Source organism: Halopelagius fulvigenes (assembly GCF_055398025.1).
The window spans coordinates 878816-988909 of record NZ_AP043846.1 but is presented as its reverse complement, the minus strand read 5'-3'; the positions used below and the strand labels follow the sequence as shown (position 1 = coordinate 988909).

Sequence of the window (110094 nt, the reverse complement as noted above, 5' to 3'; positions counted from 1 at the left end):
GGGGTTGACGGCGATGACGGGCGACGTCTCGGTCAGCCCGTACCCCTCCAGAATCGGCAGCCCCATCCCGTGATACAGGGCGCACAGCTCAGAAGAGAGGCTCCCGCCGCCGCTTATGAAGAACTCTATCCGCCCGCCGAGGGCCTCCCTGACCTGTTCGAAGACGAGTCGGTCGGCGACTCTGTGCTGCAGGCCGAGGAGGTAGCCGGGGGCGTCGCTCTCGTGGTGCCGTCGCCCCACGTCCACGGCCCACTCGAAGACGCGCTGCTTCAGGGCCGACTGCGACGCCTCCGTCCGGACGGCGTCGAACAGTTTCTCGTACACCCGCGGAACGCTCGTGCCGGTCGTCGGCGCGACGAGTTGGAAGTCCTCGCGGAGGGTGTCGGGGTTCTCGGCGTACGCCACCGTCGCGCCCGCGGCGAACATGAGGTAGTGCCCGGCGAGGCGTTCGAAGACGTGCGCCAACGGGAGGAACGACAGCGTCACCGATCCCGGCGCGATGACGGGCGCGTCGTCCTTGTCGGGCCGGGGGCCGAACCGCCGGTAACACTGGTTGACGTTCGAGCGGAAGTTCCGGTGCGTGAGGCGCACGCCCTTCGGTCTGCCCGTCGTCCCCGACGTGTAGATGAGGGAGGCGAGGTCCCCGGGGTCGGAGTCGTCCACCCACCCCTCGTAGGCCGCCTCGTCGAACGCCTCCGCGCCGCGGTCGTGGAGTTCGCCCAACGTGAGCAGGTCGTCCCTGTCGCGGACGGCCCCCGCCATCCCGCTCCCGTCGGGTATCTCGTCCATCACGACGACGAACTCCAGATCCAGGTCGTCCTCGACGGCGAGGACCCGCCGGAGGAGGTCGGCGTTCTCCACGACGACGCCCGTCGCGTCCGAGTCGTCCAGCAGGTACCGAACCTGTCTCTCGGAGGAGGAGGTGTACACCGTCGTGACCGTCGCGCCCGCCGCGAGGAGGGCGAAGTCGGTCTGCGCCCACTCCATGCGCGTGTGCGCGAAGATACCGACGCGGTCGTCGGCGGTCACGCCGAGTTCGCGAAAGCCGGCGGCGAGGTTGCGAACCACGTCGCGCATCTCGCGGTACCTCAGGTCGGCGAACGCTCCCGCCGGCGCGGCGGCGACGGCCCCCCGTTCGACGAGCGAACGGTCGTAGATGCCGCCTTTGTACCGCTGAGCGACCCGTTGAGCGTTCCGCTCAGCGCTGTCTTCGAACGTTCTCGCAAGCGTCGTGCGGCCGATTACCTCGTCGTCGAAGGCCGCTTCCGCGTCCCGCCAGTCCATGTCTCTTCCTCGTTCGTCCGCAACGTAAAACGATGTACGTTCGCGCGGCCGAACGTTGTTCGGCGTTCAACTGGCTGCAGTCCGCGAGGAGTTGTTCCGTCGCCGCCCGCCGAGACGGCCGACGGCGCGGTCACTCCCCGCTCTCGCCCTGCTTCGCCTTCCAGTCGAGGTAGCCGAGGACCCCGCGCGCGTTCAGGCGTTCCTCCTCGCGAGCCTTCGTCTCGCCCCACACGTTCACCATCTGCGTGTGTTCGGCGAAGTGTTCCACCACCGCCTCGTCGTCGCCGAGTTCCTCGCGTTTCTGCCGGACGGCCTCGACCCACTCGACGAGCGTCCGCTTGTACGTCTCCATCAGGTCGTCGTCGTACTCGCGGGGGCCGAAGTGGCCGAAGCAGAGCGTCTCCGGCGACAGTTCCTCGATGGTTCGGACGTCCTCCAGGCAGGCTTCGAGGTCGAACTGCGAGGGCGGCGTTGTCTGCCGTATCTCGCCGTTCGCCGGCACCCAGATGCCCGCGGCGTCGCCGGTGAACAGTATCTCCTCGCCCGGTTCGTAGAACATCGTCTGGTGGGGCGCGTGCCCCGGCGCGTGGACGACTTCGAGCGTCCGGTCGCCGAGCGATATCTCGTCGCCGTCCGTCAGCGGTTCAATTCGGTCCTCGGGGACCGGTTTCGGGTCGACGTAGAACCGCCACTGGTCGCCGACGGCGGCCTTCGTCCCCTCGACGAGGCGTTCGGGGTCCACCAGGTGCGGGACGCCTCTCTCGTGGGTCATCACCGTCGCGTTCGGGCAGGCCTCCGCGAGGCAGCCCGCGCCGCCCGCGTGGTCGAGGTGGATGTGCGTCGGGAGGATAAACGCCACGTCCTCGGGGGCGATCCCGACCGATTCGAGGGCGTCGAGCGTCCGTTCGTAGTGCGTGCCGATGCCCGAATCGACCAGCGTCGGTCGCTCCGCGTCCACGATGTAGACGGAGCCGTACGCCTCCGTGTCGTACATCCCGGTGTCCAGATAGTACACGTCGTCGTGGCCGGAGACGGCCTCCACGTCGCCAATCGCCATGCGTGAGGGGGGACGCCCGGAGCCAAAAGCGTTCGGTCGGCCACTCGGGGGAGACCTAAGTGTTCGCTCGCCGACGATTCGAGGTGACGAGCATGGACACGCGTTTGACGGAGCGACTCGGTATCGAGCGACCGGTGGTGCAGGCGCCGGTCGGAAGCGCGACCTGCCCCGAACTCGCCGCGGCCGTCTCGGAGGCCGGCGGACTGGGGATGCTCGCGGTGACGTGGCGCGACCCGGACGACGCGAGGGAGGCCGTTCGGGAGACGACCCGGCGGACGGACGCCCCCGTGGGCGTGAACGTGGTCCTCGACCCCGACGCGTCGGACGTTCCCGCGTCGGACCACGTGGAGGCGTGCCTCGATGTCGGGATCGGTATCTTCTCCTTTTCCTTCGGCGACGCCGCCCCGTTCGTGGACCGAATACGCGACGAGGGCGGGACGGTGCTCCAGACCGTCGGAAGCGCTGAGGAGGCCCGGACGGCGGTGGACGCCGGCGTCAATGTCGTCGTCGCCCAAGGCTGGGAAGCGGGCGGTCACGTCCAGAGCGACGTCGCGACGATGCCGTTGATTCCGCGCGTCGCCGACGCGGTGGACGTGCCCGTCGTCGCCGCGGGCGGCATCTCCGACGGACGGGGACTCGCGGCGGCGTTGACGCTCGGCGCGGACGGGGCGTGGCTCGGAACCCGATTCCTCGCGGCGGAGGAGGCGCGCGTCCACCGCGCGTATCGCCGCCGCGTCGTCGAGGCCGACGAGACGGAGACGGTCTACGGGACGCCGTACCCCGACGGGTGGCCGGGCGTCCCCCACCGGGTCATCCGAAACGAGACGACCGACCGATGGCGGGAAGCGGGCGAACCCGAGAGGGGACGGCCCGGCGAGGGCGAGACGGTCGCTCGCTCCCCTGACGGGGAACCGCTCTCGCGGTACGAGGACTCGCTCGCGGTTCCGGGAACGGACGGCGACGTGACCGAACTACCGCTGTACGCGGGACAGAGCGTCGGGTTGACCCGAGAGGTCGCTCCGGCGGCGACCATCGTGGAGACGCTGGTCGAGGATGCGCGGACGGCGCTGGGGAGCGCTCGCTCGTCGCTCCCGGACGCCGAGTAAACCCTGCCCCGCGGGCACACAGATGCGACACGGTTTTGCCGCGCCCGTCAGAATCTCGGAGCAATGATTAGCAGGCAGTTCCTCCGCGAGAACCCGGAGACGGTCCGGGAGGCGCTACGGAACAAGGGCGTCGAGGACGTGGACTTGGACCGGGTCCTCGAAGTGGACGAGGAGTGGCGGTCGCTGAAGAACCGCGGCGACGACCTGCGGCACGAACGCAACGAGACCTCCTCGAAGATAGGCGAACTCAAAGCCGCCGGCGAGGAGGAGGAGGCGCAGGCGGCCATCGAGAAGTCGCAGGAACTCAAAGCCGAGTTGGAGGACGTCGAGAACCGCGCGGACGAACTGGAGGACGAACTGGAGGCGGCCCTCATGCGGATTCCGCAGATTCCCCACGAGGACGTCCCCGTCGGCGCGGACGAGTCGGAGAACGTCGAACGCCGCCGCGAGGGGTTCGACGACTTGCGTTCGCTTCCGGACGAGGTGGTCCCGCACTACGACCTCGGCGAGGAACTCGACATCTTAGATTTCGAACGCGGCGCGAAGGTGACCGGCGGCGGCTTCTACTTCACGAAGGGCGAGGGCGCGATGCTCGAACACGCCCTGATCCAGTTCTTCCTCAACGTCCACCGCGAACAGGGCTACACCGACGTGTTCCCGCCGGTTCCGGTCAACTCGCGGTCGATGGAGGGGACGGGCCAGTTCCCGAAGTTCACCGAGGACGCCTACCGCCTCGGCGCGTCGAACGAGGAACCGTACGACGACGACGACCTGTGGCTCTGCCCGACGGCGGAGGTGCCCGTCACGAACATGTACCGCGACGAGATCCTCTTGGACGAGGACCTGCCGCTGAAGCTGCAGGCGTACACGCCGAACTTCCGGCGCGAGGCGGGCGAACACGGCACCGAGACGCGCGGCATCGTCCGCGTCCACCAGTTCAACAAGGTGGAGATGGTCAACTTCGTCCGCCCCGAGGAGAGCTACGAGCGATTCGAGGGACTCGTCGACGAAGCCGAGGAGGTGCTTCGCCGCCTCGGCCTCCCGTACCGCATCTTGGAGATGTGTACGGGCGACTTGGGCTTCACGCAGGCGAAGAAATACGACATCGAGGTGTGGGCTCCCGGCGACGACATGGAGGGCGGCCCCGAGGAGGGCGGCCGGTGGCTGGAAGTGTCGTCGGTGTCGAACTTCGAAGACTTCCAAGCCCGCCGCGCCGGACTGCGCTACCGGCCCGAACGCCACGAATCGGCGGAGTACCTCCACACGCTCAACGGGTCGGGCCTCGCCGTCCCGCGCGTGATGGTCGCCATCCTCGAGTACTACCAGAACGACGACGGCACCGTCACCGTCCCCGAACCGCTCCGACCCTACATGGGTGGCCGTGAAATTATTGAGGGCGGCGACCCAATCGGCGAATCGGCTCTCGGTTCGGGAACGAAGGACTGACGCCGCGTCCGTCGCGTTCTGCTCCGTTTAATCCGCCGTTTAATCCAGAAATTCGGCGTAATTCGGCGAAACTGGCTGCCACGGCCGGCCCCTTACTTGACGTTCCACGATGACCGGCGGGTATGGTCAGACGGATTCGCTACGATGTACCGGGTGATACTCGATGACGGCGGCCGAGGAGTCGCGGTGGTACGCCGTCGGACGCCACCGATTCGACGACCCCGACGAACTTGACGCGTCGATTCTCCTCTCTCTGGACGCGGACGCCGAACGCCCCACCTGCCTCTCCGGGACGGACCCGGAGGCGGTCGAGAACCTACTCGTCAGGGCTCGGGACGCCGGCGTCGACCTCTCGGTGTTGCTCTACATCGGCGACCGAGAGGTGAGGGTCGACACGGACGGCGTCATCGCGGTCAGGGACGAGCCGTGACGCTCACCGCGTGAACGTGTCGATTCGGCGGATTCGACCGCCGTCGAACGCGAACGCGTCGACGAACTCGAACCGGACCGTCCCGTCAGCGCCGACCAACCGCCCCCGGACGGCCCGCCCGTCGCCGTCGGCCGCGCGGTACGCGTCCACCACCTCGTGGGTCGTGTCCGTCTCGGGACGGTCCTCGCGCATGAACGCGACGAACGCGTCCCGCCCCTCGAACGTCCGGTCGGGTCGATCGTGGACGAACTCGGGGGCGAGGAGCGACCGGAGCCGGTCGTAGTCGCCCGCGTCGATGGCCTCATAGTATCGGAGTGCGGCGTCCGCCTCGTCTCGGCCGTCTCCGGCGGCGTCCGTTCCGTCGTCGTCGTCGCCAGACTGCGTCTGGCGGGCTGACGAGCTTCGCTCGTCAACGTCGCCAGACTGCGTCTCGCTGCCCGCAGAACCGTGTTCTGCGACGTCACCAGAACGCTCCGCGTTCTGGTTGGCGGGTGAGGCGCTCTGCGTCTCGTCAGCGTCCGTCGGTTCCATACCGTTCCTCTCTGCCACGAGCGGCATCTGTCTGTCGCCCGCGGCGCGACGAACCCCTTTTGTCGGCGCGCCGCCTGCGACAGAATGTGACTGCGGACGCCGACGCCGACGGGACGCGGGATCGGAGCGCGTACGAACTCCACGTTCGCTACGAGGGCGACGACGACCCGAACAAGTGCACGGCCCGGAAACTCGCGAAGTTCGACCTCGCGGAACTCCACCGCTCGGACCGCGCGACGCCGTACGGCGTCGTCCTGAACCCCCACGCGGAGCGCGCGCTCTCTCCCGCAGACGGGGGGGCGTCGAACCTCGTCGCCCTCGACTGTTCGTGGGGGTCGGCGGGCGAGGCGATGTTCTCGCTGCCCGGCGACCACCGCGCCCTGCCGTACCTCGTCGCGGCCAACCCGGTCAACTTCGGGCGGCCGATGCGCCTGACGACCGTCGAGGCGTTGGCCGCGGCGCTGTGCATCTTCGGCCGGAGAGACCGCGCGGAGGGGATTCTCTCGAAGTTCACGTGGGGTCACACCTTCCTCGAACTCAACGAGGAACCGTTGCGTCGCTACGCCGCCTGCGAGGACTCGACGGAGGTCGTCGAGGTTCAACGCGAGTACCTCGACCGCGGCCGCGAGGAGTAAGAGCTGTTTTAGACGCCCTTCGCCCACGATCCGACCGCGCCGGCGACTGCGCTGTCGATAGCGAACAGGAGCGTCACGACCAGTCCGACGAGGAGGACGCCCCCGCCGCCGATGGCCGACCCGATGGGACCGCCGGCGAGGCCGACGAGGCTCCCCAACAGGGCGAGACCGACCGTGAGGATGATGCCCGAAATCGACCCGGCGACGAGGCCGTTCCACGCGCCGTGTCCGAGACTCCCGCCGGCGAGGTAGCCCGCGGCGAACCCGCCGAGGAGTCCCGCGCCTATCTGTCCGATCACCGGCAGACTCAGGCCGACGGCTCCGACGACGAGGATGACGACGAAGCCGACGGCGACAGCGCGCCAGTCTATTGCCATGGTCGAACGTACGTTTCTCGCGCGCAAAAGCATCGTGGCAGTCCGCTCTTACCGTCCGGTGCGGCGGCCCGAAGCGTCGCTCCGAAACCGTTTCGATGTCGGAACCCCAACCGTTTCGCGTGAAACGCCGCCGCTTCCTCGCCGCCGCGGGCGTCGCCGTCGGCGCGGGCGTCCTCCACCGAACGCGGCGATACGAACTCGACGCGACGGCCGAGCGATTCGACTACGGACTCCGGTTCAACGACCTCGGCACCGAACGGCGGGGCGAGAGCGTCGCGCTCTCGTCGTTCCCGGAGTCGGTCCGTCCGACGCTCCGAGAGGCCGCCGCGGCGCCGGGCGCGTTCGGGGCGAACGACCTGCCCGACTCCGCACTCGAACGCCTCCGCGCGGCCGACTACCTCCGCGCGGCCGGCCGGTACTACACCACGTACGTCAGCGACGTGCGCGACGTTCCCCTCTCCGTCGAGGCGACCGTCCGCGAGTCCGCGCGCGCCGTTCGACCCCGCTACGTTCTCCCTGTCGCTCCATAACGAGGGCGGGGCGGGCACGTGGCTACTCGACGGGGACGTGAGCGTCGAGAGCGACGATGACGGCGGCCGCGAGGGGGACGGCGGCGGCGACTTTCCGTACCGCGTCAAACTCGACGTGCGTCGTCGGTCGCCGCGGTGAACCCCGGTCTGGGGCCGCGACACCAAAGGACGCCCTTTTACCCTTCGGCCGAGTAGACGCTGCAACATGATTTTCGAGTCCCTACCGACGACGCCGCGGTCGGAGGAACTTCTCGACAAGGCGTTCTCGCGCGCGGCGCGGTCCGGACGTGCGAAGTCGGGCTTGGAGGCCCAGCAGTCGATGCTCCAGACGGCCTCGTCCATCCTCTCGGACAACTTAGAGAACGTCGTCACCGAGTGGCCCGACTTCGGCACCGTGGACCCCTTCTACTACGAACTCGCGGACGCCATCGTGGACGTCGACGAACTCCGGCAGGCCCTCTCCGAGGTGACGTGGGCGAGTCGGCAGATATCCGAGATCCGCAGCGAGTACCAGCCGAAACTCCGCAGGACCGAACCGGAGACGGCGCGGAAGCACCGCAAGCAGGCGTTCGCCCGGATGGCCGACATCATGGACGAAATCGAAGACGACCTGCTCCTCATCGGCGAGGCGCGCGACGACCTGAAGGACCTCCCCGACATCCGCCCGGACGAACCCGCCATCGTCGTCGCGGGCTACCCCAACGTCGGCAAGTCGTCGTTCGTCAACAGGGTCACCCGCGCCTCCAACGAGATAGCGCGCTACCCGTTCACGACGCGCGGCGTCCAAATCGGCCACTTCGAACGCGACCGAATTCGCTACCAGATAATCGACACGCCGGGACTCCTCGACAGGCCCGAGGAGGAGCGAAACGACATCGAACGGCAGGCCGCGAGCGCACTCAAGCACCTCGCGGACGCCGTCATCTTCGTCGTGGACGCGAGCGAAGCGTGCGGTTACCCCCTCGAATCGCAGTTGGTGCTCCGCGACTCCGTCGAGGCGCAGTTCCCGGTGCCCGTCCTGACCGTCTGCAACAAGAGCGACCGCTCGACGGACGTGGAGGCGGACCTCTACATGAGCGTCGAGAACGAGGAGAGCATCGACGACGTGTTGGACGCCGCCGTCGACGCGGTCGGATACGAACCGGACATCCCGCCGTCTCGGCGGGAGTAGGTCGGAAAATACGGATTTCGGTGGAGGGCCGAAGCGACTGTTCTGCGGTTACTCGCGGTTACTCGGCTTCGTAGGTGACGCTGACCGTCGCGGTCACCGTCACCGGGCCGGGTTCGAAGGAGGTGGAGCCTCCCGCGGCGGTTTCGGCGGCGGCGCGGTCGTAGTACATCGGGGAGTTGCTGCCGTCCGTCGAGGCGGACCTGACCTCGCCGAGGGTGAGATTCGACGCGGACGCCAGCGTCTCGGCGTCCGTGCGGGCGGCGTCCATCGCGCGTTCTATCGCCTGCTGCCTGAGTTCGGCGCGCGTCTCCTCGGTGAGGGTGAACGCGACGTGGCCGACTTCGTTCGCGCCGTTGCCGACGGCGACGTCCACGATTTCGCCCGCGCGGGCGGGTTCGACTTCGACGCTGTAGGTGTGGACCGCGCGGTAGCCGACGACTTCGGGGTTGCCCCCGGAGTGGTCGTACTGGGGGTCGACGCGGTAGGCGGTGGTCTCGACGGCGTCGTCGGGCACGCCCGCGTCGCGCAGGGCCTGTCGCATCCGGTCTGCGTCTTCGGCGACTCGTTCGCGGGCGGCGTTGGCCGAGTCGGCGGTGGCGGTCACGGAGACCGAAATCACCGCGAGGTCGGCCTCAGCGGTCACGTCGCCGGACCCGGACGCCGAGATAGTCGCGGGGCCGGCGGCGGCCCCGTCGTCGCTTCCGCCGTCGGTCTGCAGGGGCGCGAGGCACCCCGATAGCAGGACGAGGACGGCGAGTGCGGTCGGGAGTAGGTACGCTCTGTATCGCATGATAGTACATCGGCGGCTCAGGTATTCAACTCGCCGTATGAACAAAGGCCTCTTTCAGTCACTCACGCCGCGAGCGACCCGGGTCCGACCCCCGCCGCGGACACCGCGGGGCGTTCGGGGCCGCCGTCCTGGTCTCTGGAAGTCGTCGCATCGCCGGCCCCTCCCGGCCGTTGGATGGCGATGTACCGCACCTCCACTTGGATGCCCTCCTCTCTCCACGGTTCGAGCGTATCGGGCACCTGCGCGTTGAGTTTGCGGCTGATTTCGTCGGCGACCTGCGGCGGCGGTTCGCCCGGCGGATAGCCGATGGTGATGGTGATGCGTTCCGGAGTCAGGAGGGGGAAGCTCCGGTACCCGACCTCCATCGAGATGAGACTCGCGTCCGGCGGAAGCGACGCCTCGATGGCGGCCCGGGCGTCGTTCTCGAACTCCGCGCTCCGAATCGAGCCGTACGTGGCGGCGCCGAGAACGGCCGTGAGGATGAGCAGAATCACGCTGAACGTCGTGACGCGCGTCATCATGATCGACCGGGCTTCGTTCTCTTGGACCCACAGTTTCGGCCGGTACCCCAACCGCCACAACACGACGAGGGCGACGACGTTGATGGACAGGACGTTCACGAGGACGAGCACGATGGACCCGAGCACCGCGACCGGCGACCCCCACGCGAGGCCGATACCGACGACCGCCATCGGGGGCACCAACGCCGCGGCGATCATGACGCCGACGAGGGCGGCGGAGACGCCGGAGGCGAGCGAGAACGCCCCGGCTGCCCCCGCACCGAGAGCGACGACCAGCGACAGAACGTCGGGCGAGAGGCGCGACTCCACCTCCCCGATGGAGAACACCTCCTGCCCGGTGAGGGGGACGATGTTCGTCGTCCGGAGTATCAACGCGAAGAGAGCGGCGCTCACGATGCCGAGGAGGATGCCGGACGTCTGCAACTTCGCCCCGCGGACGAACATCTCCCGGTCGTCGATTATCGTGCCGACGCTCGTCGTCATTGCCGGGCCGACCAGGGGAGCGATGACCATCGACCCGACGACGACGGCGGGCGAGTCGAGGAGCACTCCCGCGGTGGCGACGATGGCGCTGATGATGGTCATCACGACGAACGTCAGCGTCCGCGGCGCCATCTCCTCGGCGCGCGCGACGAGTTCCTCGCGCGCGATCCGGTCGCTCCCCTCGGGGTTCTCCTCCTCCCACTCCTCTTGGAGTTCGTCGAACCGCCGAGAGACGACAGTCTCGGCCTGGGTGACGACGATGTACGAGTCGCGTTCTATCCCGACGTCGCGGAGGCGGTTCAGGATGTGTTCGACCGCCGCCTTCGGGATGGGGAACGCGACGACGGCGGCGTACTGACGGTTGCTCGACTCGGTGGAGAGGGCGTAGTCGATTCCCTCCTCTTCGAGGACTCCGACGACGGCCTGTCGCTTCCCCGTCGGAACCATCACTTGGACGAGTCGCACGACTGAACGTTGGACGGACGGGGGAAAACTTCGGGGGATACGCTCTCAGTCACGGTAGTAACGACAATCGCGAGCCGCGACAGAAAAATCGCGCGAGGGCGTCACTCCACGTCGGCCGTGTCGCTCCGTCGATAGCGGTTGACGCGGCGGTAGCCCTGAATCGCGCCGCCGGGTCCGAGTTCGATCTCGTAACTGCCGAGGATGTCCTGGGAGTCGGGCACCGCCGGACGCTCTATCAGGTCGACGACGACCAACCAGCCGTCCTCCTCGGCCCTGATTTCGCTGATGCCGTCTAACTCCCGTCCGATGAGGTCAGACGCGGTGGTTTCGACGATCTGTCTGACCTCGAGGATATCGACGGACTCCCCGCCGGTTCCCTCGGCGGCGTCCTCGATTCCGTCCGCGTCCGAGTCCACCGTCTCGTCGCCTTCCCGGCCGATGTCGCTCGCTTCGGTTCCGTCCGCGGACTCCGCGTCGGCGTCGGCGTCGGCGTCGGATTCCGAATCGGCGTCGGCGTCAGATTCCGAGTCGGCGTCGCTCTCGGATTCGTTTTCGCCGTCGCCTCCGCTCTGTTCGGTATCTTCCTCGCTTTGCGCGTCGCCTCCGTTCCCGCCGTCGCTTTCGCTACCGCTCTCCGCCTCTGTCCCGCCGTCCGCGGCTATCTCGTCTATCGTTTCGTCACTCTCTCCGTGTTGGTAACAGAACTCGCCGTCGCCGGCGGTTCGGGAACACCGCTCGCCGTCGCGGGTGAGAGCGATACATCGCTCCGTCTCGTCAGTCGTCGCTGGGGCTTCGGCCATAGTGTCACATTCCTCCCACGATGGATTGAATCTGGCCCCTAATCTCCTCGACTTCCTCGTGCGAGGACACCTTCGAGGCGAGGACGTCGGTGCAGATGTCCACGAGGACGTCGTCGTCCGCTGGGAACGCCGCCAGTCCGCGCGCGGCCATGATGGCGGCCCGCGTGCCGACGGTGATGTCCATCTCCTCGCGGAGGCCGCGGACGATGGTGACGATCTTCTCAATGCTCTCGCGGTCGAGTTCGTCGACTTCCGAATCGACGATTTCCACCTCCGTCTCCCGGCCGTAGAAGCCCATGTGGATGCCGACGAGTCGGTCGAGAAGTGCGTCCTGCGGGCGGTGGACGCCGGCGTACTCGATCGAATTCGACGTGAGCACCGTCCGGAACTCGGGGTGGACCTCGACGGTTCGGTCCGCCCCGCGACCGGTCGAGTACTCCAGGAGGCCCTCCTCGAACGCCGACAGGAGGACGTTGTTCGCGGCGGGTTTCGAGCGCGAGAACTCGTTGTAGATGAGGGTCGCGCCCTCCCGCGCGGCGACCGACAGGGGGTTGTCCACCCAGCGGTCGCGGGTGATGGACTTCTTCTTCACCACGTCTCTGACGTACTGGTCGCGTTCTGTGTACTGCTCTTTACCCGCGTGCTCGCCGACGAGCGCGGCGGTGTCCACCGCGTCGTCGCCTTCTATCCAGACGATGGGGCGTCCGCGCGCCACGGCCGCTTGAACGGCCATCGTCGTCTTGCCGCACCCGGTCGGTCCGACGAGGTGGACGGGCTGTTCGGCCGCCCACCAGTTGTTGATGCGCTCTACGAGCGCTTGCGTCTCGTCGGTTTCGACGAACGGCTCGAACCGGTGGGCGACCTCCTCGGCCGACAAGGGGCCGTCGTCGCCGCCTTCGTCCACCTCGGACCGGTGCCGGTCGAGGTCCTTCTCCTCCTTGCTTCGGCGCTGCGTTCCCTCCTTGTCGGACCGCACGCGGAGGCCGCGTACCGTCCGGTTGTGTTCGGAGCCGTCGGACATTCAGTCGGTTACTGCGTCTGCGCTGGCTCGGTTTCGACTTCTATCTCCTCTAGTTCGTCGATGTCGCCCGAGGCGCTCGCCTGTTCGATCTTCGCTATCTCCTCCGCGTAGTGGAGGAAGGTGTCGACCGACGCGACGACGACGCGCGCCTCGACGGTGAGCAGTTCGATACCGACGACGGAGATACGGGCCCAGACGTCGATGACGACGCCTTTGTCGAGGACCCGGTCGAGGACTTCCGCGAGACTTGACGAGTTGGGTGTTCGTTGTGCCATTTTAATCGACCTGGAACTCATCTCCGAACCGGAGCGTAATGAGGCTTGAGGCCAATATGTGAATGTAGACAGATTATCAGGACATACAGTTAGCAATTAGCGAATTAATCCCTGTGTTGAGAAAACAATCGAACAGGGTAAATTCAGTAATTTTGATAAACACCATGTCTTATCCGGCTCGCTCCCCTTATATGTAGGTGTGCGGGCAGCCGTCGCGGACGGCCGCGGTTCCGCGCGAAGATTCCAATGAGCGAAGAGAACCTGTACGTCTACGGAGCCATCGACGCAGAGGACCTCGATTTAGAGATATCCGGGGTCGGAGGGGCCGAGCGAGTGTACACGATCACCCACAAGACCATCTCGGCCATCGTCTCCGACATCGACACCACGGACCCGGAACGGACCGACGAGAACGTACAGGCGCACGACGAAGTGCTACGGACGGTACTGGAACACGGCGACGGCCGGACGGTCGTTCCCATGCAGTTCGGGATGGCGTTCAAGGACGCGCGGACGCTGAAGAACGTCCTCCGAGGCACGCGCCCGGCGTTCAAGCGCGCCCTCAACGACGTCGAGGGAATGGTCGAACTGGGCGTGAAGGTCGTCGCCGAGGAGAACACCGACCTCGACGAGAGCACCGTCGAAGAAGCCGCAGAGCGCCTCACGGAGGTCAGCGTCAACGAAGTCGAGAACGGCCAGTTCAGCGACCGACTGCTGCTCAATCGCTCGTATCTGGTCGAGCGCGACGCGCAGGCCGAGTTCGGCGAAGCGGTGGACGAACTCGAGGCCGAACTCGGCGACGTGCTGGTGCAGTACACCGGTCCGTGGGCGCCGTACAACTTCGTCGACATCCACGTCGGCGTCGACAGATGAGCCATGTTCCTCCTCGATGACCTGCTCGTACGGCCGTTTATCTCGCTTCTCGACGTCCTCCACCAGCTGGCGCTCGAGGAGATGTACGACATCGAAGCGCTGCAGGACGAACTGAAGGAGAACCAGCTGCTGTACGAACTGGGCGAACGGCCGCAAGAGGAGTACGAGCGTCGGAAGGAGGAGCTCGAAGAGCAACTGGCGCTCGCGGAGGAGGTGCGCGAGCAACTGTCCGGCGGTAAGGTAGAGGTGAAACGCTAATGCACGATTCAAACGACGACGACGAGAACCGATCGGACGACCGGGACGGCGTGTCGCTCGGTGCGGGACTGCGGGCGCTGACGGACCTGCTGTCGGCGCTCGGAAAGCGCAACCGAAAGAGCGGTTCGGGCCTGTTCGACACCGACCGGTCCTCCGTCGAGTACCGGTACTCCGTCGAGTCGGGACTCGGCGACGGGCCGGAGCACGAACGGTCGACGCGCGACAGTCTGGGGCGCACGCCCCGGAAGGAGCGACCCCGGACGAAACGGCGCACGAACGCGGATCTCCCGTCGGCGGTCAGCCACGACGAGGACGTGGCTGTCGTCACCGTCGACCTCCGCGACTTCGACCCCGACGACGTGACGGTCGGACTGGACGGCGACGAGTTGGTCGTCGCCGTGGACGGTAGCCAAGTGGACCGGATTCCCGTTGACGTCCCGCCGGATCGAAACACGACCGCGCGACTCAACAACGGCGTCCTACAGGTCAGAATCGAACCCGAGGGAGGGCGGGACCGATGAGCGAAGACCTCGACGAACTCCTCGACCGGACCGAAGAGGAGATGGCGAAACTCGAAGAGTCGATGGACGACGAGAACGTCGAGGAGGCCCTCCAGATCCTCCAGCGACTGGTTCGCACGGCGGACGAACTCGAAGACGTCCTCGACACGGTGGACCTGAGCGAACTCCCGGACGCCGTGGACGGCGGGGAACTCGTGAAGGCCGTCGACGCCGGCGAAGTCCCCGACGCACTCCGCGACGGCGACATCGGGGACGCCGTCGACTACCGGCAACTCCTCCGCGCGGTCGAACTCCGGAAGATGCTGGACGCGACCGACGTCCGCCAACTCTGGAAGCAGTCGCGGGACTCCGAGATGTTCGGGGGCGAAGAGTCCGGCCTGCTCGATTCAGGCGGCGACGACTCGGGCCTCCTCGGCGGATCCGACGACGGGGACGCGGACGCCGAGGAGGACGACGTCATCGCGGAACTCGAAGGGCTGATCGACGGCGACGACGACGAAGAAGACGAATCGTTCGTCGAGAGCGCCGCGGACGCCCTCACCGGCGATGACTCCGACGACGCGGACGAGGAGGATGAATCGTTCGTCGAGAGCGCCGCGGACGCCCTCACCGGCGGCGATTCAGACGACGCCGCTTCCGACGACGACAGGATTCTCGCCGGAGACGACGACGGCGACGGACTGGTCGCCGGAGACGACGGCGGGTTGATGGGCGGCGACGGCGACGGACTCGGCGACTACGACCCGGAGGCGGTCCAGATAGGGATTCAGTCGAAGGCCATGGAGGCCGTAGACGAGTTCCGGGCGGGGATGCTGGAGGCCCACGAGAAACTGAAGACGGTCTACGAGAAGAACCAAGAGCGCACCAGCAACCGGAGCAAGAAAACCTCCTCGCGGAACCCGACCGCGGTCCGGACGATACAGAACGACCGCGGCGACATCGGGCACGCGACGCACTACTCGACGATTCCGCAGGAGACGCGCTACTCAACGGCGCCGAACCGCAAGCGCATCTACGGCTCTCGGTTCGAACAGGAGGCGCGCAAGTCGCAACCGGAGACACGCAAGTCACAATCGGAGACGAAGACGGAACCGAACGCGGAGACGGAACCGGAGACGGGTGAGTCCGATGGTTGAGCAACCGTCCCGCCAGAAGACCGACCTCGCCGAGATGGTCGAGATGCTTCTGGACAAAGGCGTCGTCATCAACGCGGACATCGTCGTCTCCATCGGCGACACCGAACTCCTCGGGGTGAAGGTGCGCGCGGCCATCGCCTCCTTCGAGACGGCCGCGGAGTACGGACTGGAGTTCCCCGAGGGGACCGACATGGACCGCGTCGAGGCCGCCGCGAAAGGCGAACGCCGCGAGGGCCTCTCCGAGGCGGAAGCGCCCGTAACGGTGACCGAGTCATCGAAGGAGGAACTGGACGCGGCGGAGGCCCGGGGGAAGGAGGACGAAGACGACGAAGACGACGAAGACGACGACTGGGACGAGGCGGAGTTCCTGACCGCGAAGACGCCCGTGACCAGTCAGACTCCCGCGAGCGGTCAGACGCGGACGTCGGCGGAGACGCCCGCGACGGGGGAGACGCCGGCGTCGCCGGACGAAAGCGACCCCGCGGCGGACGCGTCCGACGAACCGGACGCCGGCGACGCCGACGCGGACGAGAGAGACTCCGCGTCGTCGGTCTCCGCGGAGTCCAGTGATGCGGAGGCCGACGACACGGACTCCGACGACGCCGACACGGAGGACGACGCGGAGGCGGAATCGGCCGACGAAGACACGTCCCCCGAGGACGAAGGAGACGGGGACGAAGCATGACCACCATCGAGATAGACGACGAGAACGCCGGAACCGGGCTGGTGGCGTTGGTCGTCACCGTGGTCGAACTGCTCGTCGAGGCGTTGGAACGGGAGGCGGTCCGGCGCATGGAGTCTGGTCACCTCTCCGACGAGGAGATAGAGCGCCTCGGTCGGCAGTTGGCCGCAATCGAGTCCGAAATTGAGTCGCTCAAAGAGCAGGAGGGAATCGAGGAACCGGTCGAGGACCTCCGGAGCGACTTGGACGGACTGGTCGAAGACGCCATCCGACAGGTCGAGGACACCGAGTGGGTGAAACCCGCGACGGAGGTCGAACGCGATGAGTGACGCCTCCGCCACCGAGTTCGACGAGGGGCGGTACCTCTACTGCGTCGTCCGGGCCGACGACGCCGACGCCGAGTTCGACGTCGAGGGTATCGAGGACGAACCCGTCCGCCTCGTGACCGAGGGCGACGTCGGCGCGGTGGTTCACCGCTGCGAGTCACTGTACGACAGCGACGACCCGACGACGCTGAAGCGCTGGCTGTTGGCCCACCAGCGAGTGACCGACGCCGCCGCGGACGCCTTCGGCACCCCGCTCCCCGTCCGCTTCGACACGGTGCTGACGGGCGACGACGACGCCGTGCGGGAGTGGCTTCGGGAGTCCGCGGACGGCCTCCGGGACGCCCTCGACGCCCTGGCCGGGCGACGAGAGTACCGCATCGAGGTGCGCCGCGACGAGAGCACCCTCGCCGACCGCCTCGCGGAGACGGACGACCGCCTCGGCGAACTCCGTGAGAAGAAGGAGGAGGCCGGGGAGGGAACCGGGTTCCTCGTCGGCAAGCAGTACGAACAGCGGTTGGAGGACCTCCTGCGCGAACACCGCGAGAACGAGGCCGAGGCCGTCGCGGAGGAACTGGCCCGGTACGCCGAACGGGTCCAACGGTTGGGCGAGAACCGGAGCGCGTCGCTCGTCGGCGCGCAACCGGACGACGACGACTCGATGAGTTCCGTCCGGTTCGCCGTGTTGGCCCCCGTGGACCGCGAGGACGACATCGGCGAGATACTGGACGAGGTGGCCGCCGAGGACGGCGTGGAGGTGCGGTTCAGCGGCCCGTGGCCGCCGTACTCCTTCGCGCCGGAACTCGACGTCGGCGCGACGGAGGAGGGGTCGCCGTGAAACCGAGCAAGGGCGACCAGCACGCGGTCGTCGATCTGGTCGATATGCTCCTCCACAAGGGCGCGGTCGTCGAGGCGGACGTGCTCATCACCGTCGCCGACATCCCCCTCGTGGGGCTGAAACTCCGCGCCGCCCTCGCGGGTATGGCGACGATGCGGGAGTACGGCATGTTCGAGGAGTGGGACGAGGTACAACGGGAGCTGAGTCGGGAGGAGGTCGCTCAGCACCCGATGCGCTCTCGGCTCACCGCCTCGGAGAACGCGGAGAAGAAATCGGACGCGGACGAACGGTAGTTACGTTGCGGTAGTCGCGGTCAGGCCGTCCCTTCTTGACGCTGCTTGAGTTCGTTCACGAGGTCCTGCGCGAGTCCCTGCAGGTCCTCTTTCGACATACCGTCCAGTTGCTTGGTCACCTCGTCTCTCGTCGCACCGTCGTCTTCGTCGGAGTCGCCTCCTGCGTCTGCGTCTCCCTCGGCGTCCGAGTCTCCCTCGGCGTCCGAGTCGTCCGTGCCGGACTCGTCCGTTTCTGACTCCTCGCTTGCGCTCGACTCGTCCGCCTCGTCTCCGCCGTCGTCGCTCGCGTCCGTCTCCTCCTCGTCGGCGTCGGAACTCTCCGCCTCGGAGTCGTCGCCCTCGGACTCCTCCTTCGCTTCTTCGGCTTCCTCGGCCGACTCCTCTATGCTGCCTTGGGCGTCCGCTTCGATTTCCTCTTCGACCGCGCCGGCGTCAGACTCGGCGCTCACCGCCTCGTCCACGGTTCCCTCGTCCGCGGCGACGCCGTCGCCGGTCCCTTCCGAGGGTTCCTCGGCACCGTCGCCGCCGTCGCTCGCGTCCGTCCCTTCCTCGTCGGCATCCGACTGCTCGGAGTCGCTCTCGTCGCCGCGGACGATGGCGGCGGCTTCCTCGGCGCTCACGTCGAACGACTCCTGAATGCGGTCGATGATGGCTTGCTGGTCGTCCGACGTTCCTTCGTCGGAGGACTCCTCGTCGGACTCCGCCGACCCGCCGGACACGGGGATGGCGTCCTCCACCTCCTCGCCGGCGGGTAGCGCCCCCTCGCTTCCGTCGCCGACTCCGGGCAGTGCGTCTCCCATCGCCGTTCGGAGCCACTCTTTGAGCGCTCTCACCCACGACCGAAGCATCTCCGTGAACGACCCCGCCTCGTCGCCGCCCTTCACCGCGTCGCGTATCCGTAGCGCTAACCACTCGCCGAGTTCGTTTCCGAGGCGCGCGCCGATTTCACGCCCCAACGCCTCGCCGATGGCGCGTCCGACCACTTCGGCCGAGAGGTCTCCCTCGCCGATATCGTCTATGTCCTGCAACACCGCCTCTGACACGTCGGCGATGCCGGCGTCCTCCGGTGACGTGTCTTTCTGTGCGTAATCGAGTACTGTCTCTACCGCGTTCGTCTGGGGTTGGGTCTGGCTCATGGGCTTTGTCTCCTCCGGTTTTCGCTCACCCTCGCGGGGTGTCGGTGAGCGGCGATGTACGGCTCGGCTCTGTGGGAGACGTTCGGCGTAAGAACGGATAACTGGTGTGGCCGTTCATTCCGGAAAACGTGGATTTAGACGCTCATGACGCCGTTAACGCCGGATAAATTCTGGCGTTACTCCGCGCGCAACCGGCGCAGAATCGGTATCTCCTCGATTCGCTCCTCGGACAGTTCCTCCCACCGGACGCCGGACGGTTTCTCCTCCGCCTCGTCTCTGACCGTCCGTTCCGGCGTGACGAGTACGTCGATGGGTACGTCGTGCGCCCCCGCGTCGATGTCGTCGTCTACGACCTGCATCTCGTGTACCGTCGTCGCCGTGGTCGTCTCGTCCGAGACGAGTCCGCACTCGCGCAGGACGGCGAACTCCAAGTCGCTGTACCCCTCTCCCTTTCCGATTCGCCCGCCCGACTCGTCCACCGCGACGCTACCGCTCACTATCAGGTCGACGGGTTCCATCTCCTCGGGGTGGACCTGTACGCCCACCTCCGCCGACCCGCCGATGGTGCTCGCGTAGTCGTAGTCGTCTATCTCCGCCGGGTCGAGGCGGAGGAAGCACTTCTCCTCTCGGAGGCGGGGAACGGCCATGTAGACAGTCTTCCCCCGCCGCAGTGCGGCCCGACGGACGGGTAACTGCGGCGCGTCGGGGTTCGACTTGACGGTCTCGGCCTCCTGCCACGCCTCGGTGGCCGCCAATCGCTCCGCCGCCTCTTTCGCCCCGTTGAAGTTGGGAATCCGGCCGTGCGGCGGGTACGGAAATCGGGCCTCGCCGCTCTCCTCCAACTCGTCCCAGATGCGCTCTCGAAGTTCCTGCTTCTCCATGCCTCAACGGAGGCGGGCGGGACACTAATAACCGAAACCTCCGGCGTTTGCAGGCCCAACGCACATGCCGTCGCCCCGCCAGTTCCCGACGAGGGCGTGTTACACAATGTCTATGAACCGACCGTATCGAGAGCGCCGGCGGACGACGGCGGAACGTCGGCCGCGCGCGGGTCGAACGAGTAGTACGTCGAACCGAGTCCCACCATGACCGCCCCTATTCAGGACGTACTGGACGGGGAGACGTCCGCCCTGCCGACGTCGAACCCCTCCGACGCCGAACCCGGCGTCGGGAAGGGGGTACGAATCGCCTCCACGGTTCTCGGCGGTGCGCTTCTCCTGTTCGGCGTCAGGCGGCGGACGTGGCCCGGGACGGCGGCCGCGTTGGTCGGCGGGTGGTTGCTCCACCGGAGCATCCCGGGGCGAAGCCCCCTCCCGAGCGTCTTCGGCCGCGGCGGGAGTCGCGGCGAGGGCGACGCCGAACCCGTCGAGACGGACGTCGAACGGACGGTCACCGTCGGAGCCGACGCGGACGAACTGTACGAACGGTGGCAGGACCCCGAGCAGTTGGCGCAGGTGATGGGTCACTTCGCCGACGTGGACCCGGTGGACGAGGACAGACTCCACTGGACGGTTCACGGCCCGTTCGGCCGGGACATGGAGTGGAAGACGCGGTTCGTGGAGCGTCGGCCCGGCGAACTCCTGCGCTGGGAGTCGGTGGAGAACGCGACGGTGCCGAACGAGGGGTCGATTCGGCTCCGCCCGGCACCGGGCGACCAGGGGACGGAGGTGACGCTCCACCTGCGCTTCGACCCGCCGGGCGGGAAAATCGGGAACGCGGCGATGAAGTTCTCGGGGTTCGTCCCCGCCGTCCTCGCGAAGAAGGCGCTTCGCCGGTTCAAGAGCCTCGTCGAGACGGGCGAGATTCCGACGCTCGAAGGCAACCCCTCCGCTCGCGGACGCGGTGATACGGTATGAGGAGACACCAATGAGAGCACTCTGCTGGAACGGCGTCAACGACTTGGGCGTAGAGACTGTCCCCGACCCGGAACTGGTCAATCCGCGCGACGTGGTGTTGCGGGTGACGCTGACGACGGCGTGCGGTTCCGACCTCCACTTCATCGACGGCTACCTCCCGTCGATGCGCGAGGGCGACGTCATCGGCCACGAATTCATGGGCGAAGTCGCGAAGGTCGGGCGCAAAGTCGAGAACCTCGAAGAGGGCGACCGGGTGGTCGTTCCCTCGTTCGTCGGGTGCGGCAGTTGCGCGTACTGTCGGGACGACCTGTGGTCGCTCTGCGACAACACGAACCCGAACCCCGAGTTGCAGGAGCCGATTCTCGGCGACGCGACGGCCGGAATCTACGGTTACACGCACGCGTTCGGCGGGTACGCCGGGTCGCACGCCGAGTACGTCCGGGTGCCCCACGCCGAGGAGAACTGCTTCCACGTCCCCGACGAACTGAGCGACGAGCAGGCGCTTTTCGCCTCCGACGCGTGGCCCACCGGCTACATGGGCGCGGACTTCTGCGACATCGAACCCGGCGACATCGTCGCCGTCTGGGGGTGCGGCGGCGTCGGCCTGATGGCCCAACACAGCGCCCGACTGATGGGCGCGGAGCGAGTCATCGGCATCGACCGCTTCCCCGAACGACTGCGGACGGCGCGGAAGGAAGCGGGGTCGGAGACCATCGACTACACGGAGGTAGACAGCGTCGTCGAGACGCTACACGAGATGACCGGCGGACGCGGCCCGGACGCCTGCATCGACGCGGTGGGGATGGAGGCGCACGGCACCGGCGTCGCCCACGCCTACGACCGAACGAAGCAGGCGCTGAAACTCCACACCGACCGCGGCGACGCCCTCAGGCAGGCCATCCGCGCCTGTCGGAAGGGCGGCACACTCTCGATTCTCGGCGTCTACGGCGTGATGGACAAGTTCCCGATGGGCGTCGTGATGAACAAGGGCCTCACCGTCCGCACCGCCCAACAGCACGGTCAGCGGTACGTCCCCGAACTCCTCGAACACGTCGAGGAGGGCGAGATGGACCCCTCGTACCTCGCCACGCACGAGTTCTCGCTGGAGGACTCCCCGCGCGGGTACGAGATGTTCAAAGAGAAGGAAGACGGCTGCATCAGACCGGTGTTCACCCCCTGAGCCGCTAGGACCCGCCGCGGTGAGGACTCGCGTCGCTCCGACTACTCACCGAGACGCTCGGGTTCATCGATACTGTCGAGCATCTTGGCGGTGCACTCGAGCACGCTCTCCGGGTCGGCGTTGGCCGCCTCGGCGACCTGCTGGACATGGACCGCCAGCGGCGAGAAGAGGTCGTACACCTTCCGGTCGAGTTGGTCGTCGTTGCTGTCGGCGTGGGCGTGGATGTAGTCCGTCCCGTTGCCGTACTGCATCGCCACGAAGAACGACTGCGGCCGTTCGACGTCGTCGTTCAGGAGGGCGGTCGCGTCACGAAGTGCCTGCCGGAGCTCCTCCGGAGAGTCACCCGGCTGGGGTCCGTTCGAGGGCTGGTCGGAAGTCCGCTGCATGTGAATCCGTCTCAGCCTCCACAGCCACCGTAATAAGATTGTTGCTTAGAAGAGATTGTTCGAAGATAGAGCTATTCTCGGGAGACGCTCGGTCGGCAGTTTCCGGGCACGGGTCGAAGAGAGCACTCGACGAAGTCGTCAACGTCAGCATTAACCGCCGCGGCGGCGTCCGTCCACACATGTTCGAAGACCGCCCGGACCGACAGGAGGTCGTCCTCGTCGGGCGTTCAAACGTCGGGAAATCGACGCTGATGCGCGAGTTGACGGGGCACTCGAAGTTCACGACGGGGAAGAAACCCGGCGTGACGCGGAAGCCCAACCACTTCGACTGGGCCCCGGAGAGTTTCATGTTCACCGACCTCCCCGGCTTCGGGTTCATGTCCGGCGTCGAGGCGGACCGCCGCGAGCAGATCACGACCGACATCGTGCGGTACGTCGAGGCCAACGCGGACGACATTCTGGCGGGCGTCCTCGTCGTGGACGGAAAGAGCGTCGTGGACATCATCGACCGCCACTCCGGCCCGGACGAGATACCGCACGACGTGGAGATGTTCCACTTCCTGCGCGAACTCGAAATCCCCGTCGTCGTCGCCGTCAACAAGATGGACAAGGTGGACGACGAGGACGAACGCCTCGACGAACTCTGCGACCGACTCGGCCTGATGCCGCCGTGGAAACAGTGGCGGGACACCATCGCGCCGATAACCGCCAAACGCGGGAACATCGACCCATTACTGTCGGCTCTCCAGAATCACTTCCACGAACAGAAGCGCGACGACCTGCTGAAGTTCGTCAGTTGAATCAGACGCCGAGCGTTCCGCTCCGAGGCGAAGAGACGGACGCGGCGGAACTCACGCTGCGTCGGTAGACGGTGGCTCGGGAGAAGTCCTCGTCACAAGGGGCTCGGAGGGGGTAACTGTCTTCACTGCCACCGTCCGTCCCTTTCGGCCGGAACGTCAAGAATCCACCTTTCTCCGCTCGACGCGAATTTTCCTCTGTAATCTGTCATTTACTGCCCGGCTGTTTTATCCCATTTGATGCCTCTGAGGGCTCTGTATCTGATTCTTCGTATTTCTTCAATTATGACTCGCAATTCACTGCGTAGATCAACTGTAACTACCTACGCCTGGTTTCCTCTTCCGCGTAGTTCTCGACTATGACTGCGAACTCCGAGAGGCCCCTCCGGGTGGTCGTTCTCTGCGACGAGTGCGTCCCCCGGTGGGAGAAACGAGCCCTCGAACGTACAGTCTCGCGGACGGACGCCGAAATCTCTCACGTCGTGTTTCGGGACTCGGAGGCCCGACCGGACGGCGTCGGCGCGTTCCTCTGGGCCGCGGCGCGTCAGGTGCGCGAGTACCCCCTCTGGTCGATGGTCGGCGCGGTTCGGATGGCGACCGAAACGCCCAAGTACGAACGACTCGCGCCGATCAAAGACGTCGATGGCGTGCCCGAGGCGGAGTGGACGTACTGCGCGCCGAAACCCGCGGACGGACTGGGGGAGGTTCTCCCCGACTCCGTCGTCGAAAGCGCCGTCTCCGACGCGGACGTCGCCGTCCGACTGACGGGGTTCGGCATCCTGATGGGCGACGTCCTGCGCGCGCCGACCCACGGCGTGTTGAGTTACCACGTCGGCGACATCCGGGAGTACCGAGGCGTGATGGGCGCGGGTTTCTGGGAGTTCTTGGAGGGCCGCGACGAAATGGGCGTCACGGTGCAACGCCTCACCGAGACGATCGACGGCGGCCGAATCGTCGCCCTCGAACGCTTCGACATCTCGGAGTTGCACACGTGGCAGGAGGTGAAAGCCCGCGCGTTCCGCGTCGCGGAGGGGACGCTCTCGGCGGCCGTCGAGAACGTCGCCGACCCGGCGTTCACGCCCGCGGAACCGGACCGACTCGGAGAGGTTCGCTACCCGCCGACGGGGACGGACGTCCTCGACTACCTCCGGAAGAACACCGCCGGGCGACTTCGGAGGGTGGTTCCGTCGCGGGCGGTCGAAAGCGACCACCCGGTACGCGACTAGCCGCGACGGACTCACGCGTCGGCGTCGACGAGTTCCGCGTCCGTCTACCCGAACGTGGGAGTGTCCGCCGCCCACCGCACGCCGTTGCGAAGGAGCGCCTGCGTCCCGTCGGTAACGATGGCCGGGTAATCGTGCCCGAGCGAGCAGTAAAACACCCGCCCGTCGCCGTACCCCTTCACCCACGAGACCGGCGTGTCCCCGTTCTCGGGGTGGTCCATCCGGGCGAGCACCGTCACGTCGTCGTCGTACTCGACGACGTACGGTTCGTCCCACACCCGGAAGTCGTCGAGGTCGGCCGAGACGGGGTGGTGGCTGTAGACGACGTTCACGTCGAACGCCCCCTGCGACGGGTGGGTGACGAAATGTCCGCCGAGCAGTTCTCGGAGTTCGGGCACGGGGTCGTCCCGGTTCTCCCCGTCGACGGTCGTCAGGTCCGACGCGCAGTGGACGCCCGCGTAGCCGTTCCCCGACTCCACGAACGAGAGGATGCAGTCGAGTTGTTCGTCGGTGAACGTGCTGTCGGTCGTGTAATCGACGAGCACGTCGTAGCCGTCGAGGTCGGTCACCGACTCCCGGTCGGTCGTCAGGTCGGCCTCGACGCCGACCGGCGCGAGCGTCTCTTCGAGTACCGGTCCCATCCGCTCGAACCGGTGGAACGGGAACCTGTTACCGCCGAGGAGCAGGGCCTGTGTCTCGGTTGCCATGTTCGAGACACCGACCGAGAGTACTTTTTTCTACGCTATTCGCCGCCCGTCCGCTGGTCGAACACCGGTCACCCTCCGTCGACCTATGCCTTTTTCCCCCTGTTGGTCGGGAGGGACGTATGGGTCCAGTTCAGACGGGTATTCTCGGTTGCGGAACGATCAGCGAGGCGTACCTCGGCGCGGACGACCGCTTCGACGTGTACGATATCGTCGCCTGCGCCGACATCGACGCCGAGCGTGCGCGGGAGACCGCCGAGAAGTACGGCCTGCGGGCGTACGCCCCGGACGAGATGCTCGCTGACGACGACATCGAGTTGGTGGTCAATCTGACGCCGCCGTCGGTCCACTTCGAGACGTGCCACGACATCCTGACGGCCGGCAAGCACGTCTACGTCGAGAAACCCCTCGCCGCCGACTTCGAGGACGCGAACGCGATTCTCGACACCGCGGAGGCCGAGGGGTTGCTGGTCGGGTCGGCCCCCGACACCGTCTTGGGCGCGGGCCTGCAGACCGCTCGGTCGGTCGTCGACGGCGGGCGAATCGGCGACCCGGTGGGGGCGACGGCCGTCTGGGCGTCGGGCGGACACGAGAGTTGGCACCCGTCGCCCGACCTCTACTACCGGCGCGGCGGCGGTCCCCTCTTCGACATGGGGCCGTACTACGTGACCGCGCTCGTCTCCGTGCTCGGCCCCGCAAAGCGGGTCACCGGTTCGACCACCCGCACCTCCGACCGGCGCACCATCACGAGCGACCCCCGTTGCGGGGAGACCATCGACGTCGAGGTCCCTACTCACGAATCGGGAATCATCGACTTCGCCGACGGAGCGACTGCGAGCGTCCTGACGAGTTTCGACGCGCCCGGTCGCTCGACGTTCGGGTCCCCCGCGTTCGAGATTTACGGCACGGAGGGGACGCTCCGACTCCCGGATCCCAACCACTTCGAGGGCCCCGTTCACGTCCGTTCGGCGGACGGCACGACGGAGGAAGTCGAGTTGACCCACGAGTACACCGCGGGACGGGGGGCCGGCGTCGCGGACCTGGCGGCCGCGATTCGCGGCGACTGGCGTCACCGGACGAACGGGGCCCTCGCCAATCACGTGCTCGAAATCCTCGACGGGATACGCGACGCGTCGGCGGAGGGGACCCACGTCTCGATCGAGACGAGCGTCGAGCGTCCCGAACCGCTGCCGCCGACCTTCCCGGACACGCTCGCGGACTGACCGCGGAGAGACGCGTTCGGCTCCGACTCCGCGACGCGGCCGCTACGGTCCCGACTCGTCCCACGCGGCGTTCTCGGCGTGCTCCTCGGCGATGCGGCGCACGTCGTCGGCGTCCTCGAGTCCCGTCTCGGTCACGACGGCGTCCACGAGGTCTGCGGGCGTCGCCTCGAACGTCGGCGCGAACACCGACACCGACTCCGTCCCGTCGTAGACGGCGTCGGACGCCTCGCCCTCGTCGGCCGTCCAGTCGTCGCCCGCCGGGCGCACCTTGTCGCGGGCGGCGACGGCGTAGAGGGGGACGCCCGCCTCGCGCGCGGCGAGTGCCAGCGCCGTCGTTCCGGTCTTGTTGACGACGCGGCCGTCGGGGAGGACGGCGTCAGCGCCGACGACGGCGGCGTCGACGTCGAGTTCCGAGAGCGCCGTCGGAAGCGCGGCCTCGGTCGTCAGCGTGGCTCTCGCGTCCGTCTCCGAAGCGACCCACTCCGCGACGCCGACGCCCTCGCGTTCCGGGCGCGACTCCGCGACGACGACGGCCTCGGGGTCGGACTCGGCGACGGTCGCCCGGACGGTACCGGACCGCGAGAGCGTCGCCAGCGTCGTCGCCTCCGAGTCCGCGAGTCGTTCGGCGGCGTTCGCGGCGGCGGCGTCGGTCGCGTCGATGGACTCTCGGAGGAGGGTGACGCACCGCTCTCGGACCGACTCGGGCGTTCGCTCGGCCGTCGCTATCGCCCGGTTCACCCGGTTCGAGACGGCGGCCATGTTCGGCCGGGCGTCGCGGAGTTTCCGCGCCGTCCGAGCGGCGGACTCCCAGTCGTCGGCGTCGTCGTCCGCGGCGGCGTCCCGCAGCGTTTCGAGCGCGCGCGCGGCTATCCACGCCGACCCGTGGGTTCGGTCCTCGCGGACGGTCGGGAGCGTGGGCGCGACGCGCCGCCACGCCTCCCACAACTGGGGTACCGCCTCCCGTTCGAGAACTGTCGTCGGGTCGGTCCACTCCGCCTCGGCGACTTCCTCGTTCGTCGTGGTCTCGGCCGTCTCCGCCTCGAACAGGAACGGGTGGACGGTGAACTCGCCCTCCGCGGTGGAGGCGTCGAGGGGCGCGCCGACGCGGACGAGTTCGACCTCCCCGTCGCCGAGTCCGACCTCCTCGCGGAGTTCGCGCCGCGCGTCGTCCTCGGCGGCGGCCGGGTCGCCCTCGACGTACCCCGAGACGCCGTCCCACCGACCGGGGAACGTTCCGACGCTGTCGCTTCGGCGGACGAGGAGCACCCGCCCGCGATACCGAACGAAGCAGGTCACGACGTGGGCCATACCCACGAGTTCGGCCTCCGGGGTGACGGGTCTTGCGCCTCCGAAAACCGGCCGCATTCTCCAACATCTCCCCGCTTTTTACCGGCGCGTCCCCCACCTCGGGTATGGAACTATTCGCCGTCCCCGACGTGCCGGAGGTCGGTCCGGGGGACGACTTAGCGGCCGTCGTCCGAGAACGGGTCGACCTCCGCGAGGACGACGTCGTCTGCGTCGCCTCCACCGTCATCTCGAAGGCCGAAGGCCGGCAGGCCGACCTCTCGGAGTTTCCGGCGGGGCCGCGGGCGAGGGAGATCGCCGCGAACCTCGAAGCGGCGACGGGAGAGGAGAAGGACCCCCGATTCGCCCAAGCGGTCCTCGAAGAGAGCGTCGAACTGCTGACGGAGTCGCCGTTCCTGCTGACGGAGACGCGGTTCGGCCACGTCGGCGTCAACGCCGGCATCGACCGCTCGAACGTCCCCGACCACGACCTACTCCTGCTTCCGAAACGCCCCTCCGAGAGCGCCGAGCGAATCCGCGCGGGGTTACCCGCCGACCGCGTCGTCGTCACCGACACCTGCGGGCGGCCGTTCCGCCACGGGCAACGCGGCGTCGCCATCGGGTGGGCCGGCACGCGCGCGTCCAGAGACTGGCGCGGCGAGACCGACCGCGAGGGGCGCGAACTCGGCGTGACCGTCGAGAACGTCGTGGACGAACTCGCGGCGGCGGCGAACCTGCTGGCCGGCGAGGGGGCGGGCGGCACGCCCGTCGTCGTCGTCCGCGACTTCGAGTGGGGCGACCACGGCGGCAGCGACGAACACTTCCGCGACGCGGGGACGGACTTCGTCCGGCAGGCCCTCCGGGGGTGGGAGTATGACGGGTGAGGGACTGTTCGGCGTCGAACTGACGCCCGAACACCCCGTCCCCGAAGTCGTCGAACGCGGCGTCCTCGCGGAGGAAGCGGGCTACGATGCGGCGTTCGTCTCCTGTCACTACAACAACCGCGACCCGTTCGCCGTCCTCTCGCACCTCGCGGCCGAGACGGACGGCATCCGACTCGGCCCGGGCGTCGCCAACCCCTACGAACTCCACCCGGTGACGCTGGCGGCGAAGACGGCCACCGTCGCGGAACTGTCGGAGGGCCGCGCCGTCTTCGGCATCGGCCCGGGCGACCCCTCGACGCTCCGAAACCTCGGCCTCGAAGACGAACGCGGCCTGCGGTCGGTCTTGGAGTCGTTCAAGGTCGCACGGAGGATCTGGGCGGGCGAACGCGTCTCCCACGAGGGGACGTTCGAGGCGACGGACGCCGGACTCAACTTCGAGGTGCCGGGCGAGATTCCGGTGTACGTCGGCGGCGAGGGGCCGCAGATGTGCCGGATGGCCGGCAAGCACGCCGACGGCTTGCTGTTCAACGGGTCGCACCCCGACGACTTGGCGTGGGCAGGCGAACGCGTCGCGGAGGGCGTCTCCGACCGCCCCGCGGACGGGGGAGACTTCGAACTCCTCGCGTACGCCAGCGTCAGCGTCGCCGAGGACAGAGAGGCCGCGCGAGAGGCCGCCCGCCCGCCCGTGGCGTTCATCGCGGCGGGCGCGGCCCCGCCGGTCCTCGACAGGCACGGCATCGACCGCTCTCGGGCGGAGGAAATCGGCGAGAAGATAAGCGCGGGCGCGTTCTCGGAGGCGTTCGGCCTCGTGACGCCCGCGATGGTGGACGCCTTCGCGATGGCCGGGACGGGAGAAGAGGTGGCCGACCGCATGGCGGCCGTCCTGAACCACGCCGACGGTATCGTCGTCGGGTCGCCGTTGGGGCCCGACCCCGACGAGGCGATTACTCTCGCGGCCGAGGCCTACGACTCGGCGCGCTAGCGCCGAGACCGGTCGCCCAGTTCACCAGTCCGCCGAGGGCGAGGTAGCCGAAGGCGGCGACGGAGAACGCTATCAGCACCCCGCCGACGAGGAACGAGACGATGGTTAGCGGGTCGCCGGTGCCGACGATACGCAGTCCGCCGGTGACTAACAGTTCGACGGCGCTCTCGAGCAACATCACGACGAAATCGAGTACCGTGACCATGCGCGACCGTTCGGGTTCCCGGTATTTGTGTGTTGATGGACGGCACGCCGCGCCCCGCCCGGGATGTCGCCACCGCTAAGGTGCGAGGCGGATTTCGTCCGACCATGACCGAGGACCGTTCGCTGGAGGACTTCGTCGGAGGAAGCGACGACGAGGGCGACGACGCCGCGGAATCCGCCGACGCGTCCGAATCTGTCGACGAGTCCGAACCCGCCGACGCTCCCGACGACGAGGACGACGCCGGCGACGCGCCGGGCCCGGCCGTCGCGACGTACCGGTGGGACCCAGATGGCGTCGAGTGCGCCGCCTGCGGGGAGTCCGTCGAACGAGTCTGGACGGCGGACGCCGACGGGAGCGAGACGTTCGTCTGCGAGTCCTGCAAGGAGTGGTAGTCGGTCCCGCGCTCCGATCACCACCTCTATCACGTTACGCCGATCACACTTCGTCCGTATGCCGGATATCGGTAACCCCGCTGGATTCGACGTCGCGACGGTTCTGACCGGGTCGGGACTCACGCTCTTGGTGTCGGCGGGAATCATGCGGTACGGCGAACAGTTCCGGTACACCGCCGCGGAGCTCTACGCCATCGGCGGCGGGGCACTCGTCGCGGTCGGCCTCCTCTTCGGTATCCTCCTCGTCGCGAGCGGCTACCGCTGAGTCCCCGCGTCGCGCCCGCCCTCCCCGGTCACCCCATCCGCGTCGCGCGCCGCCCGAACCCGCGGACGAACGTCTCCTCGTCGATGGCGAGGACGGTCGGACGGCCGTGCGGGCAGGCGTACGGGCGTTCGCACGCGCCGAGTCGTTCGACCAACGCCGCCGCGTCCTCCTCGCCGAGTTCGTTGCCCGCCTTCAGCGACGGGTGACAGGCGAGGTCCTTCAGCATCGCGTCTCGCCCCTCGTCGGGCGTCTCCCCGTTCGAGAGGGCGTCCAAGGCGTCGCGGACGCTCTCCGGCGAGGCGGCGCGTCCCATCGGCGCGGGGACGGCGGCGACGCGTACCGTCCCGCCGCCGAACGGTTCGACGTCGTACCCGAGCCGCTCCAGTTCCGCCCGCCTCTCTCTCGCCGTCGCGGCGAGTGCGGGCGACAGCGAGACGGTCGCCGGGGGGTCCACCGCCGCCGACTCGGGCGCGCCGTCCGCCGCGGCGCGCAGTCGCTCGTAGTTGATTCGCTCGTGGGCGGCGTGTTGGTCGACGACGAGCAGTTCGCCGTCGGACTCACAGAGGAGGTAGAGGCCGCGGTACCGCCCGATGACGGTCGCGTCATCGAACTCCGAGTCGGCCTCCGAGAGCGGTTCCAGCGAGGTTTCGAGGTCCATGGCGAGTTCCCCGCTCCGCCGGAGGTCCGCGGTCGTAAGCGCCTCGGCGACGGCGTCGCGCACCGCCTCCGTCACGTCCTCCTGCGCCCGCAGTCTGACCTCGCGCTTCGCCGGGTGGACGTTGTGGTCCGCCCACGACGGCGGAAGCGAGACGCTGACGACGGCGACGGGAGCGCGGCCGTCCGGCAACAGGTCGCCGTACCCCTCGACGACGGCGCGGCGAAGCGCGTTCGAGGGGAACGCCCGCCCGTTCACCGCCGTGTACACGTGGTCGCGCCGCGAACGCGTCACGGAGGGGTGCGCCAGCAGTCCCTCGACGCGCACGGCGGCTTCCTCGCCGCCGTCCGCGACGGTTCGCTCCGCCTCGAACGCCGTGCTCCGACTCGCCACGTCGCGGTCGTAGACGCCGAGGACGGCGTCGGCGTACGACCCCGACCCGGCGGTGGAGAACACCTCGCTCCCGCCGTGGACCACGGAGAAGGCAACGTCCGGGCGGGCGAGGGCGTACCGGGAGACGGCGTCGGAGACGCGGGCGAACTCCGCGCGGGAGGACGCGAGCGAACGCCGCCGCGCGGGCATCTCCGCGAACAGATCGCGGACTTCGACGGTGGTCCCTCGCGCCCGCCCCGCGGTGGTGACCTCCTTGTTTCCGTCTTCGACGCGGACGCGCGTCCCCCGCGGCCCGCCGTCGTTCGTCACGAGTTTGAGCGTTCCGGCGGCCGAGGCGATGCTCGGCAACGCTTCGCCCCGGAAGCCGAGCGTCCGCACCGCCTCGAGTTCGTCGGCGTCCGACAGTTTACTCGTCGTGTGGCGTTCGACGGCGAGGGCGGCGTCCGCTTCGCTCATGCCGCGGCCGTCGTCGCGGACGCGGAGCAGGTCGGTACCGTCGCCCTCGACGGTCACCGTCACGCGGGACGCGCCCGCGTCGACGGCGTTCTCGACGAGTTCGACGACCACGTCCTCGGGGCGGGTGACGACTTCCCCGGCGGCGATGTGCGCCACCGTCTCGTCGTCCAGTCGTCTGACCGAGCGTTCGCTCGGGTCTGCGTCAGTCATCCAGTTTCCGTTTGAGTTCGTTCAGGGTGTTCAGGGCCTCCAACGGCGTCGTTCCGGCGATGTCGAGTTCGCGTATCTCCTCGGCCACGTCGCGTTCCGCGGGCGTCGCCTCGGACTGGTCGCCTCCGGGTTCTAACCCGTCCACGTAGGCGGCGAGCGTTCCGTCCGTCGGTCGTTCGTCGTCCGTCGAGGGGTCGCCGTCCGCGGACGGTTCGTCGCCGAACGCGCCGTTCTCGGCCCGGCCGTTCGTCGCTCTCTCTTGGCGTTCGGCGGAGTTGTGGCTTTCGCCGGGCGACCGTGACTCGGTTCTCGCTTCGGGTTCGGCGTCCGCTCCGACGCCGGTTTCGGCGCTCCGTTCGGCATCCGCGACGTACTCTCTGGCCCGTTCCACCACGGCGTCGGGGACGCCCGCCATCTTCGCCACCTCGACGCCGTACGACGAGGACGAGGCCCCCTCCGCGACGCGGTGGAGGAACGTCACGTCCGGGCCGCCGGAGTCGCCGCCGTCGCCGTCGCCCCCGCGCTTGCTCACGGTGAAGTGGAGGTTGAACGCGTTCGGCAACTCGTCGGCGAGGGCGGTCAGGTCGTGGTAGTGCGTCGCAAACAGCGTCGTCGCGCCCACCTCGTCGTGGACGAACTCCGTCGTCGCGCGGGCGATGGCCAGGCCGTCCGCCGTCGAGGTGCCGCGGCCAACCTCGTCTAAGAGGACGAGCGAATCCTCCGTGGCGTTGTGGAGGATGTCGGTCAACTCGGCCATCTCGCGCATGAACGTCGATTGGCCGCCCGCGATGTCGTCTGAGGCGCCGACGCGGGTGAACACCCGGTCGAGAATCGGCAGTTCCGCGGCGTCGGCGGGGACGAAACTCCCCGCCTGCGCGAGGACGGCGATGAGAGCCACCTGCCGCATGTACGTCGACTTCCCGGACATGTTGGGGCCGGTGATGACGGCGACGTGCCCGTCGGTGAAGTCCGCCTCGTTCGGGACGAACTCGTCTCGGGCGCGTTCGACCACGGGGTGGCGGCCCCCCTCGATTCGCACGTCCGCCGCGCCCATCTCCGGGCGGACGTAGTCGTGTCCGGCGGCGACGGCGGCGAACGATGTCAGCACGTCCAAGTCGGCGAGCGAATCCGCCAGCGACTGCACCCTGTCGGCCTCCTCGGCGACGGCCTCCCGCACCTCGCGGAACACCTCGTACTCCAAGGCGTCGGCTTTCTCCGCCGCGCCGAGAATCTCGTCCTCGCGGCGCTTCAGTTCGGGCGTGTAGAACCGCTCGGAGTTCTTCAGCGTCTGCCGCCGCGTGTAGTCGTCCGGCACCCTGTCGAGGTTCGGGTTCGTCACCTCGATGTAGTAGCCGTGGACCTGGTTGTAGCCCACGTCCAAGGAGTCGATGCCGGTTCGCTCCCGTTCGCGTTCTTCGAGGTTCGCCACCCACTCGCGGCCCTCCCTCTCCGTCGCGCGCAGTTCGTCGAGTTCGTCGTCGAACCCCTCGCGGACGACGCCGCCCTCGGTCACCTCCTGCGGCGGGTCCGGCCGGATGGCGTCGCCGATAAGGGCGCGCACGTCTTCGAGTTCATCCAACGACTCCCGAAGCGAGACGAGGGCGTCGCTCTCCACCTCGGACATGGCGTCCTTCAGGTCCGGAACCACGTCCAGCGTCGCCTTCAGAGAGCGCAGGTCGCGGGCGTTCGCCCGGCCGCGGGAGACGCGCGCGATGAGTCGTTCCACGTCGTACACGTCGGCCAGGGAGTCGCGGACCGTCTCCCGCGCCATCGGCCGTTCGACCCACTCTGCGACGGCGTCGTGGCGGCGTTCTATCTCCGATCTATCGAGGAGGGGTCGCCGAAGCCACGAGACGAGTCGCCGCCGCCCGAGGGCGCAGGCCGTTTCGTCCACCGCGTCCGCGAGCGTATCGCCGCTCCGGTGACTCCGCGACTCGAACAGTTCGAGGCTCCGCAGGGCCGTCGCGTCCAACTGCAGGGTCCGGCGGGGGTCGTACCGCCGAACCCGAGAGACGTAGTCGAGTGCGCCGTCGTCGCCCTGCGTGTACTCGGCGTAGTCCAGTAGCGCGCCGCACGCCCGGCGTTCCGTCGGGTTCGAGAGGACCGCCTCGGGGTTCGCGAGGTACGAGGAGAGCGTCTCGGCGGCCGACTCGGCGTCGAACGCCCCTGGGTCGTGGTCGGTGACCATCGCCTCGAACGCCAGCGACTCCGTGTCGAGGGCGACTCCGGGGCCGAAGAGTAGTTCTGCGGGTTCGAGTCGCTCCAGTTCCTCCGCGATTCGGAGTCGGTCGGCGCTCGTCACCTGACACTCGCCCGTCGAGACGTCGAGGGCGGCGAACGCGTACGTGTCGTCGCCGCGCCCGTCGCTCTCTCTCGCCACCGCGCCGACGTACGTCGCCGTCGCGGCGTCGAGCAGTTCGTCCTCGACGACGGTGCCGGGCGTGACGACGTTCGTCACCGCGCGGTCCACGAGTCCCGACGCCTCCTCGGCGTCCTCGACTTGGTCGGCGATCGCGACCCGATACCCCGAATCGAGGAGCGATTCGAGGTACGACGCCGCGTTGTCGATGGGGATACCGGCCATCGGGTACCGACCGGTGGAGTCCTCGCGTTTCGTCAGCGTCACCTCGCAGACGCGCGCGACCATCTCCGCCGCCTCGCAGAACGCCTCGTAGAAGTCGCCCACCTGGAAGAGAACGACCGCGTCGGGGTGCGCCTCGCAGAGGTCGAGATACTGCGACAGCATCGGCGTCAACTCCTCGCGGTTCGCAAGCAGTTTTTGCGGCGGTCCCTCGGGTCGGAGGTCCTCGTCCGACGCGCCCGCGTCCGGCGAACTCGCCCCGTCGTCCGCGTGCGTCTCGGTTCCGTCCGCGTCGTCCATGTGGTACCGAGGGCGACGAAGGGACAAAAGCGAACGGGAACCGCGGCGCGGACAGCGTGCGAACACGGCGTCCGTCTCCGAGCTTCCTCGCGTCGAGAGCGTCCGCCGGACGGATAGGACGGATGCCTGCGCCCAGCAAAGTTACGTTCGTTCGGATGCAACTCCGTTCCACGTGCGCGCGGACCATCCCCGCGTAGCGGTGAGACGCTACGCCCGTCGCGGCCTCTGGTCCGCCCGCAGTCCTCTTTGACACATGACCGACGCAGATGCAGTACCCGAACCGGAGACAGACCTCAAACCGACGCTCGACGTGGAGGATGCGTCGAACCTCGCCACGCGAATCACCGAGAACGTCGAACGCGTCATCGTCGGCCAGTCGGACGCGATAGAGCACATCCTGATCACCCTCCTCGCCCGCGGGCACCTCCTGTTGGAGGACGTTCCCGGCGTGGGCAAGACGATGCTCGCCCGGTCGGTGGCCACGTCGCTGGACGGGTCGTTCAAGCGGGTCCAGTTCACGCCCGACCTCCTCCCCTCGGACGTCACCGGCGTCAGCGTGTTCAACCAGAAGACCAACGAGTTCGAGTTCCAACCGGGCCCCGTCTTTGCGAACGTCGTCCTCGGCGACGAGATAAACCGCGCGCCGCCGAAGACGCAGTCGTCGCTTCTGGAGGTCATGGAGGAACAACAGGTCACCGTGGACGGCGAGGCGCACGCCGTGCCGAACCCCTTCACCGTCATCGCCACCCAGAACGACGTCGAACCCGGCCGGACGTACGAACTCCCGGTGGCGGAGATAGACCGCTTCATGAAGAAGATACGGCTCGGCTACCCCTCCGAAACCGAGGAGACGGAACTGCTCGGACGCATCGCGGGCGAACACCCCATCGACTCGCTGGAACCCGTCGCCTCGACGGACGACGTCCGCCGCGCCCAACAGACCGTCTCGCGGGTGACCGTCCGCGAACCGGTTCGGTCGTACGTCTCCCGACTCGCCGCATACACCCGACAGAACGCGGATCTGGGCGTCAGTCCCCGCGGCGCTATCGCTCTCGTCCGCGCCTCGCAGGCGCGCGCAGTCTTGAACGGCCGCGACTACGTCGTCCCCGACGACGTGCAGACGGAGGTTCGCTCCGTCTGGATACACCGCGTTCGGACCGGCGGCGACCGGAGCGCGTCGCTCATCGACGAGGCGCTCGATAGGGTCGCGGTGGAGTGAGCGATGCGCCCGACTCGACGCGGAGTGGCGCTCCTCGTTGTCGTCGCCTCGGGCGTCGTCCTCGCGGCGGTGTTCGGGCCGCGGGCGCTGAACGCGCTGGTCCTCCCCGCCGTCGTCGCCCTCGCGGCGGCGGCCGTACAGGTGTACCGGGCCGACCCGCCGCGCGTCGAACGCAGGACGCCCGCCGCCGACTTCCCCGGCACCGCGGGCGCCGTGACGCTCTCTCTGGAGTCCGAGCGGAGCTACCCCGCGACGGTGACGGACGAACTCCCCGCCGCACTCGACGGCGACTCGACGCTCGACGTCGTCGTCGGCGGTGAGCCCGTCTCGTACGGGGTGACGTACCGAACGCGCGGCGAGCACGAAATCGGACCGCTCTCGCTCGTCGCGCGGGACGTTCTCGGGTTGGCGAAGCGCGAGATGGTCGCCCGGGGAACCGACTCCGTGGTGGTCTACCCGCCCGTCCGCCGACTCACGCGCTCCGCGACGCAGGACCTCTCGTCGCTCCACGACCCCGAACCGTCGAACCGCCGCGACGAGTTCGACCACCTCCGCGAGTACGCCCGCGGCGACTCCCTCCGGGACGTCCACTGGAAATCGAGCGCGAAGCGCAGCGACCTCATCGTCAAGGAGTACGTCCCCGAGTCCGACACGGAGAGCGTCCTGCTGTCCGCGGGCGGCGTTCGCTCCGCGGGCGACCGGATGGCCGAGGCGGCGGCGACGCTCTCCGTCCGCCTCGTCCGGAACGGGGTGCCGGTGACGCTCTCGACGCCCTCGGGCGTCGTCGAAGCGCCCGTCGGCGACGAACGGACGCTCCTCGAACACCTCGCCCGCGCCGAGAGCGGCCGCGTCCCCAACGAGTCGGCGGACGTGGTGGTCCGCGCCGGCGAGTCGAACACCGCCGTCGTCGTGGGCGGCGAGGAGACGACGTTCGAGAGCCTCGTCGGCGACGAGTCCGGCGAAGCGACCGGATTCGAAGGCGGCGACGCGAACCGAACCGCCCGCTTCGAGGAGGTGACGGCGTGAGCGCCGAGACGCGGGACCGCCTCGGGTCGCTCTCGGCGGACCGCACCCCCGGCGCGCGCGCCCTCGCACTCAGCAGCATCCTCGTCCTGACCGGCGCGTACCTGAGCGTCCTCTATCACGTGACGGACGTGGTGGGCGGTCGGACCGCCTTCCTCGGCATCGCCGCCGGGGCCTTCCTCTTGGCGACGCTGTTCGGCCGCTTCCTCGGCGTGCGCGTCGCCGCCCTCGTCGCCGTCGGCCTCCTCGTCGGCGGGTTCGGCCTCTACGTGTTCTCCCTGCCGCGGAGCCAACTCGAACTGCTCACGCCCGGGCGAATCCTCGCGGACACCGTCGCGCTCCTCACCGGCCTCTCCGTCCTGCGACTGACCGGGGCGAGCGTCTGGGCGATGGCCATCACCCCCGGTCCGGTGTTCCTCTCGTGGTACTTGGCGCTGCGGCGGCGCTACGTCGCCGCCGTCGCCGTCGGCGGCGTCGCCCTCTCCCTGTTCGTCCTGACGGGCGACGCCGGGCAGTTGACGACGCTCGTCGGCGTCGTCGGCGGCACCGTCGCCGTCGCGGCGGCGACGTTCGAACGGTACGGCGCGGGCGTCGCGCAGGTCGACGTGATGACGATACTCTTGGCCGCGATGATCGTCTCCGCGGCGACCGTCTCGGTGGTCCCCGGCGCGGAGGGCGCGCCCCTCCTCCCGAACCGCGGATCGCCCACGATGGAGGCGAACCTCGTGGACGCGCAGGACCGCATCGGCGTGGTCGGCAGCATCCGCCTGTCGCCGAAGGTCCGGTTCACCGTCAACAGTTCCGAACCGTCGTACTGGGAGACCGCGGCGTACGACCGGTACACGGGCGACGGATGGGTTCGGACCGGCAGCACCGACCCCTACTCCGGGCGGTTGCGCGGGCCGCCCGGCGCGTCCCGGACGGTCGAGCAGACGGTGACCGCGAAGGACACCATCTCCATCCTCCCCGCGGCGTGGCGGCCCGTCGAACTCGACGGCGACGTGGCGTCCGACGCCGAGGTGACCCAACAGGGGAACCTCAGGCCGACGCGGTCGCTCGATTCCGGCGAGCAGTACACCGTCACCAGCCAGATGCCGCTCTACACCACCGAGGAACTCCGCCGGTCCGGAACCGACTACCCCGAGGTGATAGAGGAGCAGTACCTCCAACTCCCCGACAGCACTCCGAACCGCGTCCGACAGAAAGCCGACGAGATAGCCGGCGACGAGGACAACCCCTACGACAAGGCCCGCGCCATCGAGGCGTACCTCGAAGAGAACAAGCGCTACTCGCTGTCGGTCAGCCAACCGTCGGGCAACACCGCCGACGCGTTCCTGTTCGAGATGGACGCGGGGTACTGCGTCTACTACGCCACGACGATGGTCGTCCTCCTGCGCTCGGAGGGCGTCCCCGCCCGCTTCGTCACCGGGTACACGCCCGGCGAACGGACCGGCGAGGGCCAGTACGTCGTCAGGGGCCTCGACGCCCACGCGTGGGTCGAGGTGTACTTCGAGGACGTCGGCTGGGTCCGCTTCGACCCCACGCCGTCCACGCCGCGGGAGACGGCCGAGTCCACCCGCCTCACGGAGGCGCGGCAGAACGGCGAGGAGGGCGTCGATACGGAGGCGACGGAGCGCACCGCCACGCCGACGCCGACGGAGGTGCCCGCCACCACCGACACCGACGCCGCCCCCGGCGACGCGTCGGACTCCGAGACGCCCACGCCCACCGTCGCGGAGGACGACGAGAACGCCGGCGGCGTCACCCCGTCGCCCGACGCGGTGCCGGGCGTCGAAACCTCGACGACGGAACCGGGCGGGAACTCGCCCATCCCGAGTCTGCCGCCGGGGCGGACGTTCGCGCTCGGACTCGTCGCCCTCGCCGGACTCGTCGCGGGGGCCCGACGAACGGGCGTCGCCGGACGGGCGTACCGCCTCGTCTGGCTCAGGTACCAGGGCGCGCACGACGACCCGTCGGAGGACGCCGTCCGCGCGTACCGACGGCTCGAATACCTCCTCGAACGGCGGTACCGGGCGCGGCGGACCGGCGAGACGCCGCGGGACTACGTCTCGTCGCTCCGCAGGGTCGGGCTGGACGACGACGCCCGCCGGGTGAGCGAGACGTACGAACGCGCCCGGTACGGCGACGGCGTCACCCGCGCGGAGGCGGACGAGGCGATAGCCGTCGTAGACCGCTTAGTGAAGGAGTCTACGCCGGTTCTCGGTCGCCTCCGGCGGAACTGAGGCGGTCCGCTGACAGGTCCGCGCCCCGTCGCGTCCGTCGGCGCGGCGAAAACCGAACGACCGAACGGCGGTGCGGCGCGAGGTGAGTTCCCGATACTGTTTAATATCCCGGTCTTGTACGTTCAACTCGTAATGTCGGAAGTATGCTCGACGTGCGGGCTGCCTGAGGAACTCTGCGTCTGCGAAGACGTGGCCAAGGAGTCTCAGGAGATAGCCATCCGCATCGACGAGCGTCGCTACGGAAAAGAGGTAACGGTCATCGAAGGGTTCGACCCCAAAGACGTGGACATGGACAGCCTGTCTTCGGACCTGAAGTCGAAGTTCGCCTGCGGTGGCACGGTCGAAGAGGGTTCCATCGAACTCCAAGGTAACCACACCGGCCGCGTGGAGGACTTCCTCCGCGAGAAGGGCTTCAACGTCGCGTGACCGTCCTCTAATCCCAGTCCGGCGTCGAGCCGTTTTCGGAGCGTCTCCCCCCTTGCCAGCGGTCGGACCGTTCGCCCGGGAGCGAGGGGCGGTCGCACCGTTTTCGCGGAATCTATCGCCGAGGGCGCACGCCGGTCGAACGGCGAGTCGCGCGTCAGAACGGGGCTTCCGGTCCTTCGTCGGCGTTCGCGCCGGGGTCGGCCGTCTCGCTTCGCGTTTCGAGGGGGCCGTCCCACTCGGTGAGTCCGCCGGCCATGCTCTCGACGCGCGCGTCCGCCGTGCCCTCGTAGGACTTGATGAGGCGGGCGGCCTGCACGCTCGCTTGGCCGTGTGGGCAGACGGTGACGATTCGGTCGGCGTCGCCTATCTCGGCGACGCGCGTCGGCAGTTCCCCGAAGGGGATGTTGAGGCTCCCCGGGATGTGCCCGCGGGAGAACTTGCCGGGCGAGCGGATGTCGACGACCCGCGGCGGGTCCTCGTCGTCGAGGAGCGTCTCGACTTCTGCTGGGTCGATTTCGCCGTCCATATCCGCGAGAAGCCGGTCGCGGGGTAAAAGTCCTCCTCTCGCCGCCCTCGTTCGTTTCCGCGCAGTTCTACAGCAGTCCCTCCTCGCGGGCGAGGAGGACGCCTTCGACCGTCGCGTCGTTCGTCGGGCTCTCCCGCGCGACGGAAAGCGCCTCCTCGACGGGGACGGACCGGACCGAGAGGAACTCGTTTTCGTCCAACTCCGGTTCGACCGGGGTGAGACCCTCCGCGAAGACGTACGCGCGCCGGTGCCGGAGGAGGCCGGTCGAACACCACAGGTCCTGCAGGACCGACGTTCCGGCGGGGTCGAAGCCCGTCTCCTCGCGGAGTTCGCGCGCCGCCGCCGCGGTGTAGGACTCGCCCTCCTCGACGATGCCCGCCGGGAGTTCCAACTGCGTCTCCCGCACCGTCGGTCGGTACTGCTCGACGAACAGCAGTTGCCCGTCCTCGACGGCGACGACGACCACCGCCGTCGCCAGTTCGGCCCAGTAGTAGCGGTTCGTGCTCCCGTCGGGTTGCTCCACCAAGTCGTACCCGCCGGTGTACCAGGGCGTCTCGTACTCCGTCTCCGACTCCACGACGGGCCACTCCGGGTCCGCCAACGATTCGTGTCTCCGTCCGTCTTCGGCCATGTCGGCCGTCACTCGGAGACGCGCGCCCTTAGTTCCACTCGCGGCTACGCGGATCGGGCGTCGTCCGTCGCCTCGTTCTCACCGGCGTCGTCCGACCCCTGGAACCGCGGGCGATAGAGGCGGGCGAACGCCCGTCTGCGGAGCGTTCCGACGGCCGCCTCGCGTTCGTTCTGGAACGTGGCGGCGACGACTTCGCCGGCGAACGGCGCGGCGTGCCAGGCGACGCGTTCGACCGACGGACTCCCCAGTTCGGTCACCTCGTACTCCGGGTGGTCCTCGCACCACGCGTCGAACTCCTCGCGCGCGCCGACGGTGACGGCGAGTCGCTCCGCGAACAGCACGTTCCGGGCCGTCTCGACCACGTCGCCGGTCACCCGTTCGCGGTACTCCTCGCGATCGAACTCCATCGCCTTCGCCACCTCGCGGACGACCGACTGCGCGGTCGGTCCGGCGGACTCGAACGCCGCCTCGGCGGCCGACTCGCTCTCCGGTTCGAGGCTCCCTTCGGTCTCCATGCATCTTCGTCTCCCGCGCGGTCACTAACCGCTTTCCGTCGCGTTCGACGCCGCGGGCGGTGCGCCGAGAGAAGAGTTCGTCCGCGTCGGCCGCCTCGCGTCCGCGCCGACGGTCACTCGTCGTCCGTCTCGCCCTCGTCCTCGTCCGCGACGCGTTCCGCGCGCATCTGCTCCGTCAGTTCCTTCGCCTCTTCGAGGACGGCGCGCGCCTCGTCGTCGAGCGTTTCGCCGCCCATTCCGGCGGCCGCCGCCGCGTTGAATCCGGGGTTCGTCTCGGCTCCTCCCTCGAAGGGCGACCCGTGGTCGCCTCCGGTGCGGCCGCGTCCGCCGTGGTCGTGGACGGTGTCCTCGAACACCTCCTCGTACTCCGTCTCCTCGGCGTACTCGGCGACGACCGGACCCAGTTCGTCCGCGTTCGTCGAACTCCACTCGGGGACGTGTTCGTCGAGCCACGTCTCGTGTTCGTCGCCGTGGAGCATCGCGGTGAAGGCGACGTGGTTCGCGAGGTGCTCTGCGTCTCGTTGCGGCGTGTCGCAGACCGGGCAGGCGTACCCCATGGTCGTCCGTTGGCGACCGTCGTACAAGGGTCGTGCGGTCGAACCGGGTCGAGGAGAACGAGTCGCCGAACGAAGTCCGGCGGGCCGCTACCGGCGTTCGGCGACGGGGTCAGTACGGCGGCTCTTCGACGGTCACCTGGCCGTCTTCGCGCACGCTGACCTCGTATCCGATGTATCCGAACTGGACGACGGCGAGTTCGCTCTCGTCGCGGTTCCGGACCGGAGGGTTCCGGTTGAGAGACTCGAAAAGGCGTTCGAGCGCGTCGGTGTCGACGACGGACCCGACCGGCGGAAGCGAGAGCGCGTCCGTCTGGTCGCCGGTCCACGCCTCCGCCACCGCGCGCGCGACGGTGACCGCGATGCCGGTCGCGCCCTCCCAGTCGTGTCGCAAAACGACCGGCTCCTCGCTGCCGTTTCGTTCGTACGGTTCGACTCGTTCCCCTATGACTCGTTTTTCGTCCATGTGTATGCCAATTATTTGCTGTACCGACCGCAACCGTTACTCTCAGTAGTCCTCCATTGGGCTTAGTCCTCGCCTCTACTATAGTAGTGCGAGCGCGTCTGACGACTCTATTCGAATAGTACCTCTCCGCCGATCACGCGAACGCCGTCCGGACCAACTTTCGCTCGGCGGCCCGGAGGTGGTACTGGAACGTGGGCGAGGAGATGCCGAATACGCCCGACAACGTCGTCGCGGTGGTGCGGCGTGGCCACTCGTAGAAGCCGCCGTGGTACGCGGCGCTTATCGCCTCCTTCTGTCGCTCGGTCCACTCGTCTTCGAGGCGCGCGCGGAACCCGTCTTCGGTCTCTATCGGGTTCGTCACGGTGCGCTTCGAGACGAGCGTCGTCTCCGGGTGGATGGCCGAGAACGCGTCCACCACGGAGCGGACGTTGACGTTCTCGGGGAGGGTGACGACGACCCGACAGGCGGTTTCCGTCGCCGTCATCTCGCGCAGTCGCCCGCCGCCGGCGTACAGCACCTCGAACGACGCCCGGTCCGGCAACTGCATCTCGTAGCGGTGGTCGTCGTCGTCGTCGCCGTCGGTGAGCTCCGTGAGCGACGTCCCCGCGGGAAGCGCCTCTTCGACCGCCTCGCGGTCGGCCCGCGTCTGGACGAACGTCCGGTAGCGGCCGTCGGCGGTCGGAATCACGCCCGTGACGCGAACCTCCCGGCCCGTCTGGCGGGCGAGGGCGAGCAGCGACTGCCGTTCGTCGGTCACCGCGAGTTCGATCTCCGTGCGCCGGTCGGCGAGCATCGCCTGCGACCGACCGAGTCGGTCGATGACGTTTCCGAGCGTCGCGCCGAGTTCGGCCAGCATCTCGCCGTCCTCCTCGGCGAACGCGTCGGCGTCCGTCCCGTGGACGACGAGCAGGCGACTCTCCCCCGCGGGGACGACGGCCAGAGACTGGAAGCCGTACGAGAGGGCGTCGCGCCTGTGGGCCTCCCACCCCGGCGCGTCCACCACGTTCTTCACCACCGCGGGGGAGAGGCTCTCGACGGCGTTGGCGACGATTTCCGGGAACGGGTCGGTCGAGAGGACCTCGCCGAGGCGGTGCGCGTAGCCGTCTTCGACGCCGCTCGTCGTCGTCGGCGTCGGCGACCCCGTCGCGGCGTCCATCTCGCAGAACCACGCGAACCGGTAGGGTCGCGCATCGGCCAATCGCTCGCAGGCGCGGGCGGCGGCCTCCTCGCTCGTCGCCGCCTGCACGACCGCTCCGGTCACCTCGCGTATCGTCCGGTTGATGCGGTTCAGCTTCGTCAGGCGCTCGTTCTGCGACTCCAGCCTGCGGTCCCTGTCGCCGAGGGCGGCCTCCGCCTCGACGACGGACAGTATCTCGCTCATCGTGGAGGCCAGCAGTCGGAACACGTCCGTGCCCGACTCGTCGGTGACTGTGTCGCGGTCCATCTCGACGGAGAGGACGCCGTACTGCCCCACCGCCTCCGCGACGAGGTTCCGTCCGCATCCGGTTCCGCTGTCCACGATGACCGTCTTCTCCTCGGCGAACGCGCGCCAACACGGGTTCCCGCCGGGGGCGACCAGTTCGTCCGGGTCGGCGTCCGACGCCGGGTGCGGGCGGAGCGTCCGCTCTCCGGGGTCGTACTCGAAGAAGTCCACGGAGAGCGGTTCGAAGAGGTCCTCGCAGGCTTCGACCGTCAGCTCGACCGCCGCGTCGTAGTCGGTCACGCGCGTCAGCGACCGCGTGTGCTCCTGCAGGGTGGTGAGCAACCGTTCGCGCCGCCGGCGCGCCGACACGTCGCGCGAGATGCCGACCGTGCCGACGAACCGCCGTTCGCCGTCGTCGTCCGTCTCGAACAGCGCTGAGAACCGCGTCTCTATCCAGACCGAACTGCCGTCCGGTCGGTCCAACGGGAACTCGACGGTGGCGGCCTCCCCCGTCTCGGCGGACTGCCGGCGCAGCTCCGCTATCTTCTCGGCCGTCTCCTCGTCCATGATGTCCGTGCCGGCCGTCCCCAGCAGTTCCTCCCTGCTCCGGCCGAACAGGTCGGCGAACCCCTGGTTCACCTCGACGAAGCGGAACTCGTCGTCGAGGGCGTACACGCCGTCGTCGGCCGTCTCGACCATCCACTCGTAGCGGAGCAGTTCGAGTTCGCGCTCCCGCCGTTCGGTTACGTCGGTCAGGTAGACGGAGACGCCGTTTCGAGACGGGTACACCCGGTGTTCGTACCACGCGCCCGTCGGGGGGTACACCGCCTCGAACGTCGTCGGTTCGCGCTTGTAGCGGGCGCGTTCGTACTGCGCGCGGACGTAGTCGTCCTCGAAGAGGGTCCAGACGCTCCGGCCGACCACGTCCTCGGACTCCGCGCCGAGGAGGCGGGCCGCCTTCGGGTTCGCGGACGTTATCCGCCACTCCTCGTCGAGGCCGTAGACGCCCTCCCCGATGCGCTCAAACACCTCTTCGAGCGTCGAGCGGAGCGTCTGCCGTTCGATGGCCGCGCCGACGAGCCTCGCGATGTTCTCGATGAAGCGCCCGTCCGTCTCGTCGAACATCCCCGGCTTCTCAGAGTGCGCCGTGATGACGCCCCACGGCCCGTCGCGTCCCTCGATGGCGACGCTCAGTCCGCTCTGGATGTTCGCGGAGTCCTCCAACGCGCTGGAGTCGAAGCGGTCGTCGAGGAACACCCTGTCGGAGACGAGTGCGCCGTCGGCCCACAGCGTCCGTTCGGCGTGCGTGCCCGGTCCGAGGGAGACGCCGCCGACGTAACTTTGGGGCCACCCCTCGACGGCGAGCAGTTCCACGTCGCCGACGGACGGGCGGTGCCGACCGACCGCGATGTACGCCGCGTCCAACGCCGCCGCGAGTCGTTCGACCGTCTCCTCGAACAGTCGCTCGTACGTCGGCCCCGAGAGGGCGAACGCGCCGAGGTCCGAGATGACGTACTGTTGGGCGATGCGGCGCGTCCGCTCTCGGTCGCTCCGGTGGGCCTCGACGGCCGCCTGAACGCGGTGCGCCAGCCACGTCGCCTCCGCGTCGGTGCCGCGCGCGGCGAGATAGTCCGTCGCCCCGGCGTCGAACGCCTCCCGGCCGCCCTCCTCCTCGTCGGGGTCCACGACGAGGATGACGGGCAGCCCCGGCTCCCGTTCCCGCACGTCGGAGACCAGCTTCGCTCGCGCCTCGGGCGGCACGGCCCCGACGATGCAGTCTACTCGTCCCTCGTCCACGTCGCCGACGCGCGCCGCCGCGTCGTCCGCCGACGCCCGCCAGAGGGTCGGATCTCCGAGGACGGCGTCGAACGCCGCGCCGAAGAGGGCGGGCGGGTCGCCGACGACGAGGATGGTGTTCCTGTCGGTCACTAGATGCTCGTCGGCTACGCGGGGGTATCACCTTATCGCCCGGCGGGGCGAGTCGCGCGGCGTCGATCCGCTCAGGCCTGCCACGCGTCGAGGTCTAACACCATCAGGAACGCGTCCTCGCCGTCGGCGTAGTAGCCGGGGACGCGGCGCGCCGGCTCGAACCCAACGTCGCGGTACAGCGATATCGCGGGTTCGTTGCCGATGCGCACCTCCAGTTTTACGAGCGTCGCGCCGTCGATGGCCAACGCGACGAGGGCGCGTTCGAGGAGGTAGCGGCCGAGTCCCGCCCCGCGCGCGTCGGGGCGGACGGCGATGTCCTTGACGTGTCCGATACCCCGCCCGTGGTTCGGCATCACGTCCGAGACGACGTAGCCCACCACCGCCGCCCCGCGGACGGCGACGAGAAAGCCCGGTTCGTCGAGGAACGTCTCGAACGCCGAGTAGGGCCACGGCTGGGAGAACGAGCTCTTCTCGATGCGGTAGACGTCGAGGAGGTCCGACCGCGTCGCCCTCCGAACGACCGTGTTCTCCGGCGCGGCGGCGTCCGGGCCCGACCCGTCGGCCCGCGCGTTCCGGTCGGTCCCGTCCGGGTCCCGTGACCTCTCGTTCACTGTCGGCACGTACGCGAGACGGGCGCAAAAACGCGACGACTCCGGGGACGACGGCGGGGGAGTCGAACGGACGAGACGGACCGGACGCTACCGGAAGAGAACCGAAAGAATGGGACGATGGTCGGCGCGGAACGGGAGTTCAGTCGTCCGCGGGCGCGGCGCCGCCGGAGGAGTCTTCCTCGTTCTGCTGCTTCGTCAGCGACAGCTTGCCGCCGGCGGTGAGGATGTGACGTTCGCGTTCGGACGCGTCGAGCGTCGCCGTCGCCTCCCAGTCGTCGTTCACGCGGACCGTGAACTCTTCCTGACCGGATTCGACGGCTTCGGCGACGTCGTCGACGATTGCGATGTCGTCGCCCTGCTCTATCTTCTCGTACGTCTCCTCGTCGATGGCGAGGGGGACGATGCCGAAGTTGAACAGGTTCGCCTTGTGGATGCGCGCGAATGACTGCGCGAGGACGCCCTCGATGCCGAGGTACATCGGGCACATCGCGGCGTGTTCCCGGGAGGATCCCTGACCGTAATTCTCGCCCGCGACGAGGAAGCCGCTGTCGGCCTGCTTCGCGCGCTGAGCGAACGTGTCGTCGACGCGCGAGAGCGTGAACTCAGAGAGACGCTCGATGTTCGAGCGGAACTTGAGGATGTCGGACGTCGCCGGGATGATGTGGTCCGTCGTGATGTTGTCCTCCATCTTCAGGAGCGCCTCACCCTCGATGTTCGCTTGGAGGGGGTCCTTCAGCGGCACTTCGCCGATGTTGGGGCCCTTGATGAGTTCGTCGTCGATGGCCTCGTCGGGCGCGATGAGGTCCGCCTTCGACGCGTCGTACTGGTCGGGGAGTTCGACGCCGGGCGCTTCCAGGTCGTCGAGTTCGTCCGCGAGGTCGCGGGGGTCGACGATCTCGCCCTTTAGCGCGGCCGCGGCGGCGACCTGCGGCGAGGCGAGGAAGACCGAGTCGTCCTCGATGCCGGAGCGACCCTCGAAGTTGCGGTTGAACGTCCGGACGGAGACCGAGTCCGAAGCCGGGACGTGGCCGATGCCGATGCACGGCCCGCAGGTCGCCTCGGAGACGTTGACGCCGGCCGCCATCATCTCGGCGGTCCAGCCTTCGCGGGCGAGAATCTCGCTGGCCTGCTTCGAACCGGGCGCGACGATGAGGTCGGTGCTCTTTGCGACTTCGCGGCCCTTGACCATCTTCGCGGCCGGGAGGATGTCCTCGTAGCCGCCGTTGGTACAGGAACCGACGATGACCTGGTCGACTTCCGTCCCCTCGACTTCGCGGACGGGGACGACGTTGTCGGGCATCGACGGCTTGGCGATGAGCGGTTCGATCTCCGAGAGGTCGATGACGACTTCGTCGGCGTACTCGGCGTCCTCGTCGGCCTTGAGTTCGACGTACTCGTCCTCGCGGTCCTGTCGGGCGAGGTAGTCCTTCGTCTTCTCGTCCGTCTCGAAGATGGACGAGGTGGCGCCGAGTTCCGTCCCCATGTTGGTGATGGTGGTACGCTCGGGCACCGAGAGCGACTCCGCGCCGGGGCCGGTGTACTCGAACACCTTGCCGACGCCGCCCTTCACGGAGAGGCGACGGAGCATCTCGAGGATGACGTCCTTCGCGGACGCCCAGTCGGGCAGTTCGCCTTCGAGGCGGACGTTGACGACTTCCGGCATCTCGACGTAGTACGCGCCGCCGCCCATGGCGACTGCGATGTCGAGGCCACCGGCGCCGATGGCGAGTTCGCCGAGGCCGCCGGGCGTCGGCGTGTGAGAGTCGGAGCCGAGGAGCGTCTTTCCGGGCGCGGCGAAGTTCTCCTTGTGGACGTTGTGGCAGATACCGTTGCCCGGTCGGGAGAAGTGCGCACCGTACGTGCCCGCCGCCGAGCGGAGGAAGCGGTGGTCGTCGGTGTTCTTGAAGTCGAACTGGTACGTCTGGTGGTCGCAGTACTGCGCGGCCAGTTCGGTCTGCTGTTCGTCGAGGCCGAGCGCCTCGAACTGGAGCCAGACCATCGTCCCCGTGGTGTCCTGCGTGAGGACCTGGTCGATTTCGATTCCGATTTCCTCGCCGGGCTCGAGCTCGCCCTCGACGAGATGGTCGTCGAGTATTTTTTCAGTAAGCGTCTGTCCCATAACGTGTCGGAGTCGGCCGTCTACGATTATAAATCCCGCGTGTTTGAGGATAGAGGTATGTTCCTTATACGCATAAGAAGAATATCTACGACAATCATGAACAACGCCTCCGTCGTTCGATTTTTTGTATCTTCAGGCTGATATGACTGTCGCGGAGACAACGACAGCGCTTTTTCGGTCGCCGAGACTCTCCCGCTATGTTTCGCTCCGGAGGATTCGTCGCGGACCGCATCGACCCGATAGACGACTCGCAGGTGCAACCGAACGGCGTGGACCTGACCGTCGCCGCCGTCCTCGAACAGGTCGAACCCGGGAGAATCGGCGTGGACGGGAAACGAATCGGCGAGAGGCGGGAACTGGACACCGAAGATGGCGTCTACCACCTCTCGCCCGGCGGGTACGTCCTCCAGTACGCCGAGACCATCCGCATCCCCGAGGGACACGTCGGCTTTCTCTACCCCCGTTCGTCGCTGATGCGAAACTCCTGCATGCTCGACACCGCCGTCTGGGACGCCGGATACGAGGGGAAGGGCGAGGGCCTGTTGGAGGTTCACCACGAGATAGAACTCGAACGCGGCGCGCGCGTCGCGCAGCTAGTTCTCGCCGAGGCCGACCACGAGGGGACGTACGACGGGTCGTATCAGGGCGAACGCGTGGACTGAGCCTCGACCCCGAACGCTCCCGACCGACGTTCTTCGAGACGCCGAACCCGGCGGCCGTCGCCGACGAGTTCCCGATCCGTGGATTATCGACCGCGTCCGCGTGGTTCGTTACTTCTCTGGGTACGCGCGCGAAGAATCAATTGAGTCCCCGCGTCGTTCCGGTGGACGACCCGGAGAGAGCGCCGTCCGGTCGGCGTTTCGCCGGGCCGACGACCCGTCCCGCGGTTCTTGACGCGCGTTCGACACGTCCCCGTCCGGCGGGTTGCGAATGTCCCGTTTTCCTGCGCGTTCTCCGTCGAAATAGGCCGCCACAAACGACTTGGGGTACCCAAAGGCACATTTACGCGCGACTCCAAAGGTTGTGCAACTGATGTCCAGAAGCCCCTCTCTCCCTGAACGCCCTCGTCTGGACCTCGACCCGGAGATGTCCGAGGCCGAGCGCCTGTCGGCTATCAGGCAGCACTTCGAGCGTCTCGTCGCGGTGAACGACGAGCTCGACGACCGACTCTCGGAGGCGCTCGACAGACGCGAGGAGTTGAAGGAGGAAGTCGAACAGCTGAAGAACCGCAACGAGGCGCTGAAAACGTCGTCGCTGTACGTCGCGACGGTCGAAGAGGTGACCGACGACGGCGTCGTCATCAAACAGCACGGTAACAACCAGGAGGTGCTGACCGACGCCTCGCCGCACCTCGATGCCGAAGTCGAGTCCGGCGACCGCGTCGCCATCAACGACTCCTTCGCCATCCAGACGCTGTTGGACGACGAGACGGACTCGCGCGCGCAGGCGATGGAGGTCGACCGGTCGCCCGACGTCCGGTACGAGGACATCGGCGGCATCGACGAACAGGTCCGGGAGGTCCGCGAAGCGGTCGAGGACCCCCTCAAGAACCCCGAGATGTTCGAGGAAGTCGGCGTCGACCCGCCGTCCGGCGTCCTCCTGTACGGCCCGCCGGGCACCGGGAAGACGATGCTGGCGAAGGCCGTCGCCAACGAGACGGACGCGACGTTCATCAAGATGGCCGGGTCGGAACTCGTCCGGAAGTTCATCGGCGAGGGCTCCCGCCTCGTCCGCGACCTGTTCGAACTCGCCGCGGACCGCGAACCCGCCGTCATCTTCATTGACGAGATAGACGCCGTCGCCTCGAAGCGGACGGACTCGAAGACGTCCGGCGACGCGGAGGTCCAACGGACGATGATGCAGTTGCTCTCGGAGATGGACGGCTTCGACGACCGCGGCGAGATTCGCATCATGGCCGCGACGAACCGCTTCGACATGCTCGACGAGGCCATCCTCCGCCCCGGTCGGTTCGACCGCCTCATCGAGGTGCCCAAGCCCGCGCCGGAGGGTCGCCAGAAGATCCTGGAGATTCACACCCGCGACATGAACGTCGCCGACGACGTGGACTTCGCGGACTTCGCGGAGAAACTGGAGGACTACTCCGGCGCGGACATCGCCTCCCTCGCCACCGAGGCGGGGATGTTCGCCATCCGCGACGAACGGACGGAGGTCACCCGCGCGGACTTCGAGGCCGCCTACGAGAAACTCGAATCCACCGACGACTCGACGACGCTTCCGGGCCACACCGACTACCAGTACTGACTCCCGACGCCTTACTTTCGTAACTCCTTATTTCCCGCGCCGCCGTTCTCCGACGATGAGCACAATCTACGTGGTTCGCGGCGTGGGCACTGCGCCCACCAAGATGGCGTCGTACGACGCCGCCTTGGCCGCGGCCAACGTGCACAACTACAACCTCGTCACCGTCTCCTCCATCGTCCCCGAGGGCGCGTCCGTCGAGGAGGTCGACACCGCGCCGAACCTCGGCCCGGCGGGCAATCGCCTGACGGTCGTGCAGGCGCGGGCGACGACGGCCGAGGAGGGCACCGTCGCCGCCGGACTCGGGTGGGCGACCGGACCGGGACCGGGCCTCTTCTACGAGGCGTCGGGCGAGGACCCCGAGGCGGTCCGGCGGGCGGTCGAAGACGGGTTGGCGGCGGGCCGCGGCCTCCGCGAGTGGGAGTTCGACGACGAACGCGTCGTTATCACCGCCGCGGAGGCCGACGGCGAGGGGTACACCACGGCGGTCACCGTCGCCGCCTACGGCGAGAGCGAGCCGATACTGTGATAGAGTTTCGCACCCTTCGACGGCTTTATCAGCGTACTACGCTTATGAAGAGTGACTTATCCTCATGAACGGAAACAACCCCTACGCGGGTTCTCCCGGCGTCGTCGATGCGGGCCGTCCGAGCGAGGACGACCTCTCGACAGAACAGGTCCGGACGCTGCGCGAGGCCGTCGCGGGAATCGTCTCCCGCACGCAGTCGTATCTTCCGGAGGGGTACGCCATCGGGTCGGAACTCTCCTACGGCAGCAACGGTCCGCAGGCGACGGTGGCCGTCCACCCGCCCGTCGGCCGGCCGGTCAGCGCCGGTTTCACCCCCGACGAGAACGACTTGGAGTCGGGTCTCACCGACGACGACAGAGACGAAGTGGCTCGCGGACTCGCCGCCTCCGCGGCGTTTCAGGTCATGAACGCAGTCGGCGACGAACTCACGCCGACCGCTCGCTGAGGCGTCTCCGCGCGACGAACGCGTCACGCTATTCTGCGAAAACCGAGAGAGCGACGCTCGAACGAGACGGTTCTATCGCGACCGTACCGAGCGGTCGCGGCCTCATCCGCGTCGGCCGAGGCGGTCGGGCATCGGCGGCTTCACGAACAGGCCGTAGGCGAGCAACGCCGCCGAGGGGAGACCGCCGACGCCCGCGCCGACGGCGACCGGAACGGACGTGAGCACGGCACCGACCACGCCCAGCATCAGCGGAAGCGGCAACAACAGCAGCAGAACGTCGTACTCCGACTCGAACGTCGGTACTATCGCTTCACCGGTCGGTGTCTGTCTCGTGCTCATGTAACTCACCTCCGACGTAACGTATGGACGGCTCCGTAGTAAATATTACTCCGAACCGCGATAGCCTATCCGCCGAACGTCTCCATAACTTACGAGGCGCTTCGAGGTCGGCCCCGCCGAAGCACGTTTGTCCGGGAGGGGCGAAGGCGGGGTATGGATCCGTCTCCGCTGGACGTCGTGGATCAAGCCATCCTATTTCACCTCCAACGCGACGGTCGGCGCGCGATAACCGACATCGCGGACGCGGTGGACGTCTCGGACAACACCGTCCGCAACCGCATCCGGAAGATGGAGGAGGAGGGCATCATCGAGGACTATCAGGCGAACGTCAACTACGACAACGCGGGGATTCAGCACCTGTTCATGTTCGTCTGCACGGCGCGCGTCGCCGAACGCGCCCGACTGGCCGCCGACGTTCGGAAGTACCCCGGCGTCGTCGAAGTCATCTCCCTCATGACCGGCAACGAGAACGTCTACGTCATCGCGGCGGCGAGAGCCAAAGACGACGTCACCAACCTCGCCTACGACATCGAGGACCTCGGACTCCGAATCGAGCGGGAACACCTCATCTCGGACCACCATCGACAGGCGTTCAGCGGATTCTCGTCGGAACTCGCGTCCGACGATTAATACTGGATGAGAATTGAGGAAAATTAATCTCTTTTATATTGTCAGTCACGTTTTTATACTCTAGTGGCGTACGAAGAGGCGATGGTCTACACTCGAAATTCTCTCCGCGCAGACGCCGCCGACAGCGTCACCGAACGTATTCTCATCTCGGTTGCGGACCGCGAAGGGACGGACGTGCTCTCGATGCCGCCGTTGTACGAGTCCGTCGACCCCGACGCCCTCGAACAGCTCGTCGCGTTCGGCGGTGTGGCCGAGATCTCCTTCACCTACCTCGGTTACGACGTTACCGTCGACGGCGACGGCAACGTTCGCGTCCGCAAGCTCGGGAACTCGTCCGGCGGCGACGCCGTCAGGGTGTGACGTAGGACGGTGCCGAAGAACGTCAGATGCGCTGAGTGCGGACTCGCACTGTTAGCCCTCGAATCGCTCGGCCCGACGCCGCTGGGACGCGACGAGTGTCCGAACTGCGGCGGCGCGGAGTTCAGTTTCGAGTGACGGGGACGCCGCCGCCGGCGGGTCCGCGCTACTCCTCCGCCTCCTCTTCTTCCTCCTCCTCGAAGCCGTCGTTGACGGCCAACGGGAACAGGACGCCGACGACGACGACGACGGCGACGAACATCCACGAGTTCCACCACACGAACTGCGACCCGACCGCCGAGAGGAGAAGCGCCAACGCTCCGAACCCCAGTATGACCTTGTTCTCTCGGGACACCATGCGAGCGCGTTCGCGCGGAACGCACAAAAACGAGTACGTCCGTTAGGCCGTCACTTCCCCCAGAAGGGGTCGCGTTGGCGGTGCTTATCGAGATAGCCCGTGAGGGCCTCCAGTTCGTCCGCCGGGATGTCGTCGGACAGCTCCTGTTCGAGAATCTTCGCGTGCTTCTCGGGGAGTTGGACCCACAGTTCGTCGCCCTCCTCTATCTGGCGGCCGACCGTCGGCCCGTCGATGGCGACGGAGACGCGCTTGCCCGCGCGGGCCTTCGAGACGTCCTCGCCCTGTTGTTGGATGCCGGAGAGTTGACCGACGCGCTTCGGTTCGTTCCCCTCCCACTTCGCGATGTGCGTGTTGTTTTTCAGGGTCCCGGAGAGTATCTCCACGCCGACGACGGCCGGACTCGACTGCCGGAACACGTGGTCTTCGAGGATGCGGAACCGGCAGGGCCGGACTATCTTGTCGAGCACCGTCTCCTGTTGGGCGCGTTTTCGCTCCTCGACGAACTCCTCGTAGTCCTCGATGAGCTGGTAGATGACGTCGTCGTCGAACAGGCGCACGTCGTTCTCGTCGAGTTCCTTCTTCGCGTTCGGCAGGACGTCCACGTTGAAGCCGAGGATGACCTTGTGTTCGTCCTCGCGGGCCGTCGAGGCGATGGCCACGTCGCGCGGCGCGATGTCGCCGACTTCGGCGCGGAGGACGGGCACTTCGGCCTCCTTCAGCGCGTTCGCCATCGCTTCGAGACTGCCGAGGGTGTCGGCTTTCACGACGACGCCCTCCTCCTCGGTGTCCACCTCTATCTCGGCGAGTTCGGCCTCGACTTCCGCGATGACGTCGTCTAGCTCTCGGTCGCGGACGACGCGAATCGGCGCGCCGGCCATCGCCAGTTCGAGGTCCGGCGCGGCGATTTTGATACCGGAGGCGGCGGTGACGGAGTCCACTTTGTTGAAGCGCTTCTCGGTCCGAATCTCGGCGTTCGGGCGCGGTTGCAGGAGGGCCCGCACGTCCGTCACGATGGGGCCGTCCATCCCGCCGACGACGACGGTGTCGTCCTCGGCGATGGTCCCGTCGTACAGCACCACGTCGAGCGTCGTCCCGAACCCACGTTCGTCCTTGACTTCGAGGACCGTCCCCGCGCCGGGGCCGGCGACGTCTATCTCCATCTGCTCTTTCATGTAGCGCTGGGAGAGGCCCATGAGCACCGCGAGCAGGTCCGGAATCCCCTCGCTCGTGATGGCGGAGATGGGGACGACGCCGACGTTCTTCTGGAAGTTCTGGACGCGCCAGTAGAGGTCCGCGGAGAACCCCTCGTCCGAGAGGTTCCCGATTATCTCGTAGAGGTTCGAGTCGAGTCGCTGGCTGGCGTTCTGCGACTGCTTTTCGTACGTCTGCTGGATGGGCGCGCCCTCGTGGGGGTTCCACCCGGGCGTCGTGTCTATCTTGTTCGCGGCGACGACGAACGGCGTGCCCGTCCGCTTGAGGATGTCGAGGGCCTCGATGGTCTGCGGTTGGAACCCGTCGTTGACGTCCACGACGACGATGGCGATGTCGGCGAGTGCGCCGCCGCGGGACCGCAGCGTCGTAAAGGAGTGGTGCCCCGGCGTGTCGATGAACAGCAGTCCCGGCAGGTCGAAGTCGCTGGGGTCCACGAGACTGCCCGCCATCTCGGACACCGTCTCCAAGGGGACGGCCGTCGCGCCGATGTGCTGGGTGATAGCGCCCGCCTCGCCCTCGCTGACGGCGGAGCCGCGTATCTTGTCGAGCAGGGTCGTTTTCCCGTGGTCGACGTGCCCGAGAACGGCGACGATGGGGGTGCGGAGCGTGTTCGGTTCTGCGGCTGAGTTCGCGTCGGCGTCGGAGTCTGTGTCAGACATGAAGAATCACCCCGGAGAAGTTCTCTTGTCCGTAGCCTGTTCGGGATCGCAGTTAAGTCCATCGTCACGTCCGGGCGGCGTTCGCGTCGGAAACGGCGTCTTCCGCTCCCTCGGGGACTGATAGCACGGTTCGGGGTGCTCGAGCGCTCGGCGGTCCTCGCCGCCGGATTCGTCGGCCGGTCGTCAGACGGCCCGTGGAGTTTATGTGGGGCTACACGGTATGCACCTGCATGGCCGACATACTCGCCGAAAACCTCTCGGGGAAGGCCGTCATGGGCTCGGACGGAACCGAGCTAGGACAGTTGTACAACATCACGATGGACTTGAAGACCGGCGCGCTACACGACTTGCTCGTCTCCCCGAACGACGAGGTTCGCCCGGGACAGTTCGCGTTCGAACAGGACGACCGAGGTCGATTCCGCGTCCCCGTCTCCCGCGTGCAGGCGGTCAAGGACTACATCGTCATCCAACGCTAATCGACGCCGATGCACATCCTCGATTCTTCTGCGTTCATCAACGAGTACCACACCACAGAACAGACGGCCTCTATCCCCATGGTCAACGAGGAGTTGGAGGGAGAGGCGTCCTTCCGCTTCGACGCGATGGAAGGCTCCGGGATGCACATCCACATCCCCGCCTCGGGCACCGTCGAGAAAGTCCGCCGCGCGGCGGGTGAGACGGGCGACCGGGAGACGCTCTCGGACACCGACATCCGCCTTCTGGCCGCCGCCTTCGAACTCGACGGCGTCCTCGTGACCGACGACTACGCGATGCAGAACGTCGCCGACAAACTCAACGTGCAGGTCGAAGTCATCGCGCAGGACGGCATCTCCGAGCAGCGAAACTGGAAGTACCAGTGTCAGGGCTGCGGGCGCGAGTTCGACGACAACAAGGACCGCTGTCCCGTCTGCGGGATGGACCTCGCGCGGAAGAACCCGGCGTAACCGCCCACCCACCTTTTCACGCGGAGGGTTTCCTCGCGCGCCTCCGGCGCACTGCGGGAACCCTCCCCGCAAAAACCTGGAGGGAAAAAGGCCGCGAGGCTCGGCCTTCGGAAGAACGGGGTTCTTCCGCGCTCCCGTTCGCCTTCGGCTCACGGGAACTCCGGCCTCGCTCGCGGTACGAGACGGTAGTGCGACCTGTTCTTGGATCACCGATTTCCGCGCATCGGTTACGTATCTGCATCTGGGACGAGTAACGACTCTGTCCTGTACCGCGAGGCGAGCGAAGCGACCCCTCGCGGCACTTTTTGGTCCAGATCTTTGGAGGGGGTTCGAGCGCGCCTCCGGCGCGCGAGGACCCCCTCAAAAAAGGTGGGTCGCCGTCGCGTACACGTACGCGAACTGGACGGTGTTGAACAGGCCGTGGACCGCCGCGGGCACGAACAGGTTCTCCGTCTTCTCGTACACCGTCCCCAGCGTCGCGCCGAGGAGGAGGATGACGCCGAGGGTGACGAACCGACCGCTCCCCGAGAAGGAACTCCAGTGGATGGCCGCGAAGACGGCGCTGGCGGCGACGATACCGAACGCGGTGCCGTAGGCGCGGCGGAACGACCCCTGCACGACGCCGCGGAAGACGAGTTCCTCCGTCGGCCCCACCAACAGAACGGTCACCGGAATCAGGTAGAGGTAGTACACCGGTTCGTCCTGCCCCTGCGCGACGAGGTTGCTTCCGGCCATCTCGATGCCGAGCGCATTCATCCCGAACACGATAGCGAGGTAGAGGCCGACGAGTCCCAACAGGCCGCCGGCCACCCACGCCGCGTCGCGGGCCGTCGGCGCGCGGACGGACACCAACTCGCGTTGATCCGTCACGACGAGGTAGCCGACGGCGGCCACGCCGAACCCGACGAACTGCGCGGCGCTGATCAACGCGCGTCCGAGTGCGCTCTCCGGCGCGACGCCGAACGCTTCGATGAGGGGTCGGCCGAGCGAGATGAAGATGCCGGCGGCGAGGATCGCGAGGCCGACGACGACGAACGCCCCACCGAACGCCCGGAGGTGCGTCCGCGCGTCGTGGAGCGACGAGGCTTGAGGATCGGTTGCCATGGCGAAGACGGCAGTCGGTAGGCCGCCGCGGCGGATAGAATCACCGATCGGGCGCGCGGTCGCCGGTTCCGCCCCGCCCGACTACTCGACGACCAGCGTCGTCTTCTCCGCGACGGCGTCGGCCTCCTCGAAGTCGCCGCCGCCGAGCAAGCCGCGCGCGGCCCGCTTACCCCACTCGACGGCGGGTTGGGTGAACGTCGAGACGTTCGCCAGTTCGCCGTAGAGGACGCAGGCGGCCTCCATCCCGTAGAGCAGTTCGCCCAGTCCGCGTTCGTCCACGCGGTCGATTTCGATGCGGACGTTCGGGACGCCCGCGGCGGCGAGACTCGCCTCCGTCGCCTCGAACTCGGCGTCTAAGAGTTCGCCGAGCGACGACCCGCCGAGGTAGGAGAGGCCCTGCAGGTCCGTCTCGGGAATCTCCCGGTCCTCGCGTTCGCGCGGGCGGACCAGCGTCACGAGTTTGTCGCGCGGGCCGGCCCGGTACAGTTGGAGTTGGGAGTGTTGATCCGTTGCCCCGAGGGCGCGGGCGGGCGTCTGGCCGAGGCCGTCCTTGCCGAGGCTCTCGGCCCACAACTGCGCGAACCACTCGGCGAAGTACTCCAAGGACTCCGCGTAGGGCATCATCGCGTTCGTCAGCGCGCCCCGTTGCGCGAGGGCGTACGTGGTCGCCCCGTAGGCGTACGCCGGAGAGTCGAACAGCGACCCCGAGAGGCGGTCCGCCTCTTCGGCCGCACCCGTCAGTAAGGCATCCAAATCGTGGCCCTGAATCGCCGCCGCGGCGAGTCCGACCGTCGAGAGCACGGAGAACCGGCCGGGGACCCCCTCAGGCACGTCCAACGCGGGCAGGTCGTGCTTCTCCGCGAGGTTCCGGAGGTTGCCCTCCTCGCCCGTCGTGACGAACGTGCGGTCGGTCCAGTCGACGCCCGCCGCCTCCATCGCATCGCGGACGACGAGGAAGTTCGAGAGCGTCTCCGCCGTCGTGCCGGACCGCGAGACGACGTTGACGACGGTTTCGGAGAGCGGAAGCGACTCCGCGAGCGTCGAGACGTGCTCGGGGTCAACGTTGTCGAGGTAGTACGCGTCCGGGTCGTCCTCGTCGGCGAGGGCCTCCGTCAGCGTCGCCGCGCCGAGGGCGCTCCCGCCGATGCCGACGGTGACTATCGCCTCGGCGTCACCGAACGGTTCGACGGCGGCGCGAATCCCGTCGGCGTCCGCCGTCTCGGGCAGGTTCAACGCCGCGTAGCCGTGTTCGGCGTCGGCGCGTCCCGACTCGATGCGTTCGTGCGCGGCGGCGACCGTCTCGTCCAACCGTTCGAGGCTGTCTCGCGAGACGCTCGGCGTCCCGTCGAGGACGTTCCCGATATCGACGTGCATACGACAACAGCCGACGGCGGCGGGGAAAAAGGTGGGTCCCCGGTTCCGACGGACGCGAACCGCGGCGGGAGAATGAAACGCCCGCTGCGGACCGGTTCGCTTAATCGCCGCCGAGTCCAATCGCCGCCAATGGCGGACGGGTACAACGGCGTCCTCGGCGCGTTCCCCTACGCGTTCCGGTCGAGTCGGTCGCTCCTGTTCAAGTCGTACGTGCTGGTGAGCGCGGCGGCCGTCGGCCTCGTCTCGCTCTTCGTCCTGATGGGCGTCGTCGTCCTCGTCGGCAACACCGCCGCCGTCCAAGGCGGGTCGCTCACGCTCTCGCGGGCGTTCTACATCGTCGTCGGTCTGCTGGTCGTCCTCCCGGCCGTCGCTCCGACGCTCGTCGTCGCGCGGCGGCACCGCCGGGGCATCGAGTCGCGGGACGAGTACGAGGCGGCCCTCGCCGTCGCCGGCTTCCTGTTTCTGCTCTCTCTGTACCTCGGCCTCGTCGCGTCGATGCCCGAGACGTTCGTCCTCGACGGCGAGACGGTCACCCGCCCCGCGCCGTCGGGCGTCTTCGCCCCCGTCGTCGCCCTCCTCTACGCGATTCCGCCCGCCCTCTCGTGGGTCGTCCCCCTCGTTGGCGCTCTCCTCATCGGGGCGGTCCACCGCCTCTTCGGGTGAGAGGGAGGTCACCGAACGGCGTCGAACTTCCCGCGTCCGAGGTAGATCAGTGCGGAGAGGGCGACGAGTGCCGCCGCGACGGACCCGGCGGCGAGGAGGCGTCCGGACGCGGCGCGTTCGCCGACGTGAGCGACGAGGAGGAACGTCGGCACCCGCCCGACGGCGACGAGGGCGACGAGCGTCCGTATCCGGAGCGTCGTGAGACCCGCGAGGGCGCAGACGGCGTCGTCCGGGAAGGCGGGAAAGAGGAAGACGACGAACAGACCGACCGCGCCGCGTTCCTCGACGAACGAGTCGAACCGTTCGAGGACGGAATCGTCCACGACGCGTTCGACGTACGGGCGGCCGAACCGCCGCGCGAGGACGAAGACGACGGTGCTGCCGACGACGACGCCGACGACGCTGTACGCCGCACCGCGGAGAGTCCCGAACAGGTAGCCCCCGACGACGCCGAGCGTCTGCCCCGGTATCGGCGCGAAGACGACCTGCGCGGCCTGCACGCCGACGAACGCGACGCCCGCGTACGGCCCGAGGCGTTCGACGGCGATGCGAATCCGCTCGGGGTCCGCGAGGGACGGCGCGAAGGCGTGAACCGAAAGCGCCGCGGCGACGGCGACGACGAGGAGGGCGGAGAGGCGAATCGCGGCGTCGCGCCGGGCGCGGTCGGACTCGAAGACGCGTCCCATCTCAGAGTATCGACGCGGTCAGGATGCTCGCGTTCGTCGCGTACTTTTCGAGATACTGGCGGGCGGTCGTTCGCTCCCCGCGGACGGCGGTTCGCCCCGCGGCGACGGCGTCCAGAACCGCCTCGGGGTCGGCCTCCCGCCCCCGGGGGACGCCGACGACGGTGTACGCTCTCCCCACGAGTGCGGGGCCGTGCGCGTCGCTCCCGCCGACGCCGGGCATCCCTCGGGCGTCGGCGTACGACCGGGCCTGCCCGTTCCGCAGTCCGGTGAGCGTGTGGGCGTTGTACACCTCGACGGCGTTCACCGATGCGGCGTCTATCGCGCGCCGCCGCGCCCCGTGCCGCGAGCGCTGAAACGGGTGGGGGACGACGCTGACGCCGCCCGCGTCGGCGACGCGGCGCGACGTCTCGGCGAGCGAAAGGCCGGTTTCGGGAACCGCCTCGACGCCGAGGGCCAGGAGGTGCCCCTCCGCAGTCGAAACTTCGACGCCGGGGACGCCGACGAGTCCGTAGGCGGGGGCCAACTCGGCGGCCCGGAGGGACTCGCCTATCGCGTCGTGGTCGGTGACCGCCACCGCGTCGAGTCCGGCGGCCGCGGCGCGTTCGAGTATCGCCTCCACGGGCGTCTCGCAGTCGTAGGAGTCCTCCGAGTGGACGTGCGGGTCGAACCGCAGCGCCCGATAGCGACCGAAGAGCGACCCGCCTGCGTCGCCAGCGCCGTCGGTGTCGTCTTCGCCGTCGGTATTGTCTGCGTCGCCGCTCTCCACGTCCGCATCGTCTCGAACTCGCCGGACCGTCATGCGTATCCGAATTCGAGGGCGAGGCAGAGCGCGATGGTGACGCCGCCGCCGACGCCGACCAACGTGTGCGCGAAGTCCGTCTTGTACGCCTTGTACTCGGAGGTCATCAGGGGACAGACGGCGACGACGGTGAGTCCCGCCACCCACCCGTTCCAGAGGGGGACGAACTGAAAGAGGAAGTAGTTCGTGAGGACGACGGCGTGGGTGTGGACGACGGTGGTGCCGTGGTAGTAACTCGTCCCCTCCTCGTCGAAGAACCCCTCGTCGTTGTGGCGGATGAGTCTGAGGCCGCCGAACATGATGACGACGAACCCGACGACGGCGCTGGCGACGGCGTGCGGCGAGACGACGACGTGGTACAGCAACGCCGCCGAGACGAGGTAGGTGAAGATGTCGATGAAGGAGTCTATCTGCCGCCCGAACGCCGACGGACTGCCGTGTTCTCGCGCGTAGTAGCCGTCGAGTTTGTCGAACGCGAACCCGACGAGGACGGCGACGATGCCCCAGTTCGGTTCGTTCTGGACGAACAACACCGCGCCGACCCACGCCCAGAACAACGCGGCGAGGCTCAACCAGTCCGCGACACCCAACCGACTCACCATGTTGTCGCCCGCCGTCGAACGGAGCACCCGACGCGCCCGCGCGTCCACCTGTTCGCTCCAGCCCCGAAGTACGGACCTCCCTTCGTTGGACATGTGGCTCTCTACGCCGATAACGGTCCCGAGAGCGCATAAATTTTCCCGCCGCGCTACATAATTAAATAGAAGATATATAGAAACGGAGCGCTATCGAGATCTACGTGCGCTCAATATCTTCGACGCGTCGCCGCCGCAGTGGGCCGACGCGGTAGTAGGCGTGTTCGAACCGGCGTTCGAAGCCGTTGGCCTCGAACATCCACTGCGAGGGCTTGTTGTCGAGGGCGACGAGGGCGTGTACCGCCCCGGCCCCGGCGTCGGCGGCGACGGTGCGGGCCCGGGAGACGAGGGCGGTGGCGATTCCCCGCCCCCGGTGGGAGGGGCGGACGAACACGCGCCTGACGTACCCGCCGTCGAACGTCAGCGTCTCTTCGAGGGGGTGGATGCGGTGCGTCGCGTCGACGCTGACGAACAGGTGGCCCACTATCTCGTCGCCGTCGAGTGCGCAGAGGACCGTCTCGTCGTCGCGGAGTTCCGCGAACGCCTCGTACTCCCCGCCTACCGCCGTCGGGTCGCGGGCCGCGAACGCGACACCTTCGACGGCGGCGTCGGCCCCGGCGTCGTCCCGCGGGTCGGCGACGTACTGGTACATCCGCGTCCCCGTGATTCCGACCCGCTTCAGCGCCTCGTACACCCGTCGTGCGCGTTCGTTCCGCGTCAACCGCCAGAGCGCGGGCATGTGCGGGTGGTCGCCGAGGCGGCGGATAAACGCTCGGAAGGCGGCGGCCGCCGATGACGAAACCCCGAAGGGGGCGCGCGGCGTACCTCGCGGCGATGACCGACGAAGAACGGGTCGAAGGCACGTTTCTCGTGACCGCCGCGGACGACGACTCGGCCGTGTTGAAAGACGTCGAGACGGGACAGGTCCACACGCTCTCGTCGAACCCCGGCGTCGAACGCCACGACGCCGTCGAGGGCGTCGTCTCCCCCGACCCGCCGATGAACGTCTCCTACCAACTCGTGGAGATGCGAGAGCGCAGACCGCTTTCGCTGGAGGTGAGCGACGAGTCGCCGACGGCCCGCGCCCGGGACATCGCCGCCGACCAACCGGTGGGCGAACTGACGCGGGAGGAACGGGCGGGGACCGGCGAACTGCACGTCATCACCGTCCCCGAGGAGACGACGGACGAGGCGGTTTCGGACGTGGCCGACGACGAGGAAGGAACCCTCTCTCGGGCGGCGCGCCTCGGCGTGAACCGCGTGGAGATTCGCTCCGAACCGGGCGTCGTCGTCGTGCGGTACATGCCCTGAACGCGGGCGACGAGTGCGGCCGGTGAAGAAATAGTATACGTTTGTCGAGAAACGGGCCGGCATGGAGAGACAGCGAATCGTTGTACTCGCCTACGTCGTCTTCGGAGTACACCTCACGGTCCGCGGAACGTTACGACTCCTCGCGGAGGGCATCTCCTTGTGGCCGGTCTTCGCCGCGGCCAGCGGACTTCTGCTACTGGTGGTTCTCGCACGGAGCGTCGTGCGCGGCGAAACCGACGACGAATTCGAGACGGCCGCCGAGAACGACGTGCTGTTCTGGCCTCTCGTCGTCGCCGCCTGCTTCTGGGGGGTCACTACCGCCCTCGATTTACTCGGCTCCGACGTCGTACTCTCCTGACGCCGCGCGTCGCCCTCCGCAACCGCGTCGCTCGACGCGTCGGGTCCTCAACTCCCTCCGTCGCGCGCTTTACCGGTCGTCGCGCCCGGCCCGCCGTTGCTCTGGACCTTCCATCCGCCCTCTATCTCGCCGGGTTCCGTGTCGCGGGCGGCGTACGCTATCTCCGTCTCCGACCCCATCGCCGACGGCCCCTCCACTGATTCGATGCGGAGGGGAACGTCCAAGGAGTCGCCGCAACAGCCGGTATCGACGAACTCCTCGTACGTGTCGCCGACGCTCGGACTCTCGACGACGCGCCGGAGGTACGACCTGAACCGATCGGTCTCTAGTTGGTCGCGCCCCCACGCGCTGAGTTCGTCCGGGTACGAGACGACGACTCTGCGTGCGGTGTCGGTGCTCATGCCCTCAAATACGCGCTCGAACGCAAAGGCCCTCCCGCCGGCACTCGCAGGGGGACGGGTCGCCGACCCCTGCGAACACGTAAGATAATCAAACCATCCCAGAATACCGGAATTGAGTCGAGAGAAGAATTGAAACGTAGTCAATCGAACGAGTTGTTCTGCAACGTGCAGCCTTTGAGCCCTCCAAAAACGTACAGGGTGAGTACTGTTTACTTAGAAAAACATGAACTATGTTAGTACTCCATTCTGACCATCTGGCCCGATAACCACGAGCGGTTATTTAAGCATCTTAGACCCAATAACGTCCACAGAGACGCGCTCTGGGCATTCACGAGTAGTTAACGTACTTAGGAAGGCTTATTCGGCATCCAAGATGAACGGATTCCATGGCCGAGTTCACTGTACCGGAGGTAGATTACACCCGGTACACGAATCGCCAACTCGCGGCGGTCCCACTCGCGGTTCTCGTGGTCGCCCTTCTCGTCATCGCGGGATGGTACGTCGCAACCGGTGCGCCGGTGAACCAGGGGATAGAGTTCACCGGCGGCACCGAGATACAGGTCGCGGTCGATGCACCGCCGGCGCAAGCCGAACAACAGATACGGCAGGCGTTCACCGCCGAACCCGAGTCCATCCGCTCGGTTCCGACCGAGAACACGTACATCGTGACGTTCCAGTCGGAGGACGGGTCGTCGGTGAACCCCTCGCAACTCGAACGGCAGGCGGAGCAAGCGGGCTTCGAGATTCGAGCCATCTCCTCCGTCTCGCCGAGTTTCGGCGGCGACACGCAGACGCTCGCACTCGGCGGCGTGGTGGTGGCGTTCCTCGGGATGAGCCTCCTCGTCTTCGCGATGTTCCGGACGTTCGTCCCCTCTATCGCGGTGGTCATCTCGGCGTTCTCCGACATCGTCATCCCGTTGGCGCTGATGAACGTCCTCGGCATCGAACTGTCCTTGGGGACGGTCGCCGCGCTTCTGATGCTCATCGGGTACTCCGTGGACTCGGACATCCTCTTGAACAACCACATCCTCCGCCGGTCGGGTGACTTCTACGAGTCCACCTACCGCGCGATGCGGACCGGCGTGACGATGACGCTCACGTCCATCGCGGCGATGATAGTCATGACCGTGACGGCGACCATCTTCGGCATCCAACTGCTGGCCGCCATCGGGACGGTCCTCGTCTTCGGTCTCTCCGTCGACCTGATGAACACCTACATGCTGAACCTGAGTCTCCTCCGCTGGTACAAGTACGAGGGGGTGGCCCGATAATGGTCTCACTCCGCGACAACTGGCGCATCGCTCTGCTCGTCGTGTTCGTCCTCGTGTCGACGTTCGCGCTGTTCTCGCCGACGCTCGCCCCGGACGACACGGGCGGCGCGGGCGGCGCGGTTGCGAACGATAGCGGGGTGACGAACCTCCAGTACGGCCTGCAACTGTCCGGCGGGACGCGCGTCCGCGCGCCCCTCGTCGGCATCACCGCCGAGGAGGTGCAGTTCGGCGGCGACCAACCGCGGGCGGTCGAACGGAACGTCGCCTCGCAACTGTCGAACGCGACGCCCTCGGACGTCATCGCGCGCCCGACCGGCCAGAACGTCGGCACCGTCGAGGTGACCGTCGAGAACGTCACCCAGGCCGAACTCCGGTCGGCGCTCCAACGGGCGGGCTACGAGTACGGAACCGTCCGCGACGGCGTGACCGAGACGACCCGGCAGGACGCCGTCTCCGTCCTCGAGAACAAGATAAACGAGGCCGGCCTCTCCGGCGGCACCGTCCAGACGGTGCGGACGGCGACCGGCGAGCACTTCATCCTCATCGAAGTGCCCAACCGGGACCGCTCGGAAGTGCTCGACCTCGTGAGCGAACGCGGGACGGTCGTCATCCAGGCGTACTACCCCGCGGAGAACGGAAGCGGCTACCAGACCCGCGAGATACTCCAACAGGACGACTTCCAGAGCATCGGGACCGCCACGGAGAGCCAGCGAGGCGGCGCGTTCGTCCCGGTGACCGTCGAGCAGTCCGCGGCGCGGGACTTCCAGCAGGCGGCCGTCGAAACGGGCATCGCCCAACCCGGCGGCACGACCTGCACGTACCGGGAGAACCCCAACGGCACCGAACCGTGCCTCCTGTTGGTCGTCAACGGGGAGGTCGTCAACGCGTTCGGGATGAGTCCCGGCCTCGCGCAGGGGATGCGCTCCGGCGAGTGGGCGAACGCGCCGGAATTCCAACTCCAGACGCGGAACCTCACCGAGGCGCAGCAAGTCGCCATCAACCTCCGCGCGGGCGCGCTTCCGGCGAAACTCGACATGACCGGCCCCGACGGCGGCACCTCCTCGTACGTCTCGCCGAGTCAGGGGTCGGACTTCAAGTCGAACTCGCTGCTGACGGGTCTCGTCGCCGTCTTCGCCGTTAGCGGCGTGGTGTTCTTCCGCTACAGGGAGGTGCGCGTCGCCGCGCCGATGGTCGTCACCGCCCTCTCCGAGGTGGTCATCCTCCTCGGGTTCGCCGCCGGTATCGGCTATCCGCTCGACCTCTCGGTCATCGCGGGCTTCATCGCCGTCATCGGGACGGGGGTGGACGACCTCATCATCATCGCCGACGAGGTGATGGCGGAGGGGCAGATCAACTCCCGACGCGTCTTCCAGTCGCGCTTCAAGAAGGCGTTCTGGGTCATCGGCGCGGCGGCAGCGACGACCATCATCGCCATGTCTCCGCTGGCGGTGCTGTCGCTCGGCGACCTGCAGGGCTTCGCCATCTTCACCATCCTCGGCGTCCTCGTGGGCGTTCTCATCACTCGACCGGCGTACGGCGACATCCTGCGCGCCCTCACGACGAAGGAGCGCTGAACCGCAAACGTTCAGTCATTTATACGTATCGCTCGGGATTCATTTTTTCGCCGGGTATCGAACGCGCGAGTCGAACGCTATCGGCGTATCTAACCGCTCGTTAGGTGGTATCGGGCTATCTGATGCCGTCCATTAGGAATACAGTCTGATTCTCGGGAACGTAGAATCGGCCATTACCTAAATATCCCCGTAGGAGGTACGGGTAGGCGTACCGAGAGACGACCGAAGCCGCCCCCCGTCGGTTTCGAACGGGGTCCGAAGACACAACGATGGATACAAATCGGCATCTCACGGGCGACGTCATCGGTGCGACGAACGACGCTGAGGTTCCGCGACGCGTCGGTCCCCGTCCGCGACTCGGGGAACCGGCGTCGCAGCCAGCGTACGAAGCCACCGTCGTCTCTTACGACGACGAACCCGACGAGTGTACTATCTACCCCGCCGACGCCGACGACGACGAGTTGGTGACGACGTGGATATCCGCCAAGTCGGGTTCGTTCGTCTCGCTCGCCGACATGCGCTGAGTTCGGCCGTCGAACATCGCGAGTCTTTTTCGCGCTAAAACTGGTCGAGTGACGACTGCGCCGCCGCGGCGAGAACGTCGTCGCACGTGGACCACGAGGCGCGCGCGCAGTCCGGCAGTTCGCCCGTCTCGCCCACGTACTCGCGGAGGAACGCCCGCGTCGTCCCGTCGCTCGGATAGCCGCTTCCGACGGGGCCGTACTCGGCGTACTCCTCGGCGATGGCGGCGACGCGCGCGTCCCGTTCCACCTTGGCGACGATGCTCGCCGCGCCGACGAGTGCGTACGACTCGTCGCCGCCGTGTTCGGCGCGGACGCTCACCTCGACGCCGGCGTCGCCGACGCCCGACGCGACGCGGCGTCCGAACCGCGCTTCGTCCACGTCGCCGGCGTCCGCGACGACGGCGTCGCCGTCCCGCGCCGCGGCGGCCACCGCTTCGGCGTGCGCGGCGACGGTCAACGAGTTCATGTCCGTCTCCGGAGCGTCGATGCGCGACGGCGGGACGACGGCGACGCCGACGGTCACCGCGTCGCGTTCGCGGAGGGCGGCGGCTATCTCTTCCCGCCGAGAGGGCGCGATGCGCTTCGAGTCGTCGATGCCGTCGGGAAGCGCCGCCGGGTCCGCCCGCACCGCGGCGGCGACCATCGGACCGAGGACCGGCCCCTTCCCCGCCTCGTCGCATCCGACGCGAAACGTGCGCCCGTCGCCGCCTCCGCCGCGTCCGTCTTCCATGTACGCCGCAAGGACGCGGCGGCGACTAAGCGGTTGTGGTCCGCGGGAACGCCGCCGTCCCCGCCGCACGTTCTCCGCTCGAACCGCGTCTTCGGCCCGCCGGGAGGTTCCAAATGACAAGTTAATGTCTCGTATTTAATTCAGCCGCCTCCGAGGATACGTTAGCGACAGTCGCGGCGGTTCGGTCGTCCCCGCTGTCGCAGAGGTCTCACTAATGGTACACGACACACAAGCTCTGTCGAACGAACCCGACAGAGCCGCGCCGATGCACAGCAGATTGAACGAGTGGGCGAGGAGACAGGGCGAACGGGGGTGGGACGCGCTGGTGTACAGTTCGGCGTACCTCGCACTCATCGCGGTGGCCGAAGTCGCCGTCGTGATGCACCTCCTGTCGCTCCCGCCGAACGCCGCGCCGGTCGTCGTCGGCCTCGTCACCTTCGCCGTCTACACGAGCGACCGCATCGCCGACGCGGACACCGACGCGGTTTCGAACCCCAGACAGGCCGCGTTCGCCCGCCGGCACCGCGACGTGCTGTACGTGCTCGCGTCGCTCTCGTACGGTCTCGCCGTCGCGCTCTCGGTCCTCGGCGGGCCGGTCGCGCTCGCGATCACGCTCCTCCCGGGCGTGTTCTGGATACTCTACGCCTCCGATTGGGTGCCCGCGGGCGGCCTGCCGTTCCACCGCCTGAAGGAGGTGCTCCTCGTCAACTCCGCCGTCGTCGCGTTCGCGTGGGCGGCGACGCTGACGTTCCTCCCCCTCGCGTTCGCGGACGCGGCGTTCACGCCGACGGCCACCGTCGTCTTCGCGTACTTCTTCCTCGCGACGTTCGTCAACGCCGAGATCCCCAACGTCCGCGACGTCGAGGGCGACCGAGAGATAGGCGTCTCGACGCTGCCCGTCGTCTTCGGCGTGCGCCGGACGCGGCACGTCCTCTACGGTATCAACCTCGCCGTCGCCGCACTCGCCGGCTACGCCGCCCTCTCGGGGTACCTCTCCGCCGCGGCGGTGCTTGCGTTGCTCGTCGGCGTCGGCTACTCCTGCGCCGTCACCTCGTTCGTCGGTCGGACCGAGAGAGAGGACGCTCTCGTCGTCGCCGCCGAGTGCACGTTCCTCTTCGTGTTCGTCGCGCTCGGAGTCGCCCGCTCGCTTCCCGTCTGAGTAGCCGACCGGCGCTACCTGCACTTTTACGACACATTCACCGGTCAGTTAATGTATGATGCGACACGTCTCATCATAGAGCGGTGCTCCCCGTCACCCTGCTACCGCCGGTGTTGTTCGTCACGATTACCGTCGGAACGACGGCGGCCTTCCTCGCGTGGCGGGAACGGCCCGAACCGGGGTCGGTTCCCCTCGTGGCGATGCTGGCGGGGCAGTGTTGGTGGTCCGCCTTCCTCATCTTTCAGTTGCAGGCGACGACGCTCGACTCGAAACTGCTCTGGATGAACCTCTCGTGGGTGGGCGTCGTCGTCATCCCGGTGGCGTGGTTCCTGTTCGCGTTGGAGTACACCGGCCACGACCAGTACGTCCGCCTCCGGTACGTCGCCGTCCTCTCCGTCGTCCCCCTCCTCACCGTCCTCCTCGCCGTGACCAGCCGGTCCCACGACCTGCTGTACGTCGAATCGACGCTGGTTCGGCGAAACGGCGTCGCGACGCTCTTTCGGACCGCCGGCCCGTGGTTCTGGGTCATCACGGCGTACACGTACTTGCTCGGACTGCTGGGGTCGATTCCGCTCCTCGGTCTCGTCCGGAGCGACTCGCTGCCGTTCCGCGGGCAGAGCATCGCCCTGCTCGTCGGAACGCTGGCCCCGTGGGCGAGTAACGCCCTGTTCGTCGCGGGCGTGGTTCCGGTCACCGGGCTCGACCCGACGCCCATCGCCTTCGCCGTCTCCGGCGTCGCCTACCTCGGCGCGCTCACGCGGTTTCGGCTCCTCGGGACGAACCCGTCGCCGAACCGGCGGGCGCGCCGCCTCGTCTTCCGACGGATGCAGGAGGCCGCCGTCGTGGTCGATAGCCACGACTACGTGGTGGACGTAAACGAGAGCGCCGCGGCGACGCTCGGCGTCGCGCCGCGGGAGATTCTCGGGCGACCGGCGGCGCGGTTCTTCCCGGAGTACGAGGAGTTACCCGAGGACGGGGCGGCGACGGGGTACGTCACCCTCGACGGCGACTCCCGCGACGCGCTGTACGACGCCACGGTCACGCGAATCACCGACTTCCGCGGGCGCGCCATCGGCCGGGTCATCACCCTCCACGACGTCAGCGAGCACATCCGACAGCAGCAGCGTCTCGAAGTGCTCAACCGGGTGCTCCGACACAACATCCGCACCGAGACGAACCTCATCGCCGGGTACGCCGACCTCATCGCGGAGGACGGCGGCGACCCCCGCGCCGCCACCGTCAAGCGGCACGCCTCGAACATCGCGGAGATGGGGGAGAAGGCGCGGGAGATCTCGGACATCTTCGAGCGGGGGCGCGAACCGACCGAGGCGACGCCGTTGGCCGGCCTCCTCCGCGAACACGTCGCGGCCATCCGCGAGGCGTACCCGGAGGCGACCGTCGCCTGCGACTCCGTCCCAGAGGACGCGTACGTCGCCACCGTCCTCGACCCCGTCTTCTCGAACCTGCTCGAGAACGCCGCGGAACACAACCCGAGCGACGACCCCCACGTCGAGGTCACAGTCGAGGTGACCGACGAGTGGGTCAGCGTTGCCGTCGTCGACGACGGCCCCGGCATCGACGAGTACGAGCGCTCGGTGCTGGAACGCGGGACGGAGTCGCCGCTGATCCACGGGAGCGGTCTGGGCCTCTGGTTGGTCACGTGGGCGACGGGCGTCGCCGGCGGGACGGTCACCTTCGAGGCCAACGACCCGGCCGGATCGGTGGTCACCGTCCGCGTCCCGTCGCTCTCCCCCGCCGACGGGGAACGCTCCGCCGGGGGCTGACGCCGCGAAACGACGCCGCTATCGACAGGTCGCCTCCGACTCAGTCGTCCGCCGGCGGAATCCCCGGCGCTTCGATTTCCGCGCGTTCTCTCTCCGGTTCCGACTCCTCGTCGTCACCCTCCTCTTCGCGGTGCGCTTTCAGTTCTCTGCGGACGAGTGCCTCCCATTCGGCCGTCGACTCTCGGTGATGGCACATGGTATCTTCCCTCACACCGAGATTGCGACCGCGGTCTGAAAAACGTTGTGCGGAGTCGTCGGAGGAGGCGGAAAAACGGCGTCGGGATCCGTCTCGGGCGCTCAGTCGCGGAAGTACTCCTCGTCCTCGAACGGTTCCTCGACGCCCTCGACGGTGACGACGTCGAGTGCCGTCACCTCCGCGCCGACGCCGAGGATGTCGGCCAGACTCGGTTCGGTCCGGCCCTCGTCGCCGGAGACGAGTTCCTTGATGTAGAGGCCGCCCGCGCCGTGAACCTCGACGGTGGCGTGGCGCGCGTCGTCGAGTTCGCCCGTCGCCTCGTACACCTCGCGGGTCCGCGTGAGGTTCGCCCGACGGTGGTCCACGCGGTGCGGCGTGTACTGTTCGACGGTCGCGCCGTCGAGTTCCTCGATCGCGGCGTCGAGTTCCGCTTCGGTCACGTCGGCGTCGAACTCGACGGCGGCGCGGTACCGCTTGCTCGCGTCGAGTTTCTTCACGCGTTCGACCATCTCGTAGTTCGCGAGGCGGAGGCCCTCGACTTCGACCTTCCCCTCTGCGAAGACGTTGATGTCGCCCTCCAGTCGGTCGGTGTCGACGCGGCGGCGGCGCGGTTCGACGATCTCGATGACGAACGGGCGACCGGTCCCGAGCATCAACGCGTCCACGTCTTCCCTCCCCGCACCGTGGAACTTCGCGCCCGTCCCGTCCATCACGTCGCGGACGACGGGGGCGGTGAGTCCCTCGACGCTCTCCTCGTAGAGGTAGCCCGACCCGCCGCACTTCTCGCAGACCTGTTTGCCGACGTAGCCCGACCCGTCGCACCGGTTGCAGGGCCACTCGGTCTGCGGGATGTCGCGTTCGAGTTTGCGGTAGCGACCGTAGACGAACGCCGAGTGGACGTCCACCTCCACCTCGTCCGCCTCGATGTCGAGGAGGAACATCACGTCCGGGCGGCCGAACTCCACCTCCGTCCCGGTCAGGCGGCCGAGTCGCTTGCCCACCTCGCGGTTGAACTCCGATTTGAACAGTTCGCCGGCGTCCTCGGGGAGTCCGGCCCCCTCCCGGAGGAGCACCTCGTTCTCCTCGACGAGGGGCGGCGCGCGCGTGCCGACCTGATAGGTGTCGAACTCCACGTCCTCGACGGCCTCGGCGCAGCGTTCGGCCCACTCGTCGAAGCGGGCGACTTCCCCCTCGCACACCCAGCACGCTTCGGTGTCCGTCGCCTCGAACGCCTCGTCGTCGTCGAGTGCGGCGGCGACGCGGAGGCTCCGCCCTCGCTCTGCGTTCGTCAGTCCGAAACTCCGGTCGGCGAAGACGCGGCCCAAACACGAGTCGCAGACGGGACCGCTCTCCGCCAACGCTCGGGCGTCCTCGAGGATGCTCATACCCTCTCCTGACGGGGACTGGGTTTCTGTCTTGCCTTTTCAGAGCAGTCCAGCCGCGGAGAGAAGCCACCAGACGCCGGCGGCGACGCCCGCGCCGACGAGCGTCGTCGCCGCGGACAGGGCGACGCCGAGGGGCGTCTCCGAGAACGCCTCGCTCCCGTCGCCGTCGCGGCGGTAATCCGGCGCGTTCGCGGGAGGGGAGAGGCGTCCGGGCGACTTGAACGCCCCGTCCGGCTGGACGGGCCGGTCGCCGGGGACGGAGTCGAGAGCGACCGACGACCGGAACCGGCTGTCACCGGAACTCGACGCTCTCGACGGCCTTGACGCCGAAGCCGTCGGCTAACGACTCCGCCGCCCGCTCTCGGTCGTCCGGCGGAACGTCGAGGCGAAGCGTCGCGTCGACGCCGACGCGCAGGTCGTTCAGCGCGGGCTTGAGGCCGCGTATCTCGACCGATTCGACGCTCTCGACGCTCTCGACGGCGGCGAGGCGCTTTCGGACGCCCGCGGCCAAGTCGCCGTCGGCGTCGCGCGTGACGAGCACCGTCATCGACGCGCGGACGGCGGCGGGGCGGTCGGGTTGCGATTCGTTCTGACTGGACTGCTTTATCGCCATGAGGCTCCCGGCGCGACTCGAACGCGCGTCGAAGACGACTGCCGACACGGGAGCGGTCCGGTCGCTCCGCGGCGGCGCGAGGTGCGTCACGCGAGAAGAGTGAGGGGCCGATTCCGTACCGTGCGCGACGGAATCGGGTCCCCCCGACCCCGCCCGCGCGGCGCGACGTTACGCGCCGAACGCGGACCGGATGCGGAGGATGCCGGATACCCCGGACGCGGCGGATGCCGCGGATACGGTGGATACACCGAGGGTGCCGGCGTTTCCGACGACCGGGCACCGAGACCCGTCGCTGGATGCGGACGCCGCGCGAAGTGCGGACGCCGCGGCGGGTGTGCGACGGGTGGCGGTGTGGTCGGTCATCGGATGCTCCGCCCGCGGGGTCGCGGGACTCGGTCGATGAGTCACCCGGTCGCTACTTAACGATTGTCCGGGTGTGCTAATATGTATCACAGATGCGTCGGAGGGCTCACCATGGCTCTCTGCGGGAACCGCCCACGGCACCGTCGAACCCGACCGGGTTCGGTCGGCGAGGGGTCCGAACGTCGGGGGTTCGACGGTCATTCGCGGCGTCTCAGTCGTCGCCGCTCTTTATCGGGTCGGACTCCTCCTCGGAGAACCCCTCGGACTTCTCGATGCGCTCTCTCGCCTCCCTGTCGAAGCGCGTCTCGATGTCCTGGAAGTCCTTGACGAACGAGAGTTCGTGGTGGGACTCCGTCGGGTGGCCGATGTAGCGCGATTCGAGGTCGAACTGCGCCTCCTCGTCGTTGTCGGCGATGTTGCTGAGGTCCTCGTAGACGGCGTGCGCGCCGGAGTGGAGGCCGTAGAGGGTGATGAAGATGTACTTGTAGCCGAGATCGCCGAGTTCCTCGAAGGTGAGCGGGTCCTCCTCTTCGGACCACGCGAACGACGACGAGTAGTTGAACGCGAGATCGAGGTCCGGGTGGGTCTCGTGGATCGTCTCGGCGTAGTTGACCGCGTCCTCGCGCGAGGGGTCCGGCATCTCGGGCCAGACCAGGTCGACGCCCGCGTCGGCGTAGATGCGGCCGCGTTCGAGGTGTTCCTCCCAGTCGCCGTTGGCGGACCCGTACGCGTCGGTCCGCGCGATGATGACCGTGTCCTCGGACTGCTTCGCGTCGACGGCAGCCTCGAACCGGGCGCGGGCCTTGTCGCGGGAGACGATCTGCTTGCCCGCGATGTGGCCGCACCGCTTCGGCGTCGTCTGGTCCTCGATGTGGATGGCGGCGACGCCGGCCTTCTCGTACTCGCGGACGGCGCGGCGGACGTTGTGGATGCCGCCGTACCCCGTGTCGCAGTCCGCGACGACGGGCAGGTTCGTCGCCTCGACCATCCGCTTCGCGTTCTCGACCATCTCGGTCATCGTCACCATCTCCAGGTCGGGGAAGCCGAACTGGCCGAGGACGGTGGAGTACCCGCTCATGTACGCGGCGTCGAGTCCGGCGAGTTCCGCGAGGCGGGCGTCGAGGGCGTGGTAGATGCCCGGCGCGAAGGTGAAGTTCTGCTCATCCAGGAGGCGGCGGAACTCCCGCCCGGCGGGGTTGTCCACGTCGCGGGTGAACACCTCCTCGGCACCCATCTCGTCGCCGCCGATGGTGTCCTCGCTCATCGGCTTCCCCCGAGCGTCGATTCGATGCGGTTCAGTTGCGTCTTCAGATTGGCGATTTCGCGACGGACGTCGTCGTACTCCGCGTCCGGGTCGGTGCCCGTCTCGATGAGGGGGACCAACGGCGCCTCCGCGTCCTCCTCGTCGGTCGGTCGTCGCGTCCGCTCCGTCTGTCGATACCGTCGGGGAGTCGTGTCGATGATGGGAACCAAGGGAGCCTCTCTGTCCTCTTCTTCGGTCGGTCGTCGCGTTCGTTCGGCGGTTCGGGTCTCTTCGGTTCGTCGGGTCGTTCGTGTCATGTTATGTCGCGTATCGGTCGATCGGGTCGGTCGGTCGGTGTCGTTGCGGTCGTTCGCTCGTGGACGTCTGCTACGCCGGCAGATTTGGTGGTGCGTACGTTCATTCGTCGTCGCCTCACCCTACCCGAGGACCATCACACGAATAAACATAATGATTGATAGTGATAATATTCTTTAATGAGTTTAATCGACAGGGAGGACTCGAAGGCGGTATCAGTGAGAGCCGGTCGCACGGCCGGTCGCGGGTCGCTCTCTCGCCCGTTCGTCCGCGGACCCAGAGCGGTGCGACGCCGACGGACCGCGTCCGTCGGACGGCCGAGGCTCTCCCGCGTCTCCGTGCCATGGAAGCGCACGCCGTTCCGGGGTCGGTGCGCTTAATCCCGTCCGTAGCCGACTGACGGGTAGTGCCTCCTGCGATAGAGATACGCGATTTACGGAAGTCGTACGGCGACGTGCAGGCCCTCTCCGGCGTGGACCTCGACGTACCCGAGGGGTCCTTCTTCGGCTTGCTCGGACCGAACGGCGCGGGGAAGACGACGTTCATCAACATCCTCGTCGGTCTGGTCCGGAAGTCGGGCGGGACGGCCCGCGTCTTCGGCCACGACGTCGAGGACGACTACCGCGAGGCGCGGGACAGAATCGGCCTCGCACCGCAGGAGTTCAACGTGGACCGCTTCTTCCCCATCCGGGAGGTTCTGGAACACAAGGCGGGGTACCACGGCGTCCCGAAGAGCGAGGCTCGGGAACGCGCCGACGAGGTGCTGAAGCGCGTCGGCATCTACAACAAGCGCGACACGCGCTTCGATTGGCTCTCCGGCGGGATGAAGCGCCGGTTCGTGCTCGCGCGCGCTCTCATCACCGAACCCGACCTGCTCATCCTCGACGAACCGACGGCGGGCGTGGACGTGCAACTCCGCCACGAACTGTGGGAGACCATCACGGACCTCAACGACCACGGGACGACCATCCTCCTGACGACGCACTACATCGAGGAGGCCGAACGCCTCTGCGACGAGGTGGCCATCTTGGACTCCGGCCGCGTCGTCGACGTGGCGAGTCCCGACGAACTGATGGATCGCGGGACGGACCGCATCACCGTCTCCTTGCGCGACCCGCCGTCCGCGGTGCCCGACCTCTTGGCCCTCGACGGGCAGTACGAGGCGGCCGAACTCACGGAGTCGGGCATCGCCGTCACCGCCCAGCAGGGCGGCCTCGTCGCCCCGGACCTCGTGCGCGCACTCGACAGGGCGGGCCACGAGATAGTCGACCTCGAGATCACCCGCACCTCGCTCGAAGAGGTGTTCGTCGAGATGACGAGGCAGGACGACAGGGAGACGATGGAGGTGTCGAACTGATGGCGAGCGTCGATACCACGGGGTTCGTCGCCCTGCTTCGCCGCGAAATCCTCCGGTTCGTCCGCCGCCCCCGCAACACGTTCGTCCCGCCGTTCATCACGAACGTGCTGTACTTCTCCGTCTTCGGCGTCATCCTCGGCGAGCGAATAAACGAAATCGCCGGCGTCCCGTACATCCTCTTCATCCTGCCGGGCCTCATCGTCCTCGGAGCCATCTCCAACGCCTTCGAGAACGCCTCCTTCTCCATCTTCCACGGCCGGTGGAACCGCTACATCGAGGAAGCGCTGACCTCGCCGCTCTCGTACTCCTCGATGGTGTGGGCGTACATTCTCTCGTCGGCGCTCCGCGGCGTCATCGTCGGAACGCTCGTCGCCCTCATCGGCGCGTTCTTCACGTCGGTGGGCGTCACCCACCCGTTCTACCTGGTCGCGTTCATGCTCGTCATCACGCTGCTGTTCGCGAGTCTCGGCGTCCTCGGCGGCCTCTGGGCGGAGGACTTCGACGACCTGACGATGCTGAACCAGTTCATCCTCCGACCGCTGGTGTTCTTCGGCGGCGTCTTCTACTCCATCGCGGAACTGCCGGAGACGCTCCAGCAGGTGTCGCTCCTGAACCCGATGATATACATGGTCAACGGCGTCCGCTACGGCTTCCTCGGCGTCAGCGAGGTCGACCCGAACGCCTCGCTCGTCGTCCTCGTCGTCCTCGCCGCCGCCGTCACCGCGTTCAACGTCGTCCTCTTCCGCCGCGGGTACGGCCTGACGGACTGACCGGGCTCCCGCGCCGCACCTGATCGGCCTCACCCGGCGGCGAGACGAAAAAACGAACGTCGGGTTACGAACCGTCGGTCAGCCTCGCCGCGCGTTTCGTCACGCTCCGCCATAGCACCCACAGGAGGATGACCGCTCCCTCAACTCGCGCGGCGGTGTACACCCACTGCCGGAGTTCGACGTCCGACCCCTCCTCGGTCGCCAACCCCATCAAGAAGTCAACGACTCGCCGCGGCGCGACGAGTTCGGCGATGCCCAGTACCAGCAGTATCTTTCCGAGGGTCACGGCGCGACTAGGCCGTCGTCGGCATTATCCTTGGCGGGGCGCGACGGGCCCGTCCGAGACACCGCAACGCTCAACCCCCGCGTTCTCCTCTTCGGACGTGATGGTGTACCAACGTGTCGTCGTCACCGGCGGGGCATCCGGAATCGGACGCGCGACGGTCCGACGCCTCCGCGCTCTCGGACACGACGTCGTCGTCCTCGACGCGGACGAGTCCGCCCTCGGCCGCCTCCCCGAAGCGGTGGAGACGCACGTCTGCGACGTGACCGACGAGGAACGCGTCCGCGAGGTGGCCGAGGCGGTGACCGACGGCGGACCGGTCGATTCGCTCCTCACCTGCGCGGGGTACTACGAACTCGGCGCTGTTGAGGACGCGCCGGGAGGGGCGGTCGAACGGCAGTTCCGGGTCAACGTCTTCGGAACGCTCTTCGTCGCCCGCGCGTTCCTCCCGGCCCTCCGGGAGTCGGGCGGCCGCCTCGTCACCGTCGCGTCCGTCCTCGGGCGGGTGACGCTCCCGTTCCACGGCGTCTACGGCGCGACGAAACACGGCGTCGAAGCCCTCTCGGACGCCCTCCGTGTCGAACTCGCGCCGCACGGCGTCTCCGTCGCGGTGGTCGAACCCGGCGCGGTCAGGACGGGGTTCAACGAACGCGCGAAGGAGGCGCTCTGGGCGTACGAAGGCGAGGAGACGCCGTACGCCGACGACTACCGCCGCGTCCGCGAGTCGTTCGACCCGGGCGGGACGACGCCCGAACGCGTCGCCGAAACCGTCGTCGAAGCCATCCAAGCCGACGACCCGAAGGCTCGCTACCCGGTGACGTGGCAGGCGCGCCTTCTGCCCGTTCTCCGGGCGGTCCTGCCGACGGCGTGGTTCGACGCACTCGTCCGCGCGCGGGTGGAGAGTAGCGGCCCGATAGAGACGCTCCGAAACCTCCGCTGAGGCGTTCGATACACCGAGAAAGCATATATCGACCGTCCGCGACGGCCGACCGTGGTCTCCTCGAAACGGATACTCGCCGTCGCGGTGGTTAGCGTCGCGTGGAGCGTCGTCGGACGGGAGTGGTTCGAAACCGCCTTCGCCCTCGACGGCCCCGCCGCCCCGGTGACTGCGCTCGCAGTTCTCCTCGTCTGCGCGGCCGGGTACGGACTCCTCCGAGCGTGGGGAGTCCGGACGACGGTCACGCTCTGTCTCGTCGCCGCCCTCTCGTTCGTCGTCGGCTTCGTCGCCTTCTTCGCGTGGAGTGCGGCGACGTCGTTCCCCGACGCCGTACCCGCGTTCGTCCTCCTCGGTCGATAGCGGCGTCGAACCCCGACGAGCGATACCCTCCGTCTCGTGCCCCTTCGGGTGGACTTTTGGCCGCCGTTTTCGAACCGTCTCGCATGGACATCGACGGGAACGCGGACGTAGACAGGTTCACCTCGCGTCGTTCGACGGTGTACGGGCAACGCGGCGTCGTGGCGACAAGCCAACCCCTCGCGGCGGAGGCGGGCGTCGAGACGCTTCGGGCGGGCGGCAACGCCTTCGACGCCGCCGTCGCCACCGCGGCGGCCCTGAACGTCGTCGAACCCACCTCGACCGGACTCGGCGGCGACGTGTTCGCCCTCTACCGGACGGCCGACGGCGAGGTGGGCGCGATGCGGAGTTGCGGCGGCGCGCCCGCCGACGCGACCATCGAGAACGTCCGGGCGGCCGTCGCCGAGGAGGAGGGCGTGGACCCCGAGGACGCCGAGATGCCCGACACCGGCCCCCACGCCGTCACCGTCCCCGGCACCGCCCGCGGGTGGGAGGTGACGGTCGAAGAACTCGGGCGATTGACGCTCTCGGACGCCCTCGAACCGGCGATTCGCTACGCTACCGAGGGGTACCCCGTCTCCGAAATCATCGCGAACGCGTGGGAACACGGCGAGGAGTTGTTCGAGAACGACAACGCCCGCGAGGCGTACCTGTTCGACGGCGAAGCGCCCGACGCGGGCCAGACGGTCACCCTCCCGAACCTCGGCGCGACGATGGAACGCATCGCCGAGGAGGGCGCGGACGTGGTGTACGAGGGCGACGTCGCCGAGCAGATCGCCGAGGAGGTGCAGGAGGCGGGCGGGTTCCTGACCGTCTCCGACCTCGCGGACTTCGAACCGGAGTTCCCCGACCCCGTCTCGACGACGTACAACGGCGCGGAAGTTTTCGAACTCCCGCCGAACAATCAGGGCCTCATCGCGTTGGAAGCGCTGAACATCGCCGAGGAACTCGGCGCGGGCGACCACCCCCTCGAATCGCCGGACCGGGTCCACTACTTCGCGGAGGCGACGAAACTCGCCTTCCGCGACGGCCACCGCTACGTCACCGACCCCGAGTACGAGGAGATTCCGCCCCTCGCGTCGAAGGAGTGGGCGAGAACGCGGGCCGAGGAGGTGAGCGAGGAGGCGAACCGCGACGTGTCGTTCGGCGTTCCGGACGCCGACGCCGAGGACGCCGGTGAACGCGGTCCACCGACCCCTCGGGAGCCTCCGGAGCCTCCCGAGGACGCGGACACCGTCCTCCTCACCGTCGCGGACGACGAGGGCAACGTCGTCTCCTACATCAACTCCCGGTTCGCCGGGTTCGGGTCCGGCCTCGTCGCGGGCGACACCGGCATCGCCCTCCAGAACCGGGGGAGTTCATTCTCCCTGGACCCCGAGCATCCCAACCGCCTCGAACCAGGAAAGCGGCCCTTCCACACCCTCATCCCGGCGATTGCGAAGTTCGACGAGGGCGACTGGGCCGCCTTCGGCGTCATGGGCGGGTACATGCAACCGCAGGGGCACGTGCAGGTGATATCGAACATCGTGGACTACGGGATGCCGCTTCAGGCGGCCCTCGATTACCCCCGGTGGCGCTACCGCGAGGACGACACCCTCGCCGTCGAAGAGCGTCTGAGCGACAGTCTCGGCACCAAACTCGTCCGGCGGGGACACGACGTGCGTCTCTTGTACCCCTCGATGTTCGGCGGCGCGCAGATAGCGCGGAACGATAACGGGACGCTCTCCGCGGCGACCGAACCCCGGAAGGACGGGAACGCGCAGGGCTATTGAGACGAGAAACGGTCAAGTGATCGGACGGGTCGCGTTGGTGAGTGACGAATCTGGGCCGGCGCGGCCCTCGACGGGAACCCAGCGCGTCGCTACGGAGAGTGACCCGTGTCAGTTCTCGCCGTCGGTCGGTTCGGCCCGCGTTTCGAGGCGCGCGCCCGTCTCGGGAGTCCGCTCCGACTCGCCCGCTTGGACGTTCCACAGCGTCGCGTACAGGCCGCCGTCGTCCACGAGTGCGTCGTGGGTGCCGTCCTCGACGACGCGGCCGTCTTCGAGGACGACGATTCGGTCGGCGTCGCGCACCGTCGAGAGGCGGTGGGCGATGACGAGCGTCGTCCGGTCGGCGGTCAGGCGGTCAAGCGCGCGCTTTATGAGCCGTTCCGTCTCCGTGTCCACGGCGCTGGTCGCCTCGTCCAACACGAGGATGGCCGGGTCGCGCAACGTCGCTCGGGCGATGGAGAGACGCTGTCTCTGGCCGCCGGAGAGTTTCACGCCGCGTTCGCCGATGCGGGTGTCGTAGCCGTTCGGGAGGTCCGAGACGAACTCGTGGGCCTCCGCCGCCTCCGCGGCGGCCACCATCTCCGCCTCCGTCGCGTCGAACGCGCCGTACAGCAGGTTCTCCCTGACCGTCCCGTCGAACAGGTAGACGTCCTGACTCACGTAGCCGATGGCCCCGCGGAGCGAATCGAGGGTCACGTCGCGCACGTCGTAGCCGTCCACGCGAACCGCTCCTTCGGTCACGTCGTACAGGCGCATGAGCAGTTTCGCCGCCGTGGACTTGCCCGCGCCCGTCGGGCCGACGAGGGCGAGCATCTGCCCGGGTTCCGCGACGAACGACACGTCGCGGAGGACGGGGCGGCCGTCGTCGTAGGCGAAGGAGACGCCGACGAGCAGTTCCATGCTCGGTTGGTACACCGAGTCGAGTTTCACGACGGAGAGCGTCCGGTCGTAGTACTCCCGGGACGCCTCCTCGATGCGCGCCTCCTCGTAGGACTCGGTGGTCGAGGTTTTGATGACCTCCATGCCGCTGATGTTGTTCTCCAGTCGCGTGTTCAACGCGCCGACGCTCTCGCGGAGGGCGCGGTACATCGGGCGGATGGTGTACCTGAACCAGACGGTGAAGGCGGTCAGGAGGGGGACGGCCACCAGCGTCACGAGGGCGAGGCCGGGGTTCAGAGAGAACAGGACCGCCGCGATGGCGACGACGCTGACGACGAGTTGGATGCCGCCGCTGAGCGTGCTGTCGAGGAACGACCGCAGGTTCCGGACGTCGTTGTTGAGGACGCTCATCACCTGCCCGGTCTGTTTGTCGTCGAAGAACGCCGTATCCAGTCGCTGCATCGTCGCGTACATCTCCACGCGGACGGCGTGTTGGACGCGGTTCGAGTACGTCGAGAGGCCGACGCCCGTCACGAACGAGAAGGCGACGCCGAGCGTCAACGCGACGAGTATCGCGCCGACGGAGAACCAGACCTGTCCCAACGCGTCGGCCGGGATCCACGCCGCCGGGACGAACGGAAGGCGGTAGGGCGCGTTGTCGTTGAACGTCGCGTCGATGGCGACGCCGAGGACGAGGGGCGGGAGCAACCCGACCAACCGTCCGAGGACGCTCGCGACCAAGCCGACGACGAACCACGGCAGGTCCGCGCGTCCGTACGTCCGAAACAGTCGGACCATCGGGTCGCCGCGCGCTTCGTCCGCGGCCGGTACGACACCGCCGTCTCCGTCTCTCGTCGTCGTGGTCCTCAACTCCCGCCCCGTCGCCCGTCGGGTTCCGAGACTAACCCCGGGTAAGCGCCGCGCGGAGATAACGCGAGCGGTCGCCCCCCGTCCCGCGCCCGCTAACCGACGAAAGTAAACGCCGCCTCGCCGTACTCCGACCGAGACGATGCCGCCCTCGAACGGAGCCACCGACCGGCAGGACCGCTACGGGTTCGACGACACGAGCAGTCCCATCGCCGCCGCCCTCGGCAAGTTCGTCCCGCAGTCGGTCGCCCGGCGGTCCCTGTCGGTGACCGTCGAGACGGACCGCGAGGTGTACGCGCCCGGCGACCCGGTGGAACTCACCGTCGTCATCGAGAACTCCCTTCCCCTGCCCGTCGCCGTCGAGACGGAGACGCGGCGGCTCTGGGGGTGGACGGTGGACGGCGAACTCGAGGCCAGCGACGAACGGGTGTACCTCAGCGACGCCGCCGGAACGCTCTCCTTCCGGGCGAAAGAGCGGAAAGTCCTCACGCACACGTGGGACGGTCGGTTCAAGCGCGTCGGCGGGGAGGGCGAACCGACCCGGTGGGTCGAAGCCGAACCGGGCGTCCACGAAATCGGCGCGTTCGTCGACGTGCCGGAGAAACCGGAAGACAGCGTCGAGATACGAATCGAGAAGTGAGAGACGCGAGCGGTGGCGGGGCGTCCGTTCTCAGTCGGCGGTTTCGCCGCCGCCCTCGCGGTGGAGGTGACACGCCGCGAGGTGCGGTCCGCCTCCGAACTCGGGTTCGACTTCGTACACCGGGAGCTCCTTCGCGCAGATGGACTGCTCCGCGAACGACTCGACGAGTCGGTCGGCGGCGGACTCCCACTCGTCTTCGAGCACCTCGTCGATGCCCGTCTCGACGATGCGTCCGGCCTCGCCGCCGGGCGTCCCGTCGGGGAAGAACTCCGCGCGCAAGGACGCCTCGCCATCGACTTCGAAGGTCCTGCGCTCGACGGCGCGCATGAAGCGGCGGACGTCCTCCCACTCGCTCTTCGTCAGGTCGTACTCCTCGGGCGAGATGAGCTTCGGACACCGCGTGCGGAACCGGCACCCCGACGGCGGATCGATGGGCGACGGCACGTCGCCCTCGAGAACGCCGCGTTGCCCCCGCGCCCGCGGGTCGGGCACCGGAATCGACTGGAGCAAGGCGTCGGTGTACGGGTGTTGGGGGTTCTCGAACAGCTCGTCCGTCTCGGCGAGTTCGACCAACTGACCGAGGTACATCACGGCCACGCGGTCGGAGATGTGGCGGATGACCGAGAGGTCGTGGCTGATGAACAGGTACGTCAGGCCGAACTCCTCCTGCAGTTCCCGCATCGTGTTCAGCACCTGCGCCTGGATGGAGGCGTCGAGCGCCGACGTGGGTTCGTCGCAGACGATGAAGTCCGGGTTGACCGCGAGTGCGCGCGCGAGGTTGACGCGCTGGCGTTGCCCGCCGGAGAACTGGTGCGGATACCGGTTGTAGTGCTGGGGGTCCAGACCGACCTTCTCTAAGAGCATCCGGGCGCGTTCCTCGCGTTCGCCCTCGTACAGTCCGTGGGCCTTCATCGGTTCCTCGACGATGGGACCGACTTTCATCCGGGGGTCGAGCGAGGACTGCGGGTCCTGGAATATCATCTGCATGTCCTTCCGCATCGACCGCAGCTCCTCCCCGCCGATTTCGGCGAGGTTCTTGCCCTTGAACAGGACGGCCCCGTCGGTCGGTTCGAGCAGTCTGAGGATGGTCCGAGCGAGCGTCGATTTTCCGCACCCGGACTCGCCGACGAGGCCGACCGTCTCGCCCTTGGCGATGTCGAACGTCACGTCGTCTACGGCCTTCACCGTCTCCGTCTCGAAGAACGCGGAGAGCAGGCCCTCGCCCTGCGTGAAGTGCTTGGTCAGCCCGTCGATTTCGATGAGCGTTTCGCCGAATCCGACCGAATCCGTCTCTTCTTTGGTTATCACTTCGCTCATTCGTCGTCACCTCTGGCTTCGACGAGGCCGCCGCCGAAGGCCGACGTGGCCTCCGTCTCCAACGGTTCGGCGTCGTCGTAGCCGACGTTCTCGTACTTCACGCACGAGACCATGTGTCTCGCCTCGCCGGGGTCGCTCACGTCCTGATACTCCGGGCGGACCTCCGGACAGACGGTCCGCGCGTCCGGACACCGCGTGTGGAAGCGGCACCCGGAGGGCGGGTTGATGGCCTCGGGCATCACGCCCTTGATGGGTTGAAGCTCCTCCACCGTCTGGTCCGGCCGGGGGATGGAGTCCAACAGGGAGTCCGTGTAGGGGTGTCGCGTCTTGTGGAACAGGTCGTCCACGTCGGCCTGTTCGATAATCTCGCCGAGGTACATCACGTTCACCCGGTCGCAGATCTCCGCGACGACGCCCAAGTCGTGCGTCACCCAGATGAACGACGTGTTGTACTTCTCCCTGAGGTCGTCCACCAGGTCGATAATCTGGCCTTCGACCGTCACGTCGAGCGCCGTCGTCGGTTCGTCGGCGATGATGAGGTCGGGCTGACAGGACAGCGCCATGGCGATGAGGACGCGCTGGCGCATCCCGCCGGAGAACTGGTGGGGGTAGCTGTCGTAGCGCTTCTCCGGTTCGGGGATGCCGACCTCCCGGAGCATGTCCACCGCTATCTCCTTGGCCTTCTTGCCGGAGACGTCGCGGTTTATCTCGATGAACTCGCGAAGCTGCGCGCCCACCTTGAACACGGGGTTCAACGCCTCCATCGGGTCTTGGAAGATGATGGCTATCTCCTTGCCCCGAATCTGCTTGCGCATCTCCGCGTTCGAGAGCATCTCCGGGGAGCGCTGGAGTTCGCCGTCCGGCCCCTCCTCGATGTCGATTATCTTCTTTCCCTTGTACGTCACCGTCCCGCCGACGATCTCGCCGGGGTCTTCCACGAGTCGCATGATGGAGCTCGTGGCGACGGACTTCCCGGCGCCGGACTCGCCGACGAGGCCAACGAGTTCGCCTTCGTTCACCTCGAAGGAGATGCCGTCCACCGCGCGGACGGTCCCCTCCTCGGTGAAGAACTGGGTCTTCAGGTTCTCTACTTTGAGTAGTGGTTCGTCGCTCATCAGTTGTTTATCCGGGGGTCGAGTGCGTCTCTCAGCCCGTCACCGATGAGGTTGAAGCCGACGACGGTGATGAGGATGGCGATGCCCGGCCAGATGCTGAACCACGGGTTCGGCAGCATGTACTGGCGCGAGCTCGAGAGCATCTGTCCCCACGACGGCGTCGGGGGCTGTGCGCCGTACCCGAGGAACGACAGACCGGCGATGATGAGGATGTTCACGCCGATTTGGAGCGTCGCCTGCACGAGTACGGGTGCGAAACTGTTCGGGATGACGTGCCGCAGGATGATGTTCCGGTCGCGGACGCCCGCGGCGCGCGCCGCCTCGACGTAGTCCTCCTCGCGCACCGAGAGCACGCGAGAGCGGATGAGGCGGGCGAACGTCGGGATGGTGGCGATGCCGACGCCGACCATCGCGTAGATGAGGTTCTGTCCGAACGCGGTCATGAACGCGATGACCAACACGAGGAACGGGATGGCGTACAGCGTCTCGGACCCGCGCATCAGCGCGTCGTCTATCCAGCCGCCGTAGTAGCCGGCGACGGAGCCGACGAGTACCCCCAGAACGAGGGCGATACCCGTCGAGATGACGCCGACGGTGATGGCGATGCGCGTCCCGTAGAACAGGCGAACGAGGATGTCGCGCCCGCGGTGGTCCGTCCCGAGCGGGTGCGCCCACGTCCCCGGATCCTCCGGGTACAGCTGGTTCGTCAGTCCGACCGGCGGGCGGAGGATCTGTGGGCTACCCGGGTCTACGGCCGGATTGACCCAGAACGTCTCCGCGAGTACGTACTGGTGGACGCCGAGGTTGGCGAAGAACGCGTAGTCCGAGAGGTACTCGAAGAGCACCCCGTCGACGAACGCGATGGCGGCGATGACTATCATCACCCCGATGATGCACATCCCGACCAGCGCCGTCGGGTCGCGTTTCACCTGCGCGAGCGTGTACCGCCACCCGACCCGCGCTTCGAGTTTCTCCTCGCCCTCCGCGTCGGGGGCGTCCGCGCCGGCGTCCGCATTGGTCCGTGTCGTTGGTTGTTCGGTCATTGTCACTCACTCCCGTCGAAGGTGACCCGCGGGTCGACGTACGCGTACGAGAGGTCAGTGATGATGACCCCGATGACGAACACGAGGCCGAACACCAGCGTCGTCCCCATGACGAGCGGGTAATCTTGGTTCTGAATCGCCGTGATGATGAGCCGCCCCATCCCGTTGATGGAGAAGACGGTCTCGGTCAGCACGGCCCCGCCGAGCGCCGACGTGAGGTTGAGTCCCACGAGCGTGATCAGCGGGAGCTGTGCGTTCCTGAACGCGTGTTTCCGGACGATTTTGCTCTCGCTCACGCCGTAGGCGCGGGCGAGCGTCACGTACTCCTCGCCGAGCACCTCCAGCATCGAGGAGCGCTCGATGCGGGTGAACGCCGCCATCTGCAGCGTCCCCAGCGTTATCATCGGGAGGATGAGGTGGCGAATCGACGTGACGACGACCTCGAACTGGTTCGACGCCCCGCCCACGCTGGCGGGCGAGGCCCACGGTAAGACGAGGTTCGTCGACGGGAAGATGTTCAGCCAGAACGAGAAGACGATGATGAGCATCAGCCCGATCCAGAAGGAGGGCGTGCTCACGCCGAGCAGTGCCACGACGCGCGACACGTGGTCGGCCGGCTTGTTCCGGCGCTTCGCGGAGACGATACCCAGCGGTACCGCCGTCACGAGCGCGAACGTGAAGCTCGAAAGCAGTAGGTACAGCGTTATCGGCAGTCGCTCGGCTATCTTCTGCGTCACCGGCACCTGGTAGTAGAGGCTCGTGCCCAACTGCAACTGCGCCACGTCGAGGAGGTAGTTGAAGTACCGAACGTGGAGCGGTTGGTCGAGTCCGAACTTCGCCCGAATCTCTGCGGCTTGCTGTGCGCTCGGCGACGGTCCCAGCATTATCGACACCGGGTCCCCCGGGATGGCGTCGGTGAGGAAGAACGTGATGGTAATCACGCCGATGACCACCGGAATCGCCTGGAGCAGTCGACTGATCGTGTACCGAAGACGTCCCATTATTGCACCACACGTTGCGAGGCGTTCATGTCTCTAATCGCCGTTTTTGCGGCCGTTTTGTACATAAATATGACGTACCCGTCTCCGTCGTGTCTCTTTACTTCTGGACGGAGACGTTGTTGTGGTCCGTAGACAGCGTGAAGCTGAGGACCGGGTGGGATGCGAAGTCCTTGACATAGTCCTTCACACCGAAGCTGTTCTTCAGGTTGTACGCGGGCAGGTGCGCGCGGTCTTCGAGAACCGTGGTGGTCCCCTCGACGTAGAGCTGCTTGCGCTTCTTCTGGTCGTTCGACTTGCGCGCTTGGACGAACTTCTCGGTGGCCTTCGCGGCCTTCTCGCTGCTGTCGTGGTAGAACGTCCCGTCGGTGACGCCGAGGGTGTCCTTGGTCGCACCGAACATGTAGTAGGTGAACGCGTCCGGGTCGGGGGTGCCGGACCACCCGAGCGTGTAGATGTTGTAGTCCGAGTCGTCGCCCGAGATGTACTTCTCGAGGAACTTACCCCAGTCCAGGCGCTGGACGCTGGCCTCCCATCCGGCCTCCTTCAGACCGTTCGAGATGCTGATCCCTATCTGTTCGCGCATGTCGTCCGGCGGGACGATGATCTTGAACGAGTAGTCGTCCGGCACACCGGCCTTGTCGAACAGTTCCTTCGTCTTGTCGACGTTCTTGTCGTGGGGGATCTGCTTCCACTGGTCGATGGGGAAGCTCCACTCGTCGACGACGGCCTTCGGGTACGGACTGTACTGACGGACGCCCGTCGGTTCGACGTAGGACTGGACCGCTTGGTCCATGTTGAAGGCGTAATCGACGCCCTCGCGGACGATGGGGTCGGTCGTCGGACCCGACTTGCAGTTGAACGCGGCGTAGTAGTACCCGATGCTGGGTACCTCGTTGATGCTCACGTCCGAGATGTTGCGGATCGTCGAGTACTGCTTCGGCGGAATGCCCTTGATGATGTCGTTCTCGCCGTTCTTGAGTGTGGTGACGCGCGTCGTCGATTCCTCGACGGGAACGTACTCCACTTCGTCGAGCTTCGGTTTGGGGTCGCCCCAGTAGTCGGGGTTCACCTTGATGCGCACGAACTGGCCTTCCGACCACCCTTCGAACGTGAAGGGACCGGACCCGACGAGGGCGTCGCCCGTGTTGAACGCCTTCTTGTCCTTCTCGCGGACCGACTTCGGAACCACGTACCACGTGAGCGTGTTCGGGAACGGGGCGAAGCCGTACTTCAGGTCGAACTGAACGGTCTTCTCGTCCACCGCGGTGATGGTGTCGATCATGTTCAGTTCCGAGGCGTTCTCGGTCTCCTCTTTCACCGGGGCTTCGAACGAGTACTTGACGTCCTCGGCGGTGACGGTGTCGCCATTGGAGAACGCCGCGTTCTTCTCGATTTCGACGACGTACCGTTTGCCCTGCTTGGATACTTCGGGTTCGCCGGTGGCGAGGAGGGGGACGATGCCCGTGCTCTTGTCGTAGGTGTACAGACCCTCGACGATGCGGTCGACGACTTCGGTCGAGGGGACGTCGTTCAGGACGATGGGGTCGAACTCGATGGGGCTCTTCGTCTGCCCGATCTTGAGTTTGCTGGAGGAACCGCTGTCGGTTCCCTCGCCCGTGCCGGTGCCGCTACCGCCCTGACCGGAGCATCCCGCGATGCCGGCCAGACCGACGCCACCGAGTCCTTGCAGGACCCGACGGCGGTTTATCTTGCTGTGGAAGGTTTTCTCGTCAGACATTGGGTTGGAACACCCTTTGTTGAGGGATACCGTGATTCAAACTCCCGTTGGATAAATAACTGACGAATAGTTCTTGAATCAGGAAATTATCACGACACAGCGTCTATCGAGCGCACAGAGCGCAATTTTCACTGATTTAGTGGAGAAATCAACACCCGAAACAACTATCCGGTCGTCGATAATTTGTCTCGACTAGAGGGTGTTATCCAGATATATTTGGATGTCCGTCCTCTATATACGCTAAACGGCTCACGAATGTACGCTTATGTACCTGGGTGAACGTTCATTAACGTTACTCGGCGTAAGCGAACATCGAACGTTAACGTTGTGGCTGCGGCGATGAGACAGACACATCACCGTGAGGGTCCACGGGGGAGACATGCGACAGTTCCTCATCACCGGACACGACGCGCCGACGACGCCGGAGTTCTCGCTCGACGACATCGCCGGCGGTGCCGGCAGACTCGACGTCCTCTGTCGGTGCGTCAACTCCGCGTTCTTCCTCTCGCACGACATCCGCGAGGCGGTGCGCGTCCACCTCGTCCTCGGCGACGAGTACACGGTCCGATTCGAGGGGTCGGAGCTCCGCCGACTGAACCCCGACGAACGGACGACGGCGGCGTTGATTCGGAAGGCCTTGGAGAACCGCGACGAGGCCATCGGCCACATGGCCGCCGACAGTTCCCCCGGCGTGAGCATCCGCCGGATGGGGTTCGAAGAGACGTTGCGGGAGGCGGCGGCGGACGCCACCGTCGTTCAACTCCACGAGGACGGCGACCCGGTGGTGGACGTCGAACCGCCCGAGGACCCGCTTTTCGTCCTCTCGGACCACCACGACTTCACCGACGAGGAGGAGACGCTCCTCGCGGAGGCGGCGGACGAACGCGTCCGCCTCGGACCGCAACTCCTGCACGCCGACCACGCTATCACCGTCTCTCACAACTACCTCGACACCAAGGGATTCGAGCGTTACTGACGGTCCCCGGCCGCGGTTCGAAAGGTGAATCACAACTGTTAAACGCGGCGCAGGACTCAAATAGATATGCGGGCCGGTGGGGTAGCTTGGTATCCTTCGGCCTTCGGGTGGCCGTAACCGCAGTTCGAATCTGCGCCGGCCCACTTCTCCCGCATTTCGTCCCGACGAGCGACGCGAAGCGGTCGCGAGTCATACTACCGAAATGCGGTTGTGGTGACGCAGAAGGTTCGAGCCAGCGAGACGAGCGAAGCGAGTCTCGCCCAGTTCGAATCTGCGCCGTCGTCGCGAACGAAGTGAGCGACGGCTCGCGACGAGCGACGCGAAGTCGCGGCGGCCCACTTCTCCCGCATCCTCCGCCTCGAGCGGTGGCTGTCGAATCTGCGCCGTCGAATTCGACGGCCGCGCGGAGCGTTCCCGCAGAAGGCTTTAGGCTCACTCAACCGATGTACGGGTAGATGCACTCCTCCACCGGGTCAGATACGGAATCGGACGTCCGTATCCGCCAACAGGAGGTCGTCGCGGAACTCGGTCAACAGGCCCTCGAAACTGACGACCTCGACCAGCTGATGCACGACGCGTCCGTCGCCGTCGCCGAGACGCTCGGCAACGAGTACGCGAAGGTACTCGAACTACTGCCCGGGGGCGAGGAGGTGTTCCTCCGGCAGGGCGTCGGGTGGCGCGACGGGCTCGTCGGGTCGGCGACCGTTCCGACCGACCGGGACTCGCAGGCGGGGTACACGCTCCTCTCGGAAGCGCCGGTCGTGGTGGACGACCTGCGGACCGAGGAGCGCTTCTCCGGGCCGAAACTGCTGACCAGCCACGACGTCGTCAGCGGAATCAGCGTCGTCATCGGATCGGTCGAGAACCCGTGGGGCGTGCTGGGGACGCACACGACGGAGGAACGCGAGTTCACGCGGTACGACGCTAACTTCGTCCAGAGCGTCGCGAACGTCCTCGCGTCGGCGATAGAGAACCAGCGGACCAAGAGCGAACTGGAGGAGATTTACGGTCGTATCTCGGACGCGTTCTTCGCGTTGGACGAGGAGTGGAACTTCACCTACCTCAACGAACAGGCGCACGAACTCATCAACCCGGAGGGGCTGACGCTGGTCGGAGAGTCCGTCTGGGAACTGTTCCCGGCGGCGACCGAACGGGCGTTCAAGCCGAAGTACGAGCGAGCGATGTACGAACAGGAGACGGTCTCCTTCGAGGAGTACTACCCCGAACCGCTCGACAGTTGGTTCGAGGTGCGCGCGTACCCCTCCGAGACCGGCCTCTCCGTCTACTTCCGCGACACCACCCACCGGAAGAAGCGCGAGCAGGAACTCGAAAAGACGGAGCGTCGGTTCGAGGCCATCTTCGAGGACCCGAACATCCTCGTCGGCCTCCTCGACGCCGACGGGACGGTGCTGGACATCAACCAGACGGCGATGGAGTACATCGACGCCGACCTCGACGACGTGACCGGCGAACTGTTCTGGGAGACGCCGTGGTGGGGCGAGGGAGCGGAGGCGCGGGCCGACGTCAGGGAGTGGACGGAACGGGCCGCGTCCGGCGAGTACGTGGACTTCGAGGCGGACCTCTCGCACCCGAACGGCGACCGGTACGCTATCAACGGCGTCTTCAGACCCGTCACGAACGACGACGGCGACGTCGTCTCGGTCATCGTCTCCGACCGCGACATCACCGAACGCCGAGAGTACGAACGGCAACTGGAGGAGAGCGAGCGCCGGTACCGGACGCTCGCGGAGTCCTTCCCGAACGGCATCGTCACCATGTACGACGACGACCTGCGCTACACGCTCGCGGAGGGTCGCGCCTTCGAGTACCTCCCCGTCTCGAAGGAGGACTTGGAGGGCAGTACGCCGTACGAGGTGTGGGGCGACGACGTGGGGTCTCGAATCGACCCCGCACTGCGCGACGCTCTCGACGGAGAGGAGAGGGCCGTCGAAGTCTCGTACGTGGACCGCGATTGGGTCATCTACGCGGTGCCGATAACCGACACGGACGGGAACGTCTTCGCCGGCATGACGATGGCGCAGGACATCACCGACCGCAAGGAGTACGAGCGCAAACTCGAGGAGAGCGAGCGTCGGTACCGCACGCTCGCGGAGTACTTCCCGAACGGTGCCGTCGGCGTCTACGACCGCGACCTTCGGTACACGCTGACGGCGGGCCGCGTACTGGGCGAGAGGCTCCCCACCGCGGACGAACTCGAAGGAGTACGGATGCCGGACGTCTTCCCCGAACGCACCGTCGCCGACATCGAACCGCTGTTCAGGTCCGCGATCGAGGACGGGAGGACCGACAACACCACCACCGAGTTCGGGGGTCGCAACTGGCAGGTGTGGGTCACGCCCCTGCGGGACGTGGACGGCGACATCTTCGCCGGGCTGAGCTTCACGCAGGACATCACCGAACAGGTCGAACGCGAACGGCAGTTAGAGGAGTTAGTCGAGAAGTTAGAGGAGTCCAACGAGCGCTTAGAGCAGTTCGCCTACGCCGCCTCCCACGACCTCCAAGAGCCCCTCCGGATGGTGTCGAGCTACCTCCGACTCCTCGAACGCCGATACGAGGGCGCACTCGACGAGGACGGCGAGGAGTTCCTCGAGTACGCCGTCGACGGCGCGGACCGGATGCGCGACATGATAGACGCCCTCCTCAAGTACTCGCGCGTCGAGACGAAAGGCGACCCCTTCGAACCGGTGGAGTTAGACGTGGTGCTCGACGACGTTCTCGCGGACCTGCAGCTACACATCGAGGAAACTGGCGCGGACATCACGGCGGAGTCGCTCCCGCGAGTCGAGGGCGACGCGAACCAGCTACGTCAACTCATGCAAAACCTGTTCGACAACGCACTCACGTACTCCGGCGACGAACCGCCTCGAATCGACATCACCGCCGAACGGAACGACGGAGAGTGGGTGATTTCGGTCCGCGACGAGGGCGTCGGCATCGACCCCGACGGTCAGGACCGCATCTTCGAGGTGTTCCAGCGACTCCACGGCCGGGAGGAACACGCCGGGACGGGCATCGGACTCGCGCTCTGCCGGCGCATCGTCGAGCGACACGGCGGCGAGATCTGGGTCGAGTCGGAACCCGGCGAGGGGTCGACGTTCTCCTTTACGCTCCCCGTAGCGGGTGAGAACGATGAGTGATTGGACGGACCGGACCGAACCGGCGGAGATACTGCTCGTGGAGGACAACCCCGGCGACGTTCGGTTGACGCAGGAGGCGTTCAAGGACGGGCGAATCCAGAACACGCTGCACGTCGCGACCGACGGCGTTGAGGCCCTCGACTTCCTCTATCGGCGCGGCGACTACGAGGACGCTCCCCGGCCGGACCTCGTCTTGCTCGATCTGAACCTCCCGCGGAAGAACGGCGACGCCGTCCTCGAAGAGATACGGAACGACCCCGAACTCAGGCGCATCCCCGTCATCATCCTCACGAGTTCGACGGCGCATGACGACATCGTCCACTCGTACGACCTCTGTGCGAACGCCTACCTCACGAAACCGGTGGATCCCGACGAGTTCATCTCGACGATCCAGACGCTGGAACGGTTCTGGTTCTCGCTCGTCCGACTGCCCAGCGACGAGGAGTGACGCGTCTCCCCCGAAATCTGCCGCCTTCTCGGCTCTCGTCGGACGCGGGCGGCTTTCTCGCCGCCTCACGATATCGAAGCGTCGTCACAGGTCGCGGAGGAACTCCCGCACCGGCGGAACCAACCCGGCTCCGACCTCCTCGGGCACGAAGTGACCCGCACCGTCGTACGTGACCGCCGACGCGTTCGGAAACAGCGCCCGCCACCGCCGGAGGAACGGCGCGTGTATCGGGTCGCGCATCCCCCAGAGGAGGAGCGTCGGCGTCCCCGCGACGGCGGCGCGGCGGTTCCAGAGTTCTCCGAGCCAGTCGTTCGATTCGACGAGTTCGCGCAGGAGCACCCACGACCCGACGCGGTCCGACGGCGTCGCGAGGGGGGCCGCGTAGTGGCGGTAGGCTGACCGCTCGAAGCTCGACCGGAGGAGGGCGGGCCCTCCGAGGGCCGTCCGCGCAAAGGCGTTGTGCCGAACGACGAATCGCTTCCCCGCCGAGGTGCCGACCAATCGGCCGAACGCGCGGGGAAAGAGGTCCCTCCGCGGCCACGTCCACGTGTTCGTCATCACGAGTCCGGCGACGGACTCGGGGTTCCGCGTCGCCACGTCCATCCCGAGAGGTCCGCCCCAGTCGTGGCCGAGAATCACCGCGTCCCGCAGTTCGAACTCCTCGAAGAGTCGTTCGACGGTGCGGGCGTGGGCGGCGGGCCGCCCGGCCGAGTCGTCCCGAAGGCGGTCCGAGAGCCCGAACCCGAGCAGGTCCGGGGCGATACACCGGAACTCGTCGGAGAGGCCGCCGACGAGGTGGCGATAGAGGAACGACCACGTGGGATTCCCGTGCAGCATCACGACCGGTCGCCCCTCGCCCTCGTCGAGGACGTGAAGCGTCCCGTCCGAACTGTCGAAGCGGCGCGACGCGAACGGGTAGCGGGTTCGGTCGAGCCAAGAGGGGTACCCCTCGTCTCGGTCCGAGGGCGGTGCGGAGTGGTCGTCCACGACGCTCACCACGGGGCCGCGGCGTATCGTCGTTCGGCCTTCGAGCGTCGGCCGCCTAGTCGTTCCGCTCCGACCACGTCTGCGGGGGGCGTCCGCGTCCGACGGAGGGGTCGTCGAACCCCACCGCCTCCGAGTTCGCCTCCGCGGCGGACGCCGACCCGGGGTGGTTGACGATGGCCCAAAAGAGGAGTCCGAGTCCGAGGGTGATGAGGGCGCCCTCGCCGGACTGGAGGACGAGGAGTTCGCTCCCGGTCAGCGAGTAGTCGCCGCCCTTCACTCCCAACTGGTACACCGGTTCGACGAGGCCGCCGAGGACGACGAATCCGAATCCGAGGGCCGCGGTCCGGTACGACGAGTCGCCCCCGCTCTGCCGGTAGGCGACGTAACTCAGCGCCGTCAACACCCCGCTTGCGACGAACAGGCCCGTGTTGGCGATGACGAACGCCCACAGTTCCGGGGGCTTAGACATGCTCGGGGTGCTTCCAGAAGTGGGGCCACTCCAGTCGGTCGTTCGCTTCGTCCGCCGACCGCCTGTAGGACGCCTTCATCCCTCCGAGGAAGCCGTCGAACCTGTCGACGAGGTTCGGTTCGGGTTCGTGAATCGTGGTGAACACCGCCTCCAGCGCCGGGTGGTCGGCGTACTCGGCGCGGCCGGTCTCCGCGTCGTACGCGACGAAGTTCGCGTCGTCGAGCTTCGGCAGGTGAGCGTGGTGAAGTTGGAGTTCGACGCGCCGAATGTCGTCGGTGTCCGGGTCCGAGTCGCCCGTCTCGCGCCGGAGCACTTCGCCCGCGAGCGCGAACCGCGACGCCGCCGCGCCGTCGTCTCTGAGGGCGGTGAGCGCGAGGCGGCGACGCTCGTCCGCGAGGGCGGACAGCGCTTCGTCCGTTCCCTCCGTCTCCGTTTCGAGCAGTCTCCGGAACCGGGGGTCTTCGAGGGCGGGGTGCGCCGCCGCCTCCACGCGCCTCCCGTCTCGGTCCCACTCGACGAGGCCCGCGTCCGTCAGCATCGGGAGGTGGGCGTGGACGAGTTCCGTCTCGGCGGCGTTCTCCGCCGCGTCGGGGGCTCCGCTCTTCGCGTCGGCGAGACGCGACGCTAATTCCCGTACCGCTAGTCGTTCTCCCGCGTCGAGAAGGATGCGAAGTGCCGCCCGCCGTCGTCCGTCCGCGATGCACCGCAGCGTCGGATTGCCCGAGTCAGCGGACCGCGTCCCCCTCTTCCTGTTCATACTATCCGTTCTATAACGGACGAGGAAGTACACCGCGCCTAAACTCCTAGGAACACCGACCCGGCTGTTAGCAGGTGTCTTTCCCGGCGAACATCAACCGCCAGTTCGTCCGGTCGTCGAGTTCGACGCCGCGGAGGGCGTCCGTGTCGTCTTCTAACCCCCGGGCGACGACGGCGGTCCGAGTCGACACCCGAGAGAGCGGAAAGTGGTCGTCGGGGCGGAAGCCGAACCGTTCGAGGACGCCGTCGGGGAGCGTTCCGTCCCACGCGCCGACGAGGTCGGCGTCGCGGTGGTCGTCGATGGCCCGGTGGACGAGGCGGGACAACGCCTTCGCCCCGATTTCGTCGGAGCACGGGACGGCGTCGACCAACTTGGTTATCCACGTCCCGTCCGAGGTGCGGTTTCCGACGACGAGGCCGGCGACCGGGTCGCCGTCGCGCCGGGCGAGGTAGGAGGTGTACTCCCACTTCGGGTTCTCGTACCGCCACTGGCAGAAGCGTTCGTCGCGGACGACGTGTATCTCATCGGGAGGGTCCTCGGCGTACAACGCCGCGAACTCGGCGGCGGGTATCTCGTCGCACCGGTTCACCGTCACCCGTTCGGTCTCCTCGGGGACGAGGCGGTCCCGGACGGAGAAGTACGCCCGCGCGAGTGCCGTCCCCGGAGCGGTCAGTCGGTTGAACGCGCTCTCGGTCGGCGTGAGGTTCGCCGGGTTCTGAACGCGGTAGTGCGTCGTCACGTCTCCCACCTCGACCCAACCGAGTTTCGTGAACGCCCCCTTCGCGGTCGGGTTGGGGAAGTTGAAGAACATCGCCGGGTCGCCGGCTTCGTAGTCGTCTATCGCCGCCTCGGTCATCCGGGTCAGGAGGCCCCGCCGTCGGTGGTCGGGGTGGACCATCGCGTCGGCGGGCTGCAGCGCCAACACCGAATCCCCGCCCACCTGCACCCGGAGAGCGAAGAACGGCGACGCGCCGACGATCTCTCCCTCGCGCTCTGCCACGTACATCGGCGTTCGGTCCGCGTAGGGGTTGTCCACGTACTTCCAGCGGAACCACTCCTCGCTGGTCGCACCGAAGACGGTGTCGTAAAGCGAGAGGAATCCTTCTCTGTCTCCCGACCGATACGGTCGGACGGCGTAGGCGTCTTCCCCGTCCGACAGTTTACTCCGCTTTCTCGAGCTAGTCATGGTTGAAGATACTACCGCCCAGCACGTCCTCGTTCGCCGGTGCGGCCGTCTCTCTACACGCCCGCCGCACGGCCACCTTGTTACCTGCGCGATAACGGGATTTACTGTCTAATAACTTACGTGATAATCGCTAGATACGAGCGGATCTGTAGTATAAATGCTTGAAACACTCGGCATCTCGTATTTCACCATCGGACGAATTTACCGCTCCTCGAACGGACCGATCGATCTCGACGCTCCGTGGAGTCGGCGAGATACGGCGAGAAGAATCACCCGTGCGCTCCCGTGGGCCCGTCGTCCCCGACGGCGGCGGACGTCGGTCCGCGCCGCCGGGTCGAGCCCACTATGCCCCGTTTTCGGAGGTCACCAACCTCCGTGATGCCGGTCGGTACGCGTTCCGCCGGAGCCTCGTCGTCGCGTCGTTAGCTGCTCGTCGTCGTGTTGCCCGTCTCGGTGGCCGTGCCGTTCGTGAGCGTGCTGTTTTCGGTCGTACCGTTCGTGGTCGTGCCGTTTTCGGCCGTGGCGTTGGCGGCCGTGTCGTTCGTGGCCGTGTCGTTCGTGGCCGTGTCGTTCGTGGCCGTGGCGTTCTGACTCGTACCGTTCTGGGCCGTGTCGTTACCACCGCTCAGGTCGATGGGCAACAGATCGTCGGCGCTGGGAGTCTGTTGCTCCGACTCTTTGAGGATGGTTCCGTCGCTGTCCTGAACGCCGACGATTTGGAACTCGGCCACCTGCGTCTGACTGCCGGCACCCTGCGCCTGCGTGCCGGTCGTCTCGTTGCCGACGGCCGTCTCGTTGCCGACGGTCGTCTCGTTGGTAGCGTTGACGCCGGTTTCGTTGGTGGCGTTGACGCCGGTTTCGTTCGTAGCGTTAACGCCGGTTTCGTTCGTAGCGTTAACGCCGGTTTCGTTCGTAGCGTTAACGCCAGTTTCGTTGGTGGCGTTGACGCCAGTTTCGTTCGTAGCGTTGACGCCAGTTTCGTTCGTAGCGTTGACGCCAGTTTCGTTGGTGGCGTTCGTGGCGTTGATGCCAGTTTCGTTCGTGGCGTTGATGCCGGTTTCGTTGGTGGCGTTGATGCCAGTTTCGTTCGTGGCGTTGACGCCAGTTTCGTTCATCACGCCCGTCTCGTTGCCGACGGCCGTCTCGTTGCCGGTGCTGGACTGGTTAACGAGGCCGCCCTGGGCTTGCGCCGCGCTTTCGGGGTCGACCATCCCGACGAGGAACAGGTTGTACCGCTCGCCCGCCTCGAACTGGTAGTTGGCGGTGGCGATCGGGTCGGCGCTGCCCGTCTGGAGCACCTCGACTTGCGTGTTGCCGGCCTGGATGGTGGCGTAGTTGCTCGCTTCCTCGCTCTCTATCGCGCCGCCGACGACGTAGCTGCTGGCGCGCACCTTGAGGACGCCCGCGTCGGGCGAGAGATTGACCGCGCGAACGAGCGCGGTGTCCGTGTTCGCGTCCTGCTCGTCCTGCGTCTGCTCACCCTCGGGGGTGTCCTCGAAGACGAGCGCCTTGATATCCTGGGATCGGCCGGCGGCCGCGATGGTGTAGCTCTGGCCACCTTCCACGCTGAAGCTCTCGTCGAGGAGAGGCTCCGTGGACGGCGTCTGTGACGCGGAACCCGCGTTCGTCTCGTTGCTTAGGCCGGTCGCGTTCGTCTCGTTGCTTAGGCCGGTCGCATTCGTCTCGTTGCTCAGGCCGGTCGCATTCGTCTCGTTGCTCAGGCCGGTCGCATTCGTCTCGTTGCTCAGGCCGGTCGCATTCGTCTCGTTGCCGGTGCCGGTCACGTTCGTCTCGTTGCCGGTGCCGGTCGCGTTCGTCTCGTTGCTCAGGCCGGTGCCAGTCGCGTTCGTCTGGTTACTGGCGCCCGTTTCGTTGCCGAGAGCGCCACCGGTCGTCGTCTGGTTGCCGCCTTGGCCGCCGTCCTGCGACGGATACACCTGAACCTGCACCTCGCCCGGCGAGAGGTCCAGATAGCCGGTGATGTTTCCGAACTGGACGCCTTGCGCGACCTGCTGGCCGTCGATGTAGACATCGACCGCAGGCGCGTCCGGCGACGCGTGAATGGCGCGAACGAGCGCCGTGTTCTCGCTCGGGGGGAACGGACTGCTTCCGTTCTCCGTACCGCTCTGTCCGCTCTGTTGTGCGTAGCCCGCACCGGCACCGAACGCGAATACTGTACCTCCGACACCAAGTGTCTTCAATAGTGACCGTCTGGTTGTTCGGGACATAGGTTGTCGTGCAGGCAGTCCTTATTCGTGTCTGCCTAAAATACGCGTTGGCGGATTGTTGAAGTGTATTGCAATAAATACACTATTGTAATATGTTCGTTCTCTAATAGTGGTAAATACACATGCAAGGATGGTAACTGTTTCTGACCGTTCTAATCGACAGACGGCGGCGGTTCATTCCGCGTTAACGATCGTTCGACAGAGGCGTTATACCCGTCCCGCGGCTAGGGATAGTAGATGAACGAGGGACCTGAGTTCGATGTTACCGACGCCCATGACGTTGTTTCCCACAGAGACGAGGTAGTCTCGTGGGTGACGGACCACGCGGGACAGATCGCGCGGCAACTCGCGTTGCTTCAGGGCGGCGACTACGGGCAGTCCACCTTCAAGACCGACAAGGGGTCGTGGACGGTGAAGTACGAGGGCGGCGACCTGCAGTATCTCCGGTACGAAGGCCGTTCGGGCGGCGAGACGTACGTCGTCTCGACGAAACACCCGCCGGACCCCGAGGAACTCGCCCGCGCGATGACGGACTATGACGCGTTCGTGGCGGCGTACAACGACCACGTCGAGTCCCTTGACGGCGTCTTAGACGACGTTCCCGACGAGTTCCCCGAGGCCGTCTCCACGGAGACCGTCGTCGCCGAACGGGACAGAATCGTCGGGCGCATCCGGGATGTCTCGGACGCCATCGCCTCGGAACTGTACCGCTACGAGGGCACGAACTACGGGTCGTTCGCGACGACGGTGTCGGGGACGCGGTGGGAACTGAAGTGGGAGGACGGCCGGGCGTCGTACCTCCGCGTCGGCGGCGAGGGCGGCATCTACCTCCTCTCGCAGTACGAACCGCCCTCCGCACCCGACGTTCGCCGCCTCACCGACGACTTCGCGGGGTTCGTGGAGGCGTACAACGACCACGTCGAGGAACTCGAGTCCGACCTCGCGACGGTGAGTCTCGGCGGCGACGGCGACGACTGACGCCGCCGGTCCGGCCGCCGACCGCAGTTCTGCGGCGGGACCCCCGCGAACGGACCGACCGCGCCGCGACCATGCTATGTTATTTCACCACGTACGCCCGCGCAGAGTAGTAATTACAAGTCCCAGTCGACGGTCTCCCCCCTCCGCCGGCATCCCGAGCCGATTCAGCCACGTTCTTCAACTCCGACACCACCGTCCATGATAGGGCATCCCTATAGTGGGATTTCCCGCAGTCGTATGCGTGTGTGATACAATGGCAGACAACAACGCGCGAACCGCACGAGAGGAGTGGGGGAGTCGATTCGGGTTCCTCATGGCGATGGTCGGCGCGATGGTGGGCGCCGGGAACATCTGGCGCATGCCGTTCACGACGGGCCAGAACGGCGGCGGGGCGTTCCTCCTCGCCTACGTCCTGTTGCTGTTTCTCATCGCCGTCCCCGGGTTGATGGCCGAGACTGCGCTCGGGCGGTACACCCAGAAGGGAGTCATCGGGTCGTTCAAACAGGTCGCGGGCGACAGTCGGTTCCGGGGGGTCTCCCTCGTCGTCGTCCTCGTCAACATCGCGTTGATGTCGTACTACGCGCCCATCATCGGGCAGGCGTTGTACTACGCCGTCCACTCTCTGCTCTTGACCTTCTTCCAACCGGGGTTCGACGCGACGGCGTTCTGGGAGTCGTTCGCCGGGTCGCCGCTACTGATGATAGGGATGCACACCGTGACGGTGGCGGCCATCGGCGGCGTCCTCCTGTTCGGCATCCGGCAGGGCATCGAACGCGTCGTGAAGTGGATGATCCCGTTCATGGTCATCGCCCTCGTCGCCATCGCCATCCGCGGCGTCACCCTCGACGGCGGCATGCAGGGTCTGGCGTTCGCGTTCACGCCGGACTGGCAGTACCTCGTGCAGGGTGACACGTGGGTGGCCGCACTCGGACAAGCGCTCTTCTCGACCGGTCTCGGGTGGGGCATCGCCCTCACCTACGGAAGCTACCTCCGGAAGTACGACGACGTGCCCCTCGGGGCGGGCGTGTTCACCGCCATCGGGAACACCAGCATCGGCCTCTTGGCCATCTTCGCCGTCTTCCCCGTCGTCTTCGCGTTCGGTCTCGAACCGACGGCGGGCGCGAACCTGATGTTCATCTCGCTCGTGCAGGTGTTCCCCGAACTCGTCGGCGGTCAGATCTGGGCGATGGCCTTCTTCCTCGGCTTCTTCTTCGCCACGTTCACCTCCGGACTCGGCATCACCGAGGTGGGCGTGACGACGGTGGCCGAGGAGACGCGCTTGGACCGCCGACAGACCGTCGCGGCGGTGTCGCTCCTCATCTGGCTTCTGGGCATCCCCAGCGCATACTCCTCGGAGTTCCTCGGGCAGATGGACTTCGTGTTCGGTAACTGGGGACTTCCGCTCGCGACACTGGCGATAATCGGCCTCGTCGGGTGGAAGTTCGGGGCTGAACGCATGCGCGTCCTCGAACTCAACCGCAACTCCGACATGTTCGTCGGGTCGTGGTGGAACGGCATCATCAAGTACGTGATCCCGGTCGTGATGGTGTTCATCATGGCGTACGGCGCGGTGACGAGTCTCGGCACCGAGAACGAACTGCTCATGTTCGGGGGCATCGCCCTGATGCTCGCGTTGCTGGCTGTCAGCACGGTCCTGATGAAGTTCGTGGACAGCCGAACGGAGTCGGTCCCGAAAGCGACCGACGGAGGGAACTGAAGATGGCGCTCACGATAGTCACGTGGACGGTCATGCTCGCATCGATAGCGGTGCTGATGGGTACTGCCAGCGTCTCGCTGGTCAAGTCGCTTCGAGACGAAGACCGGAAGCTCGAACTGCTGAAGAGGCAGGACCGCATCGACACGTACTCGCCGCGCGGACTGGCGGAACTGCGGTCGTGGATACGGTCGAACCCCGACGACCCCCTCAGGAGCGAGGCGGTGCGCCGGCACAACGAGTGCGTGGACGCGCTTCGGAGCATCGACGAACCGTTCTACGACTGGGACGAGAAAGAGGTCGAATCGCTCGAAAAACTATGACCGCGGGTACCCGATTCGAGACGCTCGACACGCACACCGGCGGCGAACCGACCCGCCTCATCACGGACGGCCTCGACCGGTCGGCGTTCGAGGGCGGGAGCGTCGCCGCCCAGCGAGACGCCTTCGCCGAGACGCACGACGAGGTCCGGGAACTCCTGATGAAGGAACCCCGCGGCCACGACGACATGTTCGGCGCGGTTCGCGTCCCGCCGCGGGCCGAGGAGGCCGACTTCGGCCTCTTCTTCATGGACGGCGGCGGCTACCTCGACATGTGCGGCCACGGGACGATGGGCGTCGTCACCGCACTCGTCGAACGCGGCGAACTGGCCCCCGAACCCGAACTCCGCGTCGAGACGCCCGCCGGCGTCGTCACCGCCAGACCGACCGTCGAAGACGGCCGGGTCGAGAGCGTCGCGGTGCAGAACGTCCGGTCGTTCGTCGCCGAGGAGGCGACGGTCACCGTCGAAACCGACCGCGGCGACCTGGCGATACCCGTGGACGTGGTGTACGCGGGCAACTTCTTCGCGATGGTGGACGCGGCGGCGGTCGAACCGTCCGTCGGCGCGGACGACGCGGGGGAGTTGATCGACCTCGGACTCCGAATCCGCGCGGCGGCGAACGACCAGCTAGACGTCGTCAATCCGCTCACGGGGGACCCCGCCCGCGTCTCGTTGACGGAGTTCTACGAGTCGGGCCGCGACGCCGACGGACGGGGTCCGTCGGGCCGCCGAGGGAACCCCGGCGACGTAGTCGAGCAGAGCTCGACTGCCCATCGGACACAGTCCGATGACGCCGACCGGACGTTCGTCGTGTTCGGCGACAGGTCGGTGGACCGGTCGCCGTGCGGGACGGGTACCTGCGCGAAGATGACGCTCCTCCACGAACGGGGGAAGCTCGACGTGGGCAAACGGTACGCCCACGAGAGCGTCGTCGGGTCGCGGTTCACGGGCCGACTGCGCGACGCCGAGGAACGCGACGGCGTGACGGTGACGACGCCGGAGGTGCGCGGGCGCGCCTACGTCACCGGCGAGCACACGTTCTTCGTCCACCCGGACGACACGCTCGGCGGGTTCAGCGTCGCCGGGCGCTGACCGTCGACCGCCGACCGCCGAGCGACGGACGCACTCGCGCCGTCGCAACTGTTTTCGTGACTCGCCGACGATATTCACCACTATGCCTGTGGATGACTTGCACGGGAGTCGATCGCGCCTGACGCTGGAGATCTGGCATCCGAACTGTTGGACGCTGGAGGTGACGGAGGAGACGCCCGCCGGTTTGCTCGCCCACACCGTGTTCAACGCGGCGAACGACCGGGTGAAGGGGCACTTCACGGCGTACGGCGACACGACGGCGGCCGTGGACGAACTCGTCGCGGCCGCGGAGCAGTCGCCGTTGACGCACTCCGTCGTCGAGATGCAGCGTCGTCACGACTTCAGGGGGCGGACGCCGCCGGGCAACACCTCGCGGGAACTGTTCGTCGAGTACGACCCCGAAAACAGCATGAGCGACGTGTTCATCGCCAACGACTTCGTGCAGTCCGCGCCGGTTCGGGTGTTCGACGGCCGGGAGTACTGGTCGCTGTTCGTGGACGACGACCGGGAGGGGGTTCGGCGGCGACTCGACGCAGTGCGCGAGGAGACGAACGCCGACATCACCGTGACGAAGATAACCCGCGCTGACGCGGGCGTCGATGCCGCGACGTGGCGGACCGACGAACTGTCCGGGCGGCAACGCGAGGTGTTCGAGTTGGCGCGCAAGCGGGACTACTACGACTGGCCGCGCGGCATCTCGGCCCGCGAACTCGCGGCGGAACTGGACATCTCGAAGACGACGCTGCTCGAACACCTCCGCAAGGCCGAGGCGAAGCTGCTGAACCCCGACACGGGAGCCCTCTCGTAGCGAACGGCGGGGTGACCGTTTTCACCCCGCCGGACGAACGCCCGGCATGGACGTCGAAGCGATAGACCACGCGAATCTTCACATCCCCGAGGACGGCGTCGAGGAGGCGGTGGCGTTCTACCGCGACGGCTTGGGCCTCGACGTGGAGAACCTCGACCTGTTGGAGTCGGGCGAGAAACCGTTCTTCTCGGTCCGCCTCACCCCCACCCACGTCGTCCACGTCCAACCGGACCCGGACTTCGAACCTCCGGCGGCGACGAACTTCGACCACCTCGCGGTGACCGTCTCAGCGGACGTCGAGTCGCTGAAAGCCGAACTCGACGCGGCGGGTATCGAGGTGGACCGCGAACTCGAACCGCTGGGCGCGACGGGGACGAACCCCGCCGTCTACGTGACGGACCCGTTCGGCTACACGCTCGAACTGAAAGTCGCCTGACGGTCGCCGGCGGTTCCGAACGCTTTTTCGTCGCCCATCCGATTGAGATACCTAACTCATGGCACCATCTCTCCCCTCCTCGCCGCGGCGGGCGGGGGCGGCGTTAGCCGTCTTCGGCGTCCTCCTCCTCGTCCTGTCGCTGGGCGTCAGCGCGGCTCTCGCGCCGGAAGTCGGCTCCGCGTCCGGCGGCGACGGGTCCCAACGGACGCTCGTCGGGTCGCAGGGCGGCGGGCCGGGACTGCACGAGAAAGGGTCGGTCTACCTGCTCGAAGGAAAGAAAACGGCGTGGCGGGCCGACGACACGGACAGCTACTTCGACGTGACGATGCTCGACAACGGGAGCGTCCTCGCGGGGTTCATGGACTCGGGGTATCAGGAGTGCGGCCCCTACGACTCCCCCTGCACGCACACCGGGTTCCGCGTCATCGACCCGAACGCCGACAACGCGAGCGCCGAACCCAAAGTCGTCTACGAGTACTCCTTCCCGGTGCGGACGCGCGTGAACAGCGAAGTCCACGACGTGGAACTGCTCCCCTCCGGGGAGTTCCTCGTGACGGACATGGAGTACGAGCGCATCTTCACCGTGAAGAACGGCGAGGTGACGTGGCAGTGGAACGCGAGTTCGCAGTACGACGCCCCCGCCGACCCGACGAAGACCGACTGGCTCCACATCAACGACGTGGACGTCATCGGCGAGGACCGGTACCTCGTCTCCGTCCGTAACGCCCACCAACTCCTCGTCGTCGAACGCGGCGAGGGCGTCGTCGAAGTGATAAACAAAGACGAGGACGGAGACGGGAAGGGCGACCCGACGCTCCTGCGCCAACAGCACAACCCCCAGTGGCTCGGTAACGGGTCCGTGCTCGTCGCCGACAGCCACAACGACCGCATCGTCGAACTCCACCGCAACGAGGAGACGGGCGAGTGGGAGGAGGCGTGGGCGCTGTACTCCGCCGAGGGCGTCCCGTTCAGTTGGCCGCGCGACGCCGACCGCCTCTCGAACGGCAACACCCTCATCACCGACTCGCTCAACCAGCGCGTCGTCGAGGTGAACGAGTCGGGACAGGTGGTCTGGAGTTACAAGACGCCGCAGGTCCCCTACGAGGCGGAACGGCTCCCCGAGGGCGAAACCGTCGGCGGCGTCTCCTACGCGGATAACGGGGACGGTGCCGCGGGCGACGGGAAGATTCCAGTGCTGTCCTTCCTCCTGATGGTCGTTCAGACCGGCCTGCAAGTACCGTTCTGGTTCACCGAACTCCACGTCGCCGTCTCCCTCGTCTCCCTCCTCGCGGTCCTCGCCGGCGTCGGTCTCGTCGTCTGGGGCACCGTCCGCGACTGAGGCGGCGACGACGACCACGCGCTTTTTTGCACCCGCCGCTCGGAGGCGGAGCCATGACCGACGACGCAGACGAGTTGGCGTGGGAGACGACGGACTCCGCGGTGGACTACTCCTGTCCGGGGTTCGACGTTCGTCGGGACGAGATGGTGCTGCCCGACGGGACGGAGACGGACTTCCACTACGTGTCGGAACCGCCCGCGGTGGTCGTCCTGCCGTTCACGCCCGACGGCGACGTGGTCGTCATCGAGGAGTGGCGGCAGGCCGTCGGCCGCGTCAGTCGCGGCCTCCCCGCGGGGACCGTAGAGCCCGAGGACGACGACGTGACCGTCGCCGCGCGGCGCGAACTGGCCGAGGAGACGGGGTACGAAGCGGACGAGGTGGAACGCCTCTGTACGGTCGAACCCGCCAACGGCCTGCTCGACAGCGTCCACCACTTCTTCGTCGCGCGCGACTGCGAACCGACCGCGGAACAGGAACTCGACTTCAACGAGAGCATCCGCGTCTCCGTCGAAGCGTACGACGAACTTCTCGCGGCGGCCGTAGACGGCGAACTCCGCGACGGCCGCGCCGTCGTCGGCCTCTCCCGGTACGAACTGGCCGACCGGTCGCGCTGAGTCGGCGCGGGTCTCAACCGTCGTCGGACGCCGCCGGAAGCGAAACCGAGAACGTCGTCCCTCCGCCGGGTTCCGAGTCGACCCTGATGTCGCCGCCGTGGCGTTCCGCGATGCGCTTGCAGAGCGCCAACCCGATGCCCGTTCCGCCGCCCTCCTCGCGGGTGTGGAGGCTCTGGAACACCTGAAAGACCCGGTCGGTGTCCTCGGGGTCGATGCCGACCCCGTTGTCGCTGACCGAGAGTATCCACTCCTCGCCGTCTCGTTCGGCGGTGATCTCCACGCGCGGCGGTTCCTCGCCGGTGTAGGTGAGCGCGTTGTCCAACAGGTTCTGGAACAGCTGTCGCAGTTGGTTGTCGTCGCCCCGAACGCGGGGCAGTTCCTCGGACTCGATTCGGGCGTCCGTCTCCTCGATTTTCACCGTGAGGTCGGTTCGGACGTCCGCGAGCACCTCGTTCAGATCGGTCGGTTCGAGCGGGTCGCCCTGCGTATCGACGCGCGAATACTCCAACAGTGCGTCGATCATCTCGCGCATCCGCTCTGCGCCGTCGACGGCGAACTCGAGGAACTCCTCGCCGTCCTCGTCCAGTTCGTCGCCGTACCGCCGTTCGACGAGCGAGAGGTAGCTGGTGACCATCCGGAGCGGTTCCTGCAGGTCGTGAGACGCCGCGTACGCGAACTGCTCTAACCGTTCGTTCGACTCCTCTAACTTCTCGACTAACTCCTCTAACTGCCGTTCGCGTTCGCGGAGGGCCCGTTCGACCTCCTTCCGCTCCGAGATGTCCCGGAACAGCCCGACGAAGTAGCGGTTCCCCTCGAAGAAGAAGTCGTTCAGCGAGATGCCGAGGGGAACCTCGTGGCCGTCCTCGTGTTGGCCGGGGAGTTCCACGTACCGCCAATCGATGTTCCGCTCGCCGGTTTCGAGATATCGGTTGAGACCCGACAGGTGGGCCTCTCGGAGACGCTCGGGGATGATGCTCAGTTTGCTCTCGCCGACGAGTTCCTCCGAGGAGTAGCCGAGGATATCTTCGACCGCCGGGTTCGCGTACTGGATTCGGCTCGCCGTGTCGAGGACGATGATGCCGTCGGAGAGCGAGTCCGCGAGGGCGATGAACGCCTTCGCGGCGGTTTCGTCGTCGTGTTCCGGGTTCAACTGCGGACTCTCCGACTCGCGGTCCGACTGCGGAGTGAACAGGCCGATGACCGCGTCTTCCTCGCGGACGGCCGCGAGTTGCGCTTTGCAGACGAGGATGTCGCCGTCCGCGGTTTCGAGGGGCAGCACCGAACTCGCCGGTTCGCCGGCCTCGGACTCCCGTCTGAACAGCGATTCGAGAGGCGACGGGACGGTCGCGAGGTAGCTCGTAAACGAAGTTCCCAGAAGCTCGTCCCGGCTGTAACCGGACAGATCCGCGAACGCGTCGTTGACGACGCTGATATCTCCGTCCGGGGTGAGTTGGACGAATCCGAACTCCGCCCGGGTCAGGAGCGAGAGAATATCGGGGAGGGGGACGAGCTCTCCGCCGGACCCCGGCAGATCGTTTGGAGTGGTCACGGGGTATGTATTCACGAGACCAAGATAAGCCCTCTCCTACCCGCCGGCGGCCGGAGAACCCTCGGGACGGGGGTTCGACGCCTCGGAGTCGTCGCGAGTTCGATACGAAGGCGGAGAGACGTGCGGCGTCACCCTCCCGAAAACGAACCATTTTGACAGATGAGAACGAAGACGGGGTGTGTCCTCGGAACCTTCCACGGAGACTCCGGAATCCGGCCTCGACGACGATTCGGGCCCGACGGACCCGTCGGGGAGCTCCATTCGCGCCGTCGTCGTCGCCCTCCTCATGGCGTTCGTCGGCATCGCCCTCGGCTCGGTTCTGGTCATCGCTGGCGCACTCGGGTTGAGGGTTCTCGGCGTCGAGATAACACCGTTGCTGGCCATCGTCCTCTCGTTGGTCCTCGCCACCGGCGTCGGATTCGGCGGCGTCGCCGCCGCGTACCTCAGATATCGGGGGTACGGCTGGTCGTGGGTCGGCGTCCGCGTCCCGACGTTCCGCGATCTGGTCTTCGTCGCCGTCGGGTTCCTCGGCGCGTTCGGCCTCGCCATCTCCGCCTCGTACGTCGTGACGACGCTCGGCGTCCAGACGGCGCAGAATCAGGCGGCGCAGACCGGATTCGAGAACCCCGAGGTGCTGTTGATACTCATCCCCGCGGCGATACTCATCATCGGTCCCGGCGAGGAGTTGCTGTTCCGCGGCGTCGTCCAACGCCGCCTCCGCGAGGTGTTCTCCCCGGTCATCGCCATCCCCTTCGCGAGCCTCATCTTCGCGGCGATACACTACACGTCGCTCATCGGCGCGCCCTCGGCGCGACTCGTCACCATCTCCGTGCTCGTGCTTCCGACGCTGGTCTTCGGGACGGTGTACGAACTGACGGACAACATCGTCGTCCCCGCGTTGACCCACGGCATCTACAACGCGACGCTGTTCTCGATTCTCTACCTCGGCATCAAGTTCGCCGACTCCATGCCGCAGGGCGGCTTCCTGCTGTTCTGACCGCCCGTCCGGTTCTCGAAGTCCGGTGCGCGCACCCGTACCGTTTTTCCTCGCCGACCCGTACCCCGTTCCGACGTGAGTTCGCCACAGATAGCCGTCGTCCGCAACGAGGTGCACTCGGAGTACGAGTACCACTGCGACGCCCTCTCGGGGAACTTCCCCGACGCCCGCGAGGTGGACTTTCCGGCCGGCGAACGCCCCGACTTGGACCGCGCCGCCGGACTCGTCCTCACGGGGAGCACCGCGGGCGTCTACGAACGGACGGACCGCCCGTGGATAGACGAGCAACGGCGACTGCTCGCGGAGGCGGTCGAACGGGGGATTCCGACGCTCGGCGTCTGCTTCGGCCACCAACTCGCCAACCACGCCCTCGGCGGCGCGGTCGAGAGCGTCGGCACCACGGCCCGACTGGTCGAAGTTGAGTTCGCCGACGACCCGCTTTTCGAGGGCGTCTCGCCCGTCGTCCCCGCCGTCCACGGCGACGCCGTGACGAGCGTCGGCGACGGGATGGAGATCATCGCATCGGCGGACTACTACCGCGCGTTCGGCACGCGACACCGCGACGCGCCGCTTTGGACCGTTCAGTTCCACCCCGAGTTCACCCCCGGACTCCGGGGCCGGTTGGAGGACGACTTCGGGTGGGAGGAGTCCGACCTGCGGTTCGAGGACGTGAACGCGGCGCGCGTCTTCGAGAACTTCCTGTCGATCGTCGAAGCGTCGGCGGACGAGTGAGTCGCATTTCGCCCGGCCGTTCCGCCGTGCCGGCCGAACGCAACTCTTAGCAACGCGCCCGGGAAAGCCCACCCATGCGCGACCACTTCGAGATACGCGACGGGGACGTCGCCGGTCGAATCGGCGAACTGACCGTCCCCCGCGCGGGGGTGACGGTGGAGACGCCGGCGTTGCTGCCGGTCGTCAACCCCAACATCGTGACGGTCTCTCCCGCCCGACTCGAATCGGAGTTCGACGCGGAGATTCTCATCACCAACTCCTACATCATCAAGACGAACGACCACCTCCGCGAGGAGGCCCTCGAAGTCGGCCTCCACGAGATGCTCGACTTCGACGGCGCGATAATGACCGACTCGGGGTCGTTCCAA

118 protein-coding genes and 1 tRNA gene (2 of these 119 only partly in view) are annotated in these 110094 nt (G+C 67.3%); 65 read left to right on the top strand and 54 right to left on the bottom strand.

The genetic code is table 11. The features are described from left to right. Positions 1-1284, bottom strand: partial view of an AMP-dependent synthetase/ligase gene (locus ACZ522_RS09660; protein WP_379692580.1) — the 5' portion only. It extends 711 nt beyond the left edge of the window; 1284 of the gene's 1995 nt are visible here — the first part of the coding sequence; the start codon lies at positions 1282-1284; its stop codon lies beyond the left edge, outside the window. Positions 1285-1414: 130 nt separating this feature from the next. Continuing rightward, positions 1415-2341, bottom strand: coding sequence for an MBL fold metallo-hydrolase (locus ACZ522_RS09655; RefSeq protein WP_379692581.1), 927 nt, complete (start codon positions 2339-2341; stop codon positions 1415-1417). 92 nt (positions 2342-2433) lie between these two features. On the opposite strand from ACZ522_RS09655, the gene ACZ522_RS09650 reads away from it, so the two are divergent. The 3 genes from ACZ522_RS09650 to ACZ522_RS09640 all read left to right on the top strand — a co-directional run bounded on the left by ACZ522_RS09650 (position 2434) and on the right by ACZ522_RS09640 (position 5323). Beyond that, positions 2434-3447 carry an NAD(P)H-dependent flavin oxidoreductase gene (locus ACZ522_RS09650; RefSeq protein ID WP_379692583.1) on the top strand — a complete coding sequence of 338 codons (1014 nt, stop codon included), beginning with the start codon at positions 2434-2436 and terminating at the stop codon, positions 3445-3447. Positions 3448-3510: 63 nt separating this feature from the next. Then, positions 3511-4893, top strand: coding sequence for a serine--tRNA ligase (gene serS / locus ACZ522_RS09645; RefSeq protein WP_379692585.1), 1383 nt, complete (start codon positions 3511-3513; stop codon positions 4891-4893). 163 nt (positions 4894-5056) lie between these two features. After that, complete coding sequence (locus tag ACZ522_RS09640; protein WP_379692586.1) at positions 5057-5323, top strand: hypothetical protein; 267 nt, start codon at positions 5057-5059, stop codon at positions 5321-5323. A 3-nt stretch (positions 5324-5326) separates the two neighbouring features. Here the strand turns inward: ACZ522_RS09640 and ACZ522_RS09635 are convergent, their stop codons facing one another. Next, positions 5327-5620, bottom strand: a complete 294-nt coding sequence (locus tag ACZ522_RS09635) for a nuclear transport factor 2 family protein (RefSeq protein WP_464391820.1) — start codon at positions 5618-5620, stop codon at positions 5327-5329. Positions 5621-5940: 320 nt separating this feature from the next. Between ACZ522_RS09635 and ACZ522_RS09630 the strand changes: the two genes are divergently transcribed. Beyond that, positions 5941-6489 (top strand): DUF367 family protein, encoded by a 549-nt coding sequence (locus tag ACZ522_RS09630; RefSeq protein ID WP_379692588.1) that lies wholly within the window; start codon positions 5941-5943, stop codon positions 6487-6489. 8 nt (positions 6490-6497) lie between these two features. Here ACZ522_RS09630 and ACZ522_RS09625 read toward each other — a convergent pair whose 3' ends face one another. After that, on the bottom strand, positions 6498-6866 hold the full coding sequence (locus tag ACZ522_RS09625) for a DUF5518 domain-containing protein (protein ID WP_379692589.1): 369 nt from the start codon (positions 6864-6866) through the stop codon (positions 6498-6500). 119 nt (positions 6867-6985) lie between these two features. On the opposite strand from ACZ522_RS09625, the gene ACZ522_RS09620 reads away from it, so the two are divergent. Further along, entirely contained in the window at positions 6986-7396 is a 411-nt protein-coding gene (locus ACZ522_RS09620; protein WP_379692590.1) for a hypothetical protein, read from the top strand. A gap of 205 nt (positions 7397-7601) precedes the next feature. Continuing rightward, the gene (locus ACZ522_RS09615) at positions 7602-8567 is read left to right on the top strand and encodes an NOG1 family protein (protein WP_379692591.1); all 966 of its coding nucleotides are present in this window, start codon (positions 7602-7604) and stop codon (positions 8565-8567) included. Positions 8568-8625: 58 nt separating this feature from the next. Here ACZ522_RS09615 and ACZ522_RS09610 read toward each other — a convergent pair whose 3' ends face one another. The 5 genes from ACZ522_RS09610 to gvpA all read right to left on the bottom strand — a co-directional run bounded on the left by ACZ522_RS09610 (position 8626) and on the right by gvpA (position 12922). Next, on the bottom strand, positions 8626-9357 hold the full coding sequence (locus tag ACZ522_RS09610; RefSeq protein WP_379692592.1) for an SIMPL domain-containing protein: 732 nt from the start codon (positions 9355-9357) through the stop codon (positions 8626-8628). A gap of 62 nt (positions 9358-9419) precedes the next feature. Next, positions 9420-10826 carry a TIGR00341 family protein gene (locus ACZ522_RS09605; RefSeq protein WP_379692593.1) on the bottom strand — a complete coding sequence of 469 codons (1407 nt, stop codon included), beginning with the start codon at positions 10824-10826 and terminating at the stop codon, positions 9420-9422. A 101-nt stretch (positions 10827-10927) separates the two neighbouring features. Then, positions 10928-11626: a gas vesicle protein GvpO, halophile-type gene (gene gvpO, locus ACZ522_RS09600; RefSeq protein ID WP_379692595.1), complete on the bottom strand. Its 699-nt coding sequence runs from the start codon at positions 11624-11626 to the stop codon at positions 10928-10930. Between the two features lie 4 nt (positions 11627-11630). After that, positions 11631-12647 (bottom strand): gas vesicle protein GvpN, encoded by a 1017-nt coding sequence (gene gvpN, locus ACZ522_RS09595; protein WP_379692597.1) that lies wholly within the window; start codon positions 12645-12647, stop codon positions 11631-11633. An 8-nt stretch (positions 12648-12655) separates the two neighbouring features. Then, on the bottom strand, positions 12656-12922 hold the full coding sequence (gene gvpA, locus ACZ522_RS09590; RefSeq protein ID WP_217628970.1) for a gas vesicle protein GvpA: 267 nt from the start codon (positions 12920-12922) through the stop codon (positions 12656-12658). Positions 12923-13168: 246 nt separating this feature from the next. On the opposite strand from gvpA, the gene ACZ522_RS09585 reads away from it, so the two are divergent. Genes ACZ522_RS09585 through gvpM form a run of 8 tightly spaced genes read left to right on the top strand, consistent with a single transcriptional unit; the run spans position 13169 to position 17846 of the window. Beyond that, positions 13169-13795: a GvpL/GvpF family gas vesicle protein gene (locus ACZ522_RS09585; RefSeq protein WP_379692598.1), complete on the top strand. Its 627-nt coding sequence runs from the start codon at positions 13169-13171 to the stop codon at positions 13793-13795. Between the two features lie 3 nt (positions 13796-13798). After that, positions 13799-14053 carry a gas vesicle protein GvpG gene (gvpG, locus tag ACZ522_RS09580; protein WP_379692600.1) on the top strand — a complete coding sequence of 85 codons (255 nt, stop codon included), beginning with the start codon at positions 13799-13801 and terminating at the stop codon, positions 14051-14053. Then, entirely contained in the window at positions 14053-14574 is a 522-nt protein-coding gene (gvpH, locus tag ACZ522_RS09575) for a gas vesicle protein GvpH (RefSeq protein WP_379692602.1), read from the top strand. The genes gvpG and gvpH overlap by 1 nt, the downstream gene beginning before the upstream one ends. After that, the gene (locus tag ACZ522_RS09570; protein WP_379692603.1) at positions 14571-15710 is read left to right on the top strand and encodes a hypothetical protein; all 1140 of its coding nucleotides are present in this window, start codon (positions 14571-14573) and stop codon (positions 15708-15710) included. The genes gvpH and ACZ522_RS09570 overlap by 4 nt, the downstream gene beginning before the upstream one ends. After that, positions 15703-16395, top strand: coding sequence for a gas vesicle protein GvpJ (gvpJ, locus tag ACZ522_RS09565; protein ID WP_379692604.1), 693 nt, complete (start codon positions 15703-15705; stop codon positions 16393-16395). The genes ACZ522_RS09570 and gvpJ overlap by 8 nt, the downstream gene beginning before the upstream one ends. Further along, positions 16392-16721: a gas vesicle protein GvpK gene (gene gvpK, locus ACZ522_RS09560; RefSeq protein WP_379692605.1), complete on the top strand. Its 330-nt coding sequence runs from the start codon at positions 16392-16394 to the stop codon at positions 16719-16721. Before gvpJ ends, gvpK begins: the two co-directional genes overlap by 4 nt. Beyond that, positions 16714-17553, top strand: coding sequence for a gas vesicle protein GvpL (gvpL, locus tag ACZ522_RS09555; protein WP_379692606.1), 840 nt, complete (start codon positions 16714-16716; stop codon positions 17551-17553). Before gvpK ends, gvpL begins: the two co-directional genes overlap by 8 nt. Beyond that, positions 17550-17846, top strand: a complete 297-nt coding sequence (gene gvpM, locus ACZ522_RS09550; protein WP_379692608.1) for a gas vesicle protein GvpM — start codon at positions 17550-17552, stop codon at positions 17844-17846. Before gvpL ends, gvpM begins: the two co-directional genes overlap by 4 nt. 20 nt (positions 17847-17866) lie before the next feature. Here the strand turns inward: gvpM and ACZ522_RS09545 are convergent, their stop codons facing one another. After that, complete coding sequence (locus ACZ522_RS09545) at positions 17867-18982, bottom strand: putative sodium/potassium/calcium exchanger (RefSeq protein WP_379692610.1); 1116 nt, start codon at positions 18980-18982, stop codon at positions 17867-17869. Between the two features lie 176 nt (positions 18983-19158). Then, the gene (locus ACZ522_RS09540; RefSeq protein WP_379692611.1) at positions 19159-19863 is read right to left on the bottom strand and encodes a 5-formyltetrahydrofolate cyclo-ligase; all 705 of its coding nucleotides are present in this window, start codon (positions 19861-19863) and stop codon (positions 19159-19161) included. 204 nt (positions 19864-20067) lie between these two features. On the opposite strand from ACZ522_RS09540, the gene ACZ522_RS09535 reads away from it, so the two are divergent. Together ACZ522_RS09535 and ACZ522_RS09530 are read left to right on the top strand one after the other, a co-directional pair. After that, positions 20068-20838 (top strand): SRPBCC family protein, encoded by a 771-nt coding sequence (locus ACZ522_RS09535; RefSeq protein ID WP_379692612.1) that lies wholly within the window; start codon positions 20068-20070, stop codon positions 20836-20838. Positions 20839-20848: 10 nt separating this feature from the next. After that, positions 20849-22018 carry a zinc-dependent alcohol dehydrogenase gene (locus ACZ522_RS09530; protein ID WP_379692614.1) on the top strand — a complete coding sequence of 390 codons (1170 nt, stop codon included), beginning with the start codon at positions 20849-20851 and terminating at the stop codon, positions 22016-22018. Between the two features lie 41 nt (positions 22019-22059). On the opposite strand, the gene ACZ522_RS09525 is transcribed toward ACZ522_RS09530, so the two are convergent. Then, positions 22060-22404: a hypothetical protein gene (locus tag ACZ522_RS09525; RefSeq protein WP_379692615.1), complete on the bottom strand. Its 345-nt coding sequence runs from the start codon at positions 22402-22404 to the stop codon at positions 22060-22062. Positions 22405-22583: 179 nt separating this feature from the next. Here ACZ522_RS09525 and engB point away from each other — a divergent pair, with 179 nt between their 5' ends. Beyond that, positions 22584-23204 (top strand): GTP-binding protein EngB, encoded by a 621-nt coding sequence (gene engB / locus ACZ522_RS09520; RefSeq protein ID WP_379692616.1) that lies wholly within the window; start codon positions 22584-22586, stop codon positions 23202-23204. 356 nt (positions 23205-23560) lie between these two features. Then, a complete protein-coding gene (locus ACZ522_RS09515; RefSeq protein WP_379692618.1) occupies positions 23561-24427 on the top strand; it encodes a formyltransferase family protein in 867 nt (288 codons plus the stop codon). A gap of 44 nt (positions 24428-24471) precedes the next feature. Here ACZ522_RS09515 and ACZ522_RS09510 read toward each other — a convergent pair whose 3' ends face one another. Further along, positions 24472-25131, bottom strand: coding sequence for a ThuA domain-containing protein (locus ACZ522_RS09510; protein WP_379692620.1), 660 nt, complete (start codon positions 25129-25131; stop codon positions 24472-24474). A 119-nt stretch (positions 25132-25250) separates the two neighbouring features. Here ACZ522_RS09510 and ACZ522_RS09505 point away from each other — a divergent pair, with 119 nt between their 5' ends. Beyond that, positions 25251-26351: a Gfo/Idh/MocA family protein gene (locus tag ACZ522_RS09505; RefSeq protein ID WP_379692622.1), complete on the top strand. Its 1101-nt coding sequence runs from the start codon at positions 25251-25253 to the stop codon at positions 26349-26351. A gap of 42 nt (positions 26352-26393) precedes the next feature. Here the strand turns inward: ACZ522_RS09505 and ACZ522_RS09500 are convergent, their stop codons facing one another. Next, complete coding sequence (locus ACZ522_RS09500) at positions 26394-27659, bottom strand: eIF2B alpha/beta/delta subunit family protein (RefSeq protein ID WP_379692623.1); 1266 nt, start codon at positions 27657-27659, stop codon at positions 26394-26396. A 104-nt stretch (positions 27660-27763) separates the two neighbouring features. Here ACZ522_RS09500 and ACZ522_RS09495 point away from each other — a divergent pair, with 104 nt between their 5' ends. Beyond that, positions 27764-28519: a coenzyme F420-0:L-glutamate ligase gene (locus ACZ522_RS09495; protein ID WP_379692625.1), complete on the top strand. Its 756-nt coding sequence runs from the start codon at positions 27764-27766 to the stop codon at positions 28517-28519. Positions 28520-28523: 4 nt separating this feature from the next. After that, positions 28524-29501, top strand: a complete 978-nt coding sequence (locus ACZ522_RS09490) for a 5,10-methylenetetrahydromethanopterin reductase (RefSeq protein WP_379694514.1) — start codon at positions 28524-28526, stop codon at positions 29499-29501. On the opposite strand, the gene ACZ522_RS09485 is transcribed toward ACZ522_RS09490, so the two are convergent. Continuing rightward, positions 29464-29706 carry a hypothetical protein gene (locus tag ACZ522_RS09485; protein WP_379692626.1) on the bottom strand — a complete coding sequence of 81 codons (243 nt, stop codon included), beginning with the start codon at positions 29704-29706 and terminating at the stop codon, positions 29464-29466. The two genes, ACZ522_RS09490 and ACZ522_RS09485, sit on opposite strands and share 38 nt — an antisense overlap. Positions 29707-29810: 104 nt before the next feature. Between ACZ522_RS09485 and ACZ522_RS09480 the strand changes: the two genes are divergently transcribed. Together ACZ522_RS09480 and ACZ522_RS09475 are read left to right on the top strand one after the other, a co-directional pair. Beyond that, positions 29811-30098, top strand: a complete 288-nt coding sequence (locus ACZ522_RS09480) for a DUF7573 domain-containing protein (protein ID WP_379692627.1) — start codon at positions 29811-29813, stop codon at positions 30096-30098. A gap of 58 nt (positions 30099-30156) precedes the next feature. Next, the gene (locus ACZ522_RS09475) at positions 30157-30363 is read left to right on the top strand and encodes a hypothetical protein (RefSeq protein ID WP_379692629.1); all 207 of its coding nucleotides are present in this window, start codon (positions 30157-30159) and stop codon (positions 30361-30363) included. A gap of 28 nt (positions 30364-30391) precedes the next feature. On the opposite strand, the gene mutL is transcribed toward ACZ522_RS09475, so the two are convergent. After that, on the bottom strand, positions 30392-32077 hold the full coding sequence (mutL, locus tag ACZ522_RS09470; RefSeq protein ID WP_379692630.1) for a DNA mismatch repair endonuclease MutL: 1686 nt from the start codon (positions 32075-32077) through the stop codon (positions 30392-30394). Further along, positions 32070-34958 (bottom strand): DNA mismatch repair protein MutS, encoded by a 2889-nt coding sequence (mutS, locus tag ACZ522_RS09465; RefSeq protein WP_379692631.1) that lies wholly within the window; start codon positions 34956-34958, stop codon positions 32070-32072. The genes mutL and mutS overlap by 8 nt, the downstream gene beginning before the upstream one ends. Positions 34959-35211: 253 nt before the next feature. On the opposite strand from mutS, the gene ACZ522_RS09460 reads away from it, so the two are divergent. The 4 genes from ACZ522_RS09460 to yciH all read left to right on the top strand — a co-directional run bounded on the left by ACZ522_RS09460 (position 35212) and on the right by yciH (position 39869). Beyond that, positions 35212-36177, top strand: a complete 966-nt coding sequence (locus ACZ522_RS09460; RefSeq protein WP_379692632.1) for an AAA family ATPase — start codon at positions 35212-35214, stop codon at positions 36175-36177. A gap of 3 nt (positions 36178-36180) precedes the next feature. Continuing rightward, positions 36181-37203, top strand: coding sequence for a DUF58 domain-containing protein (locus ACZ522_RS09455; protein WP_379692634.1), 1023 nt, complete (start codon positions 36181-36183; stop codon positions 37201-37203). Next, positions 37200-39443: a transglutaminase TgpA family protein gene (locus ACZ522_RS09450; RefSeq protein WP_379692636.1), complete on the top strand. Its 2244-nt coding sequence runs from the start codon at positions 37200-37202 to the stop codon at positions 39441-39443. Before ACZ522_RS09455 ends, ACZ522_RS09450 begins: the two co-directional genes overlap by 4 nt. 132 nt (positions 39444-39575) lie before the next feature. Continuing rightward, positions 39576-39869 carry a stress response translation initiation inhibitor YciH gene (gene yciH, locus ACZ522_RS09445; RefSeq protein WP_379692637.1) on the top strand — a complete coding sequence of 98 codons (294 nt, stop codon included), beginning with the start codon at positions 39576-39578 and terminating at the stop codon, positions 39867-39869. A 154-nt stretch (positions 39870-40023) separates the two neighbouring features. On the opposite strand, the gene ACZ522_RS09440 is transcribed toward yciH, so the two are convergent. From ACZ522_RS09440 to ACZ522_RS09405, 8 genes are all read right to left on the bottom strand, one after another. After that, entirely contained in the window at positions 40024-40395 is a 372-nt protein-coding gene (locus ACZ522_RS09440; protein WP_379692638.1) for a rhodanese-like domain-containing protein, read from the bottom strand. Positions 40396-40462: 67 nt separating this feature from the next. Further along, the gene (locus ACZ522_RS09435) at positions 40463-41026 is read right to left on the bottom strand and encodes an NUDIX hydrolase (RefSeq protein WP_379692640.1); all 564 of its coding nucleotides are present in this window, start codon (positions 41024-41026) and stop codon (positions 40463-40465) included. Between the two features lie 44 nt (positions 41027-41070). After that, positions 41071-41541 (bottom strand): DUF5809 family protein, encoded by a 471-nt coding sequence (locus tag ACZ522_RS09430; protein ID WP_379692642.1) that lies wholly within the window; start codon positions 41539-41541, stop codon positions 41071-41073. Positions 41542-41654: 113 nt separating this feature from the next. Continuing rightward, on the bottom strand, positions 41655-42098 hold the full coding sequence (locus ACZ522_RS09425; protein WP_464391806.1) for a DUF5810 domain-containing protein: 444 nt from the start codon (positions 42096-42098) through the stop codon (positions 41655-41657). 109 nt (positions 42099-42207) lie between these two features. Further along, a complete protein-coding gene (locus ACZ522_RS09420) occupies positions 42208-42561 on the bottom strand; it encodes a HalOD1 output domain-containing protein (protein WP_379692646.1) in 354 nt (117 codons plus the stop codon). 133 nt (positions 42562-42694) lie between these two features. After that, positions 42695-45913 (bottom strand): bacterio-opsin activator domain-containing protein, encoded by a 3219-nt coding sequence (locus ACZ522_RS09415; RefSeq protein WP_379692648.1) that lies wholly within the window; start codon positions 45911-45913, stop codon positions 42695-42697. Positions 45914-45984: 71 nt separating this feature from the next. Beyond that, positions 45985-46524 carry a ribosomal protein S18-alanine N-acetyltransferase gene (rimI, locus tag ACZ522_RS09410; protein WP_379692649.1) on the bottom strand — a complete coding sequence of 180 codons (540 nt, stop codon included), beginning with the start codon at positions 46522-46524 and terminating at the stop codon, positions 45985-45987. A 139-nt stretch (positions 46525-46663) separates the two neighbouring features. After that, complete coding sequence (locus ACZ522_RS09405) at positions 46664-48643, bottom strand: aconitate hydratase (RefSeq protein ID WP_379692650.1); 1980 nt, start codon at positions 48641-48643, stop codon at positions 46664-46666. Positions 48644-48840: 197 nt separating this feature from the next. On the opposite strand from ACZ522_RS09405, the gene ACZ522_RS09400 reads away from it, so the two are divergent. The 4 genes from ACZ522_RS09400 to ACZ522_RS09385 all read left to right on the top strand — a co-directional run bounded on the left by ACZ522_RS09400 (position 48841) and on the right by ACZ522_RS09385 (position 51876). Further along, positions 48841-49305 carry a deoxyuridine 5'-triphosphate nucleotidohydrolase gene (locus ACZ522_RS09400; protein WP_464391805.1) on the top strand — a complete coding sequence of 155 codons (465 nt, stop codon included), beginning with the start codon at positions 48841-48843 and terminating at the stop codon, positions 49303-49305. Positions 49306-49675: 370 nt separating this feature from the next. Next, a complete protein-coding gene (gene pan2 / locus ACZ522_RS09395; protein ID WP_379692652.1) occupies positions 49676-50905 on the top strand; it encodes a proteasome-activating nucleotidase Pan2 in 1230 nt (409 codons plus the stop codon). Between the two features lie 55 nt (positions 50906-50960). Then, the gene (locus ACZ522_RS09390) at positions 50961-51431 is read left to right on the top strand and encodes a pyruvoyl-dependent arginine decarboxylase (protein WP_379692654.1); all 471 of its coding nucleotides are present in this window, start codon (positions 50961-50963) and stop codon (positions 51429-51431) included. 64 nt (positions 51432-51495) lie between these two features. Beyond that, on the top strand, positions 51496-51876 hold the full coding sequence (locus ACZ522_RS09385) for a DUF5811 family protein (RefSeq protein WP_379692655.1): 381 nt from the start codon (positions 51496-51498) through the stop codon (positions 51874-51876). A 102-nt stretch (positions 51877-51978) separates the two neighbouring features. On the opposite strand, the gene ACZ522_RS09380 is transcribed toward ACZ522_RS09385, so the two are convergent. Next, on the bottom strand, positions 51979-52215 hold the full coding sequence (locus ACZ522_RS09380) for a DUF8015 family protein (RefSeq protein WP_379692657.1): 237 nt from the start codon (positions 52213-52215) through the stop codon (positions 51979-51981). 153 nt (positions 52216-52368) lie between these two features. Between ACZ522_RS09380 and ACZ522_RS09375 the strand changes: the two genes are divergently transcribed. The 3 genes from ACZ522_RS09375 to ACZ522_RS09365 all read left to right on the top strand — a co-directional run bounded on the left by ACZ522_RS09375 (position 52369) and on the right by ACZ522_RS09365 (position 53340). Beyond that, complete coding sequence (locus tag ACZ522_RS09375) at positions 52369-52845, top strand: Lrp/AsnC family transcriptional regulator (protein ID WP_379692658.1); 477 nt, start codon at positions 52369-52371, stop codon at positions 52843-52845. Positions 52846-52926: 81 nt separating this feature from the next. After that, positions 52927-53205, top strand: coding sequence for a HalOD1 output domain-containing protein (locus tag ACZ522_RS09370; protein ID WP_379692660.1), 279 nt, complete (start codon positions 52927-52929; stop codon positions 53203-53205). Positions 53206-53214: 9 nt separating this feature from the next. Continuing rightward, positions 53215-53340, top strand: a complete 126-nt coding sequence (locus tag ACZ522_RS09365; RefSeq protein ID WP_379692661.1) for a hypothetical protein — start codon at positions 53215-53217, stop codon at positions 53338-53340. Between the two features lie 28 nt (positions 53341-53368). Here the strand turns inward: ACZ522_RS09365 and ACZ522_RS09360 are convergent, their stop codons facing one another. Further along, on the bottom strand, positions 53369-53560 hold the full coding sequence (locus ACZ522_RS09360) for a hypothetical protein (protein WP_379692662.1): 192 nt from the start codon (positions 53558-53560) through the stop codon (positions 53369-53371). A gap of 50 nt (positions 53561-53610) precedes the next feature. After that, positions 53611-55431 (bottom strand): translation initiation factor IF-2, encoded by a 1821-nt coding sequence (gene infB / locus ACZ522_RS09355; RefSeq protein ID WP_379692663.1) that lies wholly within the window; start codon positions 55429-55431, stop codon positions 53611-53613. A gap of 230 nt (positions 55432-55661) precedes the next feature. On the opposite strand from infB, the gene ACZ522_RS09350 reads away from it, so the two are divergent. Then, positions 55662-55907, top strand: coding sequence for a PRC-barrel domain-containing protein (locus tag ACZ522_RS09350; protein ID WP_379692664.1), 246 nt, complete (start codon positions 55662-55664; stop codon positions 55905-55907). 9 nt (positions 55908-55916) lie between these two features. Further along, positions 55917-56375, top strand: a complete 459-nt coding sequence (locus tag ACZ522_RS09345) for an NOB1 family endonuclease (RefSeq protein WP_379692665.1) — start codon at positions 55917-55919, stop codon at positions 56373-56375. 360 nt (positions 56376-56735) lie between these two features. Here ACZ522_RS09345 and ACZ522_RS09340 read toward each other — a convergent pair whose 3' ends face one another. Beyond that, positions 56736-57479, bottom strand: coding sequence for a CPBP family intramembrane glutamic endopeptidase (locus ACZ522_RS09340; RefSeq protein WP_379692666.1), 744 nt, complete (start codon positions 57477-57479; stop codon positions 56736-56738). An 81-nt stretch (positions 57480-57560) separates the two neighbouring features. After that, positions 57561-58853 (bottom strand): glucose-6-phosphate isomerase, encoded by a 1293-nt coding sequence (locus ACZ522_RS09335; RefSeq protein WP_379692667.1) that lies wholly within the window; start codon positions 58851-58853, stop codon positions 57561-57563. A 129-nt stretch (positions 58854-58982) separates the two neighbouring features. Between ACZ522_RS09335 and ACZ522_RS09330 the strand changes: the two genes are divergently transcribed. Then, positions 58983-59516 (top strand): hypothetical protein, encoded by a 534-nt coding sequence (locus ACZ522_RS09330; RefSeq protein WP_379692668.1) that lies wholly within the window; start codon positions 58983-58985, stop codon positions 59514-59516. 8 nt (positions 59517-59524) lie between these two features. Here the strand turns inward: ACZ522_RS09330 and ACZ522_RS09325 are convergent, their stop codons facing one another. The 4 genes from ACZ522_RS09325 to ACZ522_RS09310 all read right to left on the bottom strand — a co-directional run bounded on the left by ACZ522_RS09325 (position 59525) and on the right by ACZ522_RS09310 (position 62375). Beyond that, on the bottom strand, positions 59525-60202 hold the full coding sequence (locus ACZ522_RS09325; RefSeq protein ID WP_379692669.1) for a TVP38/TMEM64 family protein: 678 nt from the start codon (positions 60200-60202) through the stop codon (positions 59525-59527). A 1-nt stretch (position 60203) separates the two neighbouring features. Beyond that, positions 60204-61001, bottom strand: a complete 798-nt coding sequence (locus ACZ522_RS09320; RefSeq protein ID WP_379692670.1) for a CehA/McbA family metallohydrolase — start codon at positions 60999-61001, stop codon at positions 60204-60206. After that, complete coding sequence (locus ACZ522_RS09315) at positions 60998-61696, bottom strand: CDP-alcohol phosphatidyltransferase family protein (protein WP_379692671.1); 699 nt, start codon at positions 61694-61696, stop codon at positions 60998-61000. The genes ACZ522_RS09320 and ACZ522_RS09315 overlap by 4 nt, the downstream gene beginning before the upstream one ends. A 100-nt stretch (positions 61697-61796) precedes the next feature. Continuing rightward, positions 61797-62375, bottom strand: a complete 579-nt coding sequence (locus ACZ522_RS09310) for a GNAT family N-acetyltransferase (RefSeq protein WP_379692672.1) — start codon at positions 62373-62375, stop codon at positions 61797-61799. Positions 62376-62470: 95 nt separating this feature from the next. Between ACZ522_RS09310 and ACZ522_RS09305 the strand changes: the two genes are divergently transcribed. Both ACZ522_RS09305 and ACZ522_RS09300 read left to right on the top strand, forming a co-directional pair. Then, positions 62471-62947: a DUF5812 family protein gene (locus tag ACZ522_RS09305; RefSeq protein ID WP_379694519.1), complete on the top strand. Its 477-nt coding sequence runs from the start codon at positions 62471-62473 to the stop codon at positions 62945-62947. A gap of 61 nt (positions 62948-63008) precedes the next feature. Continuing rightward, a complete protein-coding gene (locus tag ACZ522_RS09300) occupies positions 63009-63305 on the top strand; it encodes a hypothetical protein (RefSeq protein WP_379692673.1) in 297 nt (98 codons plus the stop codon). 47 nt (positions 63306-63352) lie between these two features. Here the strand turns inward: ACZ522_RS09300 and ACZ522_RS09295 are convergent, their stop codons facing one another. Then, positions 63353-63706, bottom strand: coding sequence for a hypothetical protein (locus tag ACZ522_RS09295; protein WP_379692674.1), 354 nt, complete (start codon positions 63704-63706; stop codon positions 63353-63355). A gap of 386 nt (positions 63707-64092) precedes the next feature. Between ACZ522_RS09295 and secF the strand changes: the two genes are divergently transcribed. The 3 genes from secF to ACZ522_RS09280 all read left to right on the top strand — a co-directional run bounded on the left by secF (position 64093) and on the right by ACZ522_RS09280 (position 67075). Beyond that, on the top strand, positions 64093-64977 hold the full coding sequence (gene secF, locus ACZ522_RS09290) for a protein translocase subunit SecF (RefSeq protein WP_379692675.1): 885 nt from the start codon (positions 64093-64095) through the stop codon (positions 64975-64977). Next, positions 64977-66551, top strand: coding sequence for a preprotein translocase subunit SecD (locus ACZ522_RS09285; protein WP_379692676.1), 1575 nt, complete (start codon positions 64977-64979; stop codon positions 66549-66551). The genes secF and ACZ522_RS09285 overlap by 1 nt, the downstream gene beginning before the upstream one ends. 269 nt (positions 66552-66820) lie before the next feature. Next, entirely contained in the window at positions 66821-67075 is a 255-nt protein-coding gene (locus tag ACZ522_RS09280) for a DUF7511 domain-containing protein (RefSeq protein WP_379692677.1), read from the top strand. Between the two features lie 34 nt (positions 67076-67109). Here ACZ522_RS09280 and rnhB read toward each other — a convergent pair whose 3' ends face one another. Beyond that, entirely contained in the window at positions 67110-67805 is a 696-nt protein-coding gene (gene rnhB, locus ACZ522_RS09275) for a ribonuclease HII (protein WP_379692678.1), read from the bottom strand. 214 nt (positions 67806-68019) lie between these two features. Here rnhB and ACZ522_RS09270 point away from each other — a divergent pair, with 214 nt between their 5' ends. Then, the gene (locus tag ACZ522_RS09270; protein ID WP_379692679.1) at positions 68020-68964 is read left to right on the top strand and encodes a UbiA family prenyltransferase; all 945 of its coding nucleotides are present in this window, start codon (positions 68020-68022) and stop codon (positions 68962-68964) included. A gap of 83 nt (positions 68965-69047) precedes the next feature. After that, positions 69048-70748 carry a histidine kinase N-terminal 7TM domain-containing protein gene (locus tag ACZ522_RS09265; RefSeq protein ID WP_379692680.1) on the top strand — a complete coding sequence of 567 codons (1701 nt, stop codon included), beginning with the start codon at positions 69048-69050 and terminating at the stop codon, positions 70746-70748. 40 nt (positions 70749-70788) lie between these two features. Here the strand turns inward: ACZ522_RS09265 and ACZ522_RS09260 are convergent, their stop codons facing one another. The 5 genes from ACZ522_RS09260 to ACZ522_RS09240 all read right to left on the bottom strand — a co-directional run bounded on the left by ACZ522_RS09260 (position 70789) and on the right by ACZ522_RS09240 (position 74865). Further along, the gene (locus tag ACZ522_RS09260) at positions 70789-70959 is read right to left on the bottom strand and encodes a hypothetical protein (RefSeq protein WP_379692681.1); all 171 of its coding nucleotides are present in this window, start codon (positions 70957-70959) and stop codon (positions 70789-70791) included. A gap of 86 nt (positions 70960-71045) precedes the next feature. Further along, a complete protein-coding gene (locus ACZ522_RS09255; RefSeq protein ID WP_379692682.1) occupies positions 71046-72329 on the bottom strand; it encodes a tRNA pseudouridine(54/55) synthase Pus10 in 1284 nt (427 codons plus the stop codon). 292 nt (positions 72330-72621) lie between these two features. After that, positions 72622-72990: a hypothetical protein gene (locus ACZ522_RS09250; RefSeq protein WP_379692683.1), complete on the bottom strand. Its 369-nt coding sequence runs from the start codon at positions 72988-72990 to the stop codon at positions 72622-72624. A gap of 526 nt (positions 72991-73516) precedes the next feature. Then, the gene (gene aceA / locus ACZ522_RS09245) at positions 73517-74539 is read right to left on the bottom strand and encodes an isocitrate lyase (RefSeq protein ID WP_379694521.1); all 1023 of its coding nucleotides are present in this window, start codon (positions 74537-74539) and stop codon (positions 73517-73519) included. Between the two features lie 26 nt (positions 74540-74565). Continuing rightward, positions 74566-74865: a hypothetical protein gene (locus tag ACZ522_RS09240; RefSeq protein WP_379692684.1), complete on the bottom strand. Its 300-nt coding sequence runs from the start codon at positions 74863-74865 to the stop codon at positions 74566-74568. Between the two features lie 404 nt (positions 74866-75269). On the opposite strand from ACZ522_RS09240, the gene ACZ522_RS09235 reads away from it, so the two are divergent. Both ACZ522_RS09235 and ACZ522_RS09230 read left to right on the top strand, forming a co-directional pair. After that, the gene (locus ACZ522_RS09235; protein WP_379692685.1) at positions 75270-76220 is read left to right on the top strand and encodes an ABC transporter ATP-binding protein; all 951 of its coding nucleotides are present in this window, start codon (positions 75270-75272) and stop codon (positions 76218-76220) included. Next, positions 76220-76990, top strand: a complete 771-nt coding sequence (locus ACZ522_RS09230) for an ABC transporter permease (RefSeq protein WP_379692686.1) — start codon at positions 76220-76222, stop codon at positions 76988-76990. Before ACZ522_RS09235 ends, ACZ522_RS09230 begins: the two co-directional genes overlap by 1 nt. Before the next feature lie 64 nt (positions 76991-77054). On the opposite strand, the gene ACZ522_RS09225 is transcribed toward ACZ522_RS09230, so the two are convergent. Next, positions 77055-77276, bottom strand: coding sequence for a hypothetical protein (locus tag ACZ522_RS09225; RefSeq protein WP_379692687.1), 222 nt, complete (start codon positions 77274-77276; stop codon positions 77055-77057). A gap of 100 nt (positions 77277-77376) precedes the next feature. Here ACZ522_RS09225 and ACZ522_RS09220 point away from each other — a divergent pair, with 100 nt between their 5' ends. From ACZ522_RS09220 to ggt, 3 genes are all read left to right on the top strand, one after another. Beyond that, a complete protein-coding gene (locus ACZ522_RS09220) occupies positions 77377-78213 on the top strand; it encodes an SDR family NAD(P)-dependent oxidoreductase (RefSeq protein ID WP_379692688.1) in 837 nt (278 codons plus the stop codon). Positions 78214-78264: 51 nt separating this feature from the next. Beyond that, complete coding sequence (locus ACZ522_RS09215) at positions 78265-78570, top strand: hypothetical protein (RefSeq protein ID WP_379692689.1); 306 nt, start codon at positions 78265-78267, stop codon at positions 78568-78570. An 83-nt stretch (positions 78571-78653) separates the two neighbouring features. Then, a complete protein-coding gene (ggt, locus tag ACZ522_RS09210) occupies positions 78654-80339 on the top strand; it encodes a gamma-glutamyltransferase (protein WP_379692690.1) in 1686 nt (561 codons plus the stop codon). A gap of 108 nt (positions 80340-80447) precedes the next feature. On the opposite strand, the gene ACZ522_RS09205 is transcribed toward ggt, so the two are convergent. After that, on the bottom strand, positions 80448-82013 hold the full coding sequence (locus ACZ522_RS09205; protein ID WP_379694524.1) for an ABC transporter ATP-binding protein: 1566 nt from the start codon (positions 82011-82013) through the stop codon (positions 80448-80450). A 211-nt stretch (positions 82014-82224) separates the two neighbouring features. Here ACZ522_RS09205 and ACZ522_RS09200 point away from each other — a divergent pair, with 211 nt between their 5' ends. Next, the gene (locus ACZ522_RS09200; protein ID WP_379692691.1) at positions 82225-82722 is read left to right on the top strand and encodes a hypothetical protein; all 498 of its coding nucleotides are present in this window, start codon (positions 82225-82227) and stop codon (positions 82720-82722) included. Positions 82723-82752: 30 nt separating this feature from the next. Here ACZ522_RS09200 and ACZ522_RS09195 read toward each other — a convergent pair whose 3' ends face one another. From ACZ522_RS09195 to ACZ522_RS09175, 5 genes are all read right to left on the bottom strand, one after another. Next, on the bottom strand, positions 82753-84039 hold the full coding sequence (locus ACZ522_RS09195; protein WP_379692692.1) for an ABC transporter ATP-binding protein: 1287 nt from the start codon (positions 84037-84039) through the stop codon (positions 82753-82755). Continuing rightward, the gene (locus ACZ522_RS09190) at positions 84036-85154 is read right to left on the bottom strand and encodes an ABC transporter ATP-binding protein (RefSeq protein WP_379692693.1); all 1119 of its coding nucleotides are present in this window, start codon (positions 85152-85154) and stop codon (positions 84036-84038) included. The genes ACZ522_RS09195 and ACZ522_RS09190 overlap by 4 nt, the downstream gene beginning before the upstream one ends. Further along, the gene (locus tag ACZ522_RS09185) at positions 85154-86197 is read right to left on the bottom strand and encodes an ABC transporter permease (RefSeq protein WP_379692694.1); all 1044 of its coding nucleotides are present in this window, start codon (positions 86195-86197) and stop codon (positions 85154-85156) included. Before ACZ522_RS09185 ends, ACZ522_RS09190 begins: the two co-directional genes overlap by 1 nt. Before the next feature lie 2 nt (positions 86198-86199). After that, positions 86200-87198 (bottom strand): ABC transporter permease, encoded by a 999-nt coding sequence (locus tag ACZ522_RS09180; RefSeq protein WP_379692695.1) that lies wholly within the window; start codon positions 87196-87198, stop codon positions 86200-86202. A 97-nt stretch (positions 87199-87295) separates the two neighbouring features. Beyond that, the gene (locus tag ACZ522_RS09175) at positions 87296-88936 is read right to left on the bottom strand and encodes an ABC transporter substrate-binding protein (RefSeq protein ID WP_379692696.1); all 1641 of its coding nucleotides are present in this window, start codon (positions 88934-88936) and stop codon (positions 87296-87298) included. A 379-nt stretch (positions 88937-89315) separates the two neighbouring features. Here ACZ522_RS09175 and trmY point away from each other — a divergent pair, with 379 nt between their 5' ends. The 4 genes from trmY (at position 89316) to ACZ522_RS09155 (ending at position 93518) form a co-directional block, all read left to right on the top strand. Continuing rightward, positions 89316-89912, top strand: a complete 597-nt coding sequence (gene trmY / locus ACZ522_RS09170; protein WP_379692697.1) for a tRNA (pseudouridine(54)-N(1))-methyltransferase TrmY — start codon at positions 89316-89318, stop codon at positions 89910-89912. A 70-nt stretch (positions 89913-89982) separates the two neighbouring features. Then, positions 89983-90055 (top strand) — tRNA-Pro (locus ACZ522_RS09165). A 312-nt stretch (positions 90056-90367) separates the two neighbouring features. Continuing rightward, positions 90368-93070 carry a PAS domain-containing protein gene (locus ACZ522_RS09160; protein ID WP_379692698.1) on the top strand — a complete coding sequence of 901 codons (2703 nt, stop codon included), beginning with the start codon at positions 90368-90370 and terminating at the stop codon, positions 93068-93070. Further along, the gene (locus ACZ522_RS09155; RefSeq protein WP_379692699.1) at positions 93063-93518 is read left to right on the top strand and encodes a response regulator; all 456 of its coding nucleotides are present in this window, start codon (positions 93063-93065) and stop codon (positions 93516-93518) included. Before ACZ522_RS09160 ends, ACZ522_RS09155 begins: the two co-directional genes overlap by 8 nt. An 84-nt stretch (positions 93519-93602) precedes the next feature. On the opposite strand, the gene ACZ522_RS09150 is transcribed toward ACZ522_RS09155, so the two are convergent. From ACZ522_RS09150 to ACZ522_RS09130, 5 genes are all read right to left on the bottom strand, one after another. Continuing rightward, on the bottom strand, positions 93603-94505 hold the full coding sequence (locus ACZ522_RS09150; RefSeq protein ID WP_379692700.1) for an alpha/beta fold hydrolase: 903 nt from the start codon (positions 94503-94505) through the stop codon (positions 93603-93605). A gap of 55 nt (positions 94506-94560) precedes the next feature. After that, positions 94561-94974, bottom strand: coding sequence for a hypothetical protein (locus ACZ522_RS09145; RefSeq protein ID WP_379692701.1), 414 nt, complete (start codon positions 94972-94974; stop codon positions 94561-94563). After that, positions 94967-95731: a DUF7344 domain-containing protein gene (locus ACZ522_RS09140; protein WP_379692702.1), complete on the bottom strand. Its 765-nt coding sequence runs from the start codon at positions 95729-95731 to the stop codon at positions 94967-94969. The genes ACZ522_RS09145 and ACZ522_RS09140 overlap by 8 nt, the downstream gene beginning before the upstream one ends. Before the next feature lie 67 nt (positions 95732-95798). Then, positions 95799-96917 carry a GNAT family N-acetyltransferase gene (locus tag ACZ522_RS09135; protein ID WP_379692703.1) on the bottom strand — a complete coding sequence of 373 codons (1119 nt, stop codon included), beginning with the start codon at positions 96915-96917 and terminating at the stop codon, positions 95799-95801. A gap of 422 nt (positions 96918-97339) precedes the next feature. Continuing rightward, on the bottom strand, positions 97340-99145 hold the full coding sequence (locus ACZ522_RS09130) for a DUF4397 domain-containing protein (protein WP_464391804.1): 1806 nt from the start codon (positions 99143-99145) through the stop codon (positions 97340-97342). Positions 99146-99382: 237 nt separating this feature from the next. Here ACZ522_RS09130 and ACZ522_RS09125 point away from each other — a divergent pair, with 237 nt between their 5' ends. The 8 genes from ACZ522_RS09125 (at position 99383) to ACZ522_RS09090 (ending at position 106448) form a co-directional block, all read left to right on the top strand. Next, on the top strand, positions 99383-100123 hold the full coding sequence (locus ACZ522_RS09125; RefSeq protein ID WP_379692705.1) for a hypothetical protein: 741 nt from the start codon (positions 99383-99385) through the stop codon (positions 100121-100123). A gap of 313 nt (positions 100124-100436) precedes the next feature. After that, positions 100437-101840, top strand: a complete 1404-nt coding sequence (locus ACZ522_RS09120) for a sodium-dependent transporter (RefSeq protein ID WP_464391819.1) — start codon at positions 100437-100439, stop codon at positions 101838-101840. 2 nt (positions 101841-101842) lie between these two features. Continuing rightward, complete coding sequence (locus ACZ522_RS09115; RefSeq protein WP_379692707.1) at positions 101843-102160, top strand: hypothetical protein; 318 nt, start codon at positions 101843-101845, stop codon at positions 102158-102160. Continuing rightward, entirely contained in the window at positions 102157-103251 is a 1095-nt protein-coding gene (locus tag ACZ522_RS09110) for a proline racemase family protein (protein WP_379692708.1), read from the top strand. Before ACZ522_RS09115 ends, ACZ522_RS09110 begins: the two co-directional genes overlap by 4 nt. Positions 103252-103333: 82 nt before the next feature. Beyond that, entirely contained in the window at positions 103334-104059 is a 726-nt protein-coding gene (locus ACZ522_RS09105; RefSeq protein WP_379692709.1) for a helix-turn-helix domain-containing protein, read from the top strand. 46 nt (positions 104060-104105) lie between these two features. Further along, the gene (locus ACZ522_RS09100; RefSeq protein WP_379692710.1) at positions 104106-104495 is read left to right on the top strand and encodes a VOC family protein; all 390 of its coding nucleotides are present in this window, start codon (positions 104106-104108) and stop codon (positions 104493-104495) included. A gap of 58 nt (positions 104496-104553) precedes the next feature. Then, a complete protein-coding gene (locus ACZ522_RS09095) occupies positions 104554-105834 on the top strand; it encodes a hypothetical protein (RefSeq protein ID WP_379692711.1) in 1281 nt (426 codons plus the stop codon). A gap of 53 nt (positions 105835-105887) precedes the next feature. After that, complete coding sequence (locus ACZ522_RS09090; protein WP_379692712.1) at positions 105888-106448, top strand: NUDIX hydrolase; 561 nt, start codon at positions 105888-105890, stop codon at positions 106446-106448. A 13-nt stretch (positions 106449-106461) separates the two neighbouring features. Here the strand turns inward: ACZ522_RS09090 and ACZ522_RS09085 are convergent, their stop codons facing one another. Then, positions 106462-107997 carry a sensor histidine kinase gene (locus ACZ522_RS09085; RefSeq protein ID WP_379692713.1) on the bottom strand — a complete coding sequence of 512 codons (1536 nt, stop codon included), beginning with the start codon at positions 107995-107997 and terminating at the stop codon, positions 106462-106464. Positions 107998-108175: 178 nt separating this feature from the next. On the opposite strand from ACZ522_RS09085, the gene ACZ522_RS09080 reads away from it, so the two are divergent. From ACZ522_RS09080 to tgtA, 3 genes are all read left to right on the top strand, one after another. Further along, positions 108176-108994, top strand: coding sequence for a CPBP family intramembrane glutamic endopeptidase (locus tag ACZ522_RS09080; protein ID WP_379692714.1), 819 nt, complete (start codon positions 108176-108178; stop codon positions 108992-108994). 75 nt (positions 108995-109069) lie between these two features. Continuing rightward, a complete protein-coding gene (locus tag ACZ522_RS09075) occupies positions 109070-109726 on the top strand; it encodes a type 1 glutamine amidotransferase (RefSeq protein WP_379692715.1) in 657 nt (218 codons plus the stop codon). 74 nt (positions 109727-109800) lie between these two features. Further along, positions 109801-110094, top strand: the beginning of a protein-coding gene (gene tgtA, locus ACZ522_RS09070) for a tRNA guanosine(15) transglycosylase TgtA (RefSeq protein ID WP_379692716.1). Its footprint extends 1194 nt past the window's final position; 294 of the gene's 1488 nt are visible here — the first part of the coding sequence; it begins with the start codon at positions 109801-109803; the stop codon falls past the right edge of the window.

What these genes read in the sequence shown, in the direction of transcription:
- ACZ522_RS09655 (WP_379692581.1), bottom strand. Translation starts at nt 2,341, where the DNA reads ATGGCGATTGGCGACGTGGAGGCCGTCTCCGGCCACGACGACGTGTAC.
- ACZ522_RS09650 (WP_379692583.1), top strand. Translation starts at nt 2,434, where the DNA reads ATGGACACGCGTTTGACGGAGCGACTCGGTATCGAGCGACCGGTGGTG.
- serS (WP_379692585.1), top strand. Translation starts at nt 3,511, where the DNA reads ATGATTAGCAGGCAGTTCCTCCGCGAGAACCCGGAGACGGTCCGGGAG.
- ACZ522_RS09640 (WP_379692586.1), top strand. Translation starts at nt 5,057, where the DNA reads ATGACGGCGGCCGAGGAGTCGCGGTGGTACGCCGTCGGACGCCACCGA.
- ACZ522_RS09625 (WP_379692589.1), bottom strand. Translation starts at nt 6,866, where the DNA reads ATGGCAATAGACTGGCGCGCTGTCGCCGTCGGCTTCGTCGTCATCCTC.
- ACZ522_RS09615 (WP_379692591.1), top strand. Translation starts at nt 7,602, where the DNA reads ATGATTTTCGAGTCCCTACCGACGACGCCGCGGTCGGAGGAACTTCTC.
- ACZ522_RS09610 (WP_379692592.1), bottom strand. Translation starts at nt 9,357, where the DNA reads ATGCGATACAGAGCGTACCTACTCCCGACCGCACTCGCCGTCCTCGTC.
- gvpO (WP_379692595.1), bottom strand. Translation starts at nt 11,626, where the DNA reads ATGGCCGAAGCCCCAGCGACGACTGACGAGACGGAGCGATGTATCGCT.
- gvpN (WP_379692597.1), bottom strand. Translation starts at nt 12,647, where the DNA reads ATGTCCGACGGCTCCGAACACAACCGGACGGTACGCGGCCTCCGCGTG.
- gvpA (WP_217628970.1), bottom strand. Translation starts at nt 12,922, where the DNA reads ATGGCACAACGAACACCCAACTCGTCAAGTCTCGCGGAAGTCCTCGAC.
- ACZ522_RS09585 (WP_379692598.1), top strand. Translation starts at nt 13,169, where the DNA reads ATGAGCGAAGAGAACCTGTACGTCTACGGAGCCATCGACGCAGAGGAC.
- gvpG (WP_379692600.1), top strand. Translation starts at nt 13,799, where the DNA reads ATGTTCCTCCTCGATGACCTGCTCGTACGGCCGTTTATCTCGCTTCTC.
- gvpH (WP_379692602.1), top strand. Translation starts at nt 14,053, where the DNA reads ATGCACGATTCAAACGACGACGACGAGAACCGATCGGACGACCGGGAC.
- ACZ522_RS09570 (WP_379692603.1), top strand. Translation starts at nt 14,571, where the DNA reads ATGAGCGAAGACCTCGACGAACTCCTCGACCGGACCGAAGAGGAGATG.
- gvpJ (WP_379692604.1), top strand. Translation starts at nt 15,703, where the DNA reads ATGGTTGAGCAACCGTCCCGCCAGAAGACCGACCTCGCCGAGATGGTC.
- gvpK (WP_379692605.1), top strand. Translation starts at nt 16,392, where the DNA reads ATGACCACCATCGAGATAGACGACGAGAACGCCGGAACCGGGCTGGTG.
- gvpL (WP_379692606.1), top strand. Translation starts at nt 16,714, where the DNA reads ATGAGTGACGCCTCCGCCACCGAGTTCGACGAGGGGCGGTACCTCTAC.
- ACZ522_RS09545 (WP_379692610.1), bottom strand. Translation starts at nt 18,982, where the DNA reads ATGAGCCAGACCCAACCCCAGACGAACGCGGTAGAGACAGTACTCGAT.
- ACZ522_RS09540 (WP_379692611.1), bottom strand. Translation starts at nt 19,863, where the DNA reads ATGGAGAAGCAGGAACTTCGAGAGCGCATCTGGGACGAGTTGGAGGAG.
- ACZ522_RS09535 (WP_379692612.1), top strand. Translation starts at nt 20,068, where the DNA reads ATGACCGCCCCTATTCAGGACGTACTGGACGGGGAGACGTCCGCCCTG.
- ACZ522_RS09530 (WP_379692614.1), top strand. Translation starts at nt 20,849, where the DNA reads ATGAGAGCACTCTGCTGGAACGGCGTCAACGACTTGGGCGTAGAGACT.
- ACZ522_RS09525 (WP_379692615.1), bottom strand. Translation starts at nt 22,404, where the DNA reads ATGCAGCGGACTTCCGACCAGCCCTCGAACGGACCCCAGCCGGGTGAC.
- engB (WP_379692616.1), top strand. Translation starts at nt 22,584, where the DNA reads ATGTTCGAAGACCGCCCGGACCGACAGGAGGTCGTCCTCGTCGGGCGT.
- ACZ522_RS09515 (WP_379692618.1), top strand. Translation starts at nt 23,561, where the DNA reads ATGACTGCGAACTCCGAGAGGCCCCTCCGGGTGGTCGTTCTCTGCGAC.
- ACZ522_RS09510 (WP_379692620.1), bottom strand. Translation starts at nt 25,131, where the DNA reads ATGGCAACCGAGACACAGGCCCTGCTCCTCGGCGGTAACAGGTTCCCG.
- ACZ522_RS09505 (WP_379692622.1), top strand. Translation starts at nt 25,251, where the DNA reads ATGGGTCCAGTTCAGACGGGTATTCTCGGTTGCGGAACGATCAGCGAG.
- ACZ522_RS09500 (WP_379692623.1), bottom strand. Translation starts at nt 27,659, where the DNA reads ATGGCCCACGTCGTGACCTGCTTCGTTCGGTATCGCGGGCGGGTGCTC.
- ACZ522_RS09495 (WP_379692625.1), top strand. Translation starts at nt 27,764, where the DNA reads ATGGAACTATTCGCCGTCCCCGACGTGCCGGAGGTCGGTCCGGGGGAC.
- ACZ522_RS09485 (WP_379692626.1), bottom strand. Translation starts at nt 29,706, where the DNA reads ATGGTCACGGTACTCGATTTCGTCGTGATGTTGCTCGAGAGCGCCGTC.
- ACZ522_RS09480 (WP_379692627.1), top strand. Translation starts at nt 29,811, where the DNA reads ATGACCGAGGACCGTTCGCTGGAGGACTTCGTCGGAGGAAGCGACGAC.
- ACZ522_RS09475 (WP_379692629.1), top strand. Translation starts at nt 30,157, where the DNA reads ATGCCGGATATCGGTAACCCCGCTGGATTCGACGTCGCGACGGTTCTG.
- mutL (WP_379692630.1), bottom strand. Translation starts at nt 32,077, where the DNA reads ATGACTGACGCAGACCCGAGCGAACGCTCGGTCAGACGACTGGACGAC.
- mutS (WP_379692631.1), bottom strand. Translation starts at nt 34,958, where the DNA reads ATGGACGACGCGGACGGAACCGAGACGCACGCGGACGACGGGGCGAGT.
- ACZ522_RS09460 (WP_379692632.1), top strand. Translation starts at nt 35,212, where the DNA reads ATGACCGACGCAGATGCAGTACCCGAACCGGAGACAGACCTCAAACCG.
- ACZ522_RS09455 (WP_379692634.1), top strand. Translation starts at nt 36,181, where the DNA reads ATGCGCCCGACTCGACGCGGAGTGGCGCTCCTCGTTGTCGTCGCCTCG.
- yciH (WP_379692637.1), top strand. Translation starts at nt 39,576, where the DNA reads ATGTCGGAAGTATGCTCGACGTGCGGGCTGCCTGAGGAACTCTGCGTC.
- ACZ522_RS09440 (WP_379692638.1), bottom strand. Translation starts at nt 40,395, where the DNA reads ATGGACGGCGAAATCGACCCAGCAGAAGTCGAGACGCTCCTCGACGAC.
- ACZ522_RS09435 (WP_379692640.1), bottom strand. Translation starts at nt 41,026, where the DNA reads ATGGCCGAAGACGGACGGAGACACGAATCGTTGGCGGACCCGGAGTGG.
- ACZ522_RS09430 (WP_379692642.1), bottom strand. Translation starts at nt 41,541, where the DNA reads ATGGAGACCGAAGGGAGCCTCGAACCGGAGAGCGAGTCGGCCGCCGAG.
- ACZ522_RS09425 (WP_464391806.1), bottom strand. Translation starts at nt 42,098, where the DNA reads ATGGGGTACGCCTGCCCGGTCTGCGACACGCCGCAACGAGACGCAGAG.
- ACZ522_RS09420 (WP_379692646.1), bottom strand. Translation starts at nt 42,561, where the DNA reads ATGGACGAAAAACGAGTCATAGGGGAACGAGTCGAACCGTACGAACGA.
- ACZ522_RS09405 (WP_379692650.1), bottom strand. Translation starts at nt 48,643, where the DNA reads ATGGGACAGACGCTTACTGAAAAAATACTCGACGACCATCTCGTCGAG.
- ACZ522_RS09400 (WP_464391805.1), top strand. Translation starts at nt 48,841, where the DNA reads ATGTTTCGCTCCGGAGGATTCGTCGCGGACCGCATCGACCCGATAGAC.
- pan2 (WP_379692652.1), top strand. Translation starts at nt 49,676, where the DNA reads ATGTCCAGAAGCCCCTCTCTCCCTGAACGCCCTCGTCTGGACCTCGAC.
- ACZ522_RS09390 (WP_379692654.1), top strand. Translation starts at nt 50,961, where the DNA reads ATGAGCACAATCTACGTGGTTCGCGGCGTGGGCACTGCGCCCACCAAG.
- ACZ522_RS09385 (WP_379692655.1), top strand. Translation starts at nt 51,496, where the DNA reads ATGAACGGAAACAACCCCTACGCGGGTTCTCCCGGCGTCGTCGATGCG.
- ACZ522_RS09380 (WP_379692657.1), bottom strand. Translation starts at nt 52,215, where the DNA reads ATGAGCACGAGACAGACACCGACCGGTGAAGCGATAGTACCGACGTTC.
- ACZ522_RS09375 (WP_379692658.1), top strand. Translation starts at nt 52,369, where the DNA reads ATGGATCCGTCTCCGCTGGACGTCGTGGATCAAGCCATCCTATTTCAC.
- ACZ522_RS09370 (WP_379692660.1), top strand. Translation starts at nt 52,927, where the DNA reads ATGGTCTACACTCGAAATTCTCTCCGCGCAGACGCCGCCGACAGCGTC.
- ACZ522_RS09360 (WP_379692662.1), bottom strand. Translation starts at nt 53,560, where the DNA reads ATGGTGTCCCGAGAGAACAAGGTCATACTGGGGTTCGGAGCGTTGGCG.
- infB (WP_379692663.1), bottom strand. Translation starts at nt 55,431, where the DNA reads ATGTCTGACACAGACTCCGACGCCGACGCGAACTCAGCCGCAGAACCG.
- ACZ522_RS09350 (WP_379692664.1), top strand. Translation starts at nt 55,662, where the DNA reads ATGGCCGACATACTCGCCGAAAACCTCTCGGGGAAGGCCGTCATGGGC.
- ACZ522_RS09345 (WP_379692665.1), top strand. Translation starts at nt 55,917, where the DNA reads ATGCACATCCTCGATTCTTCTGCGTTCATCAACGAGTACCACACCACA.
- ACZ522_RS09340 (WP_379692666.1), bottom strand. Translation starts at nt 57,479, where the DNA reads ATGGCAACCGATCCTCAAGCCTCGTCGCTCCACGACGCGCGGACGCAC.
- ACZ522_RS09335 (WP_379692667.1), bottom strand. Translation starts at nt 58,853, where the DNA reads ATGCACGTCGATATCGGGAACGTCCTCGACGGGACGCCGAGCGTCTCG.
- ACZ522_RS09330 (WP_379692668.1), top strand. Translation starts at nt 58,983, where the DNA reads ATGGCGGACGGGTACAACGGCGTCCTCGGCGCGTTCCCCTACGCGTTC.
- ACZ522_RS09325 (WP_379692669.1), bottom strand. Translation starts at nt 60,202, where the DNA reads ATGGGACGCGTCTTCGAGTCCGACCGCGCCCGGCGCGACGCCGCGATT.
- ACZ522_RS09320 (WP_379692670.1), bottom strand. Translation starts at nt 61,001, where the DNA reads ATGACGGTCCGGCGAGTTCGAGACGATGCGGACGTGGAGAGCGGCGAC.
- ACZ522_RS09315 (WP_379692671.1), bottom strand. Translation starts at nt 61,696, where the DNA reads ATGTCCAACGAAGGGAGGTCCGTACTTCGGGGCTGGAGCGAACAGGTG.
- ACZ522_RS09310 (WP_379692672.1), bottom strand. Translation starts at nt 62,375, where the DNA reads ATGCCCGCGCTCTGGCGGTTGACGCGGAACGAACGCGCACGACGGGTG.
- ACZ522_RS09305 (WP_379694519.1), top strand. Translation starts at nt 62,471, where the DNA reads ATGACCGACGAAGAACGGGTCGAAGGCACGTTTCTCGTGACCGCCGCG.
- ACZ522_RS09300 (WP_379692673.1), top strand. Translation starts at nt 63,009, where the DNA reads ATGGAGAGACAGCGAATCGTTGTACTCGCCTACGTCGTCTTCGGAGTA.
- ACZ522_RS09295 (WP_379692674.1), bottom strand. Translation starts at nt 63,706, where the DNA reads ATGAGCACCGACACCGCACGCAGAGTCGTCGTCTCGTACCCGGACGAA.
- secF (WP_379692675.1), top strand. Translation starts at nt 64,093, where the DNA reads ATGGCCGAGTTCACTGTACCGGAGGTAGATTACACCCGGTACACGAAT.
- ACZ522_RS09285 (WP_379692676.1), top strand. Translation starts at nt 64,977, where the DNA reads ATGGTCTCACTCCGCGACAACTGGCGCATCGCTCTGCTCGTCGTGTTC.
- ACZ522_RS09280 (WP_379692677.1), top strand. Translation starts at nt 66,821, where the DNA reads ATGGATACAAATCGGCATCTCACGGGCGACGTCATCGGTGCGACGAAC.
- rnhB (WP_379692678.1), bottom strand. Translation starts at nt 67,805, where the DNA reads ATGGAAGACGGACGCGGCGGAGGCGGCGACGGGCGCACGTTTCGCGTC.
- ACZ522_RS09270 (WP_379692679.1), top strand. Translation starts at nt 68,020, where the DNA reads ATGGTACACGACACACAAGCTCTGTCGAACGAACCCGACAGAGCCGCG.
- ACZ522_RS09255 (WP_379692682.1), bottom strand. Translation starts at nt 72,329, where the DNA reads ATGAGCATCCTCGAGGACGCCCGAGCGTTGGCGGAGAGCGGTCCCGTC.
- aceA (WP_379694521.1), bottom strand. Translation starts at nt 74,539, where the DNA reads ATGGGTGCCGAGGAGGTGTTCACCCGCGACGTGGACAACCCCGCCGGG.
- ACZ522_RS09240 (WP_379692684.1), bottom strand. Translation starts at nt 74,865, where the DNA reads ATGACACGAACGACCCGACGAACCGAAGAGACCCGAACCGCCGAACGA.
- ACZ522_RS09230 (WP_379692686.1), top strand. Translation starts at nt 76,220, where the DNA reads ATGGCGAGCGTCGATACCACGGGGTTCGTCGCCCTGCTTCGCCGCGAA.
- ACZ522_RS09220 (WP_379692688.1), top strand. Translation starts at nt 77,377, where the DNA reads ATGGTGTACCAACGTGTCGTCGTCACCGGCGGGGCATCCGGAATCGGA.
- ggt (WP_379692690.1), top strand. Translation starts at nt 78,654, where the DNA reads ATGGACATCGACGGGAACGCGGACGTAGACAGGTTCACCTCGCGTCGT.
- ACZ522_RS09205 (WP_379694524.1), bottom strand. Translation starts at nt 82,013, where the DNA reads ATGGTCCGACTGTTTCGGACGTACGGACGCGCGGACCTGCCGTGGTTC.
- ACZ522_RS09200 (WP_379692691.1), top strand. Translation starts at nt 82,225, where the DNA reads ATGCCGCCCTCGAACGGAGCCACCGACCGGCAGGACCGCTACGGGTTC.
- ACZ522_RS09195 (WP_379692692.1), bottom strand. Translation starts at nt 84,039, where the DNA reads ATGAGCGAAGTGATAACCAAAGAAGAGACGGATTCGGTCGGATTCGGC.
- ACZ522_RS09190 (WP_379692693.1), bottom strand. Translation starts at nt 85,154, where the DNA reads ATGAGCGACGAACCACTACTCAAAGTAGAGAACCTGAAGACCCAGTTC.
- ACZ522_RS09185 (WP_379692694.1), bottom strand. Translation starts at nt 86,197, where the DNA reads ATGACCGAACAACCAACGACACGGACCAATGCGGACGCCGGCGCGGAC.
- ACZ522_RS09180 (WP_379692695.1), bottom strand. Translation starts at nt 87,198, where the DNA reads ATGGGACGTCTTCGGTACACGATCAGTCGACTGCTCCAGGCGATTCCG.
- ACZ522_RS09175 (WP_379692696.1), bottom strand. Translation starts at nt 88,936, where the DNA reads ATGTCTGACGAGAAAACCTTCCACAGCAAGATAAACCGCCGTCGGGTC.
- trmY (WP_379692697.1), top strand. Translation starts at nt 89,316, where the DNA reads ATGCGACAGTTCCTCATCACCGGACACGACGCGCCGACGACGCCGGAG.
- ACZ522_RS09160 (WP_379692698.1), top strand. Translation starts at nt 90,368, where the DNA reads ATGCACTCCTCCACCGGGTCAGATACGGAATCGGACGTCCGTATCCGC.
- ACZ522_RS09155 (WP_379692699.1), top strand. Translation starts at nt 93,063, where the DNA reads ATGAGTGATTGGACGGACCGGACCGAACCGGCGGAGATACTGCTCGTG.
- ACZ522_RS09145 (WP_379692701.1), bottom strand. Translation starts at nt 94,974, where the DNA reads ATGTCTAAGCCCCCGGAACTGTGGGCGTTCGTCATCGCCAACACGGGC.
- ACZ522_RS09140 (WP_379692702.1), bottom strand. Translation starts at nt 95,731, where the DNA reads ATGAACAGGAAGAGGGGGACGCGGTCCGCTGACTCGGGCAATCCGACG.
- ACZ522_RS09135 (WP_379692703.1), bottom strand. Translation starts at nt 96,917, where the DNA reads ATGACTAGCTCGAGAAAGCGGAGTAAACTGTCGGACGGGGAAGACGCC.
- ACZ522_RS09130 (WP_464391804.1), bottom strand. Translation starts at nt 99,145, where the DNA reads ATGTCCCGAACAACCAGACGGTCACTATTGAAGACACTTGGTGTCGGA.
- ACZ522_RS09125 (WP_379692705.1), top strand. Translation starts at nt 99,383, where the DNA reads ATGAACGAGGGACCTGAGTTCGATGTTACCGACGCCCATGACGTTGTT.
- ACZ522_RS09120 (WP_464391819.1), top strand. Translation starts at nt 100,437, where the DNA reads ATGGCGATGGTCGGCGCGATGGTGGGCGCCGGGAACATCTGGCGCATG.
- ACZ522_RS09115 (WP_379692707.1), top strand. Translation starts at nt 101,843, where the DNA reads ATGGCGCTCACGATAGTCACGTGGACGGTCATGCTCGCATCGATAGCG.
- ACZ522_RS09110 (WP_379692708.1), top strand. Translation starts at nt 102,157, where the DNA reads ATGACCGCGGGTACCCGATTCGAGACGCTCGACACGCACACCGGCGGC.
- ACZ522_RS09105 (WP_379692709.1), top strand. Translation starts at nt 103,334, where the DNA reads ATGCCTGTGGATGACTTGCACGGGAGTCGATCGCGCCTGACGCTGGAG.
- ACZ522_RS09100 (WP_379692710.1), top strand. Translation starts at nt 104,106, where the DNA reads ATGGACGTCGAAGCGATAGACCACGCGAATCTTCACATCCCCGAGGAC.
- ACZ522_RS09095 (WP_379692711.1), top strand. Translation starts at nt 104,554, where the DNA reads ATGGCACCATCTCTCCCCTCCTCGCCGCGGCGGGCGGGGGCGGCGTTA.
- ACZ522_RS09090 (WP_379692712.1), top strand. Translation starts at nt 105,888, where the DNA reads ATGACCGACGACGCAGACGAGTTGGCGTGGGAGACGACGGACTCCGCG.